The organism is Rhodococcus baikonurensis, assembly GCF_040489275.1.
GTDB classification, from domain to species: Bacteria; Actinomycetota; Actinomycetes; order Mycobacteriales; family Mycobacteriaceae; genus Rhodococcus_F; species Rhodococcus_F baikonurensis.
In genome coordinates this window covers 228,356-341,493 of the sequence record NZ_JBEUOQ010000003.1, presented here as the reverse complement: position 1 = coordinate 341,493, position 113,138 = coordinate 228,356, and the positions used below count along the sequence as shown (strand labels likewise).

The window sequence follows — 113,138 nt, the reverse complement described above, 5'->3', positions numbered from 1 at the left end:
TTCGATACCCACGTGATCATTCCGGTTATATAGGTTTGCAGCATGACCGATTCCGTTCTTCTATGGCGTGGGGGAAGACGACAGCGCGTTGAAATACTTTACAAACGTGCCCACGAGATCGACCGATCCGAAATCGACGATCTTGGACAGGTAGTCCAGGAAGAGATCGAACATCTTTTCTCCTTCTCCTTCTACAGGCCGGCTACGGAGCCGAGGACCGATTGGACGCTGCCCGCCGCAGCTTCACCGAGCGCACCGCCCATGTTGAGGCTTCCGGTGATCGACACGAAGATTCCGTCAACGACCTTGACCAAGTAGAACAGTGGATCCACGAGGGATCCGACGTCAACGCTTGCGAGCGCACCTATCAAACTAGCTGTGTCCACCGTATTTCACACTCCTTGAGATTGATTTCGTTCACTGGGTAAAGCAATTCACTTCTCAGTCGACGTTCGGGAGCCACCCGAAGTCAACCGAGGCGATAAACGGGGTAAACAAAGCCATCCCGAGAATGTTTTTGATCAACCCCCCGGCCTCGCCCTCGAGAACATCCGCAATCGATCCCAGATCCATCATTCGCTCCTGTCATCAATAACATTGGAAGAAGAACTTGCAGGTTCCGTCAACTGAGGTCGATTGCCGAAACCAACGATCCGGTGACCCCGTCGATTCCCGGCATGAGCGAACCGGACCAGACGTTACCCAGCAGGTCGGTGAACAATGCCGCCGTTGTCTGCAGGAACATGACGATCATATTGAATCCCACGCTTTCGATTGGCCGCGAATACTCACGGAACATTTACATTGGAATGCTTGATGCAGCCCACAAAGAACCGGTCCAAGCAGCAATTAAAGAATCCCAGTCGAACTATGAAACCGAGACCCTCCGGGGTGGGTGCCCACTTTCCGCGGCTGTGACTGACATCAAGGTAGTCCAATAGGATCCGGTTTGGGTGCCTTTTGCCCAAGAATTTCAGATGGATCTGAAACCTGTTCCATATTCGCAGGTCTAGCGTCCAAGACGCCTGAAAATCGTTCAAAATGGAATAGCAACCGGAATGCACGTCGTCCGAAAGGCTTAGTACTTGAGGGTATTCAGAACAGAATTATCCACCAAAAGAACTAGCGGTATCCGCACTTCACAGGTTAGCGGACGCGAACAATCGGGACGGAAATATCAAACACCCTTCAACGTTCGGATAGATGAAGCTTCTCGTTCCCCACCTTCTCGATACACGCGTTACGCCGTGAGGTTGTCCACACACACGCGGCCATCCACAAAGTGGCTTCTGAATCCGCGCCGTCAGGCGCTTGCCGCCACAGTGCATACGTGGAAGTTGTCACGAGAAACCAGTTGCTCCAGCAGGGCACTTCGAGCAGTTCGATCTCCCGTTCCACGCGATCAGGGCGACTCCATCGAATCCTGCCGTCGGTGTACTCCACCGAAGAACCTGGATACTTCGAGCGTTGCGTCGCGGTCACACTGTGGAAGCCCGAGGCCGTCCTCAGCCATACCAGCGCGGCCTGGCTGTGGGATCTCCTGCCGGAGGAACCACGCTTCGTCGAGGCCACCGTGGCTCCCAGCGTCCGAGCAGGCAGTCCGCAGTGGGTACGGCTTCACCGACGAACTGGAGTCTCGTCGGATGAGTGGATGGGTTTACCGATCGTGCCGATCGAGCAGTGCTTCATCGACGTCGCGACCACGTTGCCACGGCCCGAACTCGAGGCCTTCTTCGACGCGGCGGTATCGACCCGAGTGCCGTGGAAGTCGATAGCCCAACTGTGTGATGCGAGCCGCGGCAGGCACGGGATCCCCGCCGTACGCGAACAACTCCGCACCTGTTACCCGCTCACTCGTTCGGAACCGGAGCGAGCAGTCGCCCGTGCGCTGACTGCGCGCAACGTCCATCTGGAGATCAACGCTCGGGTCGGACCCTACTTCGGCGACCTGGTCGACACGCGAGCCCGGGTGATCGTGGAGATCGACGGGCGCGAATTCCACACCGACCCCGCAACTTTCAACAACGATCGACGGCGTCAGAACGCACTCGTTCTCGACGGATGGATGGTGTTGCGTTACTCCGCCGCCACCGCGATGGCCCATCTCGACGCTGTGGCGGACGAAATCATCACAGTGGTCCGAAGACGCCGACACAACCGGGCGAAAACGCACACAGCATCGAGCGTGCAACGGGAAACCGCGATCGCGTCGCAGCAGTGGACAAAAATGCCCACATTCATCTCCAGACAAGCAAAAGCCCGGCCCACCGAATGGTGGGCCGGGCTCTAGGAGCTAGGTGGAGATGGACTCAGAAGTCCATGCCGCCCATGCCGCCGGTCGGATCGCCTGCAGGCGCTCCGGCCTTCTCGGGCTTGTCAGCGACAACGGCTTCGGTCGTCAGGAACAGAGCCGCGATGGACGCTGCGTTCTGCAGTGCCGAGCGGGTGACCTTGACCGGGTCGTTGATGCCTGCAGCGAGCAGGTCGCCGTACTCGTTGGTCGCAGCGTTGAGGCCGTGACCTGCGGGCAGGTTGGAGACCTTGTCCGCAACAACGCCGGGCTCGAGGCCTGCGTTGAATGCGATCTGCTTGAGCGGAGCGGACAGTGCAACGCGAACGATGTTCGCGCCGGTTGCCTCGTCACCTTCGAGCTTGAGGTCGTCCAGTGCGGGAGCTGCCTGGAGAAGTGCAACGCCACCACCGGCGACGATGCCCTCTTCGACGGCTGCCTTTGCGTTACGCACTGCATCTTCGATGCGGTGCTTGCGCTCCTTGAGCTCAACCTCGGTAGCAGCGCCGGCCTTGATGACTGCAACGCCGCCGGCCAGCTTGGCCAGACGTTCCTGCAGCTTCTCACGGTCGTAATCCGAGTCGCTGTTCTCGATCTCGGCGCGGATCTGGCTGACACGACCGGCGATTGCGTCGGCGTCGCCGGCACCCTCGACGATGGTGGTCTCGTCCTTGGTGATGACGACCTTGCGTGCCTGGCCGAGGAGCTCGAGGCCTGCGGTCTCCAAGGAGAGTCCGACCTCTTCGCTGATGACCTCGCCACCGGTGAGGATGGCGATGTCGGCGAGCTGAGCCTTACGACGGTCACCGAAGCCGGGAGCCTTGACGGCAACAGACTTGAAGGTGCCACGGATCTTGTTGACCACGAGGGTGGAGAGAGCTTCGCCCTCGACGTCCTCGGCGATGATCAGGAGCGGCTTGCCGGACTGGATGACCTTCTCCAGCAGGGGCAGCAGGTCCTTGACCGTGGAGATCTTGGAGCTGACGAGCAGGATGTACGCGTCTTCGAGGACGGCTTCCTGACGCTCTGCATCGGTGGCGAAGTACGCCGAGATGTAGCCCTTGTCGAAGCGCATGCCCTCGGTGAGCTCGAGCTGCAGGCCGAAGGTGTTGGACTCCTCGACCGTGATGACGCCTTCCTTGCCGACCTTGTCCATAGCCTCGGCGATGAGCTCACCGATGGACGGGTCGCCGGCGGAAATACCGGCGGTAGCAGCGATCTGCTCCTTGGTGTCGATCTCCTTGGCGGTCTCGAGCAGGCGAGCTGTGACAGCCTCGACAGCCTTCTCGATGCCGCGCTTGAGGCCGAGCGGGTTCGCGCCGGCTGCGACGTTGCGCAGGCCTTCACGGACCAGAGCCTGTGCGAGAACGGTAGCGGTGGTGGTGCCGTCGCCAGCGACGTCGTCAGTCTTCTTGGCGACCTCCTTGACGAGCTCGGCGCCGATCTTCTCGTACGGGTCGTCGAGTTCGATCTCCTTGGCGATGGAAACACCATCGTTGGTGATCGTGGGGGCGCCCCACTTCTTTTCGAGAACGACGTTGCGACCCTTGGGGCCCAACGTCACCTTGACAGCGTCGGCGAGGGCGTTGAGGCCTCGCTCGAGGCCACGACGTGCCTCTTCGTCGAACGCGATGATCTTTGCCATTGCGAAGTGATCCTCCGGATAGGGGGTGACACACAAGGTGACCGCTCGTCGGGTCACCTCATCGGCACAAGGCGACCGTTTGACCAGTCACCTCATTACACGGGCGACCGATTTGCCTGGTCACCCATCTACGCCTGTGGTCTAGTCAGTGCCCGCGACGGACGACCGGGGGTGTCTATGGTTCCCGGTCTCACTGCCTCGACCTGGCACTCACGGTTCGCGAGTGCCAACTGCATTTTTAGCACTCGAGCGTGCCGAGTGCAAGGTTGAGCCTCAGCCCGCGATGCAGAACTGTCCGTTACTCAAATTGACCGCAAACGAGAGCACTCCGACGCAGTCGACGCCGTTGGCATCGGCCGTAGCGCCCGCTCCGTAACCGGCGATGGCGAAGGTGACGTTGCCGTCAGCCGCCCCGGCCCGCGCGATACCGCCGCCGAGCGCAAATGCCTGCGCCTGACCGTTACCGCGAGAAGCCCCCAGCGCGGTTCCGAAGCCGTTTGCATATGAATTGGAGTAGCCGTTGTCGGCGGCAACGCTCACAGCGGTACCGCTCTCGGCAGCACCGGCCTGCGAACGGCCGGCTCCGACGGACTGCGCGCCGCAGCTCGCGGTCTCGGAGACCTGGATGTCATTGGCCGACGGCGGCGAGACACACGTGACGGGGGCTGCCGAAGCAGCTCCCGCACCGGTCAGCGCCAGCCCGGCGGCGAGCCCCATACCTACAGTCATCACAGCCCCTGTTCTCGCCAGGCGGCCCCCCAACCGACTACTGGAAATTCCGCTGACTCGAGAGGATGAGCGACGGAACCAGACTGACGAGATCAAGGGCATAGAAAACTCCTTCGTGGAACAAGTTCATTGGATTCGGGCGCGAGAGTACCCGCTCGAGTGAAGTCCGTCACCCCCGCCTGGTCAAGCCTCGAGGACGACCCCGAGAAGGGCCGGAAGATCCGCGACCGAATCGATGACATGATCAGGCTTCTGAACCGAGAGGTCGAGCACTGTTTGCCGAAACTTGCCTGTGCGCACCAGAACTCCGGTCAAGCCGACTCGTTGGGAGGAAAGGACGTCCCCGATCAGATCGTCGCCGACCATCACCGTCGCCTCCGGTTCGACATGCATCAGCTCCGTGGCTGTCAGGAACCCCGTGAGAGACGGTTTACCCACTGCGGCGATATTTACACCTGCCACTTCCTCGAAGCCCGGCAAGTACGTTCCTGTATCGATCCGAAGGCCGTCTACGGTCTCCCACATCATGCCGCGGTGCATCGCGACGACGGGCACACCGGCGAGCAGAAGTTCGAGCACTCGGCTCAGCGCCTCGTGGGTGAACTCCGGGCCGGCGCCGCCGAGAATCACGACCTCCGGATCGGCGTCGTCGAATTCGATTCCCTCGAGATCGGCAGACACGTCACCGTGATTGAGGACCCACGCCCGCGCGTCCGGGTACGTCGCCCGCACGTACTCCCCCGTGAGCCTGGCGGCGGTCACTATCTGGCTCGCCTCGACCTCGATACCCGCATCGCACAATCCCTGCGCGATGAGCGTCGAACTGCGCGAGGTTGTGTTGGTCAGAAACCCACAGGCCAATCCGCGCCGCCGAACTTCGCGTACTGCTTCCCCTGCTCCCTCGATCGGCTGCCAGGACGTGAGCAGGACTCCGTCGATATCGAACAGAACACCTTCGATGTCGGCCATTGCACCAGCCTATATTCGCCATCGAGGTCCTGCCGAGGCGTCGTAACCCGAAATCCGTCGATCGCTCAGTAGGCTCCCACCCATGGACCTGCGCGACGACGACCTCTTCTCCGTTGCCGGTTCTCTGGCCGAATTGCTCGGCGCTCCCGTCACGATCGAGGACGAGAACTCGACTGTCCTCGCGTACTCCGGCGGCGAGCAGGCCGTGGACGAAGCTCGCATCGGCACGATCCTCGGCCGGCAAGTACCCAGTCGATTCCGCCAATTACTCTCCGATGCAGGAGTATTCGATCGCCTCCACCGAGAGAGCGACCCAATCTACGTCGACCTCGAAGACCCTGCGATCACGCCGCGACTGGTCATCGCAGTTCGCGAGAACGATCACCCCGTCGGCTCGATCTGGGTCGCACTCGCCGGAACACCGACGGCCACACAGGAATCGATACTTCGATCCGCGGTATCCGTCGTGGCCGAGAGAATCGCCTCGGAGCGTGACCGGGTCGACAGCACACGCCGTCGCCAATCCCAGCGCGTCCAAGCTCTGATCGGCGGTGGCGAACCCGCATTCCGCGCCGCAGACGACTTGCGGTTGGCAGGCCCGCTCACCGTCGTCGCCGTCGGAACAGTAGCGGGACCACTGCCGGCGGGGTTGGTCGCCTCTTTGAGCTTGTACCTCGACACTCTGGCCGTCGACGCCGTTGCCGCTCAACTGTCCGAGACCATCTACCTTGTCATCGCGACCGACGAGACCAACGCTCGCCGATTGTCCGCCGACTTCCTCACCCGCGCCCGTGGCCGCGAATTCCTGGCAGTGGCCGTCGGTCGGACAGTGAAGTCTGCAAGCGAATCACATCTTTCACGCTCGGACGCCGACCATGTTCTCGGAGCGCTTCGTCATGGCCGGTCCGGCGGAACCGTCGCGGGAATGAGGGACACGTTGGCCTCCGTTCTCGCCCTGCACGTCGCCGACATCATCGACGGACTCGGCGACTCCACACCACTCGGAAGCCTCGAACGCCACGACTCTCAGCACGGCAGCGATCTGGTCGCGACGGCAAAGGCCTTTCTCGAGCACGGCGGTGACGTGGCGAATTCTTCTGCCGCACTGCATGTTCACCCCAACACGCTCCGCAACCGCCTGCGTCGAGGCAAGGAGATGTGCGGCGTCGACCTGACCGACGCCGACACCCGCTTGATTCTGATGCTGCAGTTCAAACTCGGTCGCTGAGCAGGCGCGGCGGTGCGTTGTGCGAATCCACAACGAGGTAGCTCCGACGATGGCCGAACGGCCAGTCCTTTTGCCGCCCCCGCGATTCATGCTTGAGAGAAGAGCCGGATGTGACCGGCGTCTCGGTTCGAGCAGAGTCTGTAGAAGGAGTGCGTCATGGGAACTCGTCAGAGCCCCGATCGTGTGGTCGTGGTCGGTGCGGGTGTTGTCGGATTGTCGACGGCCTGGTTCTTGCAGGAACGTGGAGTCGAGGTCACCGTCGTCGATCGCGACGGCGTCGCAGCCGACGCGAGCTGGGGCAACGCCGGTTGGCTTGCCCCCGCATTGACGCTTCCGCTGCCCGAACCCGCAGTGCTCCAATACGGCTTGCGCGCGATGCTCAGCCCGTCGTCCCCGGTGTACGTGCCACTCACCACCGATCTGAAGCTGATTCGGTTCCTGGTCGGGTTCGCGCGCCACTGCACGCCGTCGAAGTGGCAGGAAGCGATGTCGGTCTACACCGAGGTCAACCGAACAGCCTTGGGCGCGTACGACGAACTCGCCGACGGTGGCGTCCGAGAGCTGACCCGCCTGGCCGATCCTTTCCTAGCCGCGTTTGCGTCCGAGAAGGACCGACAGACTTTGGTGGACGAGTTCCATCACGTCGAGGCCGCGGGCGGAGAAGTCGACTTCGACCTCCTCGACTACGACGCGATTCACTCGCTCGAGCCTTCACTCGGTCAGGGTGTGAATGCCGGTTTGCGCCTGCGCAATCAGCGTTTCATCGATCCCCCGTTGTTCGTGAACTCGTTGGCGGACGCGGTTCGTGAACGTGGTGGAGAAATCGTCAGCGGTTTCGACGTCACGCAGATCGACGATCGGGTCGGCGGAGTCAGTGTTCGCAGTGCACACGGTGATTCACGCGACGGTGACGCCGTGGTCATCTCGAGCGGTGCCCGCTTGAACAAGCTCGCAGCACCGTTCGGTGTGCGCAAACTGGTGCAGGCCGGACGCGGATACAGCTTCAGTGTCAAGCCCGAGCACCTCCCCAAGAACCCCGTGTATTTCCCCACCCAGCGCGTCGCATGCACTCCGTTGCACGATCGCTTCCGAGTGGCCGGAATGATGGAATTCCGCAGCCCTGACGCGCCGCTGGATCCGCGCCGCGTGCAGGCGATCATCGATGCGGCCAAGCCGATGCTCAGCGGCATCGACTGGACTGCGCGGGAAGAGGAATGGGTGGGATCACGGCCGTGCACTACCGACGGCTTGCCGTTGATCGGAGCCACGCGCTCGCCGCGCGTGCACGTCGCCGGTGGTCACGGGATGTGGGGAATCGCCCTGGGTCCGTTGACCGGAAAGATGGTGGCCGACTCGATGACCGGCGCTCAGACGCCGACCGTCATGCGCCACTTCGATCCGCTGCGCTGACAGCCGGTTTCACCCACTTGTAGTACGCGCCCGTCAGCAGAACCAGCCATCCGGCACCGACGAGCAAGGCAACTCGGGTATCGGCGATGACGCCGAGCAACACGATGACAAAAGCCAGGAACACGATCGCGAAGATCTGACCGTACGGCCACAGCGGCACTGGAAACTTCAGTGCCGCTGTTTCGTCTGCACTCATCTGAGCGCGGGAACGGAACTGCGAGAGCAGGATCATGATCCAGACGAAAATGGTGGCGAAGGTCGCCAGCGAGGCGATGACGAGGAACACCTGGTCCGGGATCAGGTAGTTGAGCACTACTCCCACCAACAGGGCAACGGTCATGATGACAACGGTCATCCACGGAACACCGTTGGCGGAGACTCTCTTCATCACCTGCGGGGCCTGGCCGGCATGCGACATTCCGAACATCATGCGACCCGCACCGAAAACGTCGCTGTTGATGGCCGACAGGGCTGCGGTGATGACAACGATGTTGAGGATCGAAGCGGCCGTTCCCAATCCGAGGTTCTCGAAGATCTGGACGAACGGGCTGTTGTCGGAGTTGATGGTCTGCCACGGAATGATCGCCATGATGACGGCGAGGGTGCAGATGTAGAAGAGAATGATGCGCACCGGGACAGTGTTGACGGCTTTCCTGATGGTCTGCGCCGGATCCTCGGCTTCGCCCGCGGTGATACCGATGATCTCGGTGCCGCCGAACGCGAACATGACGATCGCGAAACACGCGACGAATCCGCCGAAGCCCGTCGCGAAGAACCCACCGTCCGACCAGAGGTGGCTGATTCCGGCATCGGTGTCGTGGACGCCGAATCCGAACACGATGATCGCGATGCCGCCGGCGATCATCGCGATGATTGCGGTGATCTTCACGAGCGTGAACCAGAATTCCAGTTCGCCGAAAACCTTGACGCTCAACAGGTTTATCGCGCCGATGAAGAAGACGACAGCCAGAACCCAGATCCATCTCGGTACGTCCGGGAACCAGAACTGCATGTACAGGCCGAAGGCGGTGACGTCGGCGAGGCACACGATCACCATCTCGAACGTGTACGTCCACCCGGTCATGAAACCGGCGAGTGGTCCGAGGTGCTTGTTCGCGTACTCGCTGAACGAACCGGAAACCGGGTTACGGACCGCCATCTCGCCGAGCGCTCGCAACACCAGGTAGACCGCGATACCGCCGATCAGGTAGGCCAGGAGCACCGACGGGCCGGCTCGTTTGATGGCCTCGGCGCTGCCGTAGAACAGTCCGGTTCCGATGGCTGATCCGAGGGCGATGAAGCGGATATGGCGCGCTGTCAGCCCTCGCTTGAGGCCATCCTGCGTCGCGGCGTCGCTGTTCACTTCTCGGTACTCCAGTCGGATGGATCGTCATACGTGCGCGAACCATTGTCCGCTACCACCGCGCGTGTTCCCGCACGACCCTGTTGGACGGCCGTACAGTGACCTGACACACATGGTCCATTGACGGATCGCTTACGATCGACAAAAGTGTTTGTAACTTTACGTAGCATCAACTCGACTGGAGAGACTGTGTCCAACACCCTCGAAGCAAGCATCGACATCGACGCATCACCGCAGGACGTGTGGGCAATCGTCGCCGACCTGCAGCGCATGGGCGAATGGAGCCCCCAGTGCAAGGTGATGAAGGTGATCGGCGGGACCGTGCGTGAGGGCGCCAAGACGATCAACGTCAACCGCAAGGGCCTGCTGGTCTGGCCGACGTCGTCGAAGGTCGTTCGCTTCGAGCCCAACAAGTCGGTGGCGTTCCGCATCGCGGAGAACCGCACGATCTGGTCCTACGAACTCGAGCCGACCGCTACCGGCACCAAAGTGACCGAGCGTCGCGAGGCTCCCACCGGAACGTCGAAGGTCTCGCAGTTCCTCGTCAAGACCGTCCTGGGCGGAAACGCCGACTTCGAGGTCGAGCTCGTCGAAGGCATGAATGCCACCTTGAAGCGTGTGAAGAGCGAGGCCGAGGCGGCTGCACGCACCTCTGCTTGACCCTCGACCTGGTCGAGGCATCAGGATCCGTTCCATGGATCCCGTGATGACACAGATAGCGCAGGCACAAGAATTGGCGAGCTCCGGCGATCGAGCCGGGGCTCGCTCTGCGTTCGAGAAGGTGTGGGAAGAGATCAGCGCCGCCCCCGATGCGCTCCACATCGTCGCCCTCGCGCACTACATGGCCGACGTTCAAGACGATCCGGCTCAGGAGCTCTGCTGGGACCTGCGCGCCCTCGACGCTGCCGATTCGTTGACCGACGCGCGAGCCCAGGAACACCACGCATCGCTGCAGGTCGCCGGTTTCTATCCGTCCCTGCACCTCAACCTGGCTGCCGACTACCGCAAACTCGGACGCGACACCGAGGCCGTCGAGCATCTGACGAAGGCCGAGGCGTCGGTCGGCACACTCGCCGACGACGGTTACGGCCGGATGATCAGGGGCGCCATCGAGCGACTGCGTGCAGAATTGATCCGTGACCACTAGTTCCGCCCTCCTGACGATCGGCGAGATGTCCAGGGCGTCGGCGCTCCCGATCAGCGCGCTGCGGTTCTACGACAAGGAAGGCGTGCTCGTCCCGCATTCCGTCGATCCGCACACCGGTTACCGCTGGTACACCGACGACCAGCTCCGCAACGCACGTGTGATCGCCGGTATGCGACGCGTCGGTGTTCCGATCCGCGACATGATGGCCGTCCTGACCGGGCCGGAACCCCATTCGTGCCTGGACGTCCATCTGCGCAACCTCGAGGACGGTCTCGCCGACGCCCGCGCCGAACTGGGGCGAATTCACCGGCTGATCGATTCGCTACCTGCCTCCGGCGGCGTGGACATCGACTCGTGGGATCTACGACGCGCACTCGACGCCGTGCTGTTCGCAGTGAACGAGGAATCGGAGTTCCCGATACTTCGCGGAGTCCACCTCGACATTCACGACGGCGTCGCTGCGTTTGTCACCACTGATCAGTTCCGGCTCGCGGTCGCCGAGGTGAAAGTTCACTCCGCTCTGACGGTGTCCGCTGTCGTTCCCGTGGCCTTCGCGCGATTGTTACGCGATGTCGCCGGCGTCGTGACGCTGACTTTCTCCGCGCGCACGGTGACTGCGTCGTATCCGGGAGGTGAGGTGTCCAGCCCGCTGATCGAGGACGGCGAGTTCCCCGATCACCGAATCCTGCGCGAGCACAACGACGCCGTCGAACTGAGCGGCGACCTACTTGCCGCCCTGCTCAACGGCACCGAGGACAGCGCCGTCGTCAGCGTCGGCGAAGACGGTGGTGCACGGGTGAATCCGGGCGGAATGGATCCCCGTGAACAGTTCCGAGTACTGGTCGACCGACAGCGACTGCGCGACGCCGCCGCAGCCCAACCGGGGCGGCAACTGGTGATCCGAGTAAGCGGTGCGGCGCTACCGCTGGCGATACGCACCGGCGACTGTGTCGGGTACTACTCGTACTTGATGCCACTACAGCCCGTAGGAGAGAAGGCATTCACGTAATCTATGGATGCTCTACCACCCCGTACTGTCAGTGCGACCAGCAGAAGACCTACCGAGTAGTTAGAGGAGCCTGTGGCACGCCGACCCACACCCCCCGGAACCCCGCAACCCACCGGGATCGGACATATCGTCGATCTGGTTCGCCATGCGATTCCGCCACTTCATCCCGCCGGCCTGCCGTTCGTGCTGGCCCCGCTGGGAGTTGCAGCTCTGGGCCGCAACCGTAAGTGGGTGCGCCGAGCCGGTCTGACCACCGCCGCCGCATGCGCCACGTTCTTCCGTCACCCGCACCGGGTGCCGCCGAACCGCATCGGCGTCGTCGTCGCACCCGCCGACGGTGAAGTGGCGCTGGTCGACAACGCCGTTCCGCCGGCCGAGCTCAATCTCGGAAGCGAGCCGCGCCCGCGCGTCAGCATCTTCCTGTCGGTTCTCGACGTGCATGTCCAGCGCAGCCCTGTCGGTGGAACGGTCAAAGAGGTCGTTCACCAGGCAGGCAAGTTCCTCTCCGCAGATCTCGCCGACGCCAGCGAGGTCAACGAGCGCAACAGCATGCTCATCGAAACCGCCGACGGTCACGACGTGGCAGTTGTCCAGATCGCGGGACTGCTCGCGCGCCGCATCGTCTGCTACGCCGGTGTCGGTGACGTCCTGCCGATCGGCGACACGTACGGACTGATCCGTTTCGGCTCACGCGTCGACACGTATTTCCCCGCCGGAACCACACTCCTGGTCGAGCCGGGGCAACGCACGATCGGTGCTGAAACAGTTATCGCGCAACTGCCGTGAAGACGCCGAAGATGAAGTCAGCCGTGAAGAAGCCGGGAGCAGCCCAACCCGGCGCGAAGATGCCCAAGCGCACCCAGGCGGTGCGGTTGCTGCCGTCCGTCATCACCATCCTGGCGCTGTGCGCCGGGCTGTCCGCCGTCAAATTCGCTCTCGATGGACAACCCGGTACCTCGCTCGCGATGATCGGCGCCGCTGCCGTCCTCGATTCACTCGACGGCCGCATTGCGCGACTGCTCGACGCCACCAGCAAGATCGGCGCCGAACTCGACTCGCTGGCCGACTCCATCTCCTTCGGCGTCGCCCCGGCCCTGGTCCTGTACGTGACCTTGCTGGACGGCACCAGCATCGGCTGGATCATCGCGCTGATCTACGCGGTCAGCATCGTGTTGCGACTTGCACGTTTCAACACCCTGCTCGACGACGACGACGTCCCTGCGTACGCACGTGAGTACTTCGTCGGCGTTCCGGCTCCGGCCGGCGCACTCATCGCCCTCACTCCCCTGGCCGCGACGGCTCAGTGGGGTGACGGCTGGTGGTCTTCGCACTTCGTCGTCATCGTGTGGACGCTCTTCTCGGCTGCACTGATCGTCAGCCGCATCCCGACGCTGGCGATGAAGTCGGTATCCGTGCCGCCGCACATGGCGGCCGGCCTGCTCGTACTGGTGACGTTGGCTGCGGCCGCACTCATCACCTACCCGTACATCCTGCTGATCGTTCTCATCGCGATCTACCTGGTGCACATCCCGTTTGCCGTGCATTCCAAGCGGTGGGTGGCAGCACGTCCCGAAACCTGGGACATCAAACCTTCCGAACGCCGCGCGATCCGACGCCAACCCAACGTCGGTGGCCGCCGCTCGGCCGCTCGTCTCGGATTGCGGCGACCCCGCTAGTCCACGACGTACTCTCGAGAGGTGACTTCGCCGGAACTCGCCCTCACCGTTCGACTCAACACCTCTGCCGCCGACCTACGCCGCGGGGTCGTGCGCTTGCACCCCGAAGCGTTGGCGGCGTTGGGCATCCGCGAATGGGATGCCATCGCACTCATGGGAGCCCGCGGCACCGCGACCGTCGCGGGCCGTGCGCCCACCAGAACCCCGGCAGGCACGATCCTTCTCGACGACGTCACCATGTCGAACGTCGGCTTGACCGAGAACTCTTCCGTCGTGGTCGGTCCGGTGACGGTGTACGGAGCGCGATCCGTCTCCGTCACCGGCTCGTCCATGGCGACAAATTCGATCAGCTCGACGGTTCTGCGACAAGCCCTTCTGGGCAAGGTCGTCAGCGTCGGCGACACGGTCTCGCTCCTCCCCCGCGATCTCGGCCCGGGTACAAGTACTTCCGAAGCCACCCAAGCACTTTCCCGCACCTTCGGCGTCGCGTGGACATCCGAACTGCTCACCGTAACGGCCGTCGAACCTGCCGGTGGTCCGGTCAGCGTCCAGCCGAATTCGGCGGTCAACTGGGGTTCCGGTTCAGCGGGTGCGCTGACACCGAGTGCGCTTGTCTCCAGTCCCGCGACAGTCGCGATCGAACCCGCGCCATCGGTCCCGCTGGATCACCTCGTCGGCGCGCAGGCGCAGGCGGCCAAGCTGACCGAGTGGCTCGGCCTGGCACTCGACGAACCAGAACTGCTCCGTACGCTCGGCGCCTCCCCGCACCTCGGCGTCCTCATCACGGGCCCCGCCGGCGTGGGCAAAGCCACGTTGGCCCGCTCGGTCCTGTCCTCGCGCAAACTGGTCGAACTCGACGGCCCGGGAGTCGGTGCCACCGAGGCGAATACCCGCCTGCAGCGAATCGTCGACGCCGTTGCTGCCGTGCGCGGCGGTGGTGTACTGCTGATCAGTGACATCGACGCTCTGCTTCCGGCCACCGCAGAACCGGTGTCCGCACTGATCCTCGAACAACTGCGCAGCGCCGTCGCCACCCCGGGCGTGGCATTCATCGCGACCTCCGCCCATCCGGAGACCGTCGACGCGCGCCTTCGCGGCCAGGATCTCTGCGACCGGGAACTCGCACTTACCCTGCCGGACGGCGCAACTCGCAAGGCGTTGCTCGAACTCCTGCTCCGCCGCGTGCCCACCGGAACTCTCGAACTCGACGCCATCGCCTCGCGCGCACCCGGATTCGTGGTCGCCGACCTCGCGGCGCTCTGCCGTGAAGCTGCATTGCGGGCGGCGACGCGGGCCTCCAAATCCGGTGATTCTCCGGAGATCACGCAGGAAGATCTTGTCGGTGCCCTCGAAGTGATTCGGCCACTGTCTCGTTCGAGCACCGAAGAACTGTCGATCGGCAGCGTCACCCTCGACGACGTCGGCGACATGGTCGAAACCAAACAGGCGCTCACCGAAGCAGTTCTGTGGCCGCTGCAGCACCCCGACTCCTTCGCACGCCTCGGTGTCGACCCGCCTCGCGGTGTGCTCCTCTACGGCCCTCCCGGCTGCGGCAAGACGTATCTCGTTCGCGCCCTTGCCAGCTCGGGCCACCTCAGCGTTCATGCCGTGAAAGGTGCGGAGCTGATGGACAAGTGGGTCGGCGCCTCCGAAAAGGCCGTACGCGAGTTGTTCCAGCGCGCACGCGATTCGGCGCCCTCGTTGATCTTCCTCGACGAAATCGACGCGCTTGCCCCGCGTCGTGGTCAAAGCTCCGACTCCGGGGTGTCGGATCGCGTCGTGGCCGCGTTGCTGACCGAACTCGACGGCGTCGAGCCGCTACGCGACGTCGTGGTGTTGGGCGCCACCAACCGACCGGATCTGATCGACCCAGCCCTTCTGCGGCCCGGCAGACTCGAACGACTCGTATTCGTACCGCCGCCGGATGCGGAGGCTCGCAAAGCGATTCTGCGTGCTTCCGGCAAGTCGGTACCGCTGGCCGAAGATGTCGATTTGGACATTCTGGCCGTCGATCTCGAGGGATACTCGGCAGCAGACTGCTCGGCTCTCCTGCGTGAGGCTGCACTCGCCGCCATGCGTCGGAGCATGGACGCGGCCGACGTGACGGCCGCGGACGTGGCAACCGCCCGTGAGAAGGTACGTCCCTCACTCGATCCCGAGCAGGTGGCACACCTACAGGCGTACGCGGACAACCGATAAGGACTGACCATGGCTGCTGATCTGGTTCTGTACGGCGACATCGTGACCATGCACGAGGACTCACCACGCGCCCAGGCGCTCGCCGTGACTGGCGGCCGGATCACCGCCGTCGGCGCGCGCACGGACGTCGAGGAACTGGTGGGGCCGGATACCCGCGTTGTCGACGTCGGAGGTGCCGCTGTTCTGCCGGGGTTCATCGAGCCGCACGGTCACCCCCTCGAAGAAGCGATCGTGCTCGGGCCTGACGTCGTCGACATCCGGCCTGTCACGATCGCCGAGGCGGATGCCGTAGTTGCTGCCGTCGTCGACACTGTTCGTTCGCGAGGTACTGCCGGTGCTTCTCTGAATGGTTGGGACCCGTTGCTGCAGAAGGGCCTACCCGAACCGACCATCGACTGGCTGGACTCCGTCGCGCCGGAGCACCCCCTCGTGATCATGCACAACTCGGGTCACGTCGCGTATTTCAACACGGCGGCAGCAGTGCAGGCCGGGATCACCCGCGATACCCCCGATCCGATCGGCGGATCGTACGGCCACGACGCGACGGGAGCACTCGACGGATCCGCGTACGAAATGCCTGCGGTGTTCGCAGTCGCGGGCCACGCAGTCACCATCGGTGACGACTTCCCCGCACTGGTGGCGGCCGAATGCGCCCGACTGAACGCCGCCGGAATCACCACCATCGCCGAATTGTCGTTCGACCCCAAGATGCGGCCCGCCCTGGCCGCAATAGCCGACGCCGGACTGCTCACCACCCGCCTGCGGCTCTACGAAATGTCCAACGACGCACGCACTACCGAGGCGTCGCCGGGCGACGGAAACGACCTGGTGCGCCAGATCGGCATCAAGGTCTGGTCCGACGGTTCGCCGTGGGTCGGCAACATCGCCACCAGTTTCCCGTATCTCGATACCGAGGCAACCCGCGCACTCGGGATCGCGTGCACGCACGGGCACGCCAACTACACCGGCGAACAGATCCACGACATCAGTTCCGCCTACTTCGCCAACAGGTGGCAGATGGCATGCCACGCCCACGGCGACGACGCGATCACCATGGTTCTCGACGCGTGGGAGCAACTTCTGAAAGAGCACCCCCGGCCCGATCACCGGTTGCGTCTCGAACACGTCGGCGCGATGCGTCCGGATCAGTTCGTCCGCGCAGCGGAACTGGGCGTCACGGTCAGCATCTTCATCGACCACCTGCACTACTGGGGCGACGTTCTGGTGGATGACCTGTTCGGCCCCGAATACGGATCCGTTTGGGCCGCAGCAGGATCTGCACTCGCTGCCGGACAGCGGTTCACCTTCCACAACGACGGACCCGTCACCCCCGCCAATCCGCTACGGAACATGCACGACGCCGTCACCAGACTTTCGCCCAGCGGCCGCGTAGTCGCGCCTCAGGAGCGGATCCCCGTGGACGCCGCCGTGCGCGCCCACACGGTCAACGCCGCGTGGCAGCTGTTCAGCGAAGATCACATCGGGTCCATCTTCCCCGGCGCCTACGCGGATCTTGTTGTGCTGTCGGCGAATCCCCTCGAAGTCGAGCCAACCGAGCTGGCCGAGATCACGGTGCTCGCCACCGTCCTGGAGGGCCGGACGGTGTACGGGGATCTGAGCGCGATCGGCTGATCTCGAACTCAAAGTAGTCCGTTTTGCCCCTGGCTCTCGAAAGTATGTTCGATTAAACTTTCGGTATGAACAGTCGGGAAGCATGGCAGCTGGATGGCGAGGGCCTCAAGGGTGAGGTTCTGGATCTGGTGCGTGTCCGACACGAGTTGCAGTCGCGGATGGTGCTGTTGATCGTGGAGATGTTTTCCCGGGAGGTTCTCGGCGGGAAGGGTTTTCGGGCGATCGCGCAGTGGTTGCACGGTTCGACGAATCTGGAGATCGGTGAGTGCAGTCTGTTGGTGGGGTTGGCGCGGTTGTTGATGCTCGAACCTGTGGTGGGCGATGCGTTTCACCGGGGTGATGTTGATGCGTTGAAGGCACGTCAGGTGGCGTCGTTTTGTCAGCATCCGCCGAAGAACATGACCCTGGCGGACGTGGAGAAGGCCCGCGGGATTTTGCTTGATCTGGCGTCGAAGAATATTGCCGATTGTGATGCGGTGCGGGCGGCGATTCGGCGGATCGAGAAGCAGTACGGAAACCGTGAGGACGGTGTTCCGGTCGGGGAAGACTCTGAGCGCAATGAGTTCTACGCCTCGAAAGGCTTGTACGGGCGGGTGACCGTGAAGGGCGATTTGGATGCGGTGAACGGGGCGCGGTTGATCACGTTGCTGTCGAGCCTGTCGGCTCCGACACCGGAGAAGGACGGTGTCAAGGACACTCGTACGCCGGCTTTACGGCGCGCGGACGGGTTCTGCGAACTGCTGCGGCGGTACGAGCGGGCGGGGTTGGGTCCGATCGAGGGTGGGGTGAAACCGCACATCACGGTGACAGCGTCGGCGAAGGACATGACGGATCTCAAAGCTCTGAAGGATCTGTTGCCGTCCACCGAGGAACTGGGGTTCGCGTGGGCCGATTGGGTGGGCCCGATCAGTATCGACACTGCCCGGATGCTGGCCTGCGACTGCACGGTCACGCGGATCTTGTTGGATGAGAATGGTGTTCCGCTCGAGTGCGGTAAGGAAGCGAGAACCGCGACGGTTCCGCAGCGGCGGGCGTTGGCGGTGCGTGATGGTGGGTGTGCGTTTCCGGGGTGTGGGACTCCGTCGGGGTGGTGCGATGCTCACCATATTGTTCATTGGAATGATGGTGGCCCAACGGATCTCGATAATCTGATCTTGTTGTGCGGCCACCATCATCGGACGTTGCACCACACGCAGTGGCGGGTGGAGATAGGCCCGGATCGGAAGTCGGTGTTCTATCCGCCGATGTCGATCGATCCGTATCAGCAGCCGATCGGCGGGAACAGTCCACCTACCGTGGCGTGAACCGCGACAACTGAAGACGTGAGCACCGAGGCACCTCCATGCCTCGGTGCTCGTGCTGTGTTCTGGCGCCTTCGCGGAGACGTAAGCCTTACCAGCGGTTCCGAACCTCCTCGGCAAATCCGAGGAGATCTCGAACCACCACGGAGGTGCCGTCGTCGAGGATCACTGTGCCGGAGAACTTTCCGAACACCTGATGCTGAATCGAACGCAGCACCCCGACGTCGAAAGTCGCGGCACGGTCGATGATCGGCTCGAAAGTCATCTCGAAGCGACCGTCGTTGCTCGAGAAGTTCCACGAAGCGCCGTCGTACGTTCCCTGCGGGATATCGAAGTCGATCCTGTCCAGTTTGTGCGCCCGTCCTCCGACAAACACGATGTTCTCGCTGGCTGCCCTGGTATCCCCGAAGCCGTACCCGATGTTGAATCCGAACCGCTCACCGTTCACCAGTCCGGATGCAGAACCCCAGTACCAGGTGTTGTCGTAAGTCCAGACTCCCCTGCCCCAATCGAGAACGCCGAATGAGTCTTCCGAGCGAAATGTGAAGTCGTCGATCCCAATTCGCACGGTCCCGGCAGCGGGCAGGCAGTTGATCTTCTGGTTGTAGTAAAACGATCGGGACGCCTTCGGAAACGGTGTGGCGATCACCATCCGGTCATCGGCAGGACTCGCCAGGAACAAATCAGCATGAAGACCTCGCCCACCGTCGAAAGCCGGGTAGTCGACGATCAGGTGGCGCCCACCGTCCACATGGCGAAACTCGAAGCGAGCTTTACCTTTCGACACCACCACATCACCGTCGTCCGCGCTTTCGGGCAGACCGAGCCTTCCCATCGGGAACGGCAGCATCACGTTTTCGGTGATCTCGTGTGGTGTTCGGAAATCGAGCCAGGAGACTCCGAGCAAGCCCATGTACCCGTTGTCGGCGACGGTCAACGCGATGCCGTAATCCGCAGTGTGAACGCAGTAGTAGTCCCACTCCTTGATCCGGAACTTGGGAGCGGTGATCGCAGAGCGTCGATACTTGCGAATTTCCGATGGGGCCCAACCCGTCTCGACCAAATGTCCGCGATCGTCGAGAAGCGGGCCGGGCGACATCAGTGTCTGCATTCTTACTTCCAGCGTCCCAAGATCTCGTTCGCACGGTTGGCCAATGCCATCTGGAAGAACGGACCGAAGCTCACACGCGCCACTCCGAGCGGCCCGAAACTTGCCGGGTCATCCTGGTCCGGAATTCCGATCGCATTGATCGGAAGTGGAAGTTCGGACGTCAGGCGGCGCTGGGTCGCGTCGTCATGCCGCCCGACGGGGTAAAGAACGTCGGCACCGGCGTCGGCTGCCAACTTCAGGCGTGCGATGGCGCGATCGACGCGATCGGACTCGTCTCCGACCTGCTTCACGAACAGGTCGGTGCGTGCGTTGACGACGACGTGAACGCCGGCGGCGTCGGCGGCCTGGCGAAGCCCACCCACGAAGTCGGCGTGCTCCTGCGCCTCACGCAAGCGTCCGCCTTCACTGTGGACGGTGTCCTCGATGTTGAGTCCGACAGCGCCGGCATCGATCAACCCGTCGATGAGAACTGCCGGCTCGAGCCCGTAACCACCCTCGATGTCCACCGAGATCGGGGCGTCGACCGCACCGGTGATCTGCTTGATCCGGTGGAGAAGCTCCTCGAAGGTGATGCCCTCGTTGTCCGGCTTGCCGATGGAATCGGAAACCGGGTGGCTGCCCACCGTCAGGGCTGCAAAACCGGCAGCCACCGCAAGATTCGCCGACCATGCGTCCCACACAGTCGGGAGAATGACCGGGTTGCCTGGCTGGTGCAACGCCAGTAGAGCAGTTGCCTTGTCGTTGATCGAAGTCATGCGGTGGCTCCTCGAGATCGTGGGGTGGTACCTCTCACCTACCGACTCTAGTGAGCGACCGGGCAGCCTGTGCTCTTGTAATCGACCTGGAACTCCTTGATGCCGTTGATCCAACCCGAGCGCAGACGGCGCGGATCACCGATCTTGGTGATGTCCGGGACGTTGTCGGCAATCGCGTTGAACATCAAGTCGATCTCCATGCGAGCGAGGTTGGCACCGATGCAGAAGTGCGCGCCCGTTCCGCCGAAGCCCAAGTGCGGATTGGGGTTACGAGTGATGTCGAACGTCATAGGGTTCTCGAACACGTCCTCGTCGAAGTTCGCGGAGCTGTACAGCATCACCACGCGCTGACCCTTCTTGATCGACACTCCTGCCAATTCCGTGTCCTCGAGCGCGGTGCGCTGGAATGCGGTGACGGGTGTCGCCCAACGGACGATCTCGTCGGCCGTCGTCTTGGGACGCTCCTTCTTGTACAGCTCCCACTGCTCAGGGTTGTCCAGGAACGCGATCATGCCGTGTGTGATGGCGTTGCGGGTGGTCTCGTTCCCCGCGACCGCCAGAATCAGCACGAAGAACCCGAACTCTTCCGGGCTCAAAGCGTCGCCGTCGATGTCGGCCTGGACCAGAGTCGTGACGATGTCATCTGCCGGGCAGGTACGACGCGCGTCTGCCATTTGGTACGCGTATCCAAGGACCTCGGTGGACGCGACTGCCGGATCACCCTGGTATTCCGGGTCGTCGTAGCCCATCATCTCGTTGGACCACTTGAACAGCTTGTCCCGATCGTCCTGCGGTACACCGATCAGATCCGCGATCGCCTGGAGCGGCAGCTCGCTGGCGACCTGCTTCACGAAGTCGCCCGGGCCTTCGCTCACAGCGGTGTCGACGATGCTGCGCGCACGACGATCCAATTCGTCGCGCATGCCGTTGATCGCGCGCGGCGTGAACAGCTTCGAAATCAGCTTGCGGAGCTTGGTGTGCTCCGGCGCATCCTTGTTGAGCAGAAGATGGCGGAGCATCTCGACGGCCTCGCGAGGCATGTCGTCGGCGAAACGCGCGATCGCGGTGTTCTCCCAGCTCGAGAACACATCACTGCGCTGGCTGACCTCTTTGACGTCAGCGTGACGCGAGACCACCCAGTAGCCCTCGTCCTGGAATCCGCCGACCGTCGGCGGCTGCTCACACCACCACACGGGTGCGTTGCGACGTAGTTCGGCGAACTCCTCGAAAGGGATCCGCTCCCCGAGGACAGCAGGATCGGTGACGTCGAATCCGGCCGGTAGGTCAGGCGTGCGTGTTGTGTCCGAGATGGTCATGGCGTCCTCTGATCGGTCGATTGTGCGCTACACCACAGAGTAGCTTTCACTAACGGTCTGTCAAGTGAAAGACGGCCAGTCTCGTGCAACCGTCCCGCAAGAGCCCCCGCGGCACTAGGATCCCGGTAATGACAGATACCTCCGGCAGACTGACGCTGCGAGAGAAGCAGAAGCAGCGAACCCGCGCAGACCTCGTGGATGCCGCCGGCGCGCTCTTCACCGAACGCGGATACGCGGCTGTCACCGTCGAGGACATCGCCGGCCGGGTCGGTTGCAGCCGAGCCACCTTCTACCTGCACTTCCCCGGCAAGATCGACATACTCAAGGCCCTCGGCTCGAACACTGTCGTATCCAGCACGCTCGCGATATTCCAGGATCTCGACCACGTACTCGATTCCGGTTCGCGCGAAGAATTCGCCGGCTGGATCAACCGCGCTCTCGACTGGTGCCGCGATCACCACCACATGATGCGGGCGTGGGACGAGGCCATGGTCCTCGAACCCGAATTCCGGACACTGGCCCGCGAAGGCATCTCTGCACTGCCCAACGCGATGCCGTCGTACCTGGCCCGCTGGCCGCAGAGCCGACACGACGAGGCGAAACTCCGGGTAGAGCTCCTGCTGACACAGATCGAGCGCTTCTTCATTCGCTGGGCCGAGCAGGGCGCGATCACCGCGGGTGCGGACGTCGCAGCAGACGTTCTCACCGACATCTGGTTTCCGGCACTCACGCCACCCACAACCGATGTTGCGGCGCCGCGATAGGTTGGCCCGATGCCACTCGATCTTCGAGCGATCCTCACCACCGTCGCCGCACTCCTGTCCGGGATACTCGCGGCGCTGGCCCTGACCAATCCCGTTCTTCGCGACTGGGCCATCGTGGCCTCCCCGTCGGAAGTGGATCGTTGGATCAGCAGTGGACCGACTGCCGTCGGACTCGGCGCCGTGGTTGCCGTGCTCGCGTGCGCCCTCTCTCAGCGTCGCGGTTCCCGTCGGGCAGCCTGGATCGCGATCGCCGTCGGCGTCGCCGTCATCGCGATCGTTCGGGCAGTCGTACCCGAGGTCGCGTCGCTGGACCTGCTGATTGCCTTGATCATCGTCAAAAGTGTTGCAGCCGGCGCGATTCTGGGTTGCGCAGTTGCCGTCAGTTGGGATCGCACTGCCACGAAGAACGCCGTACTCCTCGGTGTGCTTGCCACCTTCCTGGCGGTTCGCACCTTCGCCGGTGGAACAGGCCGGATGAGTACGTCTTCGGTGGGTGAGCCGTCGTGGTGGCTGATCGGTGCCGCAGCCGCAGCAGCGGTCGCCTGCGCAGTCACCGCACAGGCCGGCTTCCGGATCCGGAAACCCGACACGGGCGAAATTCGCATCGCATTGGTGGTGATCGCAGCTCTGGCAATCGGGCATCGCGTGATCGGCGCCGTGGTCGACCGCCAGCAGTACGCATCCGAGGCAACCGCCTGGTTCGTCATGGTTTTGGCGGCAGGCGCTGCGCTCGCGTTGACGTGGATCGCTGCGTACCGTCTCGGCGACACCTCCGGTGCTGGTGGCAAGTTCCTCTGGGCGGCAACCGCACTGGCCGCTGCGTCCGCTCCGTTGTTCGTCGACATCGCGAAGGGATCCGGTCACTGGGGTCAGCTGAAGTCCCCCTGGGTGATGGTGCTTTTCGCGGCCCTGCCGGTCGCCGTCGGATTGCGACTGCACAAGCGAGTTCCTCGACTCGTGGCCATCGTCGTCCTGGTTGCGGTTCCGCTGTCGGAACTACTGCCCTTCGATTCCGCGCACGGAACATGGTCAATCGCACTGAAGATCGCCGCACTGGGCCTCGCTGCCGGATTGCTGTTCGGTTCCCTGGCTCCCGGCAGCCTGGTCGACGCCACGCTCGGACTCGCGATTCCCTTTGCCGCGATGACCTTCTCGTCGATCGCCATCCTCACCGATCAACTCACCGCACCTCCAGAATTTACAGCGGCAGAGATTCAGCGATTCATGGAATTTCCCATCCCCGCACACGTCAGCGCTGACGGAGGACTATTCGGACGCGGCGTCGGCATCACCGTCGACTACGTCACCGCTCAGACCGTTGGCGCGGCGGTTCTGTTCACCCTGATCATCGGCTTCTGCGGCGCGGCGATCCTCCGACGATCCCACCCTCCTGTCGATACTGCGGAATCTCGGATCGAACCGGAGCCAGTCGACTGACACACCGTCACCGGACTGAGACCTGCTATTGCGGTGCAACTGGTACCGGATTGACTATTTTGGAGCAGTGCCCATCGCCCGCAGGACGCTGCTCGTCGCTCTGAGTGGTGTGACGGCATTCGTCGTCACCGTCGTCGCTTTGGCACCGTTCGTGAACAGCCAGTCGACGTCGATTTCGACGGGCGATCGCTTCTGGTCGATCTCGACCATCGGCGCCGGCGTTCTGGCTGTGGTCGCGGTCGGGACAGCCGCGATGATGGCCCGCTGCCGGTTGCGGACCGCGGCCATGACGGTCGTCGGTGGGCTCCTCCTCGAACTGCCCGGGCTCTACGATCACAACTTCGAGGCACTCTCGCCCGTCGGTGCGGGAGTCGCCGTCGGCGCGGTCACGGTTGCCGCCGCTCCGCGGGTCCGAGCCGCTTCGGTCGCGGGAACGATTGTCGCCGTGCATGTCTCGGATTCCTTGCTCGACGAGGACGCAATTCCTCGGCGATACGCGGACTACATCGCCGACAACACAAACCAGTTTCAACCACCCGTGGTGGGAGCGACACTGCTCGCGCTTGCATTGGCAGCCGCCTGCGTCGCCGCGTTCTGGTTCCACGACTTCGACAAGGACCACCCCAAGGAACGGATGGCCGTTCGGCCCGTGACGATCGCGGCGGTGCTCACGCTCTTCGGCGTCGCGGCGAATTGGTGGTTCGAGATCACCACAGTCTCAGCAGCGGTACCCCTCCTGCTCGTCGCGCTGGTGATCACGGTGATCTGCGCGCGGGTGTTGGGCGACGGCAGTCGAATCCTGCTGATGTGTACCGCAGCCGTCGCAACTCTGGCGGCGGTGTCGGCGAACCGTCCCGCAACCGAGGCGATGGAGTGGTCGAAGACCCCCGCCTCCACCGCCGTCGTGATCGGAGTCGTCATCGTCGCCGCGGCAGCAATCGGCGCGATCGCTCCCTCGCGGGTCGTCGGCTACGGATTGCTCCTGACGGTGACGGTCGCCGGGATCGTCAGCTACGCCACGTCGCCGTCGCCGAAGATCGGTGACGTTCTCACGATCAGCGATCTTCTTGTCGCCTTCACTGCAGCGGTAGTCACGTATGCGATCGCCAGCGCGATGTACCGAGAGCCACCGCGGACCGGAGCGTCGCGAGCCCTTGTCGGACTGGGTGTCATCTTCGGCCCGACGGCGCTGGCACTGCTCGTCTACCCGCAGTTCGACTACGGATGGACGGCGTACACCCCGCTGGACGAGAACAAGCCTTTCAACGGCATCACGACGGTCGGTCCGTTCGAAATCTCGACCGACATCCTGATACTCGACGCCGTGGCGCTGATCATCGTGGCCGTCTGCGCCTACACGAGTCTGCGCCTGGGCCGGATCAGTCGGTCCGTTCCTTCGCCGATCAGTCGATCAGATCCATCGACGCCAGACGATGGAACACTTTGAGCGATCCCGGCGCCACCTCGTCCATCGCCGCGTATTCGGAGAGCGTGAAGTAGCGGAACTCGGCGATCTCACTTGTCGGGTGTGGGTCTCCGGCCATCTCCGCCAGATAGCAGCTCATGTGCAGGCCGGTGTCCGCGGAATGACCGAAAGCGTGAGCCTCGAAGACGTCGAGGAACGTGACCGTTCCGTCGACCAGATCGACGTCGAGTTCCTCCCTGATTTCTCGGTGCAGCGCCTGCTCGGGCGTCTCGCCCGGGTCGATCTTCCCGCCGGCCATGTAGAACGCGGTCTTGCCCACGGAGCGGGTCTGGATCAGCTTGCGATCGCGAATGTGCGCAAGGGCAGCGGTACGGATGATCGTGGTGGGAGTAGACGAATTCACGTCGTCCAACCTACGTGTATCAGCGGGCGCCGATGATGTCCGAATCGACTCGCTGCACATCGAAACTGCCACGCCCGGTAATATGTACGCAAAGACAACCTCTCCGACTAGGTGAATTGTCTCGTTATTCCGATAGGTTCGATTTTGTTCGGACACCCCGCCGCCCGCTGACAACACGACGGAGTGCCTTTTGCTCGCTATCTTGCTTGCCCATGCCGTTGCCGCCCTCTTGGCTCCGCTTGTGGTGCGCAGGTTAGGGCGAAACGGCTTCTTCCCCCTCGCGATAGTCCCCCTCGCCGGCCTCGGCTGGGTCATCGACAAATGGGGCACCGTCGAGTCGCTGCACATCACCTGGGTTCCCGGCCTGTCGATGGACATCGACTTCAGATTCGACGCGCTCTCGGCCATCATGGCCGTGCTCGTCCTGGGTGTCGGCACGCTGATCCTGATCTACTGCGCCCGCTACTTCAACGACGACGAACCTCGACTCGGAATCTTCGCCGCCGAGATGGTCGCCTTTGCCGGCGCCATGTTCGGGCTCGTGACCAGCGACAACATGCTGCTTCTCTACGTGTTCTGGGAACTGACGACGGTCCTGTCGTTCCTGCTGGTCGGTCACTACGCCGAACGCGCCACCAGTCGCCGCGCCGCGACCCAGGCACTGCTCGTGACCACCGCCGGTGGTCTCGCGATGTTGGTCGGCATGATCATCCTCGGCCAGGTCGGCGGTAGCTACAACCTCTCCGAACTGGTCGCGAACCCGCCGACGGGGTGGCTCCCGTCCGTCGCGATCGTCTTGATCCTGATCGGCGCGCTCTCCAAATCGGCGATCGTGCCCCTGCACTTCTGGCTGCCCGGTGCGATGGCCGCGCCTACCCCCGTCAGCGGCTATCTACACGCTGCCGCGATGGTCAAGGCCGGTATCTACCTCGTCGCGCGCCTGGCTCCCGGGTACGCCGATTCGCCGCCGTGGCGCATCACCATCATCAGTTTGGGTCTGCTGTCGATGATCCTCGCCGGTTGGCGAGCCATGCGCGCATACGACCTCAAACTCGTCCTCGCCTTCGGAACCGTCAGCCAACTCGGCTTCATGATGGTCCTGGTCGGCATCGGTACGCGTGACGCCGCCCTGGCCGGTATGACGATGGTCGTGGCGCACGCGATGTTCAAGGCCGCACTCTTCATGGTGGTGGGCATCATCGATCACACCACCGGAACCCGTGACCTCCGCAAACTTGCTCACCTGGGTAAGGCGGCACCCGCTCTGGCGATCATCGCGAGCCTCGCTGCCGCCAGCATGGCCGGTCTGCCACCGCTACTCGGATTCGTCGGCAAGGAAGCCGCACTCGAATCGGTTCTCGAAACGAACGCGCTCGGGCACTGGTCGTCTATCGCCGTCGTCACGGTGATCGTGTTGGGCTCGATCCTGACCGTCGGCTACAGCGTCCGGTTCATCTGGGGCGCCTTCGGACGCAAGACCCTGAGCAAGCCCAGCCCGGCCGTCAGCAAGATGCACAAGCCGGGCTGGCTGTTCCTGTTCGCGCCCGGCTTGCTCGCCGTTCTCGGTCTGGCCGCCGGCATTCTCTCGCCGCAACTCGAGAAGCTGCTGACGCCGTACTCCACCACGCTGGCCCCTGGCCCGCACGCCGATTACCACCTCGCACTGTGGCACGGATTCAACACTCCGCTGCTGCTCACGTGCATCGTCATCGCCGGCGGTGTCGCGCTCTACATCGCACAGCGTCAGATCAGCCGACTGCACTTCGAGCACCCGCCGCTGGGCAACGCCGACCGTATCTACGACGCGACCCTGCGCGGCATGGACACCATCTCGATGCGCCTGACCGGCGCCACTCAGCGTGGTTCGCTCCCCCGCACGCAGTCGACGATTCTCGCGACGCTGGTCGTCGTGCCGCTGTTCCTGCTGATCATCGACACCAAGGACGCCGGCGTCGACCTACGGATGTGGGATTCGCCGATCCAGTTCACGATCGCGCTGATGATGATCTCGGCCGCCATCGCTGCAACGCTGATGCGCAACCGACTCGCGAGCGTCATCCTCGTCGGACTCACCGGCTACGGCTGCGGTGTGTTGTTCGCGCTGCACGGTGCTCCCGACCTGGCTCTGACCCAGTTCCTCGTCGAAACACTGACGCTGGTGATCTTCGTACTCGTACTTCGGAAGTTCCCCGCCGAAGTCGACGAAAGCAAGGCGATCGGCTTCAAGTGGCCGCGTGCCGCACTCGCCGTCGCCGTCGGAATCACCGTCACCACCATCGCGGCATTCGCCACCAACGCCCGGAACACTCGTCCGATCTACGAGCTGCTTCCCGACGCGGCCTACGACCTGGGCAACGGCAAGAACGTCGTCAACGTCCTACTCGTCGACATCCGCGCATGGGACACGCTCGGTGAGATCTCCGTGCTGCTGGTCGCAGCGACCGGCGTCGCCAGCCTCGTGTTCCGCAACCGCCGCTTCGGTATCGCGCCGCGCGTCGCCGACGCTCCCTCCGTCATCGTGGACAAAGCTGCCGCCAACTCCGATACGACGTGGCTGCGCGGCGGAGACCTGATCGATCCGCGGCACCGTTCACTGGTTCTCGAGGTCACCACGAGGTTGATCTTCCCGGCCATCATGGTGTTGTCGATCTACTTCTTCTTCTCCGGTCACAACGCTCCCGGCGGAGGTTTCGCCGGAGGCCTGACGGCGGGCCTCGCCCTCGTGCTGCGTTACCTCGCCGGTGGCCGCTACGAACTCGGTGAAGCAGTACCCATCGACGCGGGCAAGATCCTCGGCCTCGGCCTGGCGCTCTCCGCAGGTACCGCCCTGGTGTCGCTGTTCTTCGGAGCTCCGGCACTCTCGTCGGCCGTCTTCGAATTCACGCTCCCACTGATCGGCCACGTCAAACTGGTCACCGCACTGTTCTTCGACCTGGGCGTCTACCTCATCGTGGTCGGCCTGGTCCTGGACGTACTCCGAAGTCTCGGCGCCCGCCTCGACGCAGAAATCGAGGTGAAAGCACCATGAGCGCAAACATCGGAATGCTGATCCTGATCGGCGTCCTCACGTCGGCCGGTGTCTACCTGCTGATCGAACGAAGCATCACCCGGATGCTCCTGGGTCTGCTCCTGTTCGGCAACGCCATCAACCTCTTGATCCTGACCGTCGGTGGATCGGACGGGAATCCGCCCATCGTCGGCCGAGATTCGGTCCACGAGGAGATAGCGGATCCGCTCGCCCAGGGCATGATCCTGACGGCGATCGTGATCACGATGGGAATCGCCGGCTTCGTTCTGGCACTGGCGTACCGGTCTTACAAGATCAACACCGCCGACGCCGTCGAGGACGATCCCGAGGACACCAAGGTTCTCAAACGTCGCCTGCCGGCCGACGCTCCCGACCACGACCGCTCCGACGACCCGGTCACCGGTGCCCCGAGCATCGGCGGCGACGCATTCGACAAGGACGGAAACCCTATTCCCCTCGAACAACTGGTCAACCTCGAGGACATCGAATGCTACGACGACCTCCACGACGGCGACTTCGAGGACGAACCGGTACCCGACTGGGCCACCGACCTGGCTCGTAAGAAGGAAACCGAGAAGCGGCGTAAAGACGCTCGCCAAACCGAGATCGAGGGAGGTGGAGGCGCATGACCATCTCGGACAACCTGATGGGAGCCCTTGCGCCCCTACCCGTCCTGATCCCGATGCTGGCCGCAGCCGCGACGCTGGTCGTCGGTCGGCGGCCTCGCTTCCAGCGTGTGATCACCCTGATCGCGCTGGTCGGCGTCGTCGCTGTGTCCGGCCTGCTGCTCTACCTCGCCGACCGCGACGGGACGACCGCTGTTCAGGTCGGCGGCTGGGATTCGCCCATCGGCATCACACTCGTCGTCGACCGTCTATCGGCGATGATGCTGGTGGTCTCGTCGGTGGTGCTGCTCGCCGTCATGATCTACGCGATCGGTCAGGGTATTCGCGACGGCAGCGAGGCCCAGCCGGTCTCGATCTTCCTGCCGACCTATCTGGCGTTGACTGCCGGTATCTCCAACGCGTTCCTCGCCGGTGACCTCTTCAACCTGTACGTCGGGTTCGAGGTTCTGCTTGCCGCGAGTTTCGTGCTCCTGACGCTCGGTGCCAGCGCCGACCGCGTCCGGGCCGGTATCTCGTACGTGATGGTCTCGATGGTGTCTTCGCTGATCTTCCTGGCGGGCATCGCCTTCGCCTATGCGGCGACCGGCACCCTCAACATGGCCGACATGGCCCTGCGCTTCGACAACATTCCGCCGGGCACACGAACGGCCATCTTCGGTGTCCTGCTCGTGGCGTTCGGAATCAAGGCCGCGGTCTTCCCGCTCTCGGCGTGGCTACCCGACTCGTATCCGACCGCGCCCGCACCGATCACCGCCGTCTTCGCGGGGTTGCTCACCAAGGTCGGTGTGTACGCGATCATCCGCGCGCACTCGTTGCTGTTCCCGCAGGGAGAACTCGACAATGTACTGATGGTGTGCGGCCTGCTCACCATGGTGGTCGGCATCATGGGTGCCATCGCGCAGAGCGACATCAAGCGTCTGCTCTCGTTCACACTGGTCAGCCATATCGGTTACATGATCTTCGGTATCGCGCTGTCCACGACGTCCGGGCTCTCCGGCGCGATCTACTACGTCGCCCACCACATCATCGTGCAGACGACGCTCTTCCTCGTCGTGGGTCTGATCGAACGACAAGCCGGGTCGTCGTCGCTGCGCCGTCTCGGCGGTCTGGCTGCGGCCAGCCCGATCCTGGCGATCGTCTTCCTGATCCCGGCCCTGAACCTCGGTGGTATTCCGCCGTTCTCGGGCTTCATCGGCAAGGTCGCACTCCTGCAAGCCGGTGCGTCCGACGCCAGCGCGTTGGCCTGGATCCTCGTCGCCGGCGGCACGATCACCAGCTTGCTGACGCTCTACGCCGTCGCCCGCGTGTGGACCAAGGCATTCTGGCGAGCCCGCGCCGACGCACCCGAAGGTGACCTCGCCGACGTCAGCCCGTCAGCGTTGATCGACGAATCCGAAGAGGACATCGCGTTCGTCGACCGCGAGGACGTCGGCAAGATTCCGCTCTTCATGCTGATCCCGACGGTCGGTCTCGTCATCGTCGGCCTGGCGCTGACGGTGTTCGCGGGCCGGATCATCGACATCAGCGACAGAGCGGCGAAGGATCTGCAGGACCGGTCCATCTACATCGACGCGGTTCTCGGCAACCACCGACCCGTGCCGGTGGACGAAGCTCCCGTCGCTGCAGACGACCCTGCAGCCGTCCCGAACACCGATGTCCCGAACACCGTTGTCCCGAACACCGAGGAGGCTCCGCGATGAAACGCGAACAGGTACTCCGCGTCGGGATCCTGCTGTGGCTGATGGTCGTGTGGATCCTGTTGTGGGGCAACATCAGCTTCGGCAACATCTTCGGCGGACTCGCCGTCGGCCTGATCATCATGGTCCTGCTTCCCCTCCCCCGCGTACCGGTCGAGGGCCGGGTGCATCTGCTGTCGATTCTGCGTCTGCTGTGGATGATCGTGTACTACGCGATCGTGTCGAGTATCCAGGTCGCCTGGCTGGCGATCCGTCCGTCGCCGCCGCCGGTCACCGGAGTTCTGCGGTACCAACTCGGAATCAAGTCGGACCTGGTTCTCACGCTGTGCATCGACGTTCTGAACCTGATCCCGGGCACCATGGTTCTCGAGATCGACCAGAACCGACGCATCGTCTACGTCCATGTGCTCGACGTCGGATCGCAGAAAGCCGTCAGTGCGTTCTACCGCTCGGTGGAGGATCTCGAGCGGTTGTTCATCGCGTCGTTCGAACGTGATTCGGACTGGCAGCCCAGCCCCTGGCACCAGCGCGACTACGAATTCGATGCACCCCGGCAGGAGGACCAACCATGAACGGGTTCATCACCACGATCTTGATCATTTCCGGAGTGATTCTCCTGATCGCCGCAGTACTGACCACGTTCCGACTGCTCGACGGTCCGAGCTCACTCGACCGCCTCGTCGCTCTGGACACGATCATCGCGGTCTCGATGTGTGGGCTCGCGGTCTGGGCTGCGTACAGCAAAGACACGACCATCGTTCCCGCCATCGTGGCGCTGGCGCTGGTCGGCTTCATCGGTTCCGTGTCCGTCGCGCGCTTCCGGGTGAGTGACCAGTGATCGGCAACATCCTCGACACGATCGGGGCCGTCTCCATCTTCCTGGGTGCGCTGCTCGCGCTGACAGCGGCAGTGGGAATCGTTCGTTTCCCCGACACCCTGCGTCGTATGCACGCGGCCACCAAGCCTCAGGTGGTCGGACTTGTTCTGGTTCTGATGGGTGCGGTGTTCCTGCTTCGTGGCAGCGTCGACATCTGGATGCTGGTACTGGTCGGCATCTTCACGTTGCTGACCGCGCCCGTCATCGCGCACAGCGTCGGACGCGTCGCCTACCGCGAACAGCGTGAAGAGGACGACCTCATGAAGATCAACGAGCTGGAAGACCCGGACTCTCTCCTGTAGCGGCATCCCACTCACCGTCGCGCTCGCCCCACACTGCAAGAGCGGTGCCGGGGCGGGCGAAGAAGGTGGCGAAGTACGCCACCGACATGAGAACCAGGACAGCCATCAGCAGCGGCCCGAAGATCGCCGGGTACTCGGCCATCTGCACTGCAGCGAATCGGTACGAAAGCAACAATCCCGCGAGCAGTGCCGAGCCGCCGATCAACAGGCGCACTCGGAACCAACCCCAACCTCGCTCCGGATCCCGCAGCGCCGCATCGAGCGTCAGGCACAGGACCGCACCGGCAATGAGGTCGACGCCGTAGTGGAAGCCGAATCCGAGCGTCGCCGTCAGGGTCGCGACGAGCCAGAACGATCCCAGGCTGCGAATCCACCACGGTCCGCTGCGCGAGTGGATGAACAACGCGACCGCCCACGCGGTGTGCAGGCTCGGCATGCAGTTTCGCGGTGCGGCGTCGTCGAACGGCAGCGACGACGGCGACGCGAAGTCGAAGTTGGGCACGATATTCGGCCAGTAGTCACCGATCTGGAATCCGAAACCACGCGGACCGAAGGCGAACACCGGCCCGACCACCGGGAACAGGACGTAGAAGATCGGGCCGATCAGCCCGATGAGCAGGAACGTTCGCAGCAGGTGATGCGACGGCCATCCCTTGCGTACTTGATAGAGAGCAACCACGATCACTGCGACGGGTAGTTCGACGTAGATCCAGTCGAGCGCTGCGGCACCGACGGGGCCCATGGCGTCGACGATCTGACCCATCACCCACGACGGGTTCCCGAGAGCCTGGTCGGCGAGGAATACGTACTCGTCCCAGACATCGGTGCCGACGAGAATGGTGATCTCCAGCCACGTTTCGGCAACCTTGGCCGCGATGATGAGCAACGCGCCCAGAGCGACGCCGTGCAGAACGCTGAGTCGACGCTCGCCGGACAACTTCCACACCGCGTACACCGCGATGGCTGTCAGAACCCAGGTGCCGCCGGTGCCCATCGTCAGCGGTCCACCCGAGAACCAGCGGATCGCGCCGACGACCACGTCGATGACGACGGCCGCGGATACCGCGTAGATGCGTTCTTTGTTGTTCAGCCCGACCAGCGCGAGAGCGAGGCCGACCCAGGGCATCGTCGCCGAACGGGGAACGAGGAAGTAGTCACCGAAGAGGCTTTCCACCGGACCGAGATAGCCCTTGTACGACGCGAACGCCTGCACGCCCAGAACCAGGGCGGTCAATGCTGCTGTGCCGATCAGAAGGAGTCGATGAGAACTCGACCACGAACGATCAGATTGTCCGGGTGCGTCCCCTCGTTGGGACCAACTGTCTATCAACACCGGACAATAGTAAACGGCATGTGAACCGAATATGGACACCCACTGGACAAACGGTTGGTATGCCCGGATTTTCAGTCCGCGAAACTGCCCTTCCCGCGGTGAGCCTGCTAGGTGCCCAGCTCAGCGACCAAGGCGTCGACGACCGCGACAAGATCGCCACCGGTCGCTTCCGCAACGCGGCGTTGACGCTGGTAGGACGCACCACGACGGGGAATGTCCGCCACCGATGCCAACTCGTCCACGCAGCCGAGCGACACCGCGATCGGTGCCAAATCGTCGAGCAGGCGATCCAGATCGTCAGTGACGAGGCACTCGTTCGCGTCGGAGTCGAGGATGATCTCGGCGTCCAGTCCGTATCTTGCTGCGCGCCACTTGTTTTCCTTGACGTGCCACGGCTGCATGTTCGGCAGAGTCTCACCGGCACTCAATCGGCGATCCAGATCGACGATGAGGCAGTGGACCAGCGCAACCAGTGCACCCAGTTCTGCGCGCGTCGAGACGCCGTCGAACACCCGGACCTCGATGGTTCCCCACTTCGGTGCGGGGCGGATGTCCCAGTGCATGCCACCGATCTTGGTGATCACACCGGTCTTCATCTGGTCGTCGATGAACGACTCGTACTCGGCCCAGTTCTCGAACTGGTACGGAAGACCTGCGGTGGGCAACTGCTGGAACATCAACGCGCGATTGGACGCATAGCCCGTGTCCACTCCGGCCCACATCGGCGAGGACGCCGACAGCGCCAGAAGGTGCGGATAGCGCTGCAGCAGTGCATTGATGATGGGGAAAACGCGGTCCGCGGACGAGACACCCACGTGAACGTGCACGCCCCAGATCAGCATCTGCCGACCCCACCACTGCGTGCGTTCGATGAGTTCGTCGTAGTCGGGCGTCCGGGTCACCAACTGCGTCGACCATTGCGCGAACGGATGCGTGCCCGCGCTGATGAGGTCGACGCCGAGCGGATTCGCAGCGCGGCGAAGCAGATCCAGTGATCTGTCGAGATCACTCATCGCCTCGCCGACCGTCGAGTGAATACCCGTGACGAGTTCGACGGTATTTCGCAGTAGTTCCTTGGTGATGTGCGGGGTTTCGGAGCCGGCAAGCTCTTCGACCGCCGAAAACACCTCGGCTGCTGTGTTGGAGAGATCTCTGGTCTTGCGATCGACCAGCGCGATCTCCCACTCCACGCCCAGCGTCGGGCGCGGCGAACCTGGAAATGGAACTACCACGCAGAGAATCCAATCACAGTGTCGGTGAAAACACCGTGCTGGCTACTGCGTGGTAGTCGCCGGAAGTGATGCAAAACTCAGGTGAGTTTGTCAGCTCTTGGTGATGACACCGCAAGCGACGCGTCCGCCGGCGTCACCGGTGTCGAGGGTCTGCTGATCCGGTGCCGGCGCGTAACGCGTCGGGATGTTGCCGAAGTTGTCTGCGCCGGCATGGATCATGACGGATGTTCCACCGTTGGCGACCAGTTCGTCGACGGTGAATGCATCGGTCGTGGTGACCAGCGTGGCGGTGCCGTCTTCGAGGACCTGAACCGAAGTGAGGTCGCCGCTGGCCGGATGGCCCGTGTGGCCCTCAGCCTGGAAGTGTCCGCCTGCCGAGAGGAAGTTACCCGGCTCTCCGCCGCTGGGAGCTACGGAATTGGTCTCGCACTTGGCGACCTGGTGCACGTGGAATCCGTGGAATCCGGGGGTCAGGCCCTTGGCGTCGAGGGTGACCTTGACGTCGCTGCCTTCCTGAGCGAACGTGACCGTTCCGACCTTGGCGCCGTCGGTGCCGTTCAGCGTCGCGGTGACCGTCTCGGCAGAAGCGCCGGCGTGAGCCGTCTCCGAACCGTGGCCGCCCGCGCTTTCGTGCGCGCTGGGATCGGCTGCACCGGTCCACACCGGAGGAGTCGTGCCGGGGACGCTGCTGGGCTCTTCGCTGTTACTGCAAGCGGTCAAGCCGAAAGCGGCAATCGCGACTACAGGGGCAACGACGCGCCAGGACATACGCCGGGTGCTGCTGGGGGCCATCGAACCGCTCCTTTGAGGTGGCGAGAAAGTGCTTCTGATCATAACGGCGCGTGTAGTAGCTGGAACCGACGGGTCAGTTCCACCTTCACGACCGGTCAGTTGGAGGTCACGATCACGATCACGCCAGGTGACGCGTTCGCAATGCCGGCGAATCGTGGCTCTGCGGTGACTCCGAGTTCAGCTGCGATCTTCTGTGCCGCTGCCTTCTCCGCCGCGGACGATCCGTAGTACACCGTCGTCGTACTGACGGTGCCCTCGCTGTAGTTACCCGTCTCCTCGACGTTCCAACCTGCTGCCGTCAATTCCTCGGCGGTGCCTGCTGCCAGCCCGGAGACGGTGCTGTTGTTGAGTACTCGAACGCTGACATTCGACGTGTCGGTGCCGCTCGCAGAGCTGGAACTCGTGGTCGTCGCAGCTCCCGAGGGCCGTGACGCCGTGGTGGTGGTCTCGCCCGAAGCGGGTTGGGTCGTCGCTGCCGGCTTGGAGGTGGCAGGGGCCGGAGCGGGGGCGCTCGTCGTGGCAGGCGCCGAGGATTCGGTCTGCTCTGCTGCGGTGTTCTCGTCGCCCGATCCACCGTCGCTCGATCCACCCAGAGAGGCTGCTCCGAGACCGATGAACACGATCGCCAGAGCGATCAACACCATGGCGATTGCGCGAAGCGGAGGTCCGGACGGCTGCTCTTTCGGGGTACTCACGATGTCGACCTTATCGCCAGTGCGTGGACAGCCCGCTCATCTGTACGCGTGATTCAGGTGACCTCGAAGCCGAGGCGACGGGCGGCCCTGGCCTTCTGACGGCTGGCACGCAGACGACGCAGGCGCTTGACCAGCATGGGATCAGCCGCCAAGGATTCGGGGCGATCGACCAACGCATTGAGAACCTGGTAGTAGCGGGTTGCCGACATGTCGAACAACTCCTTGATGGCTTCTTCCTTCGCGCCGGCGTACTTCCACCACTGGCGCTCGAAGGAGAGGATGTCGTGTTCGCGGCGGGTGAGGCCGTCTTCGCCGACCTCGTGCATGCCAGCTGTATCTACTACCGAATCGTCGGCGCCAGTGCCTTCGGACTGGTTCCGACTACGCGCGGTTGCGCCGTCCATGTCACTCCTCGACTGCTGTGCTCGGCGTCAGCGAGACTCGTATGCCCGGTGTTCTTTTCCGACCGATATTCTCGCGGCCGTGAGCTACCCGGTCCCCTGACCCCGAAGGTAACTCACAATTTCCCCCGCGGCCCACGTTCCGACCGAGCAACGAATTACATCGCTGTTCTTCAGCAACCATTGAACCATGATCGAGTGTGCGGGCCGTGATAACTACGCGGGCGCGCCGCACTATCCTTGTCCGCATGGCTATCCTCCCCATCCGAATCGTCGGCGACCCGGTACTGCACAAGGCGACAGAGCCGGTCACTCAGTCCCCGGCCGAGATCGCCGAACTGATCGCAGACATGTACGAGACGATGGACGCTGCCAACGGCGTCGGTCTGGCGGCAAATCAGGTCGGTGTTCCCCTCCGAGTCTTCGTCTACGACTGCCCCGGTGACGACCGCACCAGCGAGCGTCGACGCGGCGTCGTGGTGAACCCGGTACTCGAGACCTCCGAAATCCCGCAGACGATGCCTGACCCGGACGAAGACTTCGAGGGTTGCCTTTCCGTTCCCGGCGAGCAGTTCCCGACGGGCCGCGCCGATTGGGCGAAGGTCACCGGCACCGACGCCGACGGCAACCCGATCGAGGTCGAGGGCACCGGATTCTTCGCGCGGATGCTCCAGCACGAGACGGGCCATCTCGACGGGTTCCTGTACACGGACGTGCTGATCGGCCGTAATGCACGCGCCGCCAAGAAGATCATCAAGCGTTCCGGTTGGGGCAAGCCCGGTCTGACCTGGACGCCGGGCACCGTCGACGATCCGTTCGGTCACGACGACGACGATTACGAAGACTGAGAATTTTGCTCTGAACGGCAACATTTCGATCGGTAGCCGGGTGGTTTTGCGATACAAGCTCCCACCCGGCTATTCGCATCCCATGACCGACGTCATCGGCATCCTCGAAGGTGCCGATCCCATCGCCGTCCGCGCCGGCGACGGTCGGCTGGTCCAGGTCTCCGCCGATCAGGTGATCGCACTCAAGACTCTCTCGGCCCGCCCGATTCGCATCGGTGAGATTCGAAACCTCGAAACGGCGGCCGCGGCGGCATGGCCGGGGGTCGAACAGGCGTGGATCGACGGTTGGTTGCTACGCGCCGGTCACGGTTTCACCGGCCGCGCCAATTCGGCTTTGCCGCTCGGTGGTGCGGGGACGGTTGCCGGCTTCGACGCGAGCACTGTCGAACGGATACGCCAGTGGTTCGGTGACCGCGGCCTGCCGACCCTGCTGCTCCTCCCCGATCGCCTCGGCACTTCTCCGGACGGGTGGACCAGTGAGAAGGAAACCATCGTGATGGCCGCCGATCTGGGCAATGTCACGCTGCCCCTCGGCCCTCCGGTCACCTCGTTTGCCGACCGTCCCGACCACAACTGGCTGTCGACGTACGACGCCCACGGCGCCCCGGCGCACGTCGAGGCGGTCCTGACTGCTGTCGTGGGCAGTGCAACTTTCGGCGCGATCGGAAACACCGATACGACGCTTGCCATCGGGCGCGCTGCACTCACCGAGGCGCCCGACCACAAGCGCTGGGTCGGACTCACCGGCATTCACGTCGCCCCCGAACACCGACGCCACGGAATCGGGTCGCTGATCTGCGGAGATCTGCTCTCCTGGGGTCGCGGGAACGGTGCGACGCACGCCTACCTCCAGGTTTCGGTCGAGAACTCCGCGGCGATCGCGCTCTACGAGCGGCTCGGATTCGTCGAACACCACCGCTACCGATACGCCACCGATCCTGTCGGCGGCTGACGCTAGGCTTGCCCTCGTGCGCATCGCTACTTGGAACGTCAACTCCGTCCGTGCCCGTACCGACCGGATCATCGACTGGCTCGGTAGATCCGACGTCGACGTCCTGGCAATGCAGGAAACCAAGTGCAAGGACGAGCAGTTTCCGTACGAGCGCTTCAAGGAAATCGGCTACGAGGTCGCCCACGTCGGTTTGAGCCAGTGGAACGGTGTCGCCATCGCTTCGCGCGTCGGCCTGGACGACGTACAGATCGGCTTCGAGGATCAGCCCGGGTTCGACAAGGATCCCGAGGCCGACCCGGTCCGCGAGGCACGTGCGATCGGTGCCACCTGCGGCGGTGTGCGGGTGTGGAGCCTGTACGTCCCTAACGGCCGCGAGCTGGAAGACCCGCATTACGCTTACAAGTTGGATTGGCTGGCCAAGCTGCGCGACGACGCGGAGGGCTGGCTCAAGCAGGATCCCGATGCGCAGATCGCCCTGGTCGGCGACTGGAACGTCGCTCCCACGGACGACGACGTCTGGGATCCCGCGTTCTTCGAAGGCAAGACCCACACGTCCGAGCCGGAGCGAGCAGCGTTCACGGCGTTCACCGAGTCCGGGTTCGCGGACGTCGTTCGCCCGTACACCCCCGGCCCTGGCGTGTACACGTACTGGGACTACACGCAGCTTCGCTTCCCGAAAAAGCAGGGCATGCGAATCGACTTCATCCTCGGCTCACCGGCATTCGCAGCCCGCGTCGAAGCAGCCGAGATCGATCGAAACGAGCGAAAAGGCAAGGGCGCCAGCGATCACGCTCCGGTGATCGTGAATCTGGGAGCCTGATCGTCTGTTCGTAGTTGCCGGCGGCTAGTCCTCGACGAGCAATTCCAGGTACTCGGGATGCTCGCCGAGGTACCGCTGAACGTAGGTGCACACGGGCCGTACCGACCATTCACGTTCACGAGCACAGTCCATCGCGAACTGTACGAGTACGGCTGCCAGTCCCTGCCCGCCGTACTCTTCCTTGACGACGGTGTGCATGTAGGCGACCACGTCGCCGGCTTCGGCTCCGCTGCCCAGGATCTCGTCCTCGTCGCGGTATCCGAGGATGCCGACCAACTCGTCCCCGGAGAGCAGTTCGAATCGTTCGTGCGACGGGTTGTCCACGAGCGTGACTTCCGGTGAGGTTCCGGCCTTCGAGTGTTCGGTGTCGTTCATTGCGGCGACCTCCACGGCACGATGTGCACCTGCGCGATCGGCGACAGCTGCGCTCGCACGCTCTCCATAACTGTGATCCATGACACTCATAGAATCAGCTACCGACGACGCTGTCCCGGATTCGACCAATTTTTGCACCGGAAGCGACCGGATCGCAATCGCAGTTCGCGAGGTCGTTTGCGCGAGGGGCGGGGCCGAGATGCTGTTTCCCCAGGTCCGATCGGTAGGCTCGTCGTCGTGAAGCTGCTGCCCCTGACCCCCGCCGGACAGACCCCGATTCGGGCATTGACCATCGCCGGAACCGATTCCGGCGGTGGAGCCGGTATTCAAGCCGATTCCCGCACGATGGCGATGTGTGGAGTGCACGCCTGCGTGGCCGTCGCCGCTGTGACGGTCCAGAATTCGGTGGGAGTCAGCGGATTCCACGAGATTCCCCCGGAGATCGTCGCCGACCAGGTGCGCGTCGTGGTCTCGGACATCGGCGTCGGTGCGGCGAAGACAGGAATGCTGGCGTCGACGACGATCATCGAAGCGGTAGCCGCAGTCGCCGCCGAGGTGGGAATCGGCCGCGACCGACCGATCCCGCTCGTGGTCGACCCGGTATGCGCGTCGATGCACGGTGATCCGCTGCTGCACGAAGAAGCTCTCGACGCGGTCCGTAACACCTTGATTCCGGCTGCCACGGTGGTCACTCCGAACCTCGACGAGGTCCGGTTGATCACCGGCATCGAGGTCGTCGACGACAAGAGCGCCCGCCAAGCAGCAGAAGCGCTGCATGCGCTCGGCGCTGAATGGTCCATCGTCAAGGGCGGTCACCTTCGTACCTCGGAGCTGTCGACCGACCTGCTGTTCGACGGCGACCGTTTCCTCGAATTCAGCAGTGCCCGGATCGACACCGGCAACGATCACGGCGGCGGAGACACGCTGGCCGCTGCGATCACTTGCGCTCTCGCACATGGCTATTCCGTTCCGGACGCGGTGGCGTTCGGCAAGGAGTGGGTGACCAAGTGCCTCGAGGCGTCGTACGACCTCGGCGCGGGCCATGGTCCGGTGTCCCCGCTCTGGCGGCTTCAGGTTTAGTGCGCTAGTTCCGGCGTACGCGCCAGATACCCAGATCGACTGGGACCCCGTTGGGTGTGGTCGCGAAGAACCCTCGCCGCCACGGACGGATCGTGAGATCGAGATCCTCGAGGGTGCCGGCTTCGAGTTCCTCGAGCGTTGTCGCCGACATCATGATGTTGCCGTCGCCGCCCAGGCCCATCATCCGGGCGGCGATGGTCACGTCGACGCCGAGCCAGTCGTCGCCGATCTGGCGCGGGGTACCGGTGTGGAGGCCGACGCGCATGCGTGGGGTGTATCCGTCGAGGTCAACTTCCGCGAGCGCGTCCTGCGCGGTGAACACCGCCTTCAAGGCCGCGTCCGGGCGAATGAACACGGCCATCAGACCGTCACCCATCCGTTTGACGACGTGTCCGCCGTTGTCGGTGATCGGGGTTTCCACGGCCTGCGCCACCGCACGCAGGAGCGTCAGCGTGGCGCCGTCACCGGCTTCGAGCGACCAGGTGGAGAAGCCCACCAAATCGGTGAAGACGATGGTCAGTTCTTGATCACCGCGCCCGCGGCCCATCTTTTCCAGCGCTGCCTGCCATACCTGCAGTGCTCCGAGACTCACTTCGCGAGTGGCTGCCGGCTTCTGATCGAGCAATCTGTCAGCGACGCGGGCCACGGCGCGGGCACCGCCGGGGCCGGCGAGCGAGAGCGGATCTCCGAATCCCGGATCACCGGGTAGTGCCCGCCTCAGCCGTCGTAGCGCGTCGATGAGTTGCTGCCGACGGTTCAGTTCTGCCGCAGAGTTCAAGACGACGTCGACGACGCCTCGAACGGAGGAGGAAGAAGCACCTACCGTGTCGGTGTCCTCCGGGGACAGATCAGCCATAACTCAAGCGTAACTCAGAGTTACAGACAGTGTGCTGCCGCGGTTCTCGCACAGTGGCCTCCTGGTCGCTCGCCAGTCGATCATTCGGTCAGTCGATCATTCGGTTCTCGCCTGTGTTCGGGCATCTCCGACGGGAACCCCGTTCGGCCCACTCAAATCCTGGGCATACGTCGCAACTCCGAAGGCTACTGCAGAAGCGTTGGCAGCGAGCGCGTCGCGATCGATGTTCGCGAGGTTGTCCTGGGCACTGTGGTAATTCGGGTCGAAGGTCTCCTCCGCTTCGCCGCCCCACTTCTCGGCCTGAGCCGGTGTCTTGCGCTCGTCCGCGCCGCTGAACACACCGCCCGCAGGGATTCCGATCTCGATGAAGGGGCCGTAGTCGGAGCGTCCGTCGAAGTCCGTTCCGTCCGCCGCAATCCCCCGACTGGCGAGAAAGTCGACGAAGGTGCGCTCGATGCCCGCCGAACCCTCGGGACCCGGCCCCTCCCCTACGGCATCCGAGTTGTCGCCGTCGTAGGCCAGGTATCCGGCATTGGGCGAGCCGAGCATGTCGAAGTTCAGGTACAAGGCGATGTCGGCCCGTTCCTGATCGCTCAGACCTTCCACATAGCGGGTGGAGCCGACCAACCCCACTTCTTCCGCTCCCCAGAACGCGAAGCGCACGGCATTCTCGATGCTCGGTGAGCTTCCCATCTGCAGCGCGGTTTCCAGCACGGCTGCGGTGCCGCTTCCGTTGTCGTTGATTCCGGGGCCTTCCGGCACGCTGTCGAGGTGGGCGCCCACGACAACCACGTTGTCGGTCGCGCCGGTCTTGGTCTGCGCAATCACGTTGCGCGACTTCGTCGTTTCCGTCGACGTGTCGAGAATCAGCGTGAGATCTCCGGGCGCTGCGGCAAGAGCCTCGCCCGACGCCTTGCTCACGCCGCCGGTCGGGATTCGGGCGTCTTCGGGTTCACCCAAGGTAGCCCCGCCCAGCATTGTGTCCTCGTTGTTGGCAACCAACAACGCTGCCGCGCCGCGGTCCGCGGCGATCTTCTGCTTGTCGCCGAACGGGCACACTCCGCGGGTGACCAGCACGATGGCACCGTTCACGTCGCGTCCGTCGTAGTCGGTGGCCTCGCACCCTGGTGTCTCGTCGGCGGGAATCGCCACAAGGCGTGCCGTGATACCGGTCGGTCCCGTGGACGTGGAATACGTCAACGCCCGCACCGGAACATCGGAGCCGTCAGCAGCTTTCAGGGATTCGGTGCCGGGATCGAAGGAGCTGAAATCGAATTCCGGGGTAGTGACGTCGAAACCCTTGTCTTCGAGCAGGTTTGCCACGTAGTCGACACTGGCGTCGTAGCCGGGGGTTCCGGCCGATCGATTGCCGTCGTTGTTACCGGCGATCTTCTCGAGTTGCTCCAGATGCCCGGTCACGGCGTCGACCGTGACGGTCTCGGAGAATGCCACCGGGTCTGTCGGGACGGCTGCTTGACTTCCCGACGAGCACCCACCCACCACGAGTGCTCCAGCCATTGCGACCACAACCACACCGAAGAGTCTCATCTTCGGAGGATATCGGCCGAAGCACAGGAAAGGGACCCAGTACGAATGGTTTTTCGTACTGGGTCCCTACTCTGCTGTCACTCCTCGTTCTCGGTAGGTCTCCCGACAACACCTACCGAGGGAGCGACAAGATCAGGCGTCGCGACGATTCACGATGACAATACTTGCTCCGAAAATCACCAGAACGAAGACCGCGAAGTAGATCAGGCTGCCCCAGGGACCCCAGTGGAAGTCGACTCCACCGCTGCTCGCACTGAGGAAGTGGTTTGCATTCGCGAACGGCAAGAACGGGGTGATCTTCTCGCCGAAGCTGCCGAACAGCCCGAACAGGCTCTCGATGAGCAGCGGCCAGAGCAGAAGCAGTGCAATTGCGCCGGCCGACTGACGGATGATCGATCCGACACCGACAGCGAGGATCACGCACAGGAAGGCGTAGATCGGGATGCCGTAGATCGCGCGCCAGTCACTGCCGCTCGACAAGGTCAATCCGGCACTCGCCTCGGTACCGGCGATGGCTTTGGCCATGGCGTACGCACCGAAGGCGAGGGCAAAGGTCAGCACCGCGCCGAAGGCACCGATGAGGCCGGCTTTGGCGATCAGAACCGAGGCACGGTTGGGAACTGCCTGGAATGTGGTTCGGATTGTCCCGAAGCGGTACTCGCTGGTGACCGCGAGGGCCGCCATGATCATGAGAACCATGATCCCGAAACCCGAGATCCCGGCCGTGGCGACGGCGGTGTCGAGGTCAGGTGCTCCCTGGACGTCCGAGGATGTCAGAGCCGACTTGGCAACGGCGCCCATGATGGCCGCGAAGCCGAGAGCGAGCACAACGATGATGACCGAGCACCACAGCGGGGACTTGGTCGTGGTGATCTTGATACGTTCAGCACTGAGAACAGCCATTACAGTGCACCTCCCATAGCCTGCTGTGTGTTTGCGTGGTGGGCTCCGGCACCCGGATCGACACCGGATGCGTGGTACTGGACATCGTCTCCGGTCAACTTCATGAACGCGTCCTCGAGCGATCCCTGCTGGGAAGCTAACTCGTACAACACGATTCCCTGTGAACCAGCCAGACCACCGATCACATCGGTCGTCGAATCCACGACCACCAACGCCGGCGCAACACCGGAACCGTCCTCACGCACCGTCAACCCCTGCGAGAGCAGCACACTGCGCAACGCATCGAGCTGTGGGCTACGCACCCGCACCGTCGACTCCGACGAACGATCCACGAACTCCGCCACCGTCGAATCCGAGATCAACCGACCCCGACCGATCACCACCAACTGCTCCGCCGTCAACGCCATCTCCGACAGAAGGTGACTCGACACCAACACCGTGCGGCCCTCGGCCGCCAACCGCTGCATGAACTTACGAATCCAGACGATGCCCTCCGGATCGAGACCGTTGACCGGCTCGTCGAACAACAACACCTTCGGATCCCCCAACAACGCACCCGCCAACCCGAGACGCTGCGACATACCCAACGAGAACCCGCCGGCCTTCTTGCCCGCCACCTCGGACAACCCGACCAACCCGAGCACCTCGTCCACCCGGGACTTCGGAATGCCGTTCGAAGCAGCCATCCACTGCAGATGCGCCCGCGCACTGCGATTCGGGTGCACCCACTTCGCATCCAACAATGCACCGACAGTCCGCAGCGGTGTCTTCAGCTCCCGATACGGCTTGCCGTCGATCAACGCCGCACCCGACGTCGGCTGATCCAACCCCAGAATCATCCGCATCGTCGTCGACTTACCCGCACCGTTCGGGCCCAGAAAGCCCGTCACGATGCCCGGCTTGACCGTGAACGACAAATCGTCCACCGCTTTCGTCGGTCCGTAAACCTTGGTCAATCCCCTCAGTTCAATCATGAGGAGAACTCTGCCCTACCGGCAATGACCAGCACATCGGCCACAGGTCTAGTTCCGAGTGGTACTCAGGTAGGACATGAATCCGGGCAATTCGGGCAGAACCCCGAGAAATCACCCGGATCTCGTCCCTCAGGACGACGCTTGAGCCCAGAATCGCTTGGGGATCCGGCCGGCGTGCCGCGCCTCGAAACCTGCCAGAACAGCGTGACGCATCGCCGACGCCATCAACGCGGGGTTCTTGGCCCGCGTCACCGCTGTCGCAAGCAGGACGGCGTCGCAGCCCAACTCCATGGCAAGGGTGGCGTCGCTGGCCGTTCCGATCCCGGCGTCGAGGATGACGGGCACGCCGGCGCGCTCGACGATCATCTCGATGTTGTGCGGATTCGCGATGCCCAACCCGGTGCCGATAGGCGAACCGAGCGGCATGACTGCTGCGCAGCCGACCTCTTCGAGGCGAAGCGCCAGCACCGGATCGTCCGTCGTGTACGGCAGAACGGTGAATCCGTCGTCCACCAATTGTTCTGCGGCGGAAACAAGTTCGATTGCGTCGGGCAGCAGTGTCCGCTCGTCGGCGATGACTTCCAGTTTGACCCAGTTCGTCTCGAGCGCTTCGCGTGCCAACTGCGCCGTCAGCACTGCTTCGGCGGCGCCCCGACACCCGGCGGTGTTCGGCAACGGTTCGATTCCGAGGCGACGAAGCAGGTCCAGAACACCCGTGCCGCCGGCCGCGTCGACTCGCCGCATCGCGACGGTGGTCAGTTCGGTGCCGGAGGCGACAAGCGCTTCCTCGAGCACCGCGAGGTTGGCGGCGCCGCCGGTTCCGGTGATGAGCCGGGAACCGAAACTGCGGCCCGCGATAGTGAGAAGGTCCTGCTCAGCCACCCTGCACCGCCGTGAGGATCTCGATTTCCCAACCACGTCCGACGGATTCGTCCCAGCGCCCGCGAGGAAAGAGCGCACCGTCGACGGCGACGGCGATGCCCTTGCTCGGCAACTCGAGGTGCGTCAGAAGTTCGGTCACCGTGACTGCTCGATCGAACTCGAGATCTTCGCCGTTGACGGTGATCCCGATCGGGACCTGCTCACTCATGAATTTTCCTTAGCTACTGCGAACCGCTCGGGTTCGGTTCCTTTTACCTCGACCAAAGATGTGCCGTTCAACAACGCGAGCGTCGCATCGGCGGTGACGGGCGTCAGCAGGACCCCGTTGCGCCCGTGCCCGGTGGAGACGACGACACGATCGGACACGCGCCCGATCAACGGCAGGTTGTCCGGCGTCATGGGACGCAGGCCTGCCGCGCATTCGTACAGTTCGTATTCGCCGATCGCCGGCATCAGCGCCTCGGCGTCGTTGATCAAGTCCCGTACTCCGGCCATCGTGACCTGTGTGTCCTCACCGGACTCGTATTGTGTTGCGCCGACGACGATTCCGTCGCCTCGCGGGACGAGATAGGCCGGCCGGCCGTGGACGCTGCCACGGATCGTTCGACTGGGTGCCGGGGTGACTCCAGGCCTACTCCGCAGGCGAAGAATCTCGCCTTTGACCGGGCGTACCGGTAGCCCGGGCCACAGCTTGGGTGACGCGATACCGGCGGTGAGCACTACCTGATCGGTATCCAGTTCCGCGAGGTCGTTGACGGCGCGCGCGATCAATTCGACGCCGGTTTCCGCGCAGGCCTTCTGCAGCGCCTCCAGCAGAAGTCTGTTGTCGACGGCGGATTCACCGACGGCCATCAACCCCGACCGGATGCCCCGGCCCAGCATCGGTTCGAGTTCACGGATGCGCGCGCGACCGAGAACTTCGAGTTCGTGCCCCTGCGAGCTCACCCACTCGGCGATGGTCTGCAGGTCCTGCGCGTCGGCAGCATCGAGTGCCACCGTCAGCGAACTGTCCGCGGTGAAGACCGATTGCCCGAATTTTCCGAGCTCCTCACCGAACGCCGGCCACCGTTCCAGGGACGCTGCACCAACCGTCAACGCTGTTTCTTCACCCGGCCAGCCTTCGGAAAGCGGTGCAAGCATTCCGCCCGCCACCCACGAAGCCCCTGATCCAATGGACGGGTCGTACAACCGAACGGACCACCCGTCGCGGGCTGCGCGCCACGCTATGGCGAGACCGATGACACCGCCGCCGACCACTGACACCGTACGAGCGTGTGTACTCACGAAACTCCACCTCCACTTCCTGCGCCGGCATGATCCGGGTCAGGTCTGACGGTCGGGATCTGGTCGCGATCCCCTCTCAGCCCCACGAACCTCACAGTCACGACAAAAAAGTGACTACGACGTTTCAGGACTCCCGTGTCGAACCTTGCTCCCTAGAGGCTACCGTTTGCTCCGTGCACCCCACACATCCCAGTAACGACATCGACCGGCGCGAGCGCCTGGCAGCAGCACGGCTGTACCTGTGCACCGACGCGCGCCGCGAGAAAGGCGACCTCGCGCAGTTCGCCGAGGCCGCTTTGTCCGGCGGAGTCGACATCATCCAATTGCGTGACAAGGGATCCGCCGGTGAGCGCGAGTTCGGCCCGCTCGAGGCCAAGGACGAACTGGTAGCGCTGGGCATTCTCGCGGCAGCAGCGCGACGCCACGGCGCATTGTTGGCCGTCAACGATCGCGCGGATCTCGCGATGGCTTCCGGTGCCGACATCCTCCACCTCGGCCAGAACGACATTCCGGTCCCCTACGCGCGAACCGTTGTCGGTGAAGACGTCGTCATCGGCCGTTCGACGAGCAGTCGCGCGCAGGCCAGTCTGGCCGCCATCGAAGAGGGCGTCGACTACTTCTGCACCGGACCGGTGTGGGCGACACCGACCAAACCGAATCGAAGTGCGTCCGGTTTGGAACTGGTTCGATCGACCGCCGACGCCGCGCCGCCGCGCCCCTGGTTCGCGATCGGCGGTATCGACGAGGAGCGCCTGCCAGAGCTGCTCGACGCCGGTGCCACACGCATCGTCGTCGTGCGTGCAATCACCCACGCGTCAGATCCCCAGGCGGCCGCGCAACGCCTCGCCGCAGCCGTCGCCGGACGCTGAAAACCGGTAACTGGCGACCGTCAACTGTTTGCCGGGCGATTCCGCACAGTTACGGGTCAGCACGCCTGACTCGAAACATGAACGGAAGTTGTCCGATCAGACAACAAACCCCCAGTTCCTAGGTGCGATTTGATGTCCGAAAAGTCGGAATGCGTGATCTTGATCACAGTTGCTCCGATTGCGTGTCACATCCCATTCGGTTTGTTGTAGTTTACCTCCAGTTACTAACTGAACCTAGGAGCACTAAATGGGATCCCTCGACACCGGCTCGCTCAGCACCGAATCGCTCGAAGACCTGAACCTCGGCAAGATCAGCGAGCTGCTCAAGCTCGGTATCACCGCGGTCAGCTTCATCACGGCGCTGAACTCGCTCAGCTGAGCCTCGTTTCGGTCGGGAGACCGAAACACGGAAGGGCCTGACTCCTCAGGAGTCCGGCCCTTCTGCTGTGTATATGACCTGTTGAGACTGCGTCGCTACAACTGGGTATTGCTCGCCTCGGACAGGTTCTGATCACTGCCTTCAGGAGAATTACCCGACAACCATCCGAATCCGCCGTCCTCGAGCACGACGGTGTGCGGGTCGCCGTCCACCGACACAACCGGCTCGGTCCGGAGCTCAGGCCACGAGGAACCGAATCCCGGATGCAGCGGCAGTGAGTCGACGTCGGCTTCACGCACCCACCGCAACTCGGTGCTCTCACCGTTGGCAACCGTCGACAGCGGATGCGCAGCATCAGCCACGACGGTGGTGTACGTCCACCCGCTCTCGGCGCGCATCGTCACTACTTCCCCGCGAACGCGGACGGCGTCCTCGGCAATACCTGCTTCTTCGTGTGCCTCCCGGACTGCAGCGTGCGTCGTGCTCTCGTGTGAGTCCCGCGCTCCGCCGGGCAGTGCCCACGTTCCACCCTGATGGCTCCACGCCGCACGATGCTGCAGCAATACCATGGGTGATCCGTCCGAATCGGGGGCACGCAGAAGCAGTCCAGCGGCTCCGTGTTTACCCCAATGCCGAGTACCGTCCGATCCGATGGACCAACCGTCACCGTCACCACGCATCGACTACCTCGCTCCGCCTGCTCTCGCCGTTGTCCCACACTAACCGTTTCAATCTGCTCCAGGTGTAGGTGATGCTTATATGCTCGCGAAGATGCCCTGAATCATTTCTCGGCGGCATCATTTCTCGGTAGCCCGCGTACAGCAGCGAAGTGAGGTGCTCGATGGTCGACCGTGTCGTCCCGTCCATCGAACCCCGGTCGCTGCCGCCCTCCGAGGCCACGTCGGTATCGGCGGAAGACGAGCGCGCACTTCTGCGGCGCGAACTGCAGGCATTCATGTCGTCCACACCTGGCCGGCTGACCGTCGTCGGACTGATCCTGATCGCGATCACCTTGATCGCCGGACTTCTCGCCACTGCAGCGATCGAGAACCGTCAGGCAAATCTCGACCTCCTCCTCGTCGAAACCGAGCCTCTCGCCAACTCGGCCCAGAATCTCTACAGCGCCCTGTCATTGGCCGACGCCGCCGCGGCCACGGCCTTCATCTCCGGTGGCCTCGAACCCGCCGACGTACGCGACCGATACACACAGTCGATCGGCGAGGCGTCGGCGGAGATCGTGCAGGCATCGGCCGGCCTCGACTCGACGGATCTTGCCGGCCACAGCGCGTTGACCACCATCTCGACCGACCTGTCCGTCTACACCGGGCTGGTCGAAACCGCACGGGCCAACAATCGCGTCGGAAACCCGGTCGGGGCAGCATATTTGAGCGAAGCCTCGCAGTTGATGCAAACGTCGCTGCTGCCGATGGCTCAGCAACTCCACGCCTCGCAGGAGACTTTGGTCTCCCAGGTACAGCGCGATTTCGAGACTCCACCGTGGTGGCCGATCGTGGCCTTCGTCCTCGTCCTGTGCGCACTGGTGGCTACCCAGGTGTACTTCTCCCGCAAGAGTCGCCGACGCTTCAACCTCGGGTTGATCCTTGCCTCGATTGCCGTTGCGGCAGCTCTGCTGTGGCTGCTCACGGTCGGACTGGTGTCCGCCCTTGCCACCGGGCGCGCTCTCGACGCGGGCGCCGAGCCACTGCACGAACTGACCGAGGCGCGAATCATGGCGCAGCAAGCACGCACAGTCGAAACTCTCACATTGGCGAGACGGGATTCGACCGCCGAGGACAACGTCACGTTCACGCGCAAGGTCGACGCTCTGCGCGACACCCTCGAGCGCCTGCAAAACGATGATCGCGCGCGAGTGAACAGCGACGTGTTGACCGCCGCCCTCGACTCGCGCCAGCAGTGGGTGGCTGCGCACACGCGCATGTACGACCGCCTCGGAAACGGTGACTTCAATTCCGCCGCGGCCATCACCATCGGCGCCGGAGAACAGGATTCGGCCGCGGAGTACGGAAGGCTCGATCACGAACTCTGGCAGGGAATCGTGGATTCGCGGACAAATCTGCGTTCCGACGTCTCGTACGCCTCACGTGTGTTGGCAGCCTCTGCACCGGGCATGACCGTATTGGCAGTACTCGGAGTTGCCGGAATCTTCATCGGATTCTGGCCCCGACTGCGGGAGTACCAGTGACGGGAGTACCGGCAATGCGGAGGAAGAGCCCGGCTGCATGCGTCGCGGTTCTGGCGGCGGCGATGCTGGCACTCGCCGGTTGCGGTGCGGACCGAGTAGAAGACCTGAACAACGCGGCCGCCACGTCGTACACGGAACCGCCGCTGCCGGCCGAGGCCACCATCGCGCCCAGCGCGACGCCGACGACTACCGCTTCGTGCACCAATCTCACCGCGAGCCTGCGGCCCACCCCCGCGGACGCATCTCCGCAGCCACCCACGCCGAGCCTCGACGCCATCCGCGCCCGCGGGCGCCTGATCGTGGGCCTGGACACCGGTTCCAACCTCATGAGCTTTCGCGATCCGGCAACCGGGCGCCTCGAAGGTTTCGACGTGGACATCGCCCGCGAGATCGCCCGCGATCTGCTCGGCGACCCCGAGAAGATCGAGTACCGGATCCTGACGTCCGACGACCGGATCGCGGCGCTCCAGGAATCCATGGTCGACGTTGTCGTCAAAACCATGACCATCACCTGTGAGCGGCGCGAGAAGGTCGACTTCTCGACGCAGTATTTCTCCGCCGAGCAACGAATTCAGGTCTTGCAGGGTTCACCGGTGCGCGGCATCGACGACCTGGCGGGTAAGCGAGTCTGTGCCGCCCGGGGAACGACGTCGGCCACTCGAATTCAGCAGCTCCAACCCGAAGCCACCGTCGTCACAGTCCCGATGTGGTCCGACTGCCTCGTCGTCCTGCAACAGGGTCAGGTGGACGCGATCAGCACCGACGACACGATTCTCGCGGGCCTCGCCTCGCAGGATCCGTACCTGATGATGGTCGGCGGATCACTGGGCGTCGAACCGTACGGAATCGGAGTGAACAAGGACAACTCCGACCTGGTCCGATTCGTCAACGGAACACTGGATCGGATCCGCACTGACGGGACCTGGAACCGTATCTACGACCGCTGGCTCAGTGTCCTCGGTCCGTCGCCCGGTCCCCCGCCGGCCGTCTACCGGGATTGAGGCAGACATGACCGAAGAGACCGGCCCCGAGCCCGACGCCACGCAGGCGTCCATGCGTCCCGAACCCGACGCCACCCAGGCAGTTCACCGCGAGCCTGACTCCACGCAGGCAGTTCACCGCGAGCCTGACTCCACGCAGGCATCCGTACGCCCCGAACCCGAAGCCACCGGCGTCTACGAGCGCCTCGAACCGACCTCGGCCCAGATACGAGGAACCACGCCGTCCGCGTCCTCCTCCCCTACCGGCCGCTCCACCCGATCCCGGCGCAGCCGGTCGGGACGAAAGCTGCGCCTCGGCGGCGGCCTGGTGGAGGTTCCCCCCGTCCCGCAGATCGACCCGGCATCGGCGGTGATGAGTGACCCGACCGTCCCCGAGCGCAAACGATTCTGTTGGAAGTGCAACGAACCGGTCGGCCGTAAGAGTGCAAGCACCAAGGCAACTCAGCACGGAACCTGCCCCAAGTGTGGTTCGACTTTCGACTTCCGCCCGCTCCTCGAAGAGGGGGAATTGGTCTCGGGTCAGTACGAGGTTCAAGGGCCTATCGCGCACGGCGGCCTGGGATGGATCTACCTCGCGATCGATCGCAATGTCAGCGACAGGTGGGTAGTTCTCAAGGGGCTCTTGCATTTCGGTGATTCCGAAGCCCAAGCCGTCGCGGTGGCCGAGCGTCAGTTCCTCGCCGAGGTCGCCAACCCCAGCATCGTCAAGATCTTCAACTTCGTCGAGCATCCGCGCCCGGACGGCACACCCATGGGGTACATCGTCATGGAGTACGTGGGCGGGCGATCATTGCGCGAGGTGCTGGCCGAATTCCCGGACGGCAAGCACATGCCGATCGAGCAGGCAATCGGCTACGTACTGGAAATCCTTCCGGCGCTGAGCTATCTGCATTCCACCGGCCTGGCGTACAACGACCTCAAACCCGAGAACGTGATGGTCACCGAAGACCAGCTGAAGCTGATCGACCTCGGCGCGGTGTCCGGAATCGAAGACTACGGATACCTGTACGGCACTGCGGGCTATCAAGCACCGGAGATCATCGAGACCGGCCCGACCATCGCCTCCGACATCTTCACCGTCGGAAGAACACTTGCGGTTCTCACCCTCGACATGCCGTCGAAGCACGGACGGTACCTCGACGGTCTCCCTGAACCCGAGGACGAGCCTCTGCTGCGCGACCACGAGTTCTTCCATCGCCTGCTGCTGCGCGCCACCGACCCGGATCCGAAGAAGCGATTCCAGTCTGCCGAAGAGATCGCGGGCCAACTCACCGGCGTTCTGCGAGAAATTCTCGCGGAGCAGACCGGTCAGGAGAATCCCGGACTGTCACTCGTGTTCAGCAGGCAGCGAACGTCTTTCGGCACCGATGAATTGGTCGGACAAACCGACGTTTACGTCGACGGTGTCAGCCACGACGCTGCTCTCGATCCTCGCGAAGTTGCGCACGCACTTCCCATTCCGTTGGTCGACCCCACAGATCCGAGTGCGCCGTTGCTTGCGGCTGCGGTGCACAGCGAACCGTCTCAGACTCTCGATGCGCTCAAGCATGCCCGTGAGAACGGCATCGACCGAACGTCCGGCACACCGGCGGCCGCCATCTCCGGCGAAGTTCGACTGACCGAGGCCAAGGCGCATCTCGATCTCGGCGATCCGGAGACTGCGCTGACTGTTCTGGACGAACTCCACCGATCCATCGGAGATCACTGGAAGATCGAGTGGTATCGAGGGCTTGCAGCGTTGCAACTGGACCGATTCGAGCCCGCCTTCAGTCATTTCGAATCGGTCCTGAACGCGCTCCCGGGCGAGGCCGCACCCAAACTCGCGTTGGCGGCAACAGCAGAACTGATCCTCCAGCATTGGGAGAGCGACGACCCGGACCAGTGGTGCCGCTTCTCCGAGAAGTACTACCGCACCGTCTGGCGGACCGAACGGAACTACGTGAGCGCAGCATTCGGGCTCGCCCGACAACTCGCCGATCACGGCAACAAGAAGGCAGCCATCGCAGCCCTCGACGAAGTCCCCACGTCTTCCCGGCACTACAACGTCGCACGGATGTCGAGCGCTCTGACGATGCTGTCCGGCGTTCCGATCGCCGAACTCGACGAATCGACTCTGAGGGAAGCTGCCCGTCGTGTTCGGGCGCTACCGGCTGAGGAGAGTCGAAGTCTGCAGATGCGAACCCTGGTGTTGGGTACGGCACTCGATTGGATTCGCTACGGCAACCGCTCGCACACCGAACTCGAACCCATCCTCGACCTGCCCTTCACCGAGCAAGGTCTGCGCACCGGAGCCGAAGCCTGCCTTCGCGCCCTCGCTCGCGCCACGACCTCCCGCACGCACCGCTACGCCCTCGTGGACCGGGCGAATGCGGTGCGTCCGCGCAGCAATTTCTGACGGACGCCCCGAGGTCTACAGCGCGGCCACCAAAGCCTTCGCCGCGCGGGCGATCGCCAACTCCTCGTTGGTGGGGACCACCAGCACCTCGACGTCCGACGTGGATGCGGAGATACGACGCTCGTCGCGGCTCTTCGCCTCGTTGAGAGCCGGGTCGACCTCGATGCCCAGACGGGAGAGGCCGGCCAGACTGTCGCGTCGTACGTCGATGTTGTTCTCCCCGACGCCACCGGTGAAGGTGATGACGTCGACGCCGCCGAGTTGAACGATGAAGGCGCCGATGTACTTACGCAGCATGTGGACGTAAACGTCGTACGCAAGTTGTGCGTCGTCGTCGCCGCCCTCGATCAGTGCGAGCAGAGCACGAAAATCATTGACTCCCGAAAGCCCCTTCAAACCGGAACGACGATTGAGGAGGTCGTCGATCTCGTCGACCTTCATTCCCGAGTTGCGGTTGAGGTGCAAGATGATGCCTGGGTCGATGTCGCCGCTGCGAGTACCCATGACAAGGCCCTCGAGCGGGGTGAGGCCCATCGTGGTGTCGATGGCCTTGCCGCCCTTGATCGCCGAGGCCGAAGCGCCGTTTCCGAGGTGCAGGACTATCTGATTCAGCTCGGCCGGATCTTTGCCGAGGAAGTCCGCGACTCGTCCAGACACGTATTCGTGTGAGGTCCCGTGGAAGCCGTACCGGCGAATCTGGTTGGCCTTGGCCACATCCCGATCTATCGCGTACGTGGACGCTGCGGCAGGCAACGTATGGAAGAACGCCGTGTCGAACACGGCTACGTGCGGAACGTCCGGCAGTTCTTCGCGCGCCACCTCGATACCGATCACGTTGGCCGGATTGTGCAGCGGCGCAAGGTTCGACAGATCCGCGATGGCTTTCACGACGCCGTCGTCGATGAGCGTCGGCGAATAGAAGATGTCGCCGCCGTGCACGACTCGGTGACCGACTGCGATGATTCCTGCCTCGCTCAGCGGCCGTCCGACCTCGGCGACGATGTCGAGCACCATCTTCAGGCCCGCTCGGTGATCGGCGATGGGGAGGCTTCGGTCTTCGACTCCGGTGCGGTGGTTGTAGACGATGTGGCCGTCTGGTTCACCGATGCGCTCGATGAGGCCGTGCGCCACCGATTCCGCTGTATCCGGATGAACGAGTTGAAATTTGATGGATGACGAGCCGGAATTGATGACCAGTACGGTGCCGTCGCTCACGCTTGCGCTCCCTGTGCCTGAATTGCCGTGATAGCCACGGTGTTGACGATGTCCTGGACCAACGCTCCACGCGAGAGGTCGTTGACCGGCTTGTTCAGTCCCTGCAGAACCGGGCCGACGGCGATAGCGCCGGCACTGCGCTGCACTGCCTTGTAGGTGTTGTTGCCGGTGTTCAGATCCGGGAACACGAACACCGTGGCCTTGCCCGCCACCAGAGAATCCGGCATCTTCTTGTCGGCGACACTCTGCTCGACGGCGGCGTCGTACTGGATGGGCCCTTCCACCAACAGGTCCGGTCGGCGCTCGCGCACCAAAGCGGTTGCGGTGCGAACCTTGTCGACGTCGGCTCCACTGCCCGAATCACCGGTGGAGTACGAGAGCATCGCGATGCGCGGATCGATCCCGAACTGCGACGCCGTCTGTGCCGACGAGATGGCGATGTCCGCCAACTGCTCCGACGTCGGGTCCGGGACCACGGCGCAGTCACCGTAGGAGAGCACGCGGTCGGCCAGGCACATCAGAAAGATGCTCGAAACCGTCGAGACGCCGGGGGCTGTCTTGATGATCTCGAACGAGGGCCGGATCGTGTGAGCGGTGGTGTGGGCGGCACCGGAGACCATGCCGTCGGCAATACCCAAGTGCACCATCATCGTTCCGAAGTACGAGATGTCGGCGATCACCTCACGGGCCCGCTCGATGGTCATGCCCTTGTGAGCTCGCAGCGCGGTGTATTCCTGCGCGAAGCGCTCGGTGTACTCGGACTGCGCGGGTGCGAGTACCTGTGCGCCGCTGATGTCGACGCCGAGTTCCGCTGCGCGTCGACGCACACTGGGTTCGTCGCCGAGGATCGTCAGGTCGGCAACCTGGCGCTGCAGCAGTCGGCCGGCCGCGCGCAGGATCCGGTCGTCGTCACCCTCCGGGAGGACGATGTGCTTGCGATCGCGTCGAGCGCGGTCGATCAGCTTGTACTCGAACATCTGTGGGGTCACGACGGACGGGATCGGCAGTGCCAGTCGGTCCATCAGGACGTCGGCGTCGACGCGCTGTTCCATCAAACTCAGCGCGGTGTCGACCTTTCGCTGCGAACCAACTGCCACGCGTCCGCGGGTTTGGGCTGCGGCGCTTGCGGTGTCGAAAGTGCCGAGGGTTGTCGTCAGGATCGGTAGACGCTGTTTCAGACCGGCCATCAACGCCGCGATGGCCGGGTGCGGCGTGATCCCGCCGTTCATGATGATGCCCGCCAGCGACGGAAATCCCTCTGCCTCATGCGCATTGAGCAACGCGAGCAGCACGTCCGAGCGATCGCCCGGTGCGATCACGACCATGCCTTCGACCAGACGCTCGAGGATGTGCTCGGCGGTCATGCCGCCCACCATCACCTTCAGTGCCTCGCGGTGCAGCAGTTCCGGGTCACCCGAATACAACTCGCCGCCGGTGGCCTCCATCAACTCCGCCATCGTGGGCGAGACGAGCAACGGAATCTCCGGCAGGCTCCACGTCGGAACACCGATGTCGGACAGGGCTGCGGTGACCTCGTCGAGCTTGTCGGGATCGCAACGGTTGGCGACGACGGCGAGCAGATGGGCGTGGTTGGCGGCCAACTCGGCGGCGCACAGATGCGCGAGCTGAGCGACCTCCTCGACGCTGCGCCGAGCGCCTCGAACCGCCAACAGAACCGGCGCTCCGAGGTTCACGGCGATGCGGGCGTTGAAGCTCAGTTCGCTGGGGCTTGCGACGTCGGTGTAGTCACTTCCGATGATCACGACGGCGTCGCACTGCTCGGCCACGGTGTGGTACTTCGCGACGATGTCGGCCAGTGCGGCTTCGGGGTCGGCGTGAACCTGCTCGTAGGTGACGCCGAGTGCGTCGGCGTAGGAGAGATCGGCGGTGGTGTGCTCCAGCAGCAGTTCGAGGATGTAGTCGGTTTCCTCGGTCGAGCGGGCGATCGGGCGGAAGACACCGACCCGGGCGACGGTCGCGCACAGCATCTGCAGCACGCCCAGCGCGATGGTGGATTTTCCGGTGTCACCTTCAGGAGAGGCGACGTAGACACTCGACACGGCAGCGGGCGCTTCTGGCATGCCCAACAGCCTAGTGTGGGCCGCCGCCCACCTTGCCACTGATCGTGGTCACGCTCACGCTCGTGCCGACAACCGGCCGCTACGAGAAAGACGAACGGTGCCTGCCACACGTCGAGTGGCAGACACCGTTCAGTTGATCTCGGGAATCAGCCCAGAGCGCGCAGGCGCGGCGCCAGGTCACGCTCGAACAGTTCGAGGAACCGGCGCTGATCATGGCCCGGTGCGTGGAACACCAGGTGATTGAGACCGGCGTCGACGTAGGCCTTGACCTGCTCGACGGCGTCGTCGGGATCGGACGCGACGATCCAGCGCTTGGCCACCTGCTCGATCGGCAGAGCGTCGGCAGCTGCTTCCATTTCGATCGGGTCCTCGATGCTGTGCTTCTGCTCCGGCGTCAGGGACAGCGGAGCCCAGAAGCGCGTGTTCTCGAGTGCGGCCTCCGGGTCGGTGTCGTAGCTGATCTTGATCTCGATCATCTTGTCGATGTCGGCGACGTCGCGCTCGGCCTTCGCAGCGCCCTCGGCTACGGCGGGAAGCAGCTTCTCGGTGTAGAGCTCCATGCCCTTGCCCGAGGTGCAGATGAAGCCGTCGCCGGCCCGTCCCGCGTACCGGGCGACAACGGGTCCACCGGCCGCGATGTACACGGGAATCCCACCCTCGGGAACGTCGTAGATCGAGGCGCCACGAGTGGTGAAGTACTCGCCTTCGAAGTCGACACGATCGCCCAGCCACAGCTCACGCATCAGCCGCACGGACTCACGTAGGCGCGCGAAGCGTTCCTTGAACTCGGGCCATTCGCCCTGGAAGCCGGTCGCGATCTCGTTGAGAGCCTCACCGCTGCCGACGCCGAGCATGATGCGCCCCGGGTAGAGACATCCCATTGTCGCGAACGCCTGAGCGATGACCGCCGGGTTGTAGCGGAACGTCGGCGTCATCACGGACGTACCGATCTGCACGCGCTCGGTGCGCTCACCGACGGCCGTCATCCAGGCGAGCGAGAAGGGCGCGTGTCCACCGTTGTGTCGCCACGGCTGGAAATGGTCGCTCACCGCAACGGAATCCATGCCGTGCTGCTCTGCCAGAACTGCCAGCTCTACCAGTTCGCGAGGGCCGAATTGCTCAGCCGATGCCTTGTATCCGAGCTTGAGTTCCTGCGCCACCGTGCACTCCCTTGTCGTCTGTTTCGTTAACTTCTCTGACGTGCTTCTCGTTCTTTGCAGACTATCCAGACACCGCTCGGACTTCTCTGCCTGTCTCAGCGAGCGAGGCTGGTAACCACCGTTGCCACACCGGCTGCGACGGCAACCCCGGCCAATGCCAGTGCAAACAGCCACAATGCGTGCGGTTCCGGCATCGCCGCTCCGTCCTCGAGCGCCTTCTTCACCTGTAGCCAGCGTCGCATACCCACGAGGGCGGCCGCCGCGGCGAGAGCGATCAGCATCAGACCGAGAGTCGTACGCACCCACCCGGTACTCCATTCCGGCACCAACTGGACGACGGCAATGCCGCCCGCCAGCAAGGCGAGTGAGCTACGCATCCAGGCGAGGAAGGTGCGCTCACTGGCGAGTGTGAAGCGCTCGTCCGGGCGGTTCGGTTCGCTCATGCGTGCTCGCCTCCGTGGGGTGCCACCAGATCCGGGTCCTGACGCCAGTCGTAGACGACCTCGGTGCGCAGAACGATGTCCTGCAACGATCGTCGTCGTCGATCGACCGCCGACCACAGCAATCCGAAGGCGAAGAGCACGCAGAGCACCGCTCGGATGAAGGCCAACGGCCAACGGACCAGCCGGTGACCCGACGTGATCACCCGAAGCCCCATCACGAGGGAGCCGACGGTCCGGCCGGTGGTCGCCCAACAGGCGGTCAGATACGCCACCGAGACACCGAGAAATGCCGTCGTGGACAGGAAGATTCCCGGTTCCGAGAACGTGAAACTCTGCGGCGAGAAGAGCAGTCGAACGAAGGCGAAGCCCACGTACACGGAACCCATCAGGAGCAGGACGACGCCCAGGTCGATCAGTCCGGCGAGTCCACGGGTGACGATGCCGGCCGGGCCGGAACTCTCCTGGGCCACTAGCGTTCGCCTGCGTTCGTCTTCGGATCGGTCTCTGGTGACGGCTTTTCTGGTGACGGCTTTTCTGGTGACGGTGCGTTGTCGCGGCCGAACAGGCGGCCGACGAACCCGGCGACAGCGTCGTCCGCCTGCATGCCCTGCACGCGCGCCCCGTGCACGGCCTCGGTGGAGAGTGAACCGGTCGATTCACGAATCATCTGGGGGAGGTCGACACCCTCGATGACCTGGTCGGCGATCTTGACGAGGTCGATGCGGTTGACCTGGCGTTCGAGGTCGACCGTGTCGACTATGCCGTCGAGGTCGAGGCGGTCGATCACAGCTTTGACGTCGAGGCGGCTTGCGATCTCGTCCACGTCGACCCGGTCGATGATCGGTTCGAGCGAGACCCGTTCGGCAATCTTGTCCACGTCGATGTTCTCGGCGATCTTGTCGATGTCGACGTGATCGACGACGATTTTCGTGATGTCGACTTCGGCCAGAGCAGCGTCGACGACAGCTTTGATCACCGTCCTCAACGTGGAATCGGCAAATTCCGCCGTCGAGCGGATCGCGTCAGTGCCGCGAGTGGTGACCTGGGTGATCGCGTCGTCGAGGGTGCCACCGACTACGGGGATCCGCTGCACCGAATCAAGGGCGAGACCAGCGGTTCTGCGCGCCGCACCGGCCGTGATCGCAGCCAGCCCGAAGGCCAGCCGAATCACGTCGGATTCGGGGTGGTGCGACTGCGATCCCACGCAATTGTCTCCATCTTCTTATACGACTGTTACCCGGACATTCGTCACTCCTCTTCGCATTGTGCCACTGTTGGAAGGCACAAATACGCTGTCCGGCTTGCGCCTGGGGGGAAATATGAAGACACGTCGATTCACGGTTCGGCTGACGATGGCGGTGGCCATGGCCGCCGGCTTTCTCGGCCTCAGCGCGCCGACCGCGAGCGCGGATTCCGTGGTCAGTCGCATCGACGTCTACTCCCCGTCGATGGACCGCTGGATCGCCAACGACGTGATTTCCCCGGCCGGAGGTGGCCCCGCGCCGACCTTCTATCTGTTGACCGGCGTCGGCGGCGGCGAGGACGGAATCTCGTGGTTCAACAACACCGGAGTTCGTGACTTCTTCGACGACAAGCACGTCAACGTGGTCATGCCGGTCGGCGGCAAGTTCAGCATGTACACCGATTGGAACGCCGACGATCCGGTGCTCGGCCGCAACAAATGGCAGACGTACCTCACCAAGGAACTACCGGCGGCGGTCAACGCTCGGTACAACACGACCGGCGTCAACGCTCTGGGCGGTGTGTCGATGGCGGGTGGACCGGTTCTGGACCTCGCGATCCAGTCGCCGGGCACCTACCGCGCCGTCGGCTCGTACAGTGGCTGTCCGCGCGCCGGCGACCCGCTCGGTCAGGCAGCGGTGCGCTCGATGGTCGAGATACTCGGCGGCGGCAACGCAGCCAACATGTGGGGTCCGTGGGGTAGCCCGCAGTGGGCTGCGCACGACCCGCTGATCAACGCCGAGAAACTGCGCGGGACAGCGTTGTTCATCTCCACCGGCAACGGCCTTCCCGGCCCTGTGGACGGAATCAACTCACTGGCCATGGCTGCCGGCGTCGTTCCCGGCGCTGTGCTCGAAGGCATCACCAACATGTGCACCGCCGCTCTGCAAGGTCGATTCGGCCAGCTCGGCATTCCCGCGACGTTCAGCTTCCGACCCGAGGGCACCCACACCTGGGGGCTCTTCGAAGCCGACATGCGTGCGTCGTGGCCGATGATCGCCAGCGCTATCGGGGCGTGAGCTTCACCGCCCTCATCGCAGGCCGTGGCCTCAGGTGAGACTGCGCGCCCAGTCCCGCATACCGGCGGGGCCGGTGCCAGTGGCGTATTCAGCGAACAACCTTCGCGATTCGTCACGGCGAATTCCGCCGAGCACTTCACGCGGCTTACAGAAAAACGGAAGCTCCACGGGCGGCGCCCAAAGCTCCACGAGTTCCTTTGCACCGTCGTTCGGGGATTCGAGAGCGAACCACACCCGGGTCACACCGAGCGTGATCGCCGCACCCATGCACATCAGACATGGTTCGAGATTGACCGCCAAGGTCAATTCTCCTGACGCTCGAGTGAACCCGAGAGCCTCGTCGGCCTGCAAGATCGCTTGAAGGTCCGCATGGACTACCCGTCGGCCTAGTGCCCGTTCTTGCGTATACGCCCGCCCGAGCACACGGTCGTCGTCGAACACGACTGCGCCGATCGGCATCTCCCCGAGCTCCATGCCCTCACGCGCTACGTCAAGAGCAAGCGCAAGCGCATCTCGAGGTGAAAACATCATTCGACACTAATGGACCAGGCGAGCTCATGCTGCGAGTAGTGCGGGTAGTCCCCATTCCTTGGCCAGCAGCTCGTACGAGCGCAGGCGATCCTCGTGCCGATAGGTCACCCCGGTGATCACCAATTCGTCCGCCCCGGTGAGCTTCTGCAATCTCTCGAGCCTGTCGGCGACGGTGGTGGGTGAACCGACGAACTGCGTGATCAGCCGATCCTCCACCACTGCTTTGTCGGCATCGGAAAGTGGGAGCGCCGTCGCCGGATCGGGATACGGTATTGCTCCGTGCCCGCTGCGGATGCTGTGTGTCCAGTGTCCGAACGTCGACGCCAACTCTCTCGCCGTCGCATCGTCTTCCGCAGCAACAACATCCGCGGACACGACCACGTACGGCTCCGAGAGGACGTCCGACGGGCGGAATGCTGCGCGGTATGCCTCGACGGCATCAAGCGTACTCGACGGCGCCACATGATAATTCGCACCGAACGGCAATCCGAGCCGTCCGGCCAGCTCGGCGCTGGGGCCTGCACTGCTTCCGAACACCCACAATTCGACGTCGGCATCCTCGCCGGGACTGGCGTGCAAGTCGATGCCGTCACGGGTGCGGTGAGTGCCGTTCAGGAGTGAAAGTATGTCGTCGACCTGCTGCTCGAAATCGGGCGCCTGCGCTCCCGGAAAGGCCAGCGCCTCGAACGACGCCTGCAAGCGCGGTGACGTGAGGAGCCCGGTGGGATCGAAGGGCGCCGGGATCACGACGCCCTCACGCACGACCGCCTCACGCTTCGATTCTGCCGGGGCAGGCGTTCCGGCAGCGACGGCGCGAAGTGCCTCCACCCGACGCTGTCCGCTGCGCCCGATACCGAGATCGATACGACCCGGGTACAACGCTTCGACGGTACCGAAGGCCTCGACCACCTGAGCTGCCGTGTTGTTGCCCAGCAGCACGGCAGCCGAGCCGACGCGAATGGTGTTGGTCGCGGCCGCAATCAGTCCGACAAGCACGGCCGGTGACGAGCTCGCTACGCCGACGAAGTGGTGTTCGGCGACCCAGTAACGCTTGTATCCCCACGCTTCGGCAGAACGAGCGAGGTCCAACGAGTTCCGCAAGGCCTGGCGGGCCGTTCCGCCCTCACTGATCGGCGAGAGGTCGAGTACGGACAGCGGCGCGCTCACCTCGGTGCGCTTCCGTCGCGGGTATTCGGTGTCTTCTCGCCGGCTTCCACCGCGAACGGCAAACGATTCTCGGCGGGAGCGACGGGGCACGTCGCGTAATCGGTGAAGGCGCAGGGCAGGTTCGACGCCCGGTTGAAATCGAGGACTACCGCGCCACCGGGCTCCGGTGCGCTCACGTGCAGCGAGCGTGCCGCCGGGTAGGTGGACACACCACTGGTCGCATCGGTGAACAGGATGTGAAAGCCGTTGTCCTTGCCCGCGAACGCAATCAGCGTGTGCGTTTCACCTTCGTGTTCGAAGCCGATGGTTCCCCTGGCGTCGTGATGATGCTCGAGGCGCTCGACGACCGCGCCCGTCGTGACCGTGCGAGCCTCCTCGAAAGCAGTGAAGACACCGTCGATGCGCCACTGCGGATTCGGCTCGAAGGTCGGAATGCCACTGAACTGTGCCAATGCCGGGGCCGACGAATCATGAATCCGCAGTGCCACCTCACCGGTGCGGCGGATGACCTCGACCAGCCGTGCACCCTGCTTGACGATCAGTCCCGGCGCACCCTCGATCGGATTCAGAGTGGCTGAACCGTCCACTGCGACACCGTCGATCGAGAGGTCGTCGGCCGGTGTCGCGGTGACGACAACGGCATTCGCGTCGGCGCGCCATGCACCCGGCAGATCCGCGAAGGTGGAATCGGTGTCCACCAGCCAGTGCAACGCAGTCAAGCTCAGCCAGCCGAGTGGTTCACTGAAGGTGGCGTCGCGCGAGGCATGCCAAACATTCCAATCGCCTGTGAAGGTGCTGGTGGACGTGTCGGTAACGGTCATGATGCGCGGACTCCTTCAGCCTGCTCGTGCGGGTGGCGCAGCCCCAGATGGCTGCGCAAGGTGTTTCCTGAGTATTCGGTGCGGAAACTGCCGCGGTCCTGCAGTTCCGGTACGACCGTGTCGATGAACTCGTCGAGGCCACCGGGGGTGAGGTGGGGAACGAGGATGAATCCGTCGCTCGCGTCGCCCTGGACGTAGCTGTCGATCTCGGCAGCCACCTCGGCGGGACTGCCCACGAACTGTTGGCGGGCAGTCACTTCGATGATGAGTTCACGGATGCTGAGGTTTTCGGCCTCCGCCTTCGCACGCCACTGATCGGCAACCGCTCGCGGATCCTTGACGTGCCGGACGCGTCCGCGGGTGATGTTGACGTCGTCCGACGGATCTTCCTTCGGCAAGGGGCCGTCGGCGTCGTACTGCGAAAGGTCTCTGCCCCACACCTGTTCGAGAAAAGCGATGGCAGTCTGGGGCCCGACCTGCTGCCGACGAATGTGATACGCCTTCTCCTGTGCGTCCGCGGCGTTGTCACCGAGGACGAAGGTGGCAGCGGGGAGAATCTTGAGGTCTGCGTGCGTGCGTCCGTACTTGGCCAAGCGTCCCTTCACGTCGGCGTAGAAGGCCTTGCCTGCTTCGAGCGTTCCGTGTCCGGTGAAGATGGCGTCCGCCTTGGCCGCGCCGAACTCGCGTCCTTCGTCGGAGTCTCCTGCCTGCAACAGAACTGGGTGCCCCTGTGGACTCCGAGGAACCTCGAATCGTCCGGCGATGTCGAACTGCTTACCGGAGTGTTGGAACTGACCGACCTGCTGGTCGGTGGCAAAAATACCGCGCTCACGATCGATGATCGGACGATCGATGCTCCAACTGTCCCACAGCGTCCGCACTGCGTCGACCAACTCGTTGGCTCGTGCATACCGCTCGGCATGCTCCAGATACCCACCGCGGCGGAAGTTCTCGCCGGTGAATGCATCCGAGGAGGTCACCAGATTCCAGGCGGCGCGGCCGTCGGAGAGATGATCGAGCGTCGAGAACTGCTTGGCCAACTCGTACGGCTCGTTGAACGTGGTGTTGATCGTCCCGGCCAGGCCGAGATGCGTTGTCACTCCGGCAACCGCGTTGAGAATACTGAAAGTGTCGGGGCGACCGACCACGTCGAGGTCGTGAATCTTGCCCTGATGCTCGCGTAGGCGCAAACCCTCTGCGAGGAAGAAGAAGTCGAACAATCCGCGTTCGGCACTGCGTGCGAGATGCTCGAAGGAGCTGAACTCGATCTGGCTCTTGGACGCCGGATCGGTCCACACCGTGGTGTTGTTCACGCCGGGGAAGTGAGCGCCCAGATGAACTTGCTTGCGAATCCTGTTCTGTGTCATCGGTGTTCCTGTTCTTTTCTCGCGCTACGCGAACTGATTGACGGGCAACTCGAAGCCCAACCGCTCGCGCAGCGTGGGGGCGATACTCGGTCGCGGATTGAGAGTTCGCACCACGTCCGTCGCAATCTTTTCCACTGCGGCGGCCAGTGCCAGCGGGCGCAGAACTACTCCGTCGATCCCGGCAAGCCCACCGATCTCGCGCAGCAGAACAGTCAAACCCGCGCTGTCACCGCGATAGAACAGCGAGTGTGGGGTGTACGGCGCTCCCGCCCATTCCTCGAGTTCGGCCAAGGCGTCGTCGGCCGCTCCGCGGTCGGCGCCGAGAAGAACGTCGACATCGAGGAGAACCCTGACGCTTCGCCCGAGGGCAGCGGCACTCGAATGGACCAGCTTGGCCGTGGCTTTCGCCTCACCGAGGTCGGTTGCCGAGATCCGAATCAGATCTCCGCGCGCAACAGCGAGGTCGCGAGCCTCCGGTCGACTGGCGTCGACGGCGATCAGTGGCTGCCCCTGCGGGGAGCGCGGTGTGATGGACGGACCCTTGACGGAAAAGTTCTTTCCCTCGAAATCGATGTAGTGCAGCTTGTCGCGATCGATGAATCGTCCGCTCGCCGCGTCACGTATCTCGGCGTCGTCCTCCCAGCTGTCCCACAGCCGGCTGACCACCTCGATCGCCTCGGAGGCTTCTTCCCACGCGGACTCCGGAGCCTGCACCGCCTTCCGGCCGAACAATGCTGCCTGCTCGGCGGTGTCGGACACCGCGACCTGCCAGCCGGCCCGCCCCGCGGAGGAGTAGTCGATACTCGCGACGGCCTTGGAGATGTGGAACGGTTCGGTGTGTGTGACCGTCGCCGTGGGGATCAGGCCGATACGCGAGGTCACAGCACTGAGCCGCGCTGCAGTCGCCACAGCCTCCAACCTGCCCCGCACGGCGTGCCGGCCCTCGGATTGCAGTCCGAAAGAATCCGGGAGGAATGCCAGGTCTACGCCACCCCGATCCGCGGCGGTCACCAGGTCCACCCAGTACGACGGCGTGAACAGATCTTCGGCGCGTGAGTCCTCGCGCCGCCAGGAATACGGATGAGCGCCGGTGCCCTCGAATTCGAGGCCGACCAGGAATGCTCCGGAACTACGCTCGGACATGTTCGGCCTTTCGTGTCGAATGATCCCGCCCGGGGATCGCGTCGAGAAGTGTGCGGGTGTACTCGTTTCGGGGATTGTCGAAAATCTCGGTGGTAGTGCCGATTTCGAGCAATCTCCCGGCCTGCATGACGCCGACGACGTCGCTGATCTGGCGAACTACCGCCAGATCGTGGGAGATGAAGAGATAGGTCAGGCCCAGTTCTCGCTGCAACTCGTCGAGTAGAGCCAGAATCTGCGCTTGCACCGAGACGTCGAGAGCGGATACCGGTTCGTCGAGAACGAGCAGGTCCGGCTTCAGCGCGAGCGCGCGGGCGATCGCCACCCGTTGACGCTGACCGCCCGAGAGTTCGGCAGGCTTGCGACTGAGGAACTGATCGGGAAGTGCAACCTGATCGAGCAACTCTGCTGCACGAGTCTGCTGCTGGCTGCCTCCACCAACCTTGAAGGCCCGCAGCGGCTCCGCCACGATGTCCTGGACGGACAATTTCGGGTCGAGCGATGCATAAGGGTTCTGGTACACGAGCTGGATCTTTCGACGTAGCTCGCGCAAGTCGCTGCCCTTGACCTTCGTGATGTCGTGGCCGTCGAAGGAGATGGTGCCGGCATCCGGCTGTTCCAATCGCACGGCGATGCGCGCCGTGGTCGACTTGCCCGAGCCCGACTCCCCCACCAGCGAGACGGTCTGTCCCCGCGGAACAGTCAGCGACACTTCGTTCACCGCGGTGATCGAACTCCCGCGTCCGACGTTGAACCGCTTGGTGATTCCGGTCAACGTCAACAGCGGGCTCGTGTCCTGGCGGACCGGGCGATCGACCGGTCCCGAGGACAGGCTCGGAGCCGAGTTGAGAAGTTTCTTCGTGTACTCGTGTCGCGGGTTGTCCAGAATATCTGCGGTACGGCCGGATTCGACGATTCTGCCGCCCTGCATGACCAGGATCCGGTCCGCACGATCTGCGGCCACGCCCAGGTCGTGCGTGATCAGGAGCACGGCGGCACCGGATTCGGCAATCCGCTCGTCGAGATGGTCGAGAATGCGTCGTTGAACCGTGACGTCGAGAGCACTGGTCGGCTCGTCGGCGATGATGAGGGCCGGGTTCGCGACAAGCGCGATGCCGATCAGAACTCGTTGCCGCATACCGCCGGACAGCTCGTGTGGGTACTGGCGTGCTCGGATCTCCGGTCGGTCGATACCCGCGCGCTCGAGCACCTCGACGGCGTCCAACCGCGCTTTGCGACGGTCGGCGAGGCCGTGGATCCGCAGGACTTCGGCAACCTGGTCGCCGATCCGCGTCACCGGGTTGAGCGAAGTCGTCGGATCCTGCGGCACCAAACCGACACGCGCGCCGCGGATTCGCTGCCACGCACGGTCGGAGTACGAGTCGATTCGTTCGCCTTCGAACTCGACGGTCCCGCCGATGACGTGACCGCTGCCGGCGAGCAGACCCAATATCGCGTGGGCCGTGGTCGACTTACCCGAACCCGATTCCCCGACCACCGCAACGACTTCACCACGGCCGACGGTGAAGCTCACGCCGGATACCGCGGGCTCGTTGCCGTAGGAGATCTGTAGGTCGGTGACGGAAAGCAACTGATCCTCGGTCGTGCTCATCGTCGGTTGTTCCTTTCGATCTCGTGGCCGATTCGGTGTGCCGAGATGACCACGGCGACAATCGCGAGACCGGGAAGTGTTGTCATCCACCAGGCATTGGCGAGGAAATTGCGTCCCTCGGATACCAGCGATCCCCATTCGGGGGTAGGTGGAACGGCGCCGAATCCCAAGAAGCTCAGTGCCGACACGGCAAGCACAGCCTGCCCGAACTCGACTGCGGACAGCGCGACCACGGGCGCGTAGGAGTTGGGCAGCACATGCCGACGCAGGACACCGAGCCACTGCACACCCGAGCTGAACGCGGCCTCGACGTACTGAGCGCCGCGCACCCGCATCACTTCGGCACGCATCACTCGTGCAAAGTTCGCGACCATGCTGACACCGACCGCGATGGCGACGTTGATGGTGCCGAACCCGAGTGCGGTGACAAGGGCCAACGAGAGCAGCAGTGCCGGAATGGACAGCAGCACGTCGACGATGCGCATCAGCACGGCGTCGACGACGCCACCGACAAAGCCCGCGAGCAATCCGATTATCGATCCCGCCACCAATGCGATTCCCACCGCGACCAAGGTCGCGGTCAGGGACAGCGCGGCACCGTGCACGAACCGCGTGTAGAGGTCACGTCCGAGATTGTCGGTTCCGAACCAGTGAGCCAGGCTGGGGCCCTGCAGTTTGTCGGCAGGGACACCGGACAGCGGATCGCCACTGGCGAAGAATCCGGGTGCGACGGCAAAGCCGATGGCAAGCAACACGATCAGCACCGGAATCACCAGACCAGGCTTGCGGATCCAACCGATGGCAGTGGACCTTCGGCGTGAAACCATTGGCTCCTTCGCCTCGACGCTCGAATCGAGGAGTAGGGGTTCGATCAATGTGTCAGACATGGGCCGGCTCCAGATCGGTCGAGCTTTCGATATTCGACTTTTCGGTGTGACTCTTCTTCGTCTGGATGATCCGTGGATCTATCAAGGGGTAGAAGAGGTCGACCGCGAGGTTGACGAGCACGAACACGAGAGAGGCGAACACGACGACTCCCTGCACCACCGGGATGTCCTGCGCCATCACCGACGTCTGAGTCAGACGCCCGACGCCCGCGCGGGAGAACACCGTTTCCACGACCACCGAGCCGGCCAGCAGCGTGCCGACCAGCACTCCGGCGATGGTGAATGCCGGAATACTCGCCAGTCGCAACGCGTGACGGGTCTGCACACGCCACCGGCTTGCGCCCTTGGCGTACGCAGTCTCCACGTGCGGCGAACGTAGCGTCGACTGCAGGCTGGTCGTGAGCACCTGCGCGATCACCGCGCCGGTCGGGATCGCCAAGGTGATCGCCGGAAGAATCACCGTTGCGAAACCTTTGTCGCCGAATGCCGGGAAGATGTGTAGACGGAACGAGAAGAGCTGCAGGAGAATCAAGCCCACCCAGAAAGTAGGCACCGCCACACCCAGCGGCGGCAGCGAGAACAACAGGTTCGCGAGCCACCGCTTGCGGGTGTAGGTAGCGAAGAATGCAATCGCCACTCCGAACAACACGGCCAGAACCAAAGCGGTGGTTGCCAGCACCAGAGTGCTGGGCAGCGCCGAGAAGATGGCGTCCGTCACCGACTGGCCGGTGGAGATGGACGTACCGAAATCACCGCGAAGAGCGTTTGTCAGCGATGTCCAGTACTGCACCCACACCGACTGGTCCAAGCCGTACCGTGCCCGAAGCTGATCGAGGGCAGCCTGATCCACTGCAACACCCTGACCGGACGAGTCGGCAGCCATGCTGACCGGATCGCTCGGCAAGAGGAACAGAATCACGAACGAGATGGTGAAGGCGGCCCACAGAACCACTGCGGCCTGGCCCAGTCGGGTGAGTACGTATCGAGTCATGATTACTTACCCGACAACCATGCGTCGTAGAACTGCAGTCGTGAGGAGGCTTCGAAGTTCAGGTCCTGCACACTCGATCCGGCGCCGATAGCCTGCGAGAGCTCGATGGTCGGAATGGAGAGTCCACGGTCGAGGATCAATTCCTGTGCGGTGGATACCAGTTCACCGCGTTGGCCGTTGTCCGTGGCTGCAAGCTGGTCTGTGAGTACCTTGTCGAGCTCCGGATCTGCTCCGCGGCGGTTCAGGTTGCGACCCTCGGTGCTGAACGATGCCCGCAGGATGTCGGCATCCGCGCGAGTGCTGTTGTAGTACAGCGAATCGTAATCACCCGACACCCCCTTCTCGGTCCATTCACCGTTCGAGACCAGGTTGAGCTGCAAGTCGACGCCGACCTTCTTGAGCTGCTGCTGTACGAGCTCGAGGATTGCCTGGTTACCCGAGAACACCGGACTGAAGGTGACGCTGAAAGTGAGCTTCTGCCCGTCCTTCTCGCGGATACCGTCGCTGCCGGTCTTCCAACCGGTCGCGTCGAGGAGCTTCGCCGACTTGTCGGCGTCGTACGTCACGACACTGGATTCGTCGCTGTAGAGCGGAGTGGTGTGAGCCAACGGGCTCGTGGCCGGGAAGAACGACGGATCCAGAACGGTATCGACGAGTTCTTGGCGGTTGATCGCGGGGATGATGGCCTGGCGAACAGCCTGATCGGCGAGAACGCCGCGACTGACGTTGGGCTGGAAGAAGAAGCTCACACCCGGGTTCGGCCTTGTGAGGATTCGTCCACCGGCGCCCTCGATCTGCGGCGCATCCTGTGGAAGCGCATCGCTGACCGCATCGAGCTGGCCGGAGGCCACGCTGCCTGCCCGCACACCGGATTCGGGGACCACCGTGAAGTCGACGCCGTCGAGGTAGGCCTCGCCCTGATGCGCGACCGCGTCCGACGCCCAGTTGTATCCCGCACGCTTGGCGATCTTGACGCTCTTGTCCTGCTGCCAGTCGGTGTAGACGAACGGGCCGGACGCGATCACCGCTGCACCGGGGCAACGCTGCTCGGAAGCCAGCGCGGTGGTGGAATCTGCGAGGATCCCGAGCTGCGGCGTCGAAGTTGCTTGCAGGAACTGAACATTGGGTCCGGAGAAATTGATCTTCGCCGTGTGGGCATCTACGACGTCGGTACCGGTGTACGCGGACAGGTAACTCTTCGCCAACGACGCGTTCGGTCCGAGATTCTTGACCGAGTCGAAGGTCTTCTTCACCGAATCCGCCGTCACCGGGGTGCCGTCGCTGAAGGTGGCGTCGTCGCGAAGAACGAACGTGAAGCTCGCGGCGTCGGGGCTGATCTCCCAACTCTTGGCGAGCCACGGGGTGATCTCTCCGGTGTCGGGATTTTGATCGGTCAGCGAATCCACCACGGTCCGAGTGACATACACGGTCTGGTTACTGCCGGCCTGGGCCGGATCGGCGCAGGTCGGCGCCTGTGACAGTCCGTAGCGAAGGGTTCCGCCGGACTGCGCGGGACCCGCGTCGGCCGCGCTGTCACTTCCGTTGCTGCTGCAACCGGCGAGGACGGTGCCGAGAACCGTGACAGCACCGATACCGGCGATGACGGTCGCGCGTTTACGGGCACCGAATGAGGGCGAAGACACCAAGAACTCCTAAAGAGGCATGCCGAAGAGCGCACCCGCCGCCTGAGACGAAAAAGGCGATCGAGCACGAATCACTTGTGAGAGAGAAGAAAACAGACTTGTCGACGACTCGCCTGAGTGTGAATGACTGACCGAGGTCAGTTGGTACAGAAAGATCCCGCGGTGCGGCACAGGTCTACGTGACGACGCGACCAGGCGGTATCGAAACCGCCTTCGACTGCCTTCATTTCGTGTTCCTCCATCGGTCCTGGCGGTAGCACCCGCACCCGATCACTCGGGGGGTTGCTGCGACTTCAATGAGCCAGGTCTCTCGGTCGCTCTGGATGGTCGTTCGCAAGTGTACGAGGTCAAACCCGGGTGTTGTCAACCCGGTCGGTAGGAATTGCTGCTCGAGTCACATTTTCGAGCACCCGAAGCTGCTTCTCGAACGGGTGGACGCCCACTTCTTCGGGCGAGAGCGAAGCGTCGTAAAGCGGTGTGTATCCACTGGACAGATACAGCGCGACGGCCTCCGGTTGCCGAGGACCCGTCGTGAGGAACACCCGGCCGTATCCGCGAAGCTCGATCTCTCGTTCCAACTCACGAACGACGGCCTTGCCTAGGCCACGCTTCCGATAGTCGACCGACGTCCAGATTCTCTTCAGTTCCGCAGTGGTGGAATCGAATTGACGAAACGCACCGCCGGCGATCGGCCGGCCGTCGTGGGTGAGCACCAACAGCGCTCCCTGTGGGTATGCAAATTCTTCTGCCGGATACGTCGTGAGATCCTCGAGCATCGCTTCGCGAGTCCCGCCGTAACGCGAACTGTATTCGAGGGCCAACTCCGCGATCAGTGGAGCTGCCAAGGGGTCGTCCTGCGAGACCGAGTAGACCTCTACCGCGCCGATACCCGCGAGCTGCCGAGTCCCGAGCTCCAGTGCCACAACACTTTCCTCCATGAATCTGGTCAACGCTCCCCCAGCCGAAAAACTTCCGGAGCGAGAGTGGTTCCGTCGACAAGGTCCGATACGAGTTCACCCAAGGCCGGACCGAATTTGAATCCATGCCCCGAGAATCCCGCTGCCACCGTGACGGCGCCGACTCGGTCGACGACGAAGTTACTGTCAGGTGTGCTCGTGTACAGGCACGTGATCGATTCCACCCGGGTGGAATCGACGCCGGGCAACCACGACTCGGCGTACTCCACCAATCGTTGCTCTCCGGCTGAGTCAGGGGTGTAGTCGCGGGTCTGCGGAGTCACCACCGGCCCGGTCGCGTGTTCACCGATCTTGATGCCGTCCTCGGAACCGAGTCCGTAGATCCCCGCAGTCTCCAACTGCGCACCGGTGTGGTGAACGAAACTCGGCCACTCGACTCCGGGATCGAGCGGTGCGAAGTGCGCCGGTTGTTCCTGTGTCGTGCGTAGCGTCGGCAGCACGATCTCGGAACCGAGACCGCTGTCTGCGATCAGGTCCTCAGTCCACGCACCAGCGGCGATCACGACCTGACGAGCTGCGAGTGTTCCGCCGTCCGTCACCACGTCCACGCCGTACGACGCACGTGCAAGCGCCAACACCCGAACGTCGTGACGGACCTCGGCACCGGCGAACACCGCTCCCGCTTTCAGCGCGGTCACGGCTCGGTCCGCGTGCAACCGGCCCGCATCGGGGTGATGGAGCACGGTGGTGTCGAATCGCAGCCCCGGCCAGCGGGCGGACGCCTCGGCAGGAGTGAGAATCTCGCCCTTGATACCCGCCTCGAGAAGTATCTGCGCCTTGGACTGCACTGCCTGCGGCAGACCGTGATCGACGGCACCGGTCAGTTCCAGGAACCCGATGTCCGTGGTGGCCTCCAACTCCCGCCACAACGGCAGAGCGTCGGCCGCCAACCCTGTGTACAGGTGATTGTCGTACGCCTGACGGTAGATGCGCGACGTACCGTGCGACGCACCGTGCTTGTGCCCCGGCCCGAACTGTTCCAACTGAACGACGCTACGTCCGCGCGCCGCGAGCCGCCATGCGGCGGAGGACCCGACGAGTCCTCCGCCGATGACGATCACATCGAGAATCTCACTCATGGACGAGAGCTCACTTGGTCTTCGGAAGACCGGGCGGGTTGATCAGGGACGTGTCGACGGCTTCATTCGTGATGTTCCAGCGCTCGAGGATCTGCTGGTACGTGCCGTTCTCGATCGTGTGGTTGATCGCGTCGTTGATTGCCTTGATCAGGCCGTTGTCCTTCTTCACCAGCACGGCGATCTGCCCCTGCAGAGTGTCGCCTGCACCGGAGAACTCACCGACAACTTCGGTTTCACCCGACTGCTTGGCGTGGAACTGCGACGACGGGTTCGGTCCGAAGTAGGCGTCGATCCGGCCGGACTGCAGGGGCAGGTAGTAGTCGGTGGTGTTCTGGTAGTAGGAGATGTCGGTGGGCGCCAGGCCGGCCGCGACGTTTTGCTCACTCCACTTGACCAGCAGCGCTTCCTGATTGGTGCCGGAACCTACCGCGATCTTCTTGCCTGCGACATCCTTGGGTTCCTTGATGGAGATCCCGGAGCCCTTCTTGGCTTCGAAAGCGAGGGTGTCGAGTCGGTAGGTGGCGAAGTCGTACTTCTCCTTACGCTCTTCTGTGACAGTCACATTGGAGAGGAAGGCGTCGGCCTCGCCGGAGTCGATGCGGACGAAGTTCTGTGCCCAGTCTGCGGTCTGCAGGTCGACCTTCAAGCCGAGAACGTCACCGATCAGGTAGGCGAAATCGGTCTCGGAGCCGATGAGGGTGGTGTCGTCGTCGGCGTAGAAGCGAAGCGGCGGAGCGGCACCGGCACTACCGGTGACTCGCAGTGTGCCGCGGTCGCGGATCGCCTGAGGAACCTCGGCGGCGATGGAATCCACCTTGTCGGTGGTGATGCGATTCTGGTCGGCTGTGAGGTTGTAACCCGCAGCGGCAGTGACCTGTCCACCGTCCGACTCGGCGTCCGCACTGCTGCACGCGGCGCTGAGCAGTCCGACTGTGGCGATAGCCGAAATCAGGAAGGTCGCGCGACGGGATGGGGAGAACATCAATTTTTCCTTTCGGGAATGTGTCTAGGTCGCGTCAGAGGACGCGGGAGAGAAAAGCCTTGGTCCGTTCGTGGACCGGGTTGTCGATCACCTGTGAAGGTGGGCCCTGTTCGACGATGACGCCGCCGTCCATGAAGACCGCGGTGTCCGCCACTTCCCGAGCAAATCCGACCTCGTGCGTGACGATCACCAAGGTGGCGCCGTCACGAGCCAGCTGAGCCAGGACTTCGAGAACCTCGCCCACCAGTTCCGGGTCGAGCGCCGACGTCGGCTCGTCGAAGAGAATGACCGCCGGCCTCAGTGCCAAAGCTCGCGCAATCGCCACGCGCTGTTGCTGACCACCGGAGAGTTGACGGGGATACTCGTCTGCCTTGTCCCCCACCCCCACTCGCTCTAGCAGTGCGCGGGCCTCGCGGTACACCTCGTCACGATCACGCTTCTGGGCCGAGAGCGGCGCCTCCACCACGTTTTCCAGCGCAGTCAGGTGTGGAAACAGGTTGAAGTTCTGGAACACGAATCCGATGTGTGAACGCTGCTTCAGGATCTCGCGGTCACGCAGTTCGTGAAGCCGATTTCCCTTGCGCCGGTATCCGATCAGTTCTCCGTCGATCCGTACGGTCCCGCGGTCGACCTTCTCGAGGTGATTGAGGGTGCGCAGCAAAGTGGACTTGCCGGAACCTGACGGACCGAGAATGACGGTCACCTCGCCCTTGCGGACCAGGAGATCGACACCGGCAAGTACTTCCAGCGCGCCGAACGACTTGTGGATGCCGCGCGCTTCGACGGCGTACACCGTCTCTTCAGCCAGCTCTGCGGTCATCGGGTCGCACCTCTCGGAATATCGAGACGCGCATCACGAATCTCTTCGAACTTCTTGCGCGCCTTCTGTATCGGCGTCAACGGAAGGGCACGGGCAGATCCGCGGGCGTAGTGGCGCTCCACGTAGTACTGACCGATCGAGAGCAACGTCGTCAGGATTATGTACCAGATCGTGGCGCTCCACGTAGTACTGACCGATCGAGAGCAACGTCGTCAGGATTATGTACCAGATCGTGGCGACCATCAGCAGCGGCACAACTCGACCGTTGCGTCCGAAGATGACCTGCACCTGGTAGAACAGTTCGGCGATTGCCATGGTGGAGACGATGGACGTTCCCTTGAACAGTCCGATGACCTCGTTTGCCGCGTTGGGCAGGATGGCCCGCATCGCCTGAGGGAGAACGATCTTGAAGAACTGGCGACTGCGCGGAATACCGAGCGAGTAAGCAGCTTCGATCTGACCGTGATCCACCGAGATGATTCCGGAACGGATGATCTCGGCCGAGTACGCGGCCTGGTGCAGCGCCAAACCGATGACCGCTGCGGTGAATCCGCCGATCACACCACTGACCTGGAAGGTGAAGAACTCGGGCCCGAAAGGTATTCCGAGAGAAAGCGTCTGGTACAGGTACGTGATGTTGAACCAGAAGAGCAACTGCACGATGAGCGGAATGGAGCGGAAGGCCCAGATGTAGGTCCAGGCGATCACCTGCAGGACCGGGTTCTTCGACAGACGGCCGAGCGCCAGGAAAACACCGAGACCGAATCCGAGGATCGTCCCCCACAGGGTCAGTTTGATCGTCACCCACAACGCGGCGAGCACGGATTTCGCGGTGAAGTACTGCGCGAACGTCGGCCAGTCCCAGCCGGGGTTGACGACGAGTCCGTGAATGAATTGGGCAAGCAGTACCAGTACGACCGCGCTGATCACCCAGCGCAGCGGGTGCCAGGTACGAGCAACGACAAGCTCCGAGTCGGGAAGTTGCGGCTCGGCCACCGACTTTTCGGGGCGGACATCGGTGGGCGCGCTCACGGCGCACTACCTGACGGAGTGGACATCACGAATAGACCTTTCGGGAAATGGGAACGCAGCTGTGTGCTCGAGTAGATGCACTCGAGTTACGAAGACGACAGTTCGGTCAGCGACAGTGACACGAAGCCGTGCGGCACAGATCGATGTGACGGCGCCTGTGCGGAGCGTGCGAAGTGGAACCCATGTGATGCCTTCCATCGGTCCTGGCGGTAGCACCCGCTCCCGATCACTCGGGGGGTTGCTGCGACGTCGACGAGCCAGGTCTCTCGGTCGCTCTGGATGGTGAGCAAAGACTAGACGCGAATTGCCGAGTCGTCAAATGTTGTATTTCCCTGCACTGCAAGGGAAATGAAAGGTCGATCAGGTTGAAATCGCACTGATTTCAACGGTGCCCAAAGCCTTGACCGCCGTGTTGAATGGAGTGTTCGAATGAAGACCGGGACCGCCGTCCGGAGCGACTTCGCATCTGCCGTACCGTCTGCGGAGTGAGTGGACTCGACGCTTTCTTCATCTTGTTGGCCGGCATCGGCGCGGGCGCGATCAACGCCGTCGTCGGCAGTGGAACACTGATCACGTTCCCCACCCTGGTCGCCTTCGGCATGCCACCGGTCACCGCGACCATGTCCAACGCGGTCGGACTGGTCGCCGGCGGAGTGTCGGGCACATGGGGCTATCGGCGTGAGTTGTCCGGGCAGTGGGAACGCCTGCGCTGGCAGATTCCGGCGTCGCTCGCCGGGGCACTACTCGGCTCGTGGTTGCTCATGCATCTACCCGAGAAACTGTTCGAAACCATCGTGCCGGTGCTGTTGATCCTGGCTCTCGCACTCGTCCTCCTCCAACCACGCATCCAGGCTTGGGCGAAGAAGCGTTCCACCGAGGAAACGACGCTGTCCACCACAAGGCTGATGCTCCTGACCGCCGGAACCTTTGCAGTCGGCATCTACGGCGGCTACTTCACTGCCGCGCAGGGCATCCTCCTCATCGGTGTGATGGGTGCCATCCTCCCGGAAACCCTCCAGCGCATGAACGGCGCGAAGAACCTGCTCTCACTGCTCGTCAACATCGTTGCAGCGGGGATGTACATCACCCTGGCTTTCGACCAGATCAATTGGGCAGCAGCCGGTTTGATCGCCGTCGGGTCACTCGGCGGTGGCGTTCTGGGTGCTCGCTACGGACGGCGCCTGTCCCCCACCGCACTTCGCTACACGATTGTCGCCGTCGGTCTGATCGGGCTGTGGCGACTTCTCGCTTGACCGCCCACATCGGGCGGCTCCCGCACATACTGGAGACATGACCAGTACAGAAGATCAGACCGGTTGGACCTACCTCATGGACATGGACGGGGTTCTCGTCCACGAGGAGCACTTGATACCCGGAGCGGACACGTTCCTGGCAGAGCTGGCGTCGAACGACATCCCGTACATGGTGCTCACCAACAACTCCATCCGCACCCCGCGTGACCTGCGAGCACGCCTGCTCAATTCGGGTCTCGACATCCCGGAGAAGTCGATCTGGACGTCAGCGCTCGCTACCGCGACGTTCCTGGCCAACCAGCGGCCAGGCGGCAGCGCCTACGTGGTCGGCGAATCGGGCCTGACCACTGCCCTGCACGATATCGGTTACGTCCTGACGGACAGTGACCCCGACTACGTCGTCCTCGGTGAGACGCGCACGTACTCGTTCGAGGCGATCACCACCGCGATTCGCCTGGTCGAGCGTGGTTCGCGGTTCATCGCCACCAACCCCGACGCGACCGGACCGTCGCGCGACGGCTCGCTGCCGGCCACCGGCTCCGTCGCCGCCCTCATCACCAAGGCAACCGGGCGCGATCCCTACTACGTCGGCAAGCCCAACGCTTTGATGATGCGGTCGGCCCTGCGGTCCATCGGCGCTCATTCGGCCAACACATTGATGATCGGTGACCGCATGGATACCGACATCGTCTGCGGCCTCGAAGCCGGACTGCAGACGATTCTGGTGATGACCGGGATCTCGACCCGCGCGTCGGTGGAGCTCTTCCCGTACCGACCCACAGTCGTTCTCGAGTCGGTCGCCGATCTTGTAGGAATGACAACCGATCCATTCCGTAGTACCGCAAACAATTGATTCAATTGCAAAACAAAACCGCGAGTCGGTAATTAACTGGTAAAAAACACTAGATTTGCCAGGATCCGACTCGTCCACTTTGTCCAGATGGACAAACAAGCGGTTTCTTTCGTAGGAAGATTGCGTACTGATAGTTATTCGCAGGTCAGAGGCGAATACACCCCCGTCGATAGGTGGATCACAGTCCAAAAAGAAATTTGAGATAAAGTAGTAACGAATCGTTTGCCGTGGCTGATACTCATGTCTGAACGACCCATTTCGGGTCCCAGACATGAAATGAGATTTTCATGAAGAAGCAGACCAAGGGCGCGATCGCTGCTGCGGCGGCCGGCGCCCTCCTCCTCGGCGGTGCGGGCTCGCTCGCTGTGTGGAGCGACTCGGCCGACGTCAGTGGCGGCGGACCCGTCACTTCCGGTGCACTCGACCTGAGCGCCTGCGCACCGGTCGGCGGCGGTTGGAACTCCCTCAATCCGACGAAGACCGCGATCACCAACATCTCGGCTTACCGCATCGTCACGACCGAAAGCATCGAATACACCTGCGACGTCACAGTGACCGCGGTGGGCGATCGTCTCGCGGCTGTTCTGACCGCTGATACGGCCGGCATCGTCCCCGGAGCCAACAGTTCCGAACTTGCCGCCGCTGTACAGCCGGTTACGACCATCAAGGACGCTGGTGGCAACCCGATTTCCCAGATCACCAAGGTGCAGAACGGCACGATCGTGCACGTCGGAGTCCGTCTGAACTTCACCGAGGTGGCCAACCAGGTCGCGCAGAACCAGTCGCTGAACTTGTCAGCGATGAAGCTGGTCGTCACTCAGACAGCACTGACACCGGCTCCGTAATTTCATGAGGAAAAAGGTCTGGGGAGCGATCGCAGTCGCGGTGGCTGCTGTAGCGGTGTTCGCATCGTCACAGCAGTCGCTCGCGCTGTGGTCCGATTCGGCGAGCGCGAGTGGTGGGACCGCAACCGCTGCCAGCGTCAACCTCACCGTTGGTACATCGGCCGGAACCAGTGCGGCGTACACCCTGGCAAATTTGACGACGGCCACGACGCCTGTGGTCCCAGGAAACACGGTGCAAGCTCCGCTCACCGTCAAGAATTCGGGGTCTGATCCTCTGCAGTGGCGAATGCAGTCGACGAGCGCACTTCCGGGATTCACGTTGACCACGTACGGAGTCGCCAACGAAGGCGCCTGCCCGGCCGGCGTCAACACCGCGGCTCCGGCAGTGACCCCACTGACGTCCGGATCGATGAATGCATCGCTGCAGTACCCGGTTTCCCCCGCGTACATGCTGACTCCGCTCGCGGCCGGTGGCACCTACGTCCTGTGTCTGCGGCTCACGGTGGAGGTTGGTGCGGTTTCCGGTCAGACGAACAACGCCACCTTCACGTTCCAGGCAGGTCCGGTATGACAAAGCACTCTACGAAGCGCATCGAACGTACCGGCCCGCTCTGGTGGGTCACCTCTATCGTCAGTTGGACACTGCTGCTGGCAATTTCGGCAGTCATCGTCGCAACCATTGTCGTCCCCTTCTTCGCGGGAGCGCAGCGCTTCACGATTCTGACCGGTTCGATGCGCCCGACGTACAACCCTGGATCACTGGTCGTCGTCAAACCTGTCGATCCGTCCGAACTGGGGATCGGTACACCTATTACGTACCAGCTGGAATCGGGTCAGCCGACCGTCGTCACGCACCGAATCATCGCCACAAGTGAAAACCAAAAGGGTGAACGAACTTTCATCACCCAGGGCGACGCGAACGGTGAACGCGACGAGAAAGAAGTACGGCCAGTACAGATCCGGGGAAAGGTCTGGTACAGCCTTCCGTATCTCGGCTACGTCAACACCTGGCTCACCGGAGAGCAGCGCACCGTGATCGTGGTGATCGTCGTGACGGCACTACTGCTGTACGCGGCCTACATGATGATCAGCGGCATCCGTGACGGCCGGAAGGAGCGAGCTCGTGCCCGATTGGCTCCTGACCCTGCAGCTTCCAACCTCATCGACTCCGCCCAGATCGAGAAAGGCCAGCACGATGCCCTCGCGCCCTGACCGTCCGGCTCACCGGATTCGTCACCTGTTGACCAGCACGCGCTTTCGCGCGCTGCTCGCGCTGGGGATGGTGCTTGGTGTCGGCGGAGTGACCACGCTCGCGGCCTGGACGTCTTCCGCGACTGCGACTTCGGGAAACATCACGACCGGGTCGATCAACCTGCAGTTGAACACCACAACGCAACCCGCGCTGACCACAACACTGAACTTCACCCAACTCGGCAAAACTGGGATGCTTCCCGGCGACTCGAACTCCGCCATCCTCAAAGTCAACAACGTGGGGGCAGGCGTGAATCTTCCTCTGAAATACACGATAACTTCCACCAGCGCCGGCGCACTGACGACCTACTTGCGGATGACTGTGTCATCGAACGGAACTGTGGCCAACAAATGCACAGATGGCAGCAATGTGGTGTCGTCCTTACCCCTGACCCTCACCGTAAGTCAGGCGGTCGGTGCGCCCGACCGTTCTCTGGCTATCGGGGCAACCGATAATCTTTGTGTCTCGGTGACGCTTCCGACGAGTCCGACCCCACCGACGAACAGCTCGTCGAGCATCGTCCTGAACTTCTCGGCAAAGGTGTGAGCGCCGTGTCACGACACACGAAGATGTCACCGAAAGCCTCGACGCCACGACGGATTCACGAACTTCTGCTCACGCTCGGTGCCCTCGCCGGTCTGGCATCCATCGGATTGTTCATTGCCGGCTTCGCTTTCGGTATCACGCCGCTGATCTTCAAGAGCGGATCGATGTCTCCCACGATCGAGACCGGCGCTCTGGCCTTCGCGCGTACCGTGCCTGCTTCGGAAGTTCAGGTCGGTGACATCGTCAGTGTCTACGACAACCAAGACGTTCGAATCACCCATCGTGTCGAGACGATCGAGCAGCAAGGCAACAATCTTGCAATTGCACAGCTGCGCGGCGACGCAAATCCCGTCACAGATCCAGATCCTTACGTCATCACCGAAGCGGATCGAGTTTTCTTCAGCGTCGACCGACTCGGCTATGCCGCAGTCTGGTTGTCAGGGCCGAGCGGCATTGTCCTCGGTGCGATTGCCGTCGGGGGACTGCTGTACATAGCATTTCGCCCCCGAAAGAAAGCGGATGAAGGGGAACCCAGGCTGGATCGTCAGGACGCGCACGGCGATTCCCACGCCTTCAAGGCAATCGTCGCATTGGCAACGGTCGGTCTCAGCGTGACGGGCATTGCGAACATAGGCGGAACACAGGCCGCCTTCACGGGCACGGCGACAGCGGGAAGCATTTCGTTCACCACTGCTGCAAGCTTTCCGAATCCTCCCGCGTCAATGACCTGCTCGGACAAGGGAACTTCCGTCCTGCTCGCTTGGCCTGGCGTTGCCACGGATACATTTCGAATCATCGTCCGAAACGCAACCAACACCACCCAACCTCCGCTGATCAGAGACGTGACCGGCCTCTCGACGACCCTGACGTTGTCCGATCTGCCGAGCGGCGGGATTCTCCTGTCGAACACGAACTACGACGTCGAATTACACGGACTCGTTGGAACTTACGTGACACCGGAATACACCGGGTACCGCATCAGCAGTTCGACACTGCTCATCATCCTCAATGACATGGCGTGTGTATCCGGACCCACGAGCGGAACCACGGCAGCCTCAGCACCGGCCGCTCGTTCGGCGCTGGTTGCACAAGCTCCGAGTGCGACGACCACCACTTCCACCGCAGCAGTCAGTTCGACCACACCTTCACCCACGACTACTCCGAGCGCATCAACAACCTTGCAGGCCACGACAACCACCAGCACAACTACACCTTCGACAACCACCTCGTCACCGACTACAACTACGGCGCCCCCGACAACGACAACGACAACGACAACGACAACGGTGCCACCGATCACGACCACCCCGAGCGAGGTTCCCATCGGTGCCCCGGCAACCACGACCGGCCTCAGCGCCCAGAAGCTCTCGACTGCCAGTGGAAACGTTGTGTCCGTGTCGAATTCATCAGGCACCGAGGTGTATCGGGGTGCCGTGGACAATGACGCTGTACTGCATTGGCTCACCGGTACCGATCAGTTGTACACGTGATCACCACGTCCGGAGTCACCGTCATCGACACATCAACGGGAGTCTGGGCCGAATCTCCTGCCCCGAGCGAACTTCCGGACGAAATCAAGGCGCTGGTGCCGTGATGAAGAAGACGACGAAGGCTGCAATGGCAGTCGCCGCGGCCGGAGCTGTATTGCTCGGCGGTTCGGGCACATTGGCGAAGTGGACGGACAGTACGACCCTGACGAGCGCCGCTGTGCAATCCGGAACCCTCGACCTGGGTGCGTGCGTGACCACCAACGGCGGGGGATGGTATTCGCAGGTCTACGTCAACGCGCCGACCAACCCCAACCCACTCGTGGCCATCCCGAACATCGCTACCTACCGTCTCAAGCCTGGCTTCAACTACACGTATTTCTGCGATTCGAAGGTACTTGCCACCGGCCCACGCCTGAAAGCGAACGTGACAGTCGACAAGACCAAGCTCAGCGGTGGTCTCGCAACCGCCAATGTCGACCTTCGCACGTACGTCACGGATCAGAACAACAATCTGATGTACGACAGCACGGCACCGACGCCGAATCTCATAGCGGTCACGTCGGCCTTGAACAACACCAATCTGACGGCGCAGGTGCTGTTCACGATTTACCCGAGCGATACCACCAGCTCGGGACTCACGATGAATACGACGGCGTTGACGATCGACGTCAAACAACTGGGTCTCACGCCTGCACCGTAGAACGCCTTGCCGACGAAAGTTCGAGGCAAGGCGCTCTACGGGTTCAGCCGAGAGCTCGCTTCAAATCAGCCAACAGATCGCCCGTGTCCTCGAGCCCGACGGACAGCCGCACAACGCCGTCCGTAATACCCACCGCTGCACGGCCTTCCGGACCCATGGCCCGGTGCGTTGTCGTGGCGGGGTGAGTGATCAACGACTTGGAATCTCCCAAGTTGTTGGAGATGTCGATGACCCGCAGCGCGTTGAGAACCTCGAACGCCCGCTTCTTGCCCTCACCGTCAGGCGCATTGAGCTCGAACGTGACTACAGTTCCGCCGCCGCTCATCTGAGACTTCGCGAGCTCGTGCTGCGGGTGCGAAGTCAGGTACGGATACTTGACCCACTTGACGCCGGAGTGTCCTTCGAGGAATTCGGCGATCTCGAGGGCCGAGGCTACGGAGTGCCGAATGCGGACCGGCATGGTCTCGAGACCCTTGAGCAGCGTCCAGGCGTTGAACGGGCTGAGCGCAGGACCGGTGTGCCGCATCAGTTCTCGAACGGGACCGCTGATGTATTCCTCGGTCCCGAGGATCGCGCCACCGAGCACGCGGCCCTGACCGTCGATGTGCTTGGTGCCGGAGTACACAACGACGTCGGCTCCCAGATCGAGGCTGCGCTGCAGGAGCGGCGTCGCGAAGACGTTGTCCAGCACTACCTTTGCACCGGCAGCATGAGCAAGCTCCGACACCCGTCGAACGTCGACGAGAGATTGCATCGGGTTGGACGGAGTCTCGAAGAACACGGCAGTGGTCGGCACCGACAGCGCCTCTTCCCACTGCGCGTTGTCCTCACCGTCGACGAAAACAACCTCGACGCCCCAGCGCGGAAGGATCTCGTTGCACACCACGAAGCAGGATCCGAAGAGGCTGCGCGCGGCAACCAATCGGTCGCCGTTGGCCAACAGTGCGCCCAACGCCGTGAAGACTGCCGACATTCCGCTGGCCGTCGCAAAGCACGCTTCTGCACCTTCGATGAGACGCAGACGCTCTTCGAACATCTTGACGGTCGGGTTGCCGTAGCGGGAGTAGACAAAATGATCCACCTCGCCGGTGAAGGCTTGTTCGGCGGCTTCTGCACTCTCGTAGACGAATCCGGAGTTGAGGAACAGAGCTTCGGAAGTCTCCTCGAACCCGGTGCGCATCAGTCCGCCGCGAACACCGAGGGTGCCGAGACCGACGTCGTCCGGCAGCGCTCGTTGAAATGCGCCGCCCTGGGGAATTCCGCTCACTGCTGCCTCCACGGCAAGCCGATGGCCCGCCAACCTACAAGTCCGCGATGCCCGTCGGCGCCCAATGCGCCTTCGAACCCGTCGAGCACGTTGTACGACGGGCCGATACCCGCCGCAGTCGCAGCTTCCGCCGCACCGATGGAACGCTGTCCGGATCGACACAGGAAGATCACCGGACGCTCCGACCCGGAGGAATCGGCGGTGATGCCGGCTTCCTTCAACTGGTCGACGAAGTTGTCATTGCGCGCGCCGGTCGGGTGGCTCACCCATTCGATCAGTGCGGCCTGCTTGCCGAGGGAGGAAACATCGGGGACACCGACGTACTTCCACTCCGCATCGGTCCGCACGTCGACCAGCACGGCGTCGGGGTTTTCGCGGAGCAGCTCCCAGGCTTGCTCCGGCGTCAGATCGCCTGCGTAACTCACGTAGTCCATGTTTTCACAAGACTGCCGCGAGCGCCTGAGCGGGCCGTCAGTTACAGACGACCCAACGGTTGCCGTCACGGGTCAGGGCCCAGGTCGAGACTCGCTCGCCCGCTCCGCCACCGGTGATCGTCACGTCGGCCCGTGCACGATCGCCGTTGACCACGACCCCGTCCACACCCTTCAGTTCGACGGTTCCGTCGACGTCGGCCATCGGACCGTTGCTCGAATTGAAGCTCGCGCAGGTCAGGGTCTTGATCGTCTCCGCGTCATTCCGATTCTCGGCATCGACGTAGTCGGTGACGGAGCGACTCACGCGGTCCGACTCGGTGACGTTCTCCTCGGCCGGCGAGATCCACGACGCGACGAAGATTCCACCCAGGATCAAGGCGACGATGGCGACAGCCAAGAGGAACGGCCCCGCAGACGCCTTCTTGCCATCGATGTTGTCGGATTCGCGAAGCTCGTCACTCATAGCGCCAATACTCCCCCACAACTTGAAGTTGTGGGGCGTCAAGGAGCAGGCCCCTACCCCGAATACCCGAGACAACGGGAGAATGGGAAGAAAGAATAGGTTTACCCACAACCGATCGAGTGAGAGTGTGGATCCGTTCGGCCGCAACCGAGGCGCTGTGCTTAGGTTCGGCTAAATTGGATACTTGTCGATATGTTGTCCGAACTTCGAAGAAGGTAGCTGTCCTCACGATGACTGACTCCAACCGCCCACTCCGGGTCGCGATCGTCGGCGCCGGCCCTGCCGGCATCTACGCCGCCGACGCCCTCATGAAATCCGACACCGCAGTCTCCGGCCGCGGCGTCAGCATCGACCTCTTCGAGCGCATGCCCGCGCCCTTCGGCCTGATTCGTTACGGCGTCGCGCCTGATCATCCGCGCATCAAGGGCATCATCACCGCCCTGCACAAGGTGCTCGACAAGCCTCAGGTACGCCTGCTCGGCAACATCGACTACGGCACCGACATCACCCTCGACGACCTGCAGTCGTTCTACGACGCGGTCATCTTCTCCACCGGCGCCAACGCCGATCGCGCGCTCGGCATCCCGGGTATCGAACTCGACGGCAGCTATGGCGCGGCCGACTTCGTCTCCTGGTACGACGGCCACCCCGACGTGCCGCGTACGTGGCCGCTCGAGGCCGAGAAGGTCGCCGTCCTCGGCGTGGGCAACGTTGCGCTCGACATCGCCCGCATACTCGCCAAGACCGGTGACGAACTGCTGCCGACCGAAATCCCCGCGAACGTCTACGAGGGTCTCAAGAACAACAAGGCCGTCGAGGTTCACGTCTTCGGACGCCGCGGCCCGGCCCAGGCCAAGTTCACGCCTCTCGAACTGCGCGAACTCGACCACTCGCCGACCATCGAGGTCATCGTCGACCCCGAGGACATCGACTACGACGAGGGTTCCGAGCAGGCTCGCCGCAACTCCAAGCAGGTCGATATGGTTGCGAATACCCTGCAGGACTGGGCAATTCGCGATGTCGGAGCCCGTCCCCACAAGCTGTTCCTGCACTTCTTCGAGTCTCCCACGGAGATCCTCGGTGAAGACGGCAAGGTCGTCGGCCTGCGCACCGAGCGCACCCAGCTCGACGGAACCGGCAACGTCAAGGGCACCGGCACGTACAAGGACTGGGATGTCCAGGCCGTGTACCGCGCCGTCGGTTACCTCTCGCAGAACATCACGCAGCTGCCGTTCGACGACCAGGCAGGCACCGTTCCCAACGACGCCGGACGCGTCGTCGCCGACGACAACGCCGAGGGCGCAGCCCGGTTCATGCCGGCCACCTACGTCACCGGCTGGATCAAGCGCGGCCCCGTCGGCCTCATCGGCCACACCAAGGGTGACGCCAACGAAACCGTCGCGAATCTTCTCGAGGATTCCGTCGACTTCGCCGGCGCCGCGAACCCCGACGAGAACGCCGTCATCGAGTTCCTCGAAGGCAAGCAGGTGCCGTACACGACTTGGCAGGGCTGGTACCGCCTCGACGCGCACGAGCGCAGCCTGGGCGAGCCCGAAGGCCGTGAGCGCATCAAGGTGGTCGAGCGTCACGACATGCTGAAGGCGTCGGAGCCCGACCGCGCGAACTGAGTGCGCAGAAGTAACTGAACACAAGCCCTCCACCGGCCCGACGCGACCCAGGTCACATCGGGCCGGTGGTGTGTGCGGGGACCCAAGGCAACAGGGCAAAATAGACCCCGTGTTTGACGCCCATGTGCATATCATCGACCCGCGCTTCCCGCTGGTCGAGAATCACGGGTACCTGCCTGAGCCCTTCACCGTGGCCGATTACCGGGCCCGGATTGCCTCGCTGAAGGGCCTGAGTGTGGACGGCGGCGCGGTGGTGACAGCGTCGTACCAGGGCAATGACCAGGAATACCTGAAAGCCGCATTGTCCGAGCTCGGCGAAGGCTGGGTGGGCGTCACTGCTTTGCCACTCGATGCGACGGACGAAGACATCGTTGCTCTGGACGCGCTGGGAGTGCGCGCCGTCCGGTTCAATCTGCGCCGAGGCGCCACCGACCTGCGTCTGCTCGCCGATCTCGCCAATCGCGCATTCGATCTGGTGGGCTGGCACGCCGAGTTCTACGTCGATGCCACGCTGTTGCTGTCGTTGGAACCCGTCTTCGCCAAATTGCCGGCGGTGAGCATCGACCACTTGGGAATGTCCACCCGCGGGCTGCCGTATCTCCTCAACCTCGTCGACCGCGGAGTACGTGTCAAAGCCACCGGGTTCGGCCGCACCACCATCTCCGACGTCAGCGATGTGCTTCGCCAGATCCACGCGGTCAATCCCGCTGCGCTGATGTTCGGCACCGACCTGCCCGGTACCCGGGCACGTCGAGCGTTCGAGGTCCACGACCTGGACGTGATCGCCGATGCCGTCGGCGACGACCTGTCCGCGGTCATGTGCGACAACGCACGCTCCTGGTACCGCTGCGCTCAAGTGAACGCGACGGCTCCCAACCACAGCCCCGCGGCGATCAGCGCTCCGAACAGTTCCACCAGCATGGACAATCCGACTGCCTTCACCGCGTGAAGCGTCGACGACCAGGCGATGTCGTAGCGACGCAGCCGCGCTAGTTCCGCGAAGTAGGTTCCGACGATGAACCCGAGGAACAACCCCACGACCGGGATCACGAAGAACCCGATGATGCCGACGACGCCGCCGACCACCACCGACAGGTTGGGCACGCCCCCGGACTTCATCCGCTTGCCTGGCCACGTGTACTTCACGATCCCGGTGACCACCAGCGCCAGCGTGGACAGCGCGAACACCGTCCACGCCGTCGCGCCACCGGTCATGATCGCCCACACGAGAATTGCGGCGAAAACGAGAAGTGTCCCGGGGAGAATCGGAACGACGACCCCGATCAGACCGACCAGGATGACCAGCCCGACGAGGACCTCGGCCACAGGACTCATCCGACGGGACGCACCTTCGACGCGGCTTCGCGAGCACGGGCGCGTGCAGTGGGCACATCGGCGGCCGTCGACACGGCAACACCCATGCGACGACGCGTGAAGCTCTCCGGCTTGCCGAATAGCCGCAGGTCCGTCTCGGGAACCGCGAGTGCCTCGGCGACACCGTCGAATCCGATTCCCTTTGCCTCCACGCCGCCGTAGATCACCGCCGACGCTCCCGGGGCCGTGAGAGTCGTGTCGACCGGCAAGCCCAGGATCGCGCGGGCATGCAGCTCGAACTCCGAGAGTCGCTGCGTCCGCAGGGTCACCAATCCGGTGTCGTGCGGCCGTGGGCTCACTTCGGAGAAGTAGACGTCGTCGCCCTTCACGAACAGCTCGACGCCGAAGATGCCTCGCCCGCCCAGAGCCGTGGTCACCTTCTCGGCGACGTCCCGCGCCGACGCGAGGGCAGCCGCGGACATCTGCTGCGGCTGCCACGATTCGATGTAGTCGCCGGCCTCCTGCAGGTGCCCGATCGGCTCGCAGAACGACGTTTCGACCTGACCGCTCTCCCCGACGGCGCGAACCGTCAATTGCGTTATCTCGTAATCGAAATCGACAAAGCCCTCGACGATCACCCGGCCGTGATTAACACGACCTCCGGCCATCGCGTAATCCCATGCGGCGTCGAGATCTTCGGCGGATCGAACCGTCGACTGTCCCTTTCCCGACGAGGACATGACTGGCTTGACGACGCACGGGAAACCGATTCGGTCTGTCGCTGCCTGTACTTCGGCAAGCGAGTCCGCGAAGGCGTACGGCGAAGTGGGCAGGCCCAACTCCTCGGCCGCGAGCCGACGGATTCCCTCACGGTTCATCGTGAGCTGAGTGGCGCGGGCGGTCGGAATGACCACCGCCCCTCCGCGGTCTTCGACGAGTGCAAGCGCATCCGTCGCGATGGCCTCGATCTCGGGCACCACGAAGTGAGGCTTTTCCAACTCGATGACGGCAAGCAGCGCTTCCGGATCGGTCATGTCGACAGTGTGAGCACGGTGGGCCACCTGATGCCCTGGGGCGTCGGGATAGCGATCCACCGCAATCACTTCGACGCCCAGACGCTGCAGCGCGATGACAACTTCCTTACCCAACTCGCCTGATCCCAACATCATCACGCGAATGGCGTTCTCGGTCAGTGGGGTCCCGAATCGGAGTGGGAGGGTCGGCAGGTGCGAAGGCGTCGAATCAAGCTGCATGGGTGCGACTATATGCCAATCCCGATGCAGGTCAGCGCAGTTATCCGCCGTCGACCACGCCTTCGCGGTCAAACCCTCGCCTGATCGTTCGAGGTACCGCTGGCTTGCGATAGGTGCGGGTGGCCGTGGTCGGCTCGGAATTCTGTTGCGGCACGGCGTCGTTGCCGACGTTGCGCACTTTCACGAGATTGCGTCCGGCACGCTTGGCGTCGTACAGAGCCTCGTCCGCGACGCTCATGAGGGTGGCCAAGGCGGGCGTCGCGTGATCAACCCACGCGACGCCGACACTGACCGTGCTCGTCACATCTGATTCGGCCGAGTACTCGACCTGCGCGCCGCGGACGGCCTCGGCGACGTCGACTGCTCGGGCAAAGCTGCAGTCCGGAAGCAGAATGGCGAACTCCTCGCCGCCGAGCCTTCCGATCAGATCGCCGTCCGACAATCGGTCAGCGGCCCGTTCGGCGAAATTCGCGAGAACGCTGTCACCGGTCATATGTCCATGCGTGTCATTGATGCTCTTGAAGTGGTCCAGGTCGAGCATCAGCAGGCCGACCGGGGACTGCGCTCGGGCCGCGTCGGCAAGTTCCGATTCCGCATGTCCGAGAAAAGCACCGCGCGAGAGGACTCCGGTCAGATGGTCGAATTCGACAGCAAGGAAAAGCTCACGCTCGGCAGCGCGACGTTCCTCGGTCGCACAGGCAACCGCGATCGGCCCCAACGCGATCAACGTGACCGCAATGGAGGTGATGACGTCCTCGTTCCAAGTCGACGCGGCTTGATCTCCGATATCGAGTCGACCGCTACCCGCCATCATGAGTGACCACACCGACCAGACCACGGAAACGAAGGCAGTGCTCGGAACCGAGATGCGAGTGGCGCACCACAGGAGAGCTGGAATCGGCAGGACCAGCGCGATCGGCCCTTCGATGCTGAGGGCGATCGGTACGCAGGCTGCAGTGGCGAGTAGCGGAACGCTCATAGCGGCGACAGTTCTGGCCGTCAGTTTGGTGCGGAACTCGGCAAGGCTCGACGGGATGGTGAGAGTCAGAATGAGAGGAAGGACCAGCAGGTACGCCATGACCTCGGTGGCACCCCAGTGGACAAACGTGTCGGTGAAGGACTGACCGCGTAAGAGCCGGTCCAAGGCGCCGGCGGTGGCCGCGGTACCAGTCGCCGCGACGAACGAGACGAAGACCATCCACACCAGTGACTGCGAATCGACCAATCGGAACGGTGTTCGCTTCAAGTAGTACAGAACAAGAACACCGACTGTGACTCCGGTGAGGTTCGCCCCGTTCAACTGCAGGGCAAGCGACAGCGAATTGCCGGTGATCAGGTCAGCGCAGACGTATCCGACGGCCGCAGCGATCCACGTTCGCCATTCGATCAGGACCGGCCATCTGACCATCATTCCCAGCAAAATGGCGTTGGCGCACCAGAATGTCGCGAGCAAACCTGGTGGGCGGGTGAGGATGCCGATCAACGAAGCCGCAAGCACGACGGCCAGCACTAGGAGAAGGCGCAGAAAGCGACTCGTCCCTACCATGCGTCACCTCGCGGTCGGCTACCTCTGAATTCGGGAGCACCGGACGTCGCGGTGACCGTATGCCGATGTCGTCGAACCATCGTACGCAGGTGCTGCCACTCGCAGTTCTGTGTTCACATGCCAAAAGGGCAACTACGAATATCTCCGCAAACACGGGTGCCCTCCGGCCACGACAGTGGACAGAGGGCACCTGCATGCAATCCGATTGGCAGAGCCGAATGACCCTGCCGGAAGGGATGACTACTCGGCGGATCCGCTGGACAGACCCGAGAGTGAACCGGTGGACGAGCCCTCGCCCTCGCCGGACAGCGATTCGGTGGGAACGGACTTGAGGAAAGCTCCGAGCGCGGTGAGCAGGGGTCCGAGGGTGCTGAGTGATCCGAACATAGGAGGTTCTCCTGTATGTGAGGTGGTGTGGTGTTCCAGCGCCATTCCGGCCGCAGGCGGTGGCCGAGATGGTTCGGGAACTTCTGCCGCACGGATGGCTGAACCGCCCCCGAACAACATCCCGAGCTGTGACGTAGCGCACTACCGTGGCGCTGACTGCATTTATAGACCGGCTACCGACACTTGTCTAGCTACCAAATAGCTACCAAGGTGAACGACCAGTAACACTTTCAGTCATAATTGCAGTTCAGGGCGCACATCTACTGTTCGATCCCTGCAAAAATGTGATTTAGCTCACATTATAAATGCGGAAAGTGTGACTCGCAGACAACTGCGAGCCACACTTTCGGACAAACGGGACTTACTTGTCAGCCGCCGATCCGGTCCCAGGGGTGAGCGAGCCACCACCGAGCGCCGTGAACAGGTCCTTGAGTACCGGAATGAACGTCTTGACGACGCCGCTGAAGTCTTCGAATGAACCCATGTCGGGTCTCCTTATGTCGGGATGCAGTTGAAAAGAAGTTGGGACCGAGAACTACTCAGCAGTGGAACCGGCCGAACCCGAGTCGTCTGCCGATCCCGCGTTCAACTTGGTCACGAATGCGAGAACGCTCTTGAGGAAGGCGTCGAGATTCTGAATTGAGGTCATGCGACTACTCCTGTGTTGTTTCGGAAGATTTCCAGCGGTCGAACGTCAGGAGTTCGAGCTCGCGGTGTCCAGTCCCTGAAGGGTCTTGAGCATGTTGACCAGGGGAAGAAGCTGGAGAATGCCCCAGCCCATACCGTTGGCCTTGAGAAGGTTTCCGAGGGATCCCATGTGTGACTCCTTGCATGAATATCTATGACGCGGCGCACGTTTTGTTCGCTCCGCCCCTTTGTAGCCAAGCTAAACAAGTACGTCCAGTTTGTTTTTGTTCAAACAGAAACGTGACATATTGGATCGATGTGTAAACCTGCAGTTCAGGCACTGTGACCTGAATCCAACCTCGAATTCGAATGTGGCAGACATCACAATCAAATAGGACAAAAGGATGCAATCGTCAGAGTCGGTGCCAACCTCGACCGCGATCTGTCATACCGTGTGCTTGTGATCAATCGCGAACGAGCGGCAACCCGGCCAATTCACTGGGAACCGTCGTGTTAGCAAAACTGCTCAAGGCGTACCTCCCGCCGTACCGCTGGTTGCTTGCCGGAGTTCTCGCACTTCAACTCTTCGGGGCCATCGCGTCGTTGGTCCTCCCCACGCTCAACGCTCGGATCATCGACGACGGTGTCGCCCGCGGTGACACCGGATTCATCATGTCCACCGGCGGGATCATGCTTCTGGTCTCGCTTGCATCGATCATCGCGTCGGTCGCATCGACCTATCTGGCTGCAAAATCGTCGATGGGCTTCGGCCACGACGTTCGAGGCGCCTTTTACAAAGCCGTCGGCAGCTTCTCGGATCGCGAATTCAACAGTTTCGGTGCGCCGACGCTGATCACACGGAACACCAACGACGTCCTGCAGATCCAGGCCCTGGTCATGCTGACGTCCTCGATGCTCGTCAGCGCCCCACTGATGTGTATCGGCGGCATCGTCATGGCCCTGCGCGAGAACCTGCAGATGTCCTGGCTCCTGACGATTTCGGTGCCACTACTCGGCATCACCGTCTCGGTCGTGGTGGCCAAGCTGATCCCGCATTTCCGAACTATGCAGACGCGGATCGACAACATCAATCGATCACTGCGCGAACAGCTCACCGGTATGCGTGTCATTCGCGCCTTCGTTCGCGAGCCTGACGAGACGATCCGCTTCGACAAGGCCAACAAGGAACTGACCGACACCTCGCTCCTCATCGGTCGGTACCAGGCAGTGCTGCTGCCCACCGTGATGTTGATCGCCAACCTGTCGAGCGTCGCGGTGCTGTGGTTCGGCGCGCATCTGGTCGACACCGGAGACATGCAGATCGGACAGATCAGCGCCTTCCTCGCCTACGTCATGCAGATCCTGATGTCAGTGGTCATGGCGACCATGTTGGCCGTGGTGATCCCCCGCGCGGCCGTGTGCGCCGACCGCATCACCGAGGTACTCGACACCGAGCCGACCGTGCCCGCGCCGGCCCAGCCCCTCCGCCCGACCAGCCCCTACGGCGTTGTCGAGTTCGGTGGAGCCGGGTTCACGTATCCGGGAGCAGAAACGCCGGTCCTGTCGAACGTTTCGATGCGATGCATGCCAGGTACGGTCACCGCGATCGTGGGCAGTACCGGTAGTGGCAAATCGACCCTCGTCTCACTCATCCCCAGACTCTTCGACGTCACGGCCGGCGCCGTCCTCGTCGACGGCTTGGACGTCCGCGGCTGGGATCAGGACGAACTCTTCACCAACTTCGGATACGTGCCGCAGAAGGCCTACCTGTTCGCCGGCACGATCGCGAGCAATATCCGCTACGGAAACCCGACCGCCACCGACGACGACATCTGGGCAGCCCTCACCATCGCCCAGGCAGACGACTTCGTCCGAGAACTGTCCGATGGTCTCGAGTCTCCGATCGCCCAGGGCGGCGGCAATCTCTCGGGCGGACAAAGACAACGTCTCGCCATCGCCAGAGCTGTGGTCCGCAGACCCCGGATCTTCGTCTTCGACGATTCGTTCTCAGCACTCGACATGCACACCGACGCTGCAGTCCGGCGCGAACTCCGCACGGTCTCGACTCATTCGACGGTCATCATCGTCGCGCAGCGCGTCGCGTCCATCATCGATGCCGACCAGATCATGGTGCTGGAGGATGGTGCGCCGGTCGGCCTCGGCGACCATCAGTTCCTTCTGGCCAACTGTCCGACGTACCAAGAGATCGTGGCTTCCCAGATTCCCGCGGAGATGAGCGCATGACCAGCCCGCAGGACCCGACATGGGGCGGCCCCAACAGCCAGTACTTCGACGATGCCCCGACTGTGGTGTTCGCCAAGATCCCGAGCGAACCCGAATCCACGGACGGGGATGCGAAGTCGAGTAACCCCGAGAATCCCGACAAAGAGCCGAAGCCTGCGCTGACCGCGACGGACACCAAACCTCGCCACTTCAAGGCGACGATGAAGCGGCTTCTCTCGCTTCTTCAGCCACACAAGTTTGCGGTCGTCTGCGTCGTCGCTGCGACGATCGCCAGCATCGCACTCTCCGTCGCAGTGCCGAAGATCCTCGGTCACGCGACAGACCTCATCTTCGCCGGGTTCATCGGTAAGAGCCTGCCCGCCGGACTGACCCGAGAGCAGGCCGCAGACGCCATCCGGGCATCAGGAAATTCGACCTTCGCCGACCTCGTGTCCAATTCGACCGACGTCGTTCCGGGCGTGGGTCTGAACTTCGACGCGATCGGCAAGGTCGTCATGCTCGCGATCGGCGTGTACTTGCTCTCGTCGCTACTTGCCTGGTTGGAAGCATTTCTCCTCAACATCATCGTCCAGAAGACCATCTACAACCTGCGTGCCTCGGTCGAGGCGAAGCTTCACCGTCTGCCCCTTCCGTACTTCGACAAGACACCGCGCGGCGAGATCCTCAGCCGCGTCACCAACGACATCGACAACATCTCGTCGACGTTGTCGTCGACGTTGACCTCGCTCCTGACGTCGGTGCTCACCGTCCTCGGTGTCCTGACGATGATGTTCGTCATTTCGCCGATGCTCGCCCTGATCGCACTGATCGCGGTGCCGGTATCGGTGCTCCTCGTTGCCAGGGTCGCCAAGCGAGCACAGGTGTTGTACAAGGCTCAGTGGGCCGAGACGGGCAAGATCAACGCACAGATCGAGGAGAACTACAGCGGTCGCGACCTGGTTCGTGTGTACGGGCATCAGGCCGAAGCCGAGCGTGAATTCGCCGAGCAGAACAAGAAGCTCCTCGACGCGTCCTTCGGCGCACAGTTCCTCTCCAGTCTGATCATGCCGGTCATGAACTTCGTCGGAAACATCACCTACGTGCTGCTCGCTGTGGTCGGCGCACTCAAGGTCGCCAGCGGCAACATGTCTCTCGGTGACGTTCAGGCGTTCATCGTCTATTCGCGCCAGTTCAGCCAGCCACTCACGCAGATCGCGTCCATGTCGACGAGCCTGCAGTCCGGGGCCGCGTCGGCCGAGCGGGTCTTCGAGCTTCTCGACGAACCCGAGCAGTCGCCCGACATCGACGTGCCGCTTCTCCCCGAGCCCGCCGGACGCCATCGCAACGTCGGTCACATCGAGTTCGAGAACGTCTCGTTCCGCTACGAGCCGGACAAGCCGTTGATCGAGAACGTGTACCTCACGGCTCGGCCCGGGCAGATGGTCGCCATCGTCGGCCCCACCGGTGCCGGCAAGACCACCTTGGTGAACCTGCTCATGCGCTTCTACGAAGTCGACTCGGGCCGAATCACTCTCGACGACGTCGACATCTCGCAGATGCGCCGCTCCGACCTGCGAAACCACGTCGGCATGGTTCTGCAGGACACGTGGCTCTTCGGCGGAACGATCCGCGACAACATCGCGTACGGCCGGCTCGACGCCAGTGAACACGAGATCCACGAAGCCGCACGCGCTGCCTTCGTCGACCGCTTCATCCACACGCTCCCGGACGGGTACGACACCGTGCTGGACGAGGAGGCGTCGAACATCAGCTCCGGCGAAAAGCAGCTCATCACGATTGCCCGCGCATTCCTGTCGGAGCCGTCGCTGCTGATTCTCGACGAGGCGACGAGCTCGGTCGACACACGTACGGAACAGCTTGTGCAGCAAGCAATGTCCGCGTTGCGCGTCGGGCGCACCAGCTTCATCATCGCGCACCGGCTCTCCACCATCCGTAACGCCGATCTGATCGTCGTGATGGAGGCGGGCAAGATCGTCGAACAGGGCACACATGACGAACTCATCGCAGCGGCGGGCGCGTACTTCCGTCTCTACAACGCTCAGTTCGAGGGTGCCGCCGTCTAGTGATCGGCGCCTCCCTCGGCGGACACAGTGCCCCGGAGCACACCTGATCGATCCGACAGGTTACCGTCGGGTCAGAAGTGTTGTCACCGTCTGAATTGGGAGTGCGTGTGTCTGCAGAAGCTGTGGAGAAGAAGGGCCCGCTCGCGGGCATTCGGATCGTGGAATTCGCTGGATTGGGACCGGGCCCGCACGCCGCGACGCTGTTGGCGGACATGGGCGCCGACATCGTCATCGTGCAGCGCGCAGGGCAGATTCCGCAGGACTCGAACGCAACCGACCAGATCAAGCGCGGCCGCCGCATCATCGAGGCCAACCTGAAGGACCCGGCCGACGTCGCCAAGGTTCTCGATCTCCTGAGCCGCGCCGACGTCCTCATCGAGGGCTTCCGCCCCGGCGTCATGGAGCGAATGGGACTCGGCCCCGACGTGGTCTCGGAGCGCAATCCGCGTCTTGTCTACGGCCGCATGACGGGCTGGGGCCAGGAAGGCCCACTCGCCAACGCCGCCGGTCACGACATCAACTACATCTCACTGACCGGTGTCCTCAACGCCATCGGACGCAAGGGTGAACGTCCCGTCCCGCCGCTCAACATGGTCGGCGATTTCGGCGGCGGTTCCATGTTCCTGATCTTCGGCATTCTGTCGGCTCTCGTCGAGCGCTCGACATCCGGTAAGGGCCAGGTCGTCGACGCGGCGATGGTCGACGGAACCCTCGCGCTCTCCCACATGATGTGGGCATTCCGCGGTCGCGGCGTCTGGTCCGACGAGCGTGGCGTCAACCTCCTCGACACCGGCGCTCCGTTCTACGACACCTACGAGACCTCCGACGGCAAGTACATGGCCGTCGGATCCATCGAACCGCAGTTCTACGCACTGCTGCTCGAGGGCCTCGAACTCGATCCCGCGACGCTCCCCCATCAGATGGACACGTCCAAGTGGGACGACATGAAGAAGCTCTTCACCGAAAAGTTCCTGTCCAAGACTCGCGACGAGTGGGCCAAGATCTTCCTCGGCACCGACGCCTGCGTCTCGCCGGTCCTCACGTTCGCCGAGGCTCCGTCCAACGAACACATCGCGGCTCGCGGTTCGCTCATCGAACTCGACGGCGTCACCCAGCACGCTCCGGCCCCGCGCTTCTCGCGTACGCCCACCGCGACGCCCGCCGCCCCGGCACGTGAGGCGACGGATATCGACACGGTCTGGACCTAGGGCCTTCGGCCCCGTGCGTGGTCAAGGAGCCTCGGGACTCTCTAACCGCGCACGGGGGCGTCAGCCCAACCTGTAGAACCTGAACATTTCGTGCTCGATCGGCAGCACGTCCACTCTCTCGAAACCTGCTGCCTTGGCATAACTTTCGAGTGTCGAGTGCCTCATCACCGTCCCGGTGGCAATGCTCCCCGGATGCGAAAGACTGTCCGGTAAGCAGCAGGTCAGCGAAAATCCGTACAGCAATTGCTCGATCGGACCCGCCTCGGGATCGAAGGCATCTGCCGTTCGTTCGTCCATCACGATCACCGGGGCGCCGGGCTGGGCAATCGCCCGAGCCGTGGACAGAAATCCCACCGGATCCGGAACGTCGTGAAGGCACTCGAAAGCAAACACGGCGTCGTAGGTCCCGGCATCGGCTCGACCCGTCTCCGGGGCTTGGCCGGCCACGTCGACCAACGAGAAGTGAACGCGGTCGTCCACCCCGCGATCGTGGGCGTTTCGGCGGGCAGCATTCACCGAGGCTGCGTCGACGTCGAAGCCGTGCACCTCGATCTTCGGGTACCCGAGGGCGAGCGCGATCGACGACCAACCCTCCCCCATCCCGAGATCAGCGACCTGCCCGCCGCCGAGAAGAATGGCGTGCAGATCGGTGACTACCGGCAGAAACTGCTGACAGAGCTGCTTGAGATACATCGGCCGGTTCAGCAGCGCCTGGCCCTCGCGAGCGTCCGGACCCATCGATTCCCACGTGACTCCCCCGCCGTGACGATAAGCGTCCAGCAGGCGGGGCATCGACGACGTCGTCGCGACGAACAGCCTCGCCAACGGGGCCAGGAAAAGCAGGTTCTCGTCGTCGACCAGCACATCGGCGTGGGCCTGCGGCAGGCTGTACCGCCGATCGGCATCCGAATTGACGTCCACATAACCAGCCACGGCCTGCTGCTCGAGCCACTCCCGCGCATACCTTTCGACGGTCCCCGTCCGGTCCGCGAGTTCCGTGGACGTGAGCGGGCCGTGATCGCTCAGCGCGCGGTACCAGCCCAACCGGTCGCCCAGATACACAGCCTGCAGCTCCGACGCCCCGAGCGTGGCCGCGAACAATCGTTCTGCGAGCGCTTCCGCCGCACTGGTTCCCGCTGCGCCTGTACCGTCTACCGCCGTCATGCCCGACCTCCTGGTTCACACCGCTTTCAGGGTGTGTACCCAGTTCTCAGACGACGACCATTCGTTGGTCTGCCGTGTCGCGATCCGTCGCGAGAGTGTCGTACGCAGCGGCGATGGACGCAACGCCGCGAATGAGGTCCTCGGGAGAACGTGCGTACGGCACGCGAATGAATCGTTCGAACGCACCTTCGACGCCGAAACGGGGGCCGGCGGCCAGGAGTACACCGAAGTTGGGTGCCACCGCAGCCAACGCCGTCGAGACGGGCGCGGACATTCGCATCCAGACCGACATTCCACCGGAGCCGATGGTGGGACGCCAGTCGGGCAGATGCTCTGCCACTGCACCGAGAAGCACCGCACGCTGTTCTCGCAGAACTTCGCGACGCTGTTCGAGCAACGAGCGGTCGTCGGCGAGCAAGTAGGCGGCTGCCAATTGATCCATGACGGGAGTACCGAGGTCGACCGCGGCACGCGCCCCCACCAACTGGGTGATGAGTGCGGCATCGGCGCGAATCCAACCGACACGTAGCCCGCCCCACAGGGACTTCGCCGTCGAACCGAGCGTCACCACTTCGGTTTTCGCCGCACCTCGCCCGTGTGACGCGACCGGTGCCGGCGGTGGTGCGTCGAGCCACAGGTCCACCATAGTCTCGTCGACGACCAGAGTCATTCGCGTTTCATGCGCAATCTTCGCAAGCTCTGCGCGACCGGAAGAGTCCATGCAGAGGCCGGTCGGGTTGTGAAAGTCGGGGATCAGGTAGGCCATTCTCGCAGCGGTTTGCCTTGCTGCACTTCGAATCCCGTCCAGATCCCAGGCTCCGGCCGCCGCGAACTCCGGCCGGACCGGAACCGGCACGGGCCGAGCGCCGTTTCGCCGAATCGCTTCCAGTGCATTGGGATACGTCGGGTGATCGACTAGCACCCGCTCGCCTGGTGAGGTGAGCACCGACAGCAACAACCGAAGCGCGTGCTGCGCACCCGAGGTCACCATGATCTGTTCGGCAGTGGTGGGCAAGCCCCGCGCCGTGTAGCGCTGCGCGATCACGTCACGCAAGTCGGCAATCCCGACCGGTTCCATCCCGTGCGTGGGCAGGAAGTTCGGAAGTTCCTGCAGCGCAGACGCATACGCAAGTTCGACCTGGGCGGCGGGAGCTGCCATCGCTGCGTAACTGAGATCGACGACGGGTCCACTCGGCCCCGGTTGGTGGGAGCGGAACATCAACCCGTTCGGCCGCGCGCCGGCGGGCAACGCCACGGTGCTTCGTGAACCCTGCCGGCTGATCAGATACCCCTCGTCTCGTAGCACCGAGTACGAGGACGTGATCGTGGTTCGACTGAGTTCGAGCACCGTCGCAAGTTCACGCTCACTCGGCAGTGCGACCCCCAGCGGAACGCGACCGTCGTGCACGAGCAGGCGGATACCGTCGGCAAGCGCACGGTACGCGGGCCTGCGTCCGGACTCTTCCTGCCAGGACCCCAGATCGCGCGCGAGCGAACGGGCACCGAGAACTCGAGTCATCATGCAGTCCAGTATCGCCAACTTGGCTATGTAACTCAATGCCAGTCGAGTTGATCATATGTCCATGACTACCTTCGCGACCCTGATCGGCATCGGACTCTTCGTGGCACTCGTCTACTTCTTCGCACCCGCCGAAGGTGAAGGTACTTACATTCGCGTGGAGCAGTTTCGCCTGGCAGCACCCCTCGGCGGCATCTTCCACGACGCAACTCCGGACCGCGAGAACAACTCTGTCAGACCTCCATGCGATTGTGATCGGGGGGAAGAATTCACTGATCTCAGTCCAGTTGCGTAGAACTGGACTCTTTTCGCACTCAGAAAGTCTCCAGAGAGGTTTCCCTTCCCCTCGATGGCACTGCCGGCTTCCAAAAAGATTCTCTACATCGATCTCGACAACACCCTCGTCAACTTCCAGTCGGGCATCGATCGCCTGACCGACGGCGTCCGGGAGAAGCACAAGAACGACCTCGACGAAGCGCCACACATCTTCTCTCGCATGGACCCACTCGACGGTGCCATCGACGCCTACCACCAACTGGCGCAGCAGTTCGACACCTACATCCTCTCGACAGCGCCGTGGAAGAACGCCACAGCCTGGCACGACAAGGTGCTGTGGGTCCAAGAGCACCTCGGAATGGAGGAAGGCAGCGTCGCGTACAAACGTCTGATCCTCTCGCACCACAAGCACCTCAACCGAGGCGACTACCTCGTCGACGACCGCGGAGCAAACGGCGCAGATCGATTCGAGGGCGACTGGATCAAGTTCGGCAGCACCGAGTTTCCCGACTGGAAGACCGTCACCGCACACTTGTCGAAGCTGGCTTGAACACGAAATCCCCGTCCCTGCAGACAGGAACGGGGATTTCGAGGAATCGAATCAGCGGACGATCTCGCGCCGGACGATCGTCTCGTCGCGGCCGGGGCCGACACCGATGCAGGAGATGAATGCACCCGAAAGCTCTTCGAGCCGAAGCACGTAGTTCTGCGCATTCTGCGGCAGTTCCTCGAAGGTGCGAGCCTCCGAGATGTCTTCCCACCAGCCGGGCATCTCTTCGTAGATGGGCTTGGCGTGGTGAATGTCGCTCTGCGACATCGGCATTTCGTCGTGGCGGACACCGTCCACCTCGTACGCGACACAGATCGGTACCGTGTCGAGGCTGCTCAGCACGTCCAGCTTGGTGAGGAAGTAGTCGGTGATGCCGTTGACGCGCGTCGCGTAACGCGCGATGACAGCGTCGAACCATCCCGTACGACGAGCGCGTCCGGTGGTGACACCGACCTCGCCGCCCTGCTTCGCCAGGTATGCGCCGTGATCGTCGAACAGCTCCGTCGGGAACGGACCGGAACCGACACGCGTCGTGTACGCCTTCAGGATGCCGAGCACCGTGGTGATCTTGGTGGGACCGATTCCCGAACCGACCGCCGCACCACCCGAGGTGGGGTTGGACGAGGTCACGTACGGGTACGTACCGTGGTCGACGTCCAACAGAGTGCCCTGCGAACCTTCGAGCAGAACGGTCTCGCCGCGCTCGAGGGCGAGGTTGAGCTCCAGACGCGTGTCCGAGATGCGGTGCTTGAAACCCTCGGCCTGCGTGAGGACCTCGTCGACGACCTGCTGCGGGTCGAGTGCCTTGCGGTTGTAGATCTTGACCAGCACCTGGTTCTTGAATTCGAGTGCTGCTTCGACCTTCTGGGTCAGGATCTTCTCGTCCAGGACGTCCGCAGCACGGACACCGACACGGGCGATCTTGTCCTGGTAGCACGGGCCGATACCGCGGCCGGTCGTGCCGATCTTCTTCGCTCCCAGGAAGCGTTCGGTGACCTTGTCGATGGCCACGTGGTACGGCATGATCAGGTGCGCATCAGCAGAAAGCAGCAGGCGGGACGTGTCCACGCCGCGCTCTTCCAAGCCTGCCAATTCGGTCAACAACACTCCCGGGTCGACGACGACACCGTTACCGATGACGTTGTTGACGGCGGGGGTGAGGATTCCGGAAGGGATGAGGTGCAGTGCGAACTTGTCACCGTTCGGCAGAACCACGGTGTGTCCGGCGTTGTTACCGCCCTGGTATCGCACGACCCACTGAAGCTGCTCGCCCAGTAGATCTGTAGCTTTGCCCTTACCTTCGTCGCCCCACTGGGCGCCGATCAGGACGATTGCCGGCATGACGTTGTCTCCTACGGTCGACGTGCAGCAGTTGTCCCGCCGCATTGGTACTGCCTGGCTTCCGCGCACATGATGCAGCGCCGAACTGTTGCAGTGACCGAAGGAGCAGTCTAGCCCAGAGCACCAGACCAGACCTGACGGTCCAGAATTTGGCGGTGTGACCATCACGATTGCGAGTCGACACGGAGACTCGCACTAAGATCGTCGGCAGTGATTCGGACGGCCATTTCGGGGAAGGGTGGCGAGGTCCCACTACCCGAGAAGAAGTCTTGATCGAGCTAGGAGTGGCTTTGACCCCTGTGGTGCTCAAATGTGGCGATTCGCCGGTTCCACTCCCCCTGGGTGAACTCACGTCGTTCACTGTCCCTGAACTTCCGGAGAAGCAGGACTTCGACGAGGCCCTGTCTCAACTGCAGGTCGTCACCGAACCGCGCTTGATCGTCGTCGGTAACGACGGCGCGTTTGCCGCGGCTTTGACACGGTTGATGCGACTGGAGCGACTCAACGTCGAACTCGCCTACGTCACCGAGAACAGGTCCGACGCAACCGACGCGTACAAACTCGCAACGGGTGCGCGAGCTGCGCGCACGGCGTTGAAAGGCACAGTCCACACCGTGCCGCTCATCCGCGACGACGCTGGAATCGCGCTGGTAGGTGCGGCAACTGTCACGGGTCCGGCCGATGCCGCCGAATTGATCGGCGAGGCCTACGTCGACGACAACAAACTGTTCTCCGGCACGGTCCCCGGCATCCGGATAGTGCCGAGTCCCAAGCTCCCCGGCATCAAGGCATCTGTCGACCGCAAGAGTCGCTGGGGCGGGCGACGCTGGCTGGAAGGCCGAGCCATTCAGCTGGGCTCGCCCGCGGCTCGTCTGGTTCGCGACGGGGTGGCCAACCCACGCGATCTCAAGCGTTCGACCTTCTACCGGCATGACAAAACTTGGTTGTTGGTCAGGTGAGAACCGGAGCAGCACGGTCGGCGGTTCGGCCGAGCCCTGTCTTCCTCGGCGTAGTTGCGATCGCTGTCATCGCCGGAGTGGTCGCCTGGAACTCGACGTGGGGTTCCATCGCGGGCCGAGCGGGTGTTTTCGTTCTCGTGGTTGCAGGCTGGGTGGTCACGCTGTGCTTGCACGAGTTCGCCCATGCGTATCTGGCGTGGCGTCACGGAGACACCGATGTCGAGGCTCGTGGCTACCTGACGCTCAACCCGCTCAAGTACAGCCATCCGATGCTCTCGATCGGTCTGCCGGTGCTGTTCATCGCATTGGGCGGCATCGGACTTCCCGGCGGCGCCGTGTATCTGCGCACCGGGATGTTTCCGCCCAAGGTGCAGGCGCGAATATCGCTTGCCGGTCCGTTCACGAACGCCGTCGCCGCGGTGATTCTCCTCGTCGTCATACGTACGTACGGCTCAGCGGCCGAGCACCTGACGTTCTGGGCCGGCCTCAGCTTCCTTGCCTTCTTGCAGGTCATGGCGACGGTCTTGAACCTGCTCCCAGTCCCCGGTCTGGACGGTTACAACGCGCTGGAGCCCTATCTCGCATCCAACACACGGCACCAACTCGACCAGTTCAAGCCGTACGGACTGCTCCTGCTGGTTGCACTCTTGTTTGTCCCGCAGATCAATGTCGTCTTCTTCGACGCGATCTACTGGATCTTCGAATTGAGCGGTGTGTCCGACTACTACGCCATGCTCGGTAACGCCCTAATGCGTTTTTGGACGTGATCGAGTGCGCTGGAGGAGACTCGTGAGAGTCTGACATTTCAGACATTCATTCTTCTTCAGGGGAGCATCGATGATTGCGACGTCATTTCAGTCCGGCGGAGTGGAGTACACCCTCACGCGGGCCGAGATTCGACACGTGGAAGCACTGATCGACTTGCTCGCCGACGACCCGATCGGCAGCACTCGGGAGACGACCAACCCCGAAGCCCGAACGATCTACGAGGACGCGTTCAAGCGAATCGACGAGGATCCGGCGCAACTCCTCGTCACCGTTCTGGTCGGTGACGCGGTAATCGGCACTATGCAATTGACCTTCATTCCGGGTATGAGCCGAATGGGGGCGACACGACTGCAGATCGAAGCTGTTCGCGTCCACGAGGATTACCGGAGCAAGGGCATCGGCAGTTCGATGATCCGCTGGGCCTGCGAAGAAGGCGCCCGGCGCGGCGCTTTCCTGGCGCAGCTCACCTCGGATCAAACTCGCAAGGAAGCTCACGACTTCTACGAGCGTCTCGGATTTGTCGCCTCCCATGTCGGGTTCAAGAAGTCACTGAGCTGACGCCCGGCCGCAAAGACTCCCAAATGCAGGCCCGAGCACCGGGGCACGACTGTGCCCCGGTGCTCGCGTCTCGAGTTGGTTCAGTTCAGGCCGCGGTGGGTGGACTGTTCCCGCCGATCGGCTGCTGATACGGATCGATCGACATCGGCGGATAGAACACCGACTTCCGATCCGGACCGATCTCGACACGCCACTCGGTGTGGTGCAGCGTCCGGTGATGGTGGCCGCACAACAAGATCAGATTGTCGAGATCTGTTGGGCCACCATCATTCCAATGAACAATATGGTGAGCATCGCACCACCCCGACGGCGTTCCGCACCCCGGAAATGCGCACCCACCATCACGAACTGCCAACGCCCGCCGCTGCGGCACCGTCGCCGTTCTCGCTTCCTTACCGCAGTCGAGCGGAACACCATTCTCATCCAACAAGATCCGCGTGACCGTGCAGTCGCAGGCGAGCATCCGGGCGGTGTCGATGCTGATCGGACCTACCCAATCCGCCCACGCGAATCCCAACTCCTCGGTGGACGGCAGCAAGTCCTTCAACGCTTGCAGATCCGTCATGTCTTTGGCGCTGACGGTGACCGTGATGTGCGGTTTCACCCCACCTTCGATCGGACCCAACCCCGCCCGCTCGTACCGGCGCAACAATTCGCAAAACCCGTCGGCCCGCCGTAATGCCGGCGTGCGGGTGTCTTTGACGCCGTCTTTCTCCGGTGTCGGAGCGGACAGGCTCGACAACAAGGTGATCAGACGGGCCCCGTTGATCGCATCCAAATCACCTTTTACCGTGACCCGCCCGTACAGGCCTTTCGAGGCGTAGAACTCGTTACGTTCGGAATCCTCGCCGACCGGAACTCCGTCCTCGCGATTGCCGTACTGCTCCTCGATCCGCCGGATCGCCGCCCGCACCGCATCACAATCCGCAATATTCTTCGACGCCAACCCCAACAAGATCCCGCGAGCCTTGTCCACATCCGCCGGCGTCATGTTCTTCGGCGGATGCTGACAAAACGACGCCACCTGACGGGCCTTCAACGCATCCACATCACCCCGGTGAAACGCATCGCCCACCACGGGTTCGAGCATCAACAACCGCGCCAACCCGACCAGCAGACTGCACTCACCGATCTCCAGATTCGTCGAACCGTGCAACCACTGCGCGATCGCCCGAAAACCATTCCCGCCGAGAACATCCCGGGAAAACATCTCCACGATCAGCAACACCATCCGCGACTGCAACTCGTGCCGGACACGCACCAGATCGAGAACCTCACTCTTGAGGTCCTCACCATCCAGCTGCCATGCTTCCCGACTGTCCATACCGAAAGTTTAATCGAACATACTTTCGATAACCAGAGACATAACGGACAACTTCAAGAAGGCCCACAGCTCGAGAGCTGTTGAAATGCATCGCTATTCGCGCTGACGTCCACGCGATTCGTTGACAGAGACTCGCAACTCGCCGAGCGGCACTTCACGCCCCGACTCACTGCGGACCTCGACGCGAACGGGCTCACCGGTAGCGTCGTCCGCCACCGCCAGCGGTCCACCCTTTCCACCGTGCAGGTACTTGTCACCCCACTGCATCAGCGCAAGAACCGCCGGCAGCAAGTCACGACCCTTCTCGGTGAGCACGTACTCGTGCCGCGTCCGCTTTCCAGGCTCCTTGTACGGCACACGCTCGAAGAGGCCCGCCTCCGTGAGCTCCTTCAGCCTCGCCGACGCCACCGCCTCGGTAATGCCGACCCGCGACGCGAAGTCGTCGAAACGAGTTGTGCCGTAGTAGGCCTCTCGCAAAATCAGCATGGCGGAGCGAGTGCCGACCACTTCCATGGCCCGCCCGATCGAACAGTGCGTGGGCCGCCAGGCGTCGCGATCTTCGAGCACCCCGGTCAGTCGTACAGCGTCCATGAGTTTCACCATACCCCCTGGCTTGCTATAACCATAGCCAGAGTCTAGATTGCTGACTATGGAACTTCATAGCCAGCCGGTGCGGACCGGACCCCTCCTCGCGATACTGTCGGGGGCGCCGTTCGTCGCCAGCCTCGACCTCTTTGTGGTCAACGTGGCCTTCGGCGACATCGCCAAGAGCTACCCGGGTCACTCGCTCGGCGAGTTCAGTTGGATCCTCAACAGCTACGCGATCGTCTACGCCGCGCTGTTGATCCCCCTCGGACGCTGGGCGGACAGGATCGGACACAAACGCGCCTTCATCGCCGGTCTCGCACTGTTCACCCTCGCCAGCGCCGCCTGCGCCTTCAGTCCGTCACTGTGGGCGCTGGTGGCTTTCCGCATCGTCCAGGCGGTCGGCGCCGCGGCGCTCACCCCGGCCAGCCTCGGCCTCCTGATCAGTGCCCTCCCGGCTGCGAAACGTCAATCCGGCGTGCGCATCTGGGCGGCGGCCGGTGCGGCTGCCGCGGCATTCGGTCCCGTCGTGGGCGGCATTCTCGTCGAGGCGTCGTGGCGCTGGGTCTTCCTGATCAACGTTCCGGTGGGGATCGTGTTGCTCTACTTGGCAGTCCGACTCGTACCGGACACGACCCACAAGGACCCAGATGCCGGGATCGACGTCGTCGGCGCTGCCCTGCTCACAGTCGGAGTCGGCTCCCTCGCGCTGGCACTCGTACAAGGACCTGACTGGGGGTGGACCGACAGTCGCGTTCTGATCGCCTTCGCCGTGGCCGCCGTGACACTACTCTCGTTCTGGTGGAGCAACTCTCGTCACCGAACTCCGTTGATTGCTCCGGATCTTCTGAAAATCCGCTCGTTTGCCTGGTCCAACGTCACCGCCATTCTGTTCAGCGCAGCGTTCGCCGCCGGCCTGCTCTCGAACATCCTCTGGCTGCAGGAAGTTTGGGGATACTCGGCATTGCGTACCGGCTTCGCCGTCTCACCGGGTCCGCTTCTGGTTCCGCTGTTCGCCATCGCCGGTGGATCGCTTTCGCGCAAGTACTCGGCCGGTCGCGTCGCCGCACTCGGCAGCCTTCTGTGGGCTGTCGGAACGGTATTGGTCCTCGTCTCGGTCGATACGACGCCCAACTACGTGACCGGACTTCTACCAGGCTGGATCATCGCCGGGATCGGTGTCGGTCTTGCCCTGCCGACCATTCTGTCGCAGGCCACGGCGGATCTGGCACCGGCTCGATCGGCCACCGGTAGTGCAATCGTCAGCATGAGCCGACAGATCGGAACCGTTCTCGGCGTGAGCGTTCTGATCGCGGTTCTCGGTTCTGCTGTCGACTACGACACCTTCCGCCAGGCCTGGTGGGTGATCTTCGCCGTCGCGCTTGCGTCTGCTCTGGCATCGCTGGGAATGACACCTGCGACCACACCCACCCCAGTTGTCCCTGCTGAATCCGCCGTCCCTGAAAGGAATTTGTCATGAGAGACGCAGTTATCGTCGAAGCCGTTCGCACTCCGATCGGCAAGGGAAAGGCGAACGGCGCCCTGCACGGCATCAACGCCGTCGACCTCCTCGCCCACAGCCTCACAGCGGTAGTCGAACGCACCGGAATCGATGCAGCACTGATCGACGACGTCATCGGTGGTGCGGTAAGCCAAGTCGGTGAACAGAGCCAGAATGTCACTCGCACTGCCCTTCTCGCCGCCGGCTACCCCGAGTCGGTGCCGGGAACCACCGTCGACCGCCAGTGTGGAAGTAGCCAACAAGCAGTTCATTTTGCCGCTCAGGGCGTTATTGCCGGTGCATACGACATCGTTGTCGCGGCCGGAGTCGAGTCCATGAGCCGAGTGCCGATGGGCTCGAGCAGCATCGGGCGCGAATCGCTCGGCGTGGGTTTCGAAGAGCGCTATCCGGACGGTCTGGTACCACAGGGCATCAGCGCCGAATTGATCGCCGCCAAGTGGGGACTGAGCCGCACCCAACTCGACGAGTTCTCGGCGTCGAGTCATCGGAAAGCCGCGCTGGCAACCGAAAGTGGGTACTTCACCAAGGAACTCGCAACTCTCCCGCAGCTGTCGGTCGACGAGGCCATCCGCCCCGGCACCACCGTCGAGACCCTTGCCGGCCTACGGACCGCCTTCGAATCCGACTATTACGCACAGCGATTCCCACAGATCGACTGGTCCATCACCGCAGGCAACAGCAGCCCCCTTTCGGACGGCAGTTCGGCGGTGATGATCACGACCAGTGAAATCGCCGCGAAACTCGGACTCACCCCGAAGGCACGGTTGCACAGTTTCGCGGTCGCGGGCGACGATCCGCTGTACATGCTCACCGCGGTCATCCCCGCTACGCAGAAGGTTCTGGCCCGTGCGGGTTTGACGGTCTCGGACATCGATCTGTTCGAGGTCAACGAAGCCTTTGCCCCAGTGGTCCTCTCGTGGGCAGCAGACACCGGCGTCGACCTGTCCAAGGTGAACGTCCACGGCGGTGCCATCGCGCTCGGTCACCCACTAGGCGGCAGTGGAACGCGGATCATGACCACCCTGGTCAACGCCATGGAACAGCGCGGCGCGCGCTACGGACTCCAGACCATGTGTGAGGCAGGTGGGTTGGCCAACGCGACCATCCTGGAACGCTTGGGCTGAGCACTCTCCCCGATGGACGGCATTCCGACATCAGTGACCGAGTGCCGTCCATTCGGGGTCCGGCTTGCGCGCAACGACCCGGAACACGATTCCACCCCGTCCGGTGCGCTGCACCTCGTCGATCAGGAAACCGGCGTTTTCGAGGTATCCAATCGGTTCGCGGGTGAGATGATCGGCACCGAACCGAACAAAAAGCGGTTCGACAACCTTCATCAATGTACGAGCCACAATGTTCTTGCTCGGTCCGTGCTCGGCGAGAACGAATCGACCGCCAGGCACCAGGACTCGAAACGCTTCGCTCGCAACTCGGTCCGGATCGGGGATCGTACAAAAGGCGTAGGTGGAGACCAATGTGTCCACGCACTCGTCGGGAACATCGAGTGCTTGCACGTCTCCGAGTCGTAGGTCGACTTCGGTCTTCACTCCCTCGGAGACCTTGAGCCTGGCCTGATCGAGCATCGCAGTCGAGATGTCCACGCCGATGACGTAATCGACGTCGTCCCCGTAGAGCGGCAGGTTCAGTCCGGTACCCACGGCGATCTCGACCACGCGGCCATGCGCCTGGTCCACAGCCCATTTCCGGGCGTCACCGAGCACAAAGCGTTCGAAGCGCCCGATCTGTCGGTCGTAGTGCGCCGCCATTGCGTCGAAAGTCTTGGCGACCTGTGCAGTGTCTGGTTCACGCATAGTGCCCCGTTTCGATCGATCTTCTGTGCAGTCTTACACGCGAGCACCGGGTCGGGAAGACCTTTCGTGACGAAGGGCAACCGGCCGAGCGAGGTCGTCCCTGACGGATGCCCCCGGTATCGTTCCAGGTGACCTGACCTCACCTACGACGATCATGGATAGAGACCTCGTGCGATCAAGTAACTGCGTCACCGGTTCGGTCCGGCCACCTTTTCTCACTGATTCCACGGGAGGTCTGTGATGGCCGGCGGACTGTTCGCTCTGCTCGACGACGTCGCGGCCCTGGCTCGCATGGCCGCGGCCTCGATCGACGACGTTGCTGCCGCAACCGGTAAGGCGACGGCCAAAGCTGCAGGTGTCGTGATCGACGACGCAGCCGTCACACCGCAGTACGTCCGTGGACTCGCGGCCGAGCGCGAACTACCGATCATCAAGCGCATCGCCATCGGATCGCTGCGCAACAAGCTGCTGATCATCCTCCCGATCGCGCTGCTGCTCAGTCAGTTCCTTCCCTGGCTCCTGACGCCGCTGTTGATGGTCGGTGGCTGCTACCTCAGCTATGAAGCAGTGCACAAGATCTGGGGTGCGATATTCGGCCACGGTGATCACCACGAAACGGCCGACGAGCACCCTCGCGACGAAGAGGCCGTGGTTTCGGGTGCCGTCCGCACCGACCTGATCCTGTCCGCCGAGATCATGGTGATCGCACTCAACACCATCGCAGGCGAAGGCTTCTGGAGCCGGTTGGTGATCCTTGCCGTCGTGGCGGTTGTCATCACCGTGGTCGTCTACGGCGTCGTCGGACTGATCGTGAAGATGGACGACATCGGCTTGAGAATCGCCGAGACGTCGTCGGGCTTCACCCACAAGGTCGGCCGTGGACTGGTTCGCGGTATGCCTCACGTGATGTCGGTGCTCTCTGTGGTGGGTACTGCCGCGATGCTGTGGGTCGGTGGCCACATCCTGTTGGTCGGCATCGACGAACTGGGCTTCCACCCGCTGTACGACGCCGTTCATCACGGGGAAGAAGCAGTCAGTGACATCGCCGGAGTCGGTGGCGTACTGGCGTGGATCGTCAACACCCTTGCCTCGGCAGCGCTGGGTCTGGTGGTTGGCGCCATCATCGTCGCAGCTCAACTGGGTATCACCCGCCTGTTCGCAAAGCGTTCTGCGACGGCCTGATCGCCTACCTGTGGCGGAGCACCATCTGCTCCGCCACAGTTCGCATCCCTTCACGCAACGACGAGGGTTCGAGCACCTCGACGTCGGCTCCCAGCCCGATCAATTGTGAGAGCGCGACGGCTTCGCTCTCGAGTTTCAGCCAAGCGCCCACCCATCCGTCGTCGTCCTCGGGTCCCACTTCGACAGCAGCCGCAAGCTCGCCCACCACATCGGGGAGCCGGCGCCTGCCCTCTGGCGACAACCGCACCTGGCAGTCGAAACGAAGCAGCGACCGGTCGAACTCGGCCATCGACGCAGCCCACCACGACGGCAGATCGAAATCCACCGGCCGGGTGAACGAATCATCTTCTATCACCGTATTTTTGATGCGGCCGACTCGAAACGACAGCGTTCGACCGTTCATCCCCGCCACCAGGTACCAAACGCCGGCTTTGATGACCAGCCCCAGCGGTTCGACCGTCCGCTCCCGATCGCGGTAGACGAAGCGCAGTCGACGCGAGACCAGCACAGCGGATGTGACGATCGGAAGCGCAGAGATGTCGTCGACGCCGCCGAACCAGCCCGGGACGTCCACCAGGATTCGGTCCTGCCACAAGCGCGCACTCTCGCGCAGCGGACCGGGCAGGGTGCGGAGTAATTTGGCCCCTGCCGAACCGACGGCGTCGGATCGCCCGAGGTCCGCAGCGATGGACGGTACGCCCAACAGCATGAGTGCCGACGTCTCGTCGTCCGTCATGCCGGACAGCTTGGACTGCCAACCGTCGAGCAGATGGATGCCGCCGCCGGGACCGCTCTCGGTCCAGATCGGCACGCCGGCAGCCGACAACGAGGCCACGTCGCGGTAGATCGTCCGCACCGATACACCGAACTCGTCGGCCAATTGATCTGCGACGACGCCAGGGCTGCCCTGCAAACGCAACATGAGTTGGAGGAGCCGCGCAGATCTCATGGTGCGAACATTACCGAGAATCACTGACAGAAGTTGTCAGGAATAGGGGTGCACAATGACCGTCATGGTCACCTGGAAGCAATTCTCCGAAGAAGTTCCCACCCTTGCCGACGCGGTTCAAGCGCGGTTCACAGCCCACAAGCATCACGTCCTCGCAACGCTGCGCAAGGACGGTTCCCCGCGGGTCAGCGGCACCGAAGTCGAAATCCTCGACGGACGGTTGGTGCTCGGTTCGATGTTCGGCGCTCTCAAGGCGAAGGACCTCGTCCGTGACGGGCGCTACGCCCTCCACAGCAATCCCGGCGAGCACACGATGGAAGGCGGCGATGCGAAGATCGCCGGAATTGCACGCGAGGTGACCGGCGACGAGTTCGAAGCCGTTCTGGAAAGCTACACCTACGAGGTTCCGAAACCCCTGCACCTCTTTGTCCTCGATATCGACGAGGTGGTGCACACGACCGTCGACGGGGAACACATGTACGTCGACCTCTGGAAGCCGGGCAAGGAGATCACCCGCTTCACCAAGTGACGTTCTTCTCGCAATGCTCGCCGTTGGCACACGATTCCACCTGGACAGTGGCGTGGGAAAGACCGTGACTTTCGAGGACGGTGCGCGCGGATTCCAGAACGTTCGACGAATTCGCGTCACTGGTCAGGTGGACCGTCGCGACATCCATCCCGGTAGTGAGCGTCCAGACGTGCAGGTCGTGGACACCCATCACGCTCGGCAGTGCGGCCAGGTCGGCCTCGACAGCTTCGACGTCGACGTCGGCGGGCGACGCCTGCGTCAGAATGCGCAGCGATGCTGCAGCCAGTTTGATCGCACGCGGCACCACCCACAGCGAGATGAGAACACCGACGACGACGTCCGCCCACGTCCAGTTGA

Annotated in this window: 113 protein-coding genes, 1 pseudogene and 3 riboswitches (1 of these 117 cut by a window edge); of the genes and pseudogenes, 52 read left to right on the top strand and 62 right to left on the bottom strand. The window is 63.1% G+C overall.

What is annotated here, in order from left to right; all coding sequences use genetic code 11:
* Window positions 1–191: 191 nt before the first annotated feature.
* The gene (locus tag ABWI03_RS09240; RefSeq protein WP_031331808.1) at window positions 192–386 is read right to left on the bottom strand and encodes a hypothetical protein; all 195 of its coding nucleotides are present in this window, start codon (window positions 384–386) and stop codon (window positions 192–194) included.
* A gap of 236 nt (window positions 387–622) precedes the next feature.
* Complete coding sequence (locus tag ABWI03_RS09235) at window positions 623–766, bottom strand: hypothetical protein (protein WP_153212751.1); 144 nt, start codon at window positions 764–766, stop codon at window positions 623–625.
* 564 nt (window positions 767–1,330) lie between these two features.
* Between ABWI03_RS09235 and ABWI03_RS09230 the strand changes: the two genes are divergently transcribed.
* Window positions 1,331–2,290 carry a DUF559 domain-containing protein gene (locus ABWI03_RS09230; protein ID WP_298774003.1) on the top strand — a complete coding sequence of 320 codons (960 nt, stop codon included), beginning with the start codon at window positions 1,331–1,333 and terminating at the stop codon, window positions 2,288–2,290.
* 19 nt (window positions 2,291–2,309) lie between these two features.
* Here the strand turns inward: ABWI03_RS09230 and groL are convergent, their stop codons facing one another.
* From groL to ABWI03_RS09215, 3 genes are all read right to left on the bottom strand, one after another.
* Window positions 2,310–3,935 carry a chaperonin GroEL gene (groL, locus tag ABWI03_RS09225; RefSeq protein WP_003941476.1) on the bottom strand — a complete coding sequence of 542 codons (1,626 nt, stop codon included), beginning with the start codon at window positions 3,933–3,935 and terminating at the stop codon, window positions 2,310–2,312.
* Between the two features lie 273 nt (window positions 3,936–4,208).
* Complete coding sequence (locus tag ABWI03_RS09220) at window positions 4,209–4,766, bottom strand: DUF6764 family protein (protein ID WP_019744475.1); 558 nt, start codon at window positions 4,764–4,766, stop codon at window positions 4,209–4,211.
* Between the two features lie 81 nt (window positions 4,767–4,847).
* Window positions 4,848–5,633 (bottom strand): HAD-IIA family hydrolase, encoded by a 786-nt coding sequence (locus ABWI03_RS09215; RefSeq protein WP_003941506.1) that lies wholly within the window; start codon window positions 5,631–5,633, stop codon window positions 4,848–4,850.
* A gap of 82 nt (window positions 5,634–5,715) precedes the next feature.
* On the opposite strand from ABWI03_RS09215, the gene ABWI03_RS09210 reads away from it, so the two are divergent.
* Window positions 5,716–6,861: a PucR family transcriptional regulator gene (locus tag ABWI03_RS09210; protein ID WP_298773998.1), complete on the top strand. Its 1,146-nt coding sequence runs from the start codon at window positions 5,716–5,718 to the stop codon at window positions 6,859–6,861.
* Between the two features lie 156 nt (window positions 6,862–7,017).
* Window positions 7,018–8,271: an NAD(P)/FAD-dependent oxidoreductase gene (locus tag ABWI03_RS09205; protein ID WP_298773995.1), complete on the top strand. Its 1,254-nt coding sequence runs from the start codon at window positions 7,018–7,020 to the stop codon at window positions 8,269–8,271.
* On the opposite strand, the gene ABWI03_RS09200 is transcribed toward ABWI03_RS09205, so the two are convergent.
* Entirely contained in the window at window positions 8,243–9,634 is a 1,392-nt protein-coding gene (locus ABWI03_RS09200; protein WP_042450435.1) for an amino acid permease, read from the bottom strand. The two genes, ABWI03_RS09205 and ABWI03_RS09200, sit on opposite strands and share 29 nt — an antisense overlap.
* A 189-nt stretch (window positions 9,635–9,823) precedes the next feature.
* Between ABWI03_RS09200 and ABWI03_RS09195 the strand changes: the two genes are divergently transcribed.
* The 8 genes from ABWI03_RS09195 (at window position 9,824) to ABWI03_RS09160 (ending at window position 18,601) form a co-directional block, all read left to right on the top strand.
* A complete protein-coding gene (locus ABWI03_RS09195) occupies window positions 9,824–10,294 on the top strand; it encodes an SRPBCC family protein (protein ID WP_003941500.1) in 471 nt (156 codons plus the stop codon).
* Window positions 10,295–10,328: 34 nt separating this feature from the next.
* On the top strand, window positions 10,329–10,781 hold the full coding sequence (locus ABWI03_RS09190; protein WP_298773980.1) for a hypothetical protein: 453 nt from the start codon (window positions 10,329–10,331) through the stop codon (window positions 10,779–10,781).
* Complete coding sequence (locus ABWI03_RS09185) at window positions 10,771–11,790, top strand: DNA polymerase III subunit beta family protein (protein WP_298773978.1); 1,020 nt, start codon at window positions 10,771–10,773, stop codon at window positions 11,788–11,790. Before ABWI03_RS09190 ends, ABWI03_RS09185 begins: the two co-directional genes overlap by 11 nt.
* A 72-nt stretch (window positions 11,791–11,862) precedes the next feature.
* Window positions 11,863–12,576, top strand: coding sequence for a phosphatidylserine decarboxylase (locus ABWI03_RS09180; RefSeq protein WP_003941540.1), 714 nt, complete (start codon window positions 11,863–11,865; stop codon window positions 12,574–12,576).
* A gap of 59 nt (window positions 12,577–12,635) precedes the next feature.
* Window positions 12,636–13,466 carry a CDP-alcohol phosphatidyltransferase family protein gene (locus tag ABWI03_RS09175; protein WP_029254795.1) on the top strand — a complete coding sequence of 277 codons (831 nt, stop codon included), beginning with the start codon at window positions 12,636–12,638 and terminating at the stop codon, window positions 13,464–13,466.
* A 21-nt stretch (window positions 13,467–13,487) separates the two neighbouring features.
* On the top strand, window positions 13,488–15,665 hold the full coding sequence (locus tag ABWI03_RS09170) for an AAA family ATPase (protein WP_298773974.1): 2,178 nt from the start codon (window positions 13,488–13,490) through the stop codon (window positions 15,663–15,665).
* Between the two features lie 9 nt (window positions 15,666–15,674).
* Entirely contained in the window at window positions 15,675–17,297 is a 1,623-nt protein-coding gene (locus ABWI03_RS09165; protein ID WP_298773972.1) for an amidohydrolase, read from the top strand.
* A gap of 65 nt (window positions 17,298–17,362) precedes the next feature.
* Entirely contained in the window at window positions 17,363–18,601 is a 1,239-nt protein-coding gene (locus ABWI03_RS09160) for an HNH endonuclease signature motif containing protein (protein ID WP_298773969.1), read from the top strand.
* An 88-nt stretch (window positions 18,602–18,689) separates the two neighbouring features.
* On the opposite strand, the gene ABWI03_RS09155 is transcribed toward ABWI03_RS09160, so the two are convergent.
* From ABWI03_RS09155 to ABWI03_RS09145, 3 genes are read right to left on the bottom strand one after another with little or no spacing between them, the layout of a single operon-like run.
* Window positions 18,690–19,709 carry a DUF2804 domain-containing protein gene (locus tag ABWI03_RS09155; RefSeq protein WP_298773967.1) on the bottom strand — a complete coding sequence of 340 codons (1,020 nt, stop codon included), beginning with the start codon at window positions 19,707–19,709 and terminating at the stop codon, window positions 18,690–18,692.
* A 2-nt stretch (window positions 19,710–19,711) separates the two neighbouring features.
* Window positions 19,712–20,464, bottom strand: coding sequence for an isocitrate lyase/PEP mutase family protein (locus tag ABWI03_RS09150; protein ID WP_124567872.1), 753 nt, complete (start codon window positions 20,462–20,464; stop codon window positions 19,712–19,714).
* Window positions 20,465–20,511: 47 nt separating this feature from the next.
* Entirely contained in the window at window positions 20,512–21,780 is a 1,269-nt protein-coding gene (locus ABWI03_RS09145; RefSeq protein ID WP_095970450.1) for a cytochrome P450, read from the bottom strand.
* A 128-nt stretch (window positions 21,781–21,908) separates the two neighbouring features.
* Here ABWI03_RS09145 and ABWI03_RS09140 point away from each other — a divergent pair, with 128 nt between their 5' ends.
* The 3 genes from ABWI03_RS09140 (at window position 21,909) to ABWI03_RS09130 (ending at window position 25,428) form a co-directional block, all read left to right on the top strand.
* Entirely contained in the window at window positions 21,909–22,544 is a 636-nt protein-coding gene (locus ABWI03_RS09140; RefSeq protein ID WP_020968862.1) for a TetR/AcrR family transcriptional regulator, read from the top strand.
* A gap of 9 nt (window positions 22,545–22,553) precedes the next feature.
* Entirely contained in the window at window positions 22,554–23,981 is a 1,428-nt protein-coding gene (locus ABWI03_RS09135; RefSeq protein ID WP_298773963.1) for a hypothetical protein, read from the top strand.
* Between the two features lie 67 nt (window positions 23,982–24,048).
* Window positions 24,049–25,428, top strand: a complete 1,380-nt coding sequence (locus ABWI03_RS09130; protein ID WP_253252868.1) for a hypothetical protein — start codon at window positions 24,049–24,051, stop codon at window positions 25,426–25,428.
* Here the strand turns inward: ABWI03_RS09130 and ABWI03_RS09125 are convergent.
* On the bottom strand, window positions 25,385–25,810 hold the full coding sequence (locus ABWI03_RS09125) for an NUDIX hydrolase (protein WP_095970494.1): 426 nt from the start codon (window positions 25,808–25,810) through the stop codon (window positions 25,385–25,387). The genes ABWI03_RS09130 and ABWI03_RS09125 overlap by 44 nt on opposite strands.
* A 190-nt stretch (window positions 25,811–26,000) precedes the next feature.
* Here ABWI03_RS09125 and ABWI03_RS09120 point away from each other — a divergent pair, with 190 nt between their 5' ends.
* From ABWI03_RS09120 to mnhG, 6 genes are read left to right on the top strand one after another with little or no spacing between them, the layout of a single operon-like run.
* The gene (locus tag ABWI03_RS09120; protein ID WP_124567869.1) at window positions 26,001–28,838 is read left to right on the top strand and encodes a Na+/H+ antiporter subunit A; all 2,838 of its coding nucleotides are present in this window, start codon (window positions 26,001–26,003) and stop codon (window positions 28,836–28,838) included.
* Window positions 28,835–29,467, top strand: coding sequence for a Na(+)/H(+) antiporter subunit C (locus tag ABWI03_RS09115; protein ID WP_095970455.1), 633 nt, complete (start codon window positions 28,835–28,837; stop codon window positions 29,465–29,467). Before ABWI03_RS09120 ends, ABWI03_RS09115 begins: the two co-directional genes overlap by 4 nt.
* Window positions 29,464–31,164, top strand: coding sequence for a Na+/H+ antiporter subunit D (locus tag ABWI03_RS09110; protein WP_298773957.1), 1,701 nt, complete (start codon window positions 29,464–29,466; stop codon window positions 31,162–31,164). Before ABWI03_RS09115 ends, ABWI03_RS09110 begins: the two co-directional genes overlap by 4 nt.
* Window positions 31,161–31,733 (top strand): Na+/H+ antiporter subunit E, encoded by a 573-nt coding sequence (locus tag ABWI03_RS09105; RefSeq protein ID WP_095970457.1) that lies wholly within the window; start codon window positions 31,161–31,163, stop codon window positions 31,731–31,733. The genes ABWI03_RS09110 and ABWI03_RS09105 overlap by 4 nt, the downstream gene beginning before the upstream one ends.
* Window positions 31,730–31,999 carry a monovalent cation/H+ antiporter complex subunit F gene (locus ABWI03_RS09100; RefSeq protein WP_003945061.1) on the top strand — a complete coding sequence of 90 codons (270 nt, stop codon included), beginning with the start codon at window positions 31,730–31,732 and terminating at the stop codon, window positions 31,997–31,999. The genes ABWI03_RS09105 and ABWI03_RS09100 overlap by 4 nt, the downstream gene beginning before the upstream one ends.
* Window positions 31,996–32,340, top strand: a complete 345-nt coding sequence (gene mnhG / locus ABWI03_RS09095; protein WP_372581417.1) for a monovalent cation/H(+) antiporter subunit G — start codon at window positions 31,996–31,998, stop codon at window positions 32,338–32,340. The genes ABWI03_RS09100 and mnhG overlap by 4 nt, the downstream gene beginning before the upstream one ends.
* Here mnhG and ABWI03_RS09090 read toward each other — a convergent pair.
* From ABWI03_RS09090 to napA, 5 genes are all read right to left on the bottom strand, one after another.
* Window positions 32,306–33,673 (bottom strand): phosphatase PAP2 family protein, encoded by a 1,368-nt coding sequence (locus tag ABWI03_RS09090; protein ID WP_095970458.1) that lies wholly within the window; start codon window positions 33,671–33,673, stop codon window positions 32,306–32,308. The genes mnhG and ABWI03_RS09090 overlap by 35 nt on opposite strands.
* Before the next feature lie 107 nt (window positions 33,674–33,780).
* Entirely contained in the window at window positions 33,781–34,905 is a 1,125-nt protein-coding gene (locus ABWI03_RS09085; protein ID WP_095970459.1) for a glutamate--cysteine ligase, read from the bottom strand.
* A 90-nt stretch (window positions 34,906–34,995) separates the two neighbouring features.
* Window positions 34,996–35,697 (bottom strand): superoxide dismutase[Cu-Zn], encoded by a 702-nt coding sequence (sodC, locus tag ABWI03_RS09080; protein ID WP_007730117.1) that lies wholly within the window; start codon window positions 35,695–35,697, stop codon window positions 34,996–34,998.
* Window positions 35,698–35,792: 95 nt separating this feature from the next.
* Window positions 35,793–36,392 (bottom strand): LytR C-terminal domain-containing protein, encoded by a 600-nt coding sequence (locus ABWI03_RS09075; protein ID WP_095970460.1) that lies wholly within the window; start codon window positions 36,390–36,392, stop codon window positions 35,793–35,795.
* A 53-nt stretch (window positions 36,393–36,445) separates the two neighbouring features.
* A complete protein-coding gene (gene napA, locus ABWI03_RS09070) occupies window positions 36,446–36,796 on the bottom strand; it encodes a nucleoid-associated protein NapA (protein ID WP_007730120.1) in 351 nt (116 codons plus the stop codon).
* Between the two features lie 245 nt (window positions 36,797–37,041).
* Here napA and ABWI03_RS09065 point away from each other — a divergent pair, with 245 nt between their 5' ends.
* Genes ABWI03_RS09065 through ABWI03_RS09055 form a run of 3 tightly spaced genes read left to right on the top strand, consistent with a single transcriptional unit; the run spans window position 37,042 to window position 39,413 of the window.
* Window positions 37,042–37,641 carry a peptide deformylase gene (locus tag ABWI03_RS09065; protein ID WP_050655096.1) on the top strand — a complete coding sequence of 200 codons (600 nt, stop codon included), beginning with the start codon at window positions 37,042–37,044 and terminating at the stop codon, window positions 37,639–37,641.
* Window positions 37,642–37,651: 10 nt separating this feature from the next.
* Window positions 37,652–38,593: an N-acetylglutamate synthase, CG3035 family gene (locus ABWI03_RS09060; protein ID WP_435054175.1), complete on the top strand. Its 942-nt coding sequence runs from the start codon at window positions 37,652–37,654 to the stop codon at window positions 38,591–38,593.
* A 16-nt stretch (window positions 38,594–38,609) separates the two neighbouring features.
* On the top strand, window positions 38,610–39,413 hold the full coding sequence (locus ABWI03_RS09055; RefSeq protein ID WP_095970462.1) for an exodeoxyribonuclease III: 804 nt from the start codon (window positions 38,610–38,612) through the stop codon (window positions 39,411–39,413).
* Window positions 39,414–39,437: 24 nt separating this feature from the next.
* On the opposite strand, the gene ABWI03_RS09050 is transcribed toward ABWI03_RS09055, so the two are convergent.
* Window positions 39,438–39,869, bottom strand: coding sequence for a GNAT family N-acetyltransferase (locus ABWI03_RS09050; protein ID WP_234036814.1), 432 nt, complete (start codon window positions 39,867–39,869; stop codon window positions 39,438–39,440).
* A 156-nt stretch (window positions 39,870–40,025) separates the two neighbouring features.
* Between ABWI03_RS09050 and thiD the strand changes: the two genes are divergently transcribed.
* Complete coding sequence (thiD, locus tag ABWI03_RS09045; RefSeq protein WP_095970463.1) at window positions 40,026–40,868, top strand: bifunctional hydroxymethylpyrimidine kinase/phosphomethylpyrimidine kinase; 843 nt, start codon at window positions 40,026–40,028, stop codon at window positions 40,866–40,868.
* 4 nt (window positions 40,869–40,872) lie between these two features.
* Here the strand turns inward: thiD and ABWI03_RS09040 are convergent, their stop codons facing one another.
* The 7 genes from ABWI03_RS09040 to thiO form a co-directional block, all read right to left on the bottom strand.
* On the bottom strand, window positions 40,873–41,724 hold the full coding sequence (locus tag ABWI03_RS09040) for an adenylate/guanylate cyclase domain-containing protein (RefSeq protein ID WP_095970464.1): 852 nt from the start codon (window positions 41,722–41,724) through the stop codon (window positions 40,873–40,875).
* A 96-nt stretch (window positions 41,725–41,820) separates the two neighbouring features.
* Complete coding sequence (locus ABWI03_RS09035) at window positions 41,821–43,272, bottom strand: M20/M25/M40 family metallo-hydrolase (protein ID WP_283376797.1); 1,452 nt, start codon at window positions 43,270–43,272, stop codon at window positions 41,821–41,823.
* Window positions 43,273–43,404: 132 nt separating this feature from the next.
* Complete coding sequence (locus ABWI03_RS09030; RefSeq protein WP_283376798.1) at window positions 43,405–44,175, bottom strand: ABC transporter permease; 771 nt, start codon at window positions 44,173–44,175, stop codon at window positions 43,405–43,407.
* Window positions 44,175–45,149, bottom strand: a complete 975-nt coding sequence (locus ABWI03_RS09025) for an ABC transporter ATP-binding protein (protein WP_166810633.1) — start codon at window positions 45,147–45,149, stop codon at window positions 44,175–44,177. The genes ABWI03_RS09030 and ABWI03_RS09025 overlap by 1 nt, the downstream gene beginning before the upstream one ends.
* A 129-nt stretch (window positions 45,150–45,278) precedes the next feature.
* Window positions 45,279–46,031, bottom strand: coding sequence for a thiazole synthase (locus ABWI03_RS09020; protein WP_166810632.1), 753 nt, complete (start codon window positions 46,029–46,031; stop codon window positions 45,279–45,281).
* Window positions 46,024–46,239, bottom strand: a complete 216-nt coding sequence (thiS, locus tag ABWI03_RS09015; protein ID WP_003944402.1) for a sulfur carrier protein ThiS — start codon at window positions 46,237–46,239, stop codon at window positions 46,024–46,026. The genes ABWI03_RS09020 and thiS overlap by 8 nt, the downstream gene beginning before the upstream one ends.
* Window positions 46,236–47,315 (bottom strand): glycine oxidase ThiO, encoded by a 1,080-nt coding sequence (thiO, locus tag ABWI03_RS09010; protein WP_095973703.1) that lies wholly within the window; start codon window positions 47,313–47,315, stop codon window positions 46,236–46,238. Before thiO ends, thiS begins: the two co-directional genes overlap by 4 nt.
* A riboswitch (TPP riboswitch) is annotated at window positions 47,315–47,462 on the bottom strand. (Overlaps the previous gene by 1 nt.)
* A gap of 26 nt (window positions 47,463–47,488) precedes the next feature.
* On the opposite strand from thiO, the gene thiE reads away from it, so the two are divergent.
* Window positions 47,489–48,184 carry a thiamine phosphate synthase gene (gene thiE / locus ABWI03_RS09005; RefSeq protein ID WP_095973704.1) on the top strand — a complete coding sequence of 232 codons (696 nt, stop codon included), beginning with the start codon at window positions 47,489–47,491 and terminating at the stop codon, window positions 48,182–48,184.
* 247 nt (window positions 48,185–48,431) lie between these two features.
* Window positions 48,432–48,563 (top strand): hypothetical protein, encoded by a 132-nt coding sequence (locus ABWI03_RS09000; protein WP_003944354.1) that lies wholly within the window; start codon window positions 48,432–48,434, stop codon window positions 48,561–48,563.
* Window positions 48,564–48,790: 227 nt separating this feature from the next.
* Here the strand turns inward: ABWI03_RS09000 and ABWI03_RS08995 are convergent.
* Window positions 48,791–49,243: pseudogene (locus ABWI03_RS08995) on the bottom strand (NUDIX hydrolase); the annotation flags it as partial.
* Between the two features lie 161 nt (window positions 49,244–49,404).
* On the opposite strand from ABWI03_RS08995, the gene ABWI03_RS08990 reads away from it, so the two are divergent.
* The 3 genes from ABWI03_RS08990 to ABWI03_RS08980 are packed head-to-tail and all read left to right on the top strand — an operon-like array spanning window position 49,405 to window position 54,162.
* Window positions 49,405–50,766 (top strand): GlnX family signal transduction membrane protein, encoded by a 1,362-nt coding sequence (locus ABWI03_RS08990; protein WP_095973706.1) that lies wholly within the window; start codon window positions 49,405–49,407, stop codon window positions 50,764–50,766.
* Between the two features lie 14 nt (window positions 50,767–50,780).
* Window positions 50,781–51,767, top strand: coding sequence for a glutamate ABC transporter substrate-binding protein (locus ABWI03_RS08985; protein WP_296555698.1), 987 nt, complete (start codon window positions 50,781–50,783; stop codon window positions 51,765–51,767).
* 7 nt (window positions 51,768–51,774) lie between these two features.
* Window positions 51,775–54,162 (top strand): serine/threonine-protein kinase, encoded by a 2,388-nt coding sequence (locus ABWI03_RS08980; protein WP_298782229.1) that lies wholly within the window; start codon window positions 51,775–51,777, stop codon window positions 54,160–54,162.
* A gap of 15 nt (window positions 54,163–54,177) precedes the next feature.
* Here the strand turns inward: ABWI03_RS08980 and ABWI03_RS08975 are convergent, their stop codons facing one another.
* The 6 genes from ABWI03_RS08975 to ABWI03_RS08950 all read right to left on the bottom strand — a co-directional run bounded on the left by ABWI03_RS08975 (window position 54,178) and on the right by ABWI03_RS08950 (window position 60,265).
* Window positions 54,178–55,377 (bottom strand): acetate kinase, encoded by a 1,200-nt coding sequence (locus ABWI03_RS08975; RefSeq protein ID WP_166810628.1) that lies wholly within the window; start codon window positions 55,375–55,377, stop codon window positions 54,178–54,180.
* A complete protein-coding gene (gene pta, locus ABWI03_RS08970; protein ID WP_042452123.1) occupies window positions 55,374–57,458 on the bottom strand; it encodes a phosphate acetyltransferase in 2,085 nt (694 codons plus the stop codon). Before pta ends, ABWI03_RS08975 begins: the two co-directional genes overlap by 4 nt.
* Window positions 57,459–57,604: 146 nt before the next feature.
* Complete coding sequence (gene fgd, locus ABWI03_RS08965) at window positions 57,605–58,618, bottom strand: glucose-6-phosphate dehydrogenase (coenzyme-F420) (protein ID WP_003944371.1); 1,014 nt, start codon at window positions 58,616–58,618, stop codon at window positions 57,605–57,607.
* Between the two features lie 95 nt (window positions 58,619–58,713).
* Window positions 58,714–59,061 carry a YidH family protein gene (locus ABWI03_RS08960; RefSeq protein WP_298782223.1) on the bottom strand — a complete coding sequence of 116 codons (348 nt, stop codon included), beginning with the start codon at window positions 59,059–59,061 and terminating at the stop codon, window positions 58,714–58,716.
* Window positions 59,058–59,531: an RDD family protein gene (locus ABWI03_RS08955; RefSeq protein WP_003944375.1), complete on the bottom strand. Its 474-nt coding sequence runs from the start codon at window positions 59,529–59,531 to the stop codon at window positions 59,058–59,060. Before ABWI03_RS08955 ends, ABWI03_RS08960 begins: the two co-directional genes overlap by 4 nt.
* On the bottom strand, window positions 59,531–60,265 hold the full coding sequence (locus ABWI03_RS08950; RefSeq protein ID WP_298782221.1) for a DUF445 domain-containing protein: 735 nt from the start codon (window positions 60,263–60,265) through the stop codon (window positions 59,531–59,533). Before ABWI03_RS08950 ends, ABWI03_RS08955 begins: the two co-directional genes overlap by 1 nt.
* A gap of 115 nt (window positions 60,266–60,380) precedes the next feature.
* Between ABWI03_RS08950 and ABWI03_RS08945 the strand changes: the two genes are divergently transcribed.
* Window positions 60,381–61,322: an alpha/beta hydrolase gene (locus ABWI03_RS08945; protein WP_353798843.1), complete on the top strand. Its 942-nt coding sequence runs from the start codon at window positions 60,381–60,383 to the stop codon at window positions 61,320–61,322.
* Window positions 61,323–61,352: 30 nt separating this feature from the next.
* Here the strand turns inward: ABWI03_RS08945 and ABWI03_RS08940 are convergent, their stop codons facing one another.
* The 15 genes from ABWI03_RS08940 to ABWI03_RS08870 all read right to left on the bottom strand — a co-directional run bounded on the left by ABWI03_RS08940 (window position 61,353) and on the right by ABWI03_RS08870 (window position 76,371).
* Window positions 61,353–61,850, bottom strand: coding sequence for a nucleoside deaminase (locus tag ABWI03_RS08940; RefSeq protein WP_234036704.1), 498 nt, complete (start codon window positions 61,848–61,850; stop codon window positions 61,353–61,355).
* 27 nt (window positions 61,851–61,877) lie between these two features.
* On the bottom strand, window positions 61,878–63,020 hold the full coding sequence (locus ABWI03_RS08935) for an LLM class flavin-dependent oxidoreductase (protein WP_298782217.1): 1,143 nt from the start codon (window positions 63,018–63,020) through the stop codon (window positions 61,878–61,880).
* Window positions 63,017–63,841, bottom strand: a complete 825-nt coding sequence (locus ABWI03_RS08930) for a DUF1684 domain-containing protein (RefSeq protein WP_296555686.1) — start codon at window positions 63,839–63,841, stop codon at window positions 63,017–63,019. The genes ABWI03_RS08935 and ABWI03_RS08930 overlap by 4 nt, the downstream gene beginning before the upstream one ends.
* Entirely contained in the window at window positions 63,838–65,208 is a 1,371-nt protein-coding gene (locus ABWI03_RS08925) for an NtaA/DmoA family FMN-dependent monooxygenase (protein WP_283376807.1), read from the bottom strand. The genes ABWI03_RS08930 and ABWI03_RS08925 overlap by 4 nt, the downstream gene beginning before the upstream one ends.
* Window positions 65,209–65,232: 24 nt before the next feature.
* Window positions 65,233–66,351 (bottom strand): LLM class flavin-dependent oxidoreductase, encoded by a 1,119-nt coding sequence (locus ABWI03_RS08920; protein WP_283376808.1) that lies wholly within the window; start codon window positions 66,349–66,351, stop codon window positions 65,233–65,235.
* A complete protein-coding gene (locus tag ABWI03_RS08915; protein WP_298782214.1) occupies window positions 66,338–67,960 on the bottom strand; it encodes a dipeptide ABC transporter ATP-binding protein in 1,623 nt (540 codons plus the stop codon). Before ABWI03_RS08915 ends, ABWI03_RS08920 begins: the two co-directional genes overlap by 14 nt.
* The gene (locus ABWI03_RS08910) at window positions 67,957–68,847 is read right to left on the bottom strand and encodes an ABC transporter permease (RefSeq protein ID WP_298782212.1); all 891 of its coding nucleotides are present in this window, start codon (window positions 68,845–68,847) and stop codon (window positions 67,957–67,959) included. The genes ABWI03_RS08915 and ABWI03_RS08910 overlap by 4 nt, the downstream gene beginning before the upstream one ends.
* Window positions 68,840–69,838, bottom strand: coding sequence for an ABC transporter permease (locus ABWI03_RS08905; RefSeq protein ID WP_095972401.1), 999 nt, complete (start codon window positions 69,836–69,838; stop codon window positions 68,840–68,842). The genes ABWI03_RS08910 and ABWI03_RS08905 overlap by 8 nt, the downstream gene beginning before the upstream one ends.
* 2 nt (window positions 69,839–69,840) lie before the next feature.
* Window positions 69,841–71,481 carry an ABC transporter substrate-binding protein gene (locus ABWI03_RS08900; RefSeq protein WP_298782210.1) on the bottom strand — a complete coding sequence of 547 codons (1,641 nt, stop codon included), beginning with the start codon at window positions 71,479–71,481 and terminating at the stop codon, window positions 69,841–69,843.
* 137 nt (window positions 71,482–71,618) lie between these two features.
* Window positions 71,619–71,708: a putative leader peptide gene (locus tag ABWI03_RS08895; protein ID WP_310504006.1), complete on the bottom strand. Its 90-nt coding sequence runs from the start codon at window positions 71,706–71,708 to the stop codon at window positions 71,619–71,621.
* Between the two features lie 8 nt (window positions 71,709–71,716).
* A riboswitch (SAM riboswitch) is annotated at window positions 71,717–71,811 on the bottom strand.
* A gap of 17 nt (window positions 71,812–71,828) precedes the next feature.
* The gene (locus ABWI03_RS08890) at window positions 71,829–72,419 is read right to left on the bottom strand and encodes a GNAT family N-acetyltransferase (RefSeq protein ID WP_298782208.1); all 591 of its coding nucleotides are present in this window, start codon (window positions 72,417–72,419) and stop codon (window positions 71,829–71,831) included.
* Window positions 72,420–72,427: 8 nt separating this feature from the next.
* Window positions 72,428–73,537: an FAD-dependent oxidoreductase gene (locus ABWI03_RS08885; protein WP_095972403.1), complete on the bottom strand. Its 1,110-nt coding sequence runs from the start codon at window positions 73,535–73,537 to the stop codon at window positions 72,428–72,430.
* 10 nt (window positions 73,538–73,547) lie between these two features.
* Window positions 73,548–74,519: an ABC transporter substrate-binding protein gene (locus ABWI03_RS08880; RefSeq protein ID WP_095972404.1), complete on the bottom strand. Its 972-nt coding sequence runs from the start codon at window positions 74,517–74,519 to the stop codon at window positions 73,548–73,550.
* 34 nt (window positions 74,520–74,553) lie between these two features.
* Window positions 74,554–75,339 carry an amino acid ABC transporter ATP-binding protein gene (locus ABWI03_RS08875; RefSeq protein ID WP_050655070.1) on the bottom strand — a complete coding sequence of 262 codons (786 nt, stop codon included), beginning with the start codon at window positions 75,337–75,339 and terminating at the stop codon, window positions 74,554–74,556.
* A 33-nt stretch (window positions 75,340–75,372) separates the two neighbouring features.
* Complete coding sequence (locus tag ABWI03_RS08870; RefSeq protein WP_435054140.1) at window positions 75,373–76,371, bottom strand: amino acid ABC transporter permease; 999 nt, start codon at window positions 76,369–76,371, stop codon at window positions 75,373–75,375.
* 191 nt (window positions 76,372–76,562) lie between these two features.
* Window positions 76,563–76,657: riboswitch (SAM riboswitch) on the bottom strand.
* 199 nt (window positions 76,658–76,856) lie between these two features.
* On the opposite strand from ABWI03_RS08870, the gene ABWI03_RS08865 reads away from it, so the two are divergent.
* The 8 genes from ABWI03_RS08865 (at window position 76,857) to ABWI03_RS08830 (ending at window position 83,310) form a co-directional block, all read left to right on the top strand.
* Window positions 76,857–77,624: a sulfite exporter TauE/SafE family protein gene (locus tag ABWI03_RS08865; protein WP_124567849.1), complete on the top strand. Its 768-nt coding sequence runs from the start codon at window positions 76,857–76,859 to the stop codon at window positions 77,622–77,624.
* Window positions 77,625–77,661: 37 nt separating this feature from the next.
* Entirely contained in the window at window positions 77,662–78,477 is an 816-nt protein-coding gene (locus ABWI03_RS08860) for an HAD-IIA family hydrolase (RefSeq protein WP_029254768.1), read from the top strand.
* 287 nt (window positions 78,478–78,764) lie between these two features.
* Window positions 78,765–79,322: an alternate-type signal peptide domain-containing protein gene (locus ABWI03_RS08855; RefSeq protein WP_235171573.1), complete on the top strand. Its 558-nt coding sequence runs from the start codon at window positions 78,765–78,767 to the stop codon at window positions 79,320–79,322.
* 4 nt (window positions 79,323–79,326) lie between these two features.
* Window positions 79,327–79,893, top strand: coding sequence for a hypothetical protein (locus ABWI03_RS08850; RefSeq protein ID WP_235171572.1), 567 nt, complete (start codon window positions 79,327–79,329; stop codon window positions 79,891–79,893).
* On the top strand, window positions 79,890–80,534 hold the full coding sequence (locus ABWI03_RS08845; RefSeq protein WP_166810616.1) for a signal peptidase I: 645 nt from the start codon (window positions 79,890–79,892) through the stop codon (window positions 80,532–80,534). The genes ABWI03_RS08850 and ABWI03_RS08845 overlap by 4 nt, the downstream gene beginning before the upstream one ends.
* Complete coding sequence (locus tag ABWI03_RS08840) at window positions 80,518–81,120, top strand: SipW-dependent-type signal peptide-containing protein (RefSeq protein WP_298782197.1); 603 nt, start codon at window positions 80,518–80,520, stop codon at window positions 81,118–81,120. The genes ABWI03_RS08845 and ABWI03_RS08840 overlap by 17 nt, the downstream gene beginning before the upstream one ends.
* 5 nt (window positions 81,121–81,125) lie before the next feature.
* Window positions 81,126–82,610, top strand: a complete 1,485-nt coding sequence (locus tag ABWI03_RS08835; protein ID WP_353798847.1) for a signal peptidase I — start codon at window positions 81,126–81,128, stop codon at window positions 82,608–82,610.
* 103 nt (window positions 82,611–82,713) lie between these two features.
* The gene (locus ABWI03_RS08830) at window positions 82,714–83,310 is read left to right on the top strand and encodes an alternate-type signal peptide domain-containing protein (RefSeq protein ID WP_166810614.1); all 597 of its coding nucleotides are present in this window, start codon (window positions 82,714–82,716) and stop codon (window positions 83,308–83,310) included.
* A gap of 43 nt (window positions 83,311–83,353) precedes the next feature.
* Here ABWI03_RS08830 and ABWI03_RS08825 read toward each other — a convergent pair whose 3' ends face one another.
* From ABWI03_RS08825 to ABWI03_RS08815, 3 genes are read right to left on the bottom strand one after another with little or no spacing between them, the layout of a single operon-like run.
* Complete coding sequence (locus ABWI03_RS08825; protein ID WP_235171569.1) at window positions 83,354–84,577, bottom strand: O-succinylhomoserine sulfhydrylase; 1,224 nt, start codon at window positions 84,575–84,577, stop codon at window positions 83,354–83,356.
* The gene (locus ABWI03_RS08820) at window positions 84,574–85,002 is read right to left on the bottom strand and encodes a rhodanese-like domain-containing protein (RefSeq protein WP_007726822.1); all 429 of its coding nucleotides are present in this window, start codon (window positions 85,000–85,002) and stop codon (window positions 84,574–84,576) included. Before ABWI03_RS08820 ends, ABWI03_RS08825 begins: the two co-directional genes overlap by 4 nt.
* A 46-nt stretch (window positions 85,003–85,048) precedes the next feature.
* Window positions 85,049–85,474 carry an Rv0361 family membrane protein gene (locus ABWI03_RS08815; RefSeq protein ID WP_095972415.1) on the bottom strand — a complete coding sequence of 142 codons (426 nt, stop codon included), beginning with the start codon at window positions 85,472–85,474 and terminating at the stop codon, window positions 85,049–85,051.
* A gap of 230 nt (window positions 85,475–85,704) precedes the next feature.
* On the opposite strand from ABWI03_RS08815, the gene ABWI03_RS08810 reads away from it, so the two are divergent.
* Entirely contained in the window at window positions 85,705–87,102 is a 1,398-nt protein-coding gene (locus ABWI03_RS08810) for an FAD-dependent oxidoreductase (protein ID WP_353798849.1), read from the top strand.
* A gap of 109 nt (window positions 87,103–87,211) precedes the next feature.
* Complete coding sequence (locus tag ABWI03_RS08805) at window positions 87,212–88,051, top strand: amidohydrolase family protein (protein ID WP_298782184.1); 840 nt, start codon at window positions 87,212–87,214, stop codon at window positions 88,049–88,051.
* On the opposite strand, the gene ABWI03_RS08800 is transcribed toward ABWI03_RS08805, so the two are convergent.
* The 6 genes from ABWI03_RS08800 to ABWI03_RS08775 form a co-directional block, all read right to left on the bottom strand.
* Complete coding sequence (locus tag ABWI03_RS08800; RefSeq protein WP_050655057.1) at window positions 87,955–88,437, bottom strand: DUF456 domain-containing protein; 483 nt, start codon at window positions 88,435–88,437, stop codon at window positions 87,955–87,957. The genes ABWI03_RS08805 and ABWI03_RS08800 overlap by 97 nt on opposite strands.
* Window positions 88,434–89,669: a formate-dependent phosphoribosylglycinamide formyltransferase gene (gene purT, locus ABWI03_RS08795; RefSeq protein ID WP_298782179.1), complete on the bottom strand. Its 1,236-nt coding sequence runs from the start codon at window positions 89,667–89,669 to the stop codon at window positions 88,434–88,436. Before purT ends, ABWI03_RS08800 begins: the two co-directional genes overlap by 4 nt.
* Window positions 89,670–89,709: 40 nt before the next feature.
* Entirely contained in the window at window positions 89,710–91,215 is a 1,506-nt protein-coding gene (locus tag ABWI03_RS08790) for a GGDEF domain-containing protein (protein WP_235171567.1), read from the bottom strand.
* 240 nt (window positions 91,216–91,455) lie between these two features.
* Window positions 91,456–91,602 carry a hypothetical protein gene (locus ABWI03_RS08785; protein WP_003944356.1) on the bottom strand — a complete coding sequence of 49 codons (147 nt, stop codon included), beginning with the start codon at window positions 91,600–91,602 and terminating at the stop codon, window positions 91,456–91,458.
* A gap of 361 nt (window positions 91,603–91,963) precedes the next feature.
* Window positions 91,964–92,086 carry a hypothetical protein gene (locus tag ABWI03_RS08780; protein ID WP_019749478.1) on the bottom strand — a complete coding sequence of 41 codons (123 nt, stop codon included), beginning with the start codon at window positions 92,084–92,086 and terminating at the stop codon, window positions 91,964–91,966.
* A 210-nt stretch (window positions 92,087–92,296) separates the two neighbouring features.
* Window positions 92,297–92,419, bottom strand: a complete 123-nt coding sequence (locus tag ABWI03_RS08775) for a hypothetical protein (protein WP_003944443.1) — start codon at window positions 92,417–92,419, stop codon at window positions 92,297–92,299.
* Between the two features lie 320 nt (window positions 92,420–92,739).
* Here ABWI03_RS08775 and ABWI03_RS08770 point away from each other — a divergent pair, with 320 nt between their 5' ends.
* From ABWI03_RS08770 to ABWI03_RS08760, 3 genes are all read left to right on the top strand, one after another.
* The gene (locus ABWI03_RS08770; protein ID WP_124567843.1) at window positions 92,740–94,473 is read left to right on the top strand and encodes an ABC transporter ATP-binding protein; all 1,734 of its coding nucleotides are present in this window, start codon (window positions 92,740–92,742) and stop codon (window positions 94,471–94,473) included.
* Complete coding sequence (locus ABWI03_RS08765) at window positions 94,470–96,536, top strand: ABC transporter ATP-binding protein (protein WP_095972421.1); 2,067 nt, start codon at window positions 94,470–94,472, stop codon at window positions 96,534–96,536. The genes ABWI03_RS08770 and ABWI03_RS08765 overlap by 4 nt, the downstream gene beginning before the upstream one ends.
* Window positions 96,537–96,643: 107 nt before the next feature.
* Window positions 96,644–97,744 carry a CaiB/BaiF CoA transferase family protein gene (locus tag ABWI03_RS08760; protein ID WP_095972495.1) on the top strand — a complete coding sequence of 367 codons (1,101 nt, stop codon included), beginning with the start codon at window positions 96,644–96,646 and terminating at the stop codon, window positions 97,742–97,744.
* A 60-nt stretch (window positions 97,745–97,804) separates the two neighbouring features.
* Here ABWI03_RS08760 and ABWI03_RS08755 read toward each other — a convergent pair whose 3' ends face one another.
* Both ABWI03_RS08755 and yczR read right to left on the bottom strand, forming a co-directional pair.
* The gene (locus tag ABWI03_RS08755; RefSeq protein ID WP_298782177.1) at window positions 97,805–98,908 is read right to left on the bottom strand and encodes a class I SAM-dependent methyltransferase; all 1,104 of its coding nucleotides are present in this window, start codon (window positions 98,906–98,908) and stop codon (window positions 97,805–97,807) included.
* Between the two features lie 46 nt (window positions 98,909–98,954).
* Window positions 98,955–100,430, bottom strand: a complete 1,476-nt coding sequence (yczR, locus tag ABWI03_RS08750) for a MocR-like transcription factor YczR (RefSeq protein ID WP_050655050.1) — start codon at window positions 100,428–100,430, stop codon at window positions 98,955–98,957.
* Between the two features lie 61 nt (window positions 100,431–100,491).
* Between yczR and ABWI03_RS08745 the strand changes: the two genes are divergently transcribed.
* Window positions 100,492–100,722, top strand: a complete 231-nt coding sequence (locus tag ABWI03_RS08745; RefSeq protein ID WP_298782174.1) for a hypothetical protein — start codon at window positions 100,492–100,494, stop codon at window positions 100,720–100,722.
* Between the two features lie 60 nt (window positions 100,723–100,782).
* A complete protein-coding gene (locus tag ABWI03_RS08740) occupies window positions 100,783–101,253 on the top strand; it encodes a 5' nucleotidase, NT5C type (RefSeq protein ID WP_298782234.1) in 471 nt (156 codons plus the stop codon).
* 51 nt (window positions 101,254–101,304) lie between these two features.
* Here ABWI03_RS08740 and ABWI03_RS08735 read toward each other — a convergent pair whose 3' ends face one another.
* Window positions 101,305–102,594: an adenylosuccinate synthase gene (locus ABWI03_RS08735; RefSeq protein ID WP_095972424.1), complete on the bottom strand. Its 1,290-nt coding sequence runs from the start codon at window positions 102,592–102,594 to the stop codon at window positions 101,305–101,307.
* Between the two features lie 284 nt (window positions 102,595–102,878).
* Between ABWI03_RS08735 and ABWI03_RS08730 the strand changes: the two genes are divergently transcribed.
* The 3 genes from ABWI03_RS08730 (at window position 102,879) to ABWI03_RS08720 (ending at window position 104,879) form a co-directional block, all read left to right on the top strand.
* Window positions 102,879–103,553, top strand: a complete 675-nt coding sequence (locus tag ABWI03_RS08730; protein WP_095972425.1) for a hypothetical protein — start codon at window positions 102,879–102,881, stop codon at window positions 103,551–103,553.
* Window positions 103,550–104,320: a site-2 protease family protein gene (locus ABWI03_RS08725; protein WP_298782172.1), complete on the top strand. Its 771-nt coding sequence runs from the start codon at window positions 103,550–103,552 to the stop codon at window positions 104,318–104,320. Before ABWI03_RS08730 ends, ABWI03_RS08725 begins: the two co-directional genes overlap by 4 nt.
* Before the next feature lie 70 nt (window positions 104,321–104,390).
* Window positions 104,391–104,879, top strand: coding sequence for a GNAT family N-acetyltransferase (locus tag ABWI03_RS08720; protein ID WP_007726792.1), 489 nt, complete (start codon window positions 104,391–104,393; stop codon window positions 104,877–104,879).
* Window positions 104,880–104,964: 85 nt separating this feature from the next.
* On the opposite strand, the gene ABWI03_RS08715 is transcribed toward ABWI03_RS08720, so the two are convergent.
* Both ABWI03_RS08715 and ABWI03_RS08710 read right to left on the bottom strand, forming a co-directional pair.
* Window positions 104,965–106,203, bottom strand: coding sequence for an HNH endonuclease signature motif containing protein (locus tag ABWI03_RS08715; RefSeq protein WP_353798850.1), 1,239 nt, complete (start codon window positions 106,201–106,203; stop codon window positions 104,965–104,967).
* A 93-nt stretch (window positions 106,204–106,296) separates the two neighbouring features.
* Window positions 106,297–106,794 (bottom strand): winged helix-turn-helix transcriptional regulator, encoded by a 498-nt coding sequence (locus ABWI03_RS08710; RefSeq protein ID WP_298775825.1) that lies wholly within the window; start codon window positions 106,792–106,794, stop codon window positions 106,297–106,299.
* 58 nt (window positions 106,795–106,852) lie between these two features.
* Here ABWI03_RS08710 and ABWI03_RS08705 point away from each other — a divergent pair, with 58 nt between their 5' ends.
* Both ABWI03_RS08705 and ABWI03_RS08700 read left to right on the top strand, forming a co-directional pair.
* Window positions 106,853–108,268, top strand: coding sequence for an MFS transporter (locus tag ABWI03_RS08705; RefSeq protein WP_298775828.1), 1,416 nt, complete (start codon window positions 106,853–106,855; stop codon window positions 108,266–108,268).
* Window positions 108,265–109,434, top strand: a complete 1,170-nt coding sequence (locus ABWI03_RS08700) for a thiolase family protein (protein ID WP_200314208.1) — start codon at window positions 108,265–108,267, stop codon at window positions 109,432–109,434. Before ABWI03_RS08705 ends, ABWI03_RS08700 begins: the two co-directional genes overlap by 4 nt.
* 30 nt (window positions 109,435–109,464) lie before the next feature.
* On the opposite strand, the gene ABWI03_RS08695 is transcribed toward ABWI03_RS08700, so the two are convergent.
* Entirely contained in the window at window positions 109,465–110,121 is a 657-nt protein-coding gene (locus ABWI03_RS08695) for a class I SAM-dependent methyltransferase (RefSeq protein WP_124567306.1), read from the bottom strand.
* A gap of 240 nt (window positions 110,122–110,361) precedes the next feature.
* Between ABWI03_RS08695 and ABWI03_RS08690 the strand changes: the two genes are divergently transcribed.
* Window positions 110,362–111,303: a DUF808 domain-containing protein gene (locus ABWI03_RS08690; RefSeq protein ID WP_124567307.1), complete on the top strand. Its 942-nt coding sequence runs from the start codon at window positions 110,362–110,364 to the stop codon at window positions 111,301–111,303.
* Window positions 111,304–111,307: 4 nt separating this feature from the next.
* Here the strand turns inward: ABWI03_RS08690 and ABWI03_RS08685 are convergent, their stop codons facing one another.
* Window positions 111,308–112,252: a helix-turn-helix transcriptional regulator gene (locus ABWI03_RS08685; protein ID WP_298775835.1), complete on the bottom strand. Its 945-nt coding sequence runs from the start codon at window positions 112,250–112,252 to the stop codon at window positions 111,308–111,310.
* 64 nt (window positions 112,253–112,316) lie between these two features.
* On the opposite strand from ABWI03_RS08685, the gene ABWI03_RS08680 reads away from it, so the two are divergent.
* Window positions 112,317–112,781, top strand: coding sequence for a pyridoxamine 5'-phosphate oxidase family protein (locus ABWI03_RS08680; protein WP_172436671.1), 465 nt, complete (start codon window positions 112,317–112,319; stop codon window positions 112,779–112,781).
* Here ABWI03_RS08680 and ABWI03_RS08675 read toward each other — a convergent pair.
* Window positions 112,771–113,138 carry the 3' portion of a cation diffusion facilitator family transporter gene (locus ABWI03_RS08675; RefSeq protein WP_298775837.1) on the bottom strand. The gene runs 562 nt beyond the window's last position, so 368 of the gene's 930 nt are visible here — the last part of the coding sequence; the start codon falls outside the window, past its right edge; its stop codon occupies window positions 112,771–112,773. The genes ABWI03_RS08680 and ABWI03_RS08675 overlap by 11 nt on opposite strands.

What these genes read in the sequence shown, in the direction of transcription:
- ABWI03_RS08910 (WP_298782212.1), bottom strand. Translation starts at nt 68,847, where the DNA reads ATGTCTGACACATTGATCGAACCCCTACTCCTCGATTCGAGCGTCGAG.
- purT (WP_298782179.1), bottom strand. Translation starts at nt 89,669, where the DNA reads ATGCAGCTTGATTCGACGCCTTCGCACCTGCCGACCCTCCCACTCCGA.
- ABWI03_RS08680 (WP_172436671.1), top strand. Translation starts at nt 112,317, where the DNA reads ATGGTCACCTGGAAGCAATTCTCCGAAGAAGTTCCCACCCTTGCCGAC.
- ABWI03_RS09000 (WP_003944354.1), top strand. Translation starts at nt 48,432, where the DNA reads ATGGGATCCCTCGACACCGGCTCGCTCAGCACCGAATCGCTCGAAGAC.
- pta (WP_042452123.1), bottom strand. Translation starts at nt 57,458, where the DNA reads ATGCCAGAAGCGCCCGCTGCCGTGTCGAGTGTCTACGTCGCCTCTCCT.
- ABWI03_RS09150 (WP_124567872.1), bottom strand. Translation starts at nt 20,464, where the DNA reads ATGACTTCGATCAACGACAAGGCAACTGCTCTACTGGCGTTGCACCAG.
- ABWI03_RS09065 (WP_050655096.1), top strand. Translation starts at nt 37,042, where the DNA reads ATGGCTATCCTCCCCATCCGAATCGTCGGCGACCCGGTACTGCACAAG.
- ABWI03_RS09030 (WP_283376798.1), bottom strand. Translation starts at nt 44,175, where the DNA reads ATGGCTGTTCTCAGTGCTGAACGTATCAAGATCACCACGACCAAGTCC.
- ABWI03_RS09215 (WP_003941506.1), bottom strand. Translation starts at nt 5,633, where the DNA reads ATGGCCGACATCGAAGGTGTTCTGTTCGATATCGACGGAGTCCTGCTC.
- ABWI03_RS08765 (WP_095972421.1), top strand. Translation starts at nt 94,470, where the DNA reads ATGACCAGCCCGCAGGACCCGACATGGGGCGGCCCCAACAGCCAGTAC.
- ABWI03_RS08845 (WP_166810616.1), top strand. Translation starts at nt 79,890, where the DNA reads ATGACAAAGCACTCTACGAAGCGCATCGAACGTACCGGCCCGCTCTGG.
- ABWI03_RS09220 (WP_019744475.1), bottom strand. Translation starts at nt 4,766, where the DNA reads ATGCCCTTGATCTCGTCAGTCTGGTTCCGTCGCTCATCCTCTCGAGTC.
- yczR (WP_050655050.1), bottom strand. Translation starts at nt 100,430, where the DNA reads ATGATGACTCGAGTTCTCGGTGCCCGTTCGCTCGCGCGCGATCTGGGG.
- ABWI03_RS09110 (WP_298773957.1), top strand. Translation starts at nt 29,464, where the DNA reads ATGACCATCTCGGACAACCTGATGGGAGCCCTTGCGCCCCTACCCGTC.
- ABWI03_RS08830 (WP_166810614.1), top strand. Translation starts at nt 82,714, where the DNA reads ATGAAGAAGACGACGAAGGCTGCAATGGCAGTCGCCGCGGCCGGAGCT.
- ABWI03_RS08755 (WP_298782177.1), bottom strand. Translation starts at nt 98,908, where the DNA reads ATGACGGCGGTAGACGGTACAGGCGCAGCGGGAACCAGTGCGGCGGAA.
- ABWI03_RS08855 (WP_235171573.1), top strand. Translation starts at nt 78,765, where the DNA reads ATGAAGAAGCAGACCAAGGGCGCGATCGCTGCTGCGGCGGCCGGCGCC.
- ABWI03_RS09105 (WP_095970457.1), top strand. Translation starts at nt 31,161, where the DNA reads ATGAAACGCGAACAGGTACTCCGCGTCGGGATCCTGCTGTGGCTGATG.
- ABWI03_RS08985 (WP_296555698.1), top strand. Translation starts at nt 50,781, where the DNA reads ATGCGGAGGAAGAGCCCGGCTGCATGCGTCGCGGTTCTGGCGGCGGCG.
- ABWI03_RS08915 (WP_298782214.1), bottom strand. Translation starts at nt 67,960, where the DNA reads ATGAGCACGACCGAGGATCAGTTGCTTTCCGTCACCGACCTACAGATC.
- ABWI03_RS08710 (WP_298775825.1), bottom strand. Translation starts at nt 106,794, where the DNA reads ATGGACGCTGTACGACTGACCGGGGTGCTCGAAGATCGCGACGCCTGG.
- ABWI03_RS08695 (WP_124567306.1), bottom strand. Translation starts at nt 110,121, where the DNA reads ATGCGTGAACCAGACACTGCACAGGTCGCCAAGACTTTCGACGCAATG.
- ABWI03_RS08745 (WP_298782174.1), top strand. Translation starts at nt 100,492, where the DNA reads ATGACTACCTTCGCGACCCTGATCGGCATCGGACTCTTCGTGGCACTC.
- groL (WP_003941476.1), bottom strand. Translation starts at nt 3,935, where the DNA reads ATGGCAAAGATCATCGCGTTCGACGAAGAGGCACGTCGTGGCCTCGAG.
- ABWI03_RS08735 (WP_095972424.1), bottom strand. Translation starts at nt 102,594, where the DNA reads ATGCCGGCAATCGTCCTGATCGGCGCCCAGTGGGGCGACGAAGGTAAG.
- ABWI03_RS09115 (WP_095970455.1), top strand. Translation starts at nt 28,835, where the DNA reads ATGAGCGCAAACATCGGAATGCTGATCCTGATCGGCGTCCTCACGTCG.
- ABWI03_RS08990 (WP_095973706.1), top strand. Translation starts at nt 49,405, where the DNA reads ATGGTCGACCGTGTCGTCCCGTCCATCGAACCCCGGTCGCTGCCGCCC.
- ABWI03_RS08960 (WP_298782223.1), bottom strand. Translation starts at nt 59,061, where the DNA reads ATGAGCGAACCGAACCGCCCGGACGAGCGCTTCACACTCGCCAGTGAG.
- ABWI03_RS08785 (WP_003944356.1), bottom strand. Translation starts at nt 91,602, where the DNA reads ATGTTCGGATCACTCAGCACCCTCGGACCCCTGCTCACCGCGCTCGGA.
- ABWI03_RS08775 (WP_003944443.1), bottom strand. Translation starts at nt 92,419, where the DNA reads ATGGGATCCCTCGGAAACCTTCTCAAGGCCAACGGTATGGGCTGGGGC.
- ABWI03_RS08715 (WP_353798850.1), bottom strand. Translation starts at nt 106,203, where the DNA reads ATGGACAGTCGGGAAGCATGGCAGCTGGATGGTGAGGACCTCAAGAGT.
- ABWI03_RS09175 (WP_029254795.1), top strand. Translation starts at nt 12,636, where the DNA reads ATGCCCAAGCGCACCCAGGCGGTGCGGTTGCTGCCGTCCGTCATCACC.
- ABWI03_RS08945 (WP_353798843.1), top strand. Translation starts at nt 60,381, where the DNA reads ATGAAGACACGTCGATTCACGGTTCGGCTGACGATGGCGGTGGCCATG.
- ABWI03_RS09135 (WP_298773963.1), top strand. Translation starts at nt 22,554, where the DNA reads ATGCCACTCGATCTTCGAGCGATCCTCACCACCGTCGCCGCACTCCTG.
- ABWI03_RS09155 (WP_298773967.1), bottom strand. Translation starts at nt 19,709, where the DNA reads ATGCAGACACTGATGTCGCCCGGCCCGCTTCTCGACGATCGCGGACAT.
- ABWI03_RS09040 (WP_095970464.1), bottom strand. Translation starts at nt 41,724, where the DNA reads ATGGCTGATCTGTCCCCGGAGGACACCGACACGGTAGGTGCTTCTTCC.
- ABWI03_RS09210 (WP_298773998.1), top strand. Translation starts at nt 5,716, where the DNA reads ATGGACCTGCGCGACGACGACCTCTTCTCCGTTGCCGGTTCTCTGGCC.
- ABWI03_RS09100 (WP_003945061.1), top strand. Translation starts at nt 31,730, where the DNA reads ATGAACGGGTTCATCACCACGATCTTGATCATTTCCGGAGTGATTCTC.
- napA (WP_007730120.1), bottom strand. Translation starts at nt 36,796, where the DNA reads ATGGACGGCGCAACCGCGCGTAGTCGGAACCAGTCCGAAGGCACTGGC.
- thiS (WP_003944402.1), bottom strand. Translation starts at nt 46,239, where the DNA reads ATGAGTGAGCAGGTCCCGATCGGGATCACCGTCAACGGCGAAGATCTC.
- ABWI03_RS09145 (WP_095970450.1), bottom strand. Translation starts at nt 21,780, where the DNA reads ATGACCATCTCGGACACAACACGCACGCCTGACCTACCGGCCGGATTC.
- ABWI03_RS08875 (WP_050655070.1), bottom strand. Translation starts at nt 75,339, where the DNA reads ATGACCGCAGAGCTGGCTGAAGAGACGGTGTACGCCGTCGAAGCGCGC.
- ABWI03_RS08815 (WP_095972415.1), bottom strand. Translation starts at nt 85,474, where the DNA reads ATGAGTGACGAGCTTCGCGAATCCGACAACATCGATGGCAAGAAGGCG.
- ABWI03_RS08700 (WP_200314208.1), top strand. Translation starts at nt 108,265, where the DNA reads ATGAGAGACGCAGTTATCGTCGAAGCCGTTCGCACTCCGATCGGCAAG.
- ABWI03_RS09025 (WP_166810633.1), bottom strand. Translation starts at nt 45,149, where the DNA reads ATGATTGAACTGAGGGGATTGACCAAGGTTTACGGACCGACGAAAGCG.
- ABWI03_RS08790 (WP_235171567.1), bottom strand. Translation starts at nt 91,215, where the DNA reads ATGGTAGGGACGAGTCGCTTTCTGCGCCTTCTCCTAGTGCTGGCCGTC.
- ABWI03_RS09050 (WP_234036814.1), bottom strand. Translation starts at nt 39,869, where the DNA reads ATGGATCACAGTTATGGAGAGCGTGCGAGCGCAGCTGTCGCCGATCGC.
- ABWI03_RS08800 (WP_050655057.1), bottom strand. Translation starts at nt 88,437, where the DNA reads ATGAGTCCTGTGGCCGAGGTCCTCGTCGGGCTGGTCATCCTGGTCGGT.
- ABWI03_RS08840 (WP_298782197.1), top strand. Translation starts at nt 80,518, where the DNA reads ATGCCCTCGCGCCCTGACCGTCCGGCTCACCGGATTCGTCACCTGTTG.
- ABWI03_RS08895 (WP_310504006.1), bottom strand. Translation starts at nt 71,708, where the DNA reads ATGAAGGCAGTCGAAGGCGGTTTCGATACCGCCTGGTCGCGTCGTCAC.
- ABWI03_RS08850 (WP_235171572.1), top strand. Translation starts at nt 79,327, where the DNA reads ATGAGGAAAAAGGTCTGGGGAGCGATCGCAGTCGCGGTGGCTGCTGTA.
- ABWI03_RS08925 (WP_283376807.1), bottom strand. Translation starts at nt 65,208, where the DNA reads ATGACACAGAACAGGATTCGCAAGCAAGTTCATCTGGGCGCTCACTTC.
- ABWI03_RS08880 (WP_095972404.1), bottom strand. Translation starts at nt 74,519, where the DNA reads ATGTTCTCCCCATCCCGTCGCGCGACCTTCCTGATTTCGGCTATCGCC.
- ABWI03_RS09140 (WP_020968862.1), top strand. Translation starts at nt 21,909, where the DNA reads ATGACAGATACCTCCGGCAGACTGACGCTGCGAGAGAAGCAGAAGCAG.
- ABWI03_RS08860 (WP_029254768.1), top strand. Translation starts at nt 77,662, where the DNA reads ATGACCAGTACAGAAGATCAGACCGGTTGGACCTACCTCATGGACATG.
- ABWI03_RS08690 (WP_124567307.1), top strand. Translation starts at nt 110,362, where the DNA reads ATGGCCGGCGGACTGTTCGCTCTGCTCGACGACGTCGCGGCCCTGGCT.
- ABWI03_RS08705 (WP_298775828.1), top strand. Translation starts at nt 106,853, where the DNA reads ATGGAACTTCATAGCCAGCCGGTGCGGACCGGACCCCTCCTCGCGATA.
- ABWI03_RS08885 (WP_095972403.1), bottom strand. Translation starts at nt 73,537, where the DNA reads ATGAGTGAGATTCTCGATGTGATCGTCATCGGCGGAGGACTCGTCGGG.
- ABWI03_RS08780 (WP_019749478.1), bottom strand. Translation starts at nt 92,086, where the DNA reads ATGGGTTCATTCGAAGACTTCAGCGGCGTCGTCAAGACGTTCATTCCG.
- ABWI03_RS09165 (WP_298773972.1), top strand. Translation starts at nt 15,675, where the DNA reads ATGGCTGCTGATCTGGTTCTGTACGGCGACATCGTGACCATGCACGAG.
- ABWI03_RS08890 (WP_298782208.1), bottom strand. Translation starts at nt 72,419, where the DNA reads ATGGAGGAAAGTGTTGTGGCACTGGAGCTCGGGACTCGGCAGCTCGCG.
- ABWI03_RS09205 (WP_298773995.1), top strand. Translation starts at nt 7,018, where the DNA reads ATGGGAACTCGTCAGAGCCCCGATCGTGTGGTCGTGGTCGGTGCGGGT.
- ABWI03_RS08920 (WP_283376808.1), bottom strand. Translation starts at nt 66,351, where the DNA reads ATGTCCGAGCGTAGTTCCGGAGCATTCCTGGTCGGCCTCGAATTCGAG.
- ABWI03_RS08685 (WP_298775835.1), bottom strand. Translation starts at nt 112,252, where the DNA reads ATGAGATCTGCGCGGCTCCTCCAACTCATGTTGCGTTTGCAGGGCAGC.
- ABWI03_RS08980 (WP_298782229.1), top strand. Translation starts at nt 51,775, where the DNA reads ATGACCGAAGAGACCGGCCCCGAGCCCGACGCCACGCAGGCGTCCATG.
- ABWI03_RS09160 (WP_298773969.1), top strand. Translation starts at nt 17,363, where the DNA reads ATGAACAGTCGGGAAGCATGGCAGCTGGATGGCGAGGGCCTCAAGGGT.
- ABWI03_RS09190 (WP_298773980.1), top strand. Translation starts at nt 10,329, where the DNA reads ATGGATCCCGTGATGACACAGATAGCGCAGGCACAAGAATTGGCGAGC.
- ABWI03_RS08810 (WP_353798849.1), top strand. Translation starts at nt 85,705, where the DNA reads ATGACTGACTCCAACCGCCCACTCCGGGTCGCGATCGTCGGCGCCGGC.
- sodC (WP_007730117.1), bottom strand. Translation starts at nt 35,697, where the DNA reads ATGGCCCCCAGCAGCACCCGGCGTATGTCCTGGCGCGTCGTTGCCCCT.
- ABWI03_RS08720 (WP_007726792.1), top strand. Translation starts at nt 104,391, where the DNA reads ATGATTGCGACGTCATTTCAGTCCGGCGGAGTGGAGTACACCCTCACG.
- ABWI03_RS08930 (WP_296555686.1), bottom strand. Translation starts at nt 63,841, where the DNA reads ATGACCGTTACCGACACGTCCACCAGCACCTTCACAGGCGATTGGAAT.
- ABWI03_RS08940 (WP_234036704.1), bottom strand. Translation starts at nt 61,850, where the DNA reads ATGTTTTCACCTCGAGATGCGCTTGCGCTTGCTCTTGACGTAGCGCGT.
- ABWI03_RS08905 (WP_095972401.1), bottom strand. Translation starts at nt 69,838, where the DNA reads ATGACTCGATACGTACTCACCCGACTGGGCCAGGCCGCAGTGGTTCTG.
- ABWI03_RS09035 (WP_283376797.1), bottom strand. Translation starts at nt 43,272, where the DNA reads ATGAGACTCTTCGGTGTGGTTGTGGTCGCAATGGCTGGAGCACTCGTG.